This is a genomic window from Luteipulveratus halotolerans (assembly GCF_001247745.1).
Classification (GTDB): Bacteria; Actinomycetota; Actinomycetes; order Actinomycetales; family Dermatophilaceae; genus Luteipulveratus; species Luteipulveratus halotolerans.
In genome coordinates this window covers 2,436,614-2,548,984 of record NZ_LAIR01000002.1, presented here as the reverse complement: position 1 = coordinate 2,548,984, position 112,371 = coordinate 2,436,614, and the positions used below count along the sequence as shown (strand labels likewise).

General features: G+C 70.8%; 112 protein-coding genes (2 of these 112 only partly in view). 63 read left to right on the top strand and 49 right to left on the bottom strand.

Annotated features, from left to right (window positions below; genetic code table 11):
* The 6 genes in view from VV01_RS12800 to deoC are tightly spaced (at most 59 nt apart) and all read right to left on the bottom strand, a layout consistent with a single transcriptional unit that may run on beyond the window.
* A protein-coding gene (locus VV01_RS12800) for a DUF4129 domain-containing protein (protein WP_050670226.1) crosses the window boundary here: on the bottom strand, positions 1 to 251 show its 5' end (the start). 448 nt of this gene lie to the left of the window's left edge; 251 of the gene's 699 nt are visible here — the first part of the coding sequence; its start codon is at positions 249 to 251; its stop codon lies off the left edge, out of view.
* 7 nt (positions 252 to 258) lie between these two features.
* Entirely contained in the window at positions 259 to 1,404 is a 1,146-nt protein-coding gene (locus VV01_RS12795; RefSeq protein ID WP_050670225.1) for a DUF7847 domain-containing protein, read from the bottom strand.
* Between the two features lie 37 nt (positions 1,405 to 1,441).
* A complete protein-coding gene (locus VV01_RS12790; RefSeq protein WP_231635227.1) occupies positions 1,442 to 2,035 on the bottom strand; it encodes a uridine kinase family protein in 594 nt (197 codons plus the stop codon).
* 59 nt (positions 2,036 to 2,094) lie between these two features.
* The gene (locus VV01_RS12785) at positions 2,095 to 3,033 is read right to left on the bottom strand and encodes an aldehyde dehydrogenase family protein (protein WP_050670224.1); all 939 of its coding nucleotides are present in this window, start codon (positions 3,031 to 3,033) and stop codon (positions 2,095 to 2,097) included.
* Positions 3,030 to 4,487: an aldehyde dehydrogenase family protein gene (locus VV01_RS12780; RefSeq protein ID WP_050670223.1), complete on the bottom strand. Its 1,458-nt coding sequence runs from the start codon at positions 4,485 to 4,487 to the stop codon at positions 3,030 to 3,032. The genes VV01_RS12785 and VV01_RS12780 overlap by 4 nt, the downstream gene beginning before the upstream one ends.
* Positions 4,488 to 4,496: 9 nt before the next feature.
* Positions 4,497 to 5,462: a deoxyribose-phosphate aldolase gene (deoC, locus tag VV01_RS12775; protein WP_050670222.1), complete on the bottom strand. Its 966-nt coding sequence runs from the start codon at positions 5,460 to 5,462 to the stop codon at positions 4,497 to 4,499.
* A gap of 17 nt (positions 5,463 to 5,479) precedes the next feature.
* Here deoC and VV01_RS12770 point away from each other — a divergent pair, with 17 nt between their 5' ends.
* Entirely contained in the window at positions 5,480 to 6,133 is a 654-nt protein-coding gene (locus VV01_RS12770; RefSeq protein ID WP_157508828.1) for a PH domain-containing protein, read from the top strand.
* A 116-nt stretch (positions 6,134 to 6,249) separates the two neighbouring features.
* Here VV01_RS12770 and VV01_RS12765 read toward each other — a convergent pair whose 3' ends face one another.
* A complete protein-coding gene (locus tag VV01_RS12765; RefSeq protein WP_157508827.1) occupies positions 6,250 to 7,182 on the bottom strand; it encodes a hypothetical protein in 933 nt (310 codons plus the stop codon).
* 150 nt (positions 7,183 to 7,332) lie between these two features.
* The gene (locus VV01_RS12760; RefSeq protein ID WP_050670219.1) at positions 7,333 to 8,070 is read right to left on the bottom strand and encodes a GntR family transcriptional regulator; all 738 of its coding nucleotides are present in this window, start codon (positions 8,068 to 8,070) and stop codon (positions 7,333 to 7,335) included.
* A 163-nt stretch (positions 8,071 to 8,233) separates the two neighbouring features.
* Here VV01_RS12760 and VV01_RS12755 point away from each other — a divergent pair, with 163 nt between their 5' ends.
* The 9 genes from VV01_RS12755 to VV01_RS12715 all read left to right on the top strand — a co-directional run bounded on the left by VV01_RS12755 (position 8,234) and on the right by VV01_RS12715 (position 17,756).
* Entirely contained in the window at positions 8,234 to 9,238 is a 1,005-nt protein-coding gene (locus VV01_RS12755) for a Gfo/Idh/MocA family protein (RefSeq protein ID WP_050670218.1), read from the top strand.
* A complete protein-coding gene (locus VV01_RS12750; RefSeq protein ID WP_050670217.1) occupies positions 9,235 to 10,110 on the top strand; it encodes a TIM barrel protein in 876 nt (291 codons plus the stop codon). The genes VV01_RS12755 and VV01_RS12750 overlap by 4 nt, the downstream gene beginning before the upstream one ends.
* Before the next feature lie 23 nt (positions 10,111 to 10,133).
* Positions 10,134 to 11,060 (top strand): 5-dehydro-2-deoxygluconokinase, encoded by a 927-nt coding sequence (gene iolC / locus VV01_RS12745; RefSeq protein WP_050671911.1) that lies wholly within the window; start codon positions 10,134 to 10,136, stop codon positions 11,058 to 11,060.
* Positions 11,057 to 11,941, top strand: coding sequence for a Cgl0159 family (beta/alpha)8-fold protein (locus VV01_RS12740; RefSeq protein WP_050671910.1), 885 nt, complete (start codon positions 11,057 to 11,059; stop codon positions 11,939 to 11,941). The genes iolC and VV01_RS12740 overlap by 4 nt, the downstream gene beginning before the upstream one ends.
* Positions 11,938 to 12,849: a 5-deoxy-glucuronate isomerase gene (gene iolB / locus VV01_RS12735; protein WP_050670216.1), complete on the top strand. Its 912-nt coding sequence runs from the start codon at positions 11,938 to 11,940 to the stop codon at positions 12,847 to 12,849. Before VV01_RS12740 ends, iolB begins: the two co-directional genes overlap by 4 nt.
* On the top strand, positions 12,846 to 14,807 hold the full coding sequence (gene iolD, locus VV01_RS12730) for a 3D-(3,5/4)-trihydroxycyclohexane-1,2-dione acylhydrolase (decyclizing) (RefSeq protein ID WP_050670215.1): 1,962 nt from the start codon (positions 12,846 to 12,848) through the stop codon (positions 14,805 to 14,807). Before iolB ends, iolD begins: the two co-directional genes overlap by 4 nt.
* 68 nt (positions 14,808 to 14,875) lie before the next feature.
* A complete protein-coding gene (locus VV01_RS12725) occupies positions 14,876 to 15,874 on the top strand; it encodes a sugar ABC transporter substrate-binding protein (RefSeq protein ID WP_050670214.1) in 999 nt (332 codons plus the stop codon).
* Positions 15,875 to 15,879: 5 nt separating this feature from the next.
* Positions 15,880 to 16,926: an ABC transporter permease gene (locus tag VV01_RS12720; RefSeq protein WP_050670213.1), complete on the top strand. Its 1,047-nt coding sequence runs from the start codon at positions 15,880 to 15,882 to the stop codon at positions 16,924 to 16,926.
* Positions 16,923 to 17,756, top strand: coding sequence for an ATP-binding cassette domain-containing protein (locus tag VV01_RS12715; protein ID WP_050670212.1), 834 nt, complete (start codon positions 16,923 to 16,925; stop codon positions 17,754 to 17,756). The genes VV01_RS12720 and VV01_RS12715 overlap by 4 nt, the downstream gene beginning before the upstream one ends.
* Before the next feature lie 123 nt (positions 17,757 to 17,879).
* On the opposite strand, the gene VV01_RS12710 is transcribed toward VV01_RS12715, so the two are convergent.
* Entirely contained in the window at positions 17,880 to 18,425 is a 546-nt protein-coding gene (locus VV01_RS12710; protein ID WP_050670211.1) for a TetR/AcrR family transcriptional regulator C-terminal domain-containing protein, read from the bottom strand.
* A 109-nt stretch (positions 18,426 to 18,534) separates the two neighbouring features.
* On the opposite strand from VV01_RS12710, the gene VV01_RS12705 reads away from it, so the two are divergent.
* The 4 genes from VV01_RS12705 to VV01_RS12690 all read left to right on the top strand — a co-directional run bounded on the left by VV01_RS12705 (position 18,535) and on the right by VV01_RS12690 (position 21,805).
* Entirely contained in the window at positions 18,535 to 19,131 is a 597-nt protein-coding gene (locus VV01_RS12705; RefSeq protein WP_050670210.1) for a biotin transporter BioY, read from the top strand.
* A complete protein-coding gene (locus VV01_RS12700; protein WP_050670209.1) occupies positions 19,128 to 19,814 on the top strand; it encodes an energy-coupling factor ABC transporter ATP-binding protein in 687 nt (228 codons plus the stop codon). Before VV01_RS12705 ends, VV01_RS12700 begins: the two co-directional genes overlap by 4 nt.
* Positions 19,815 to 19,842: 28 nt before the next feature.
* Positions 19,843 to 20,433, top strand: a complete 591-nt coding sequence (locus VV01_RS12695; RefSeq protein WP_050670208.1) for an energy-coupling factor transporter transmembrane component T family protein — start codon at positions 19,843 to 19,845, stop codon at positions 20,431 to 20,433.
* A 409-nt stretch (positions 20,434 to 20,842) separates the two neighbouring features.
* Positions 20,843 to 21,805, top strand: a complete 963-nt coding sequence (locus VV01_RS12690; protein WP_082220958.1) for a DMT family transporter — start codon at positions 20,843 to 20,845, stop codon at positions 21,803 to 21,805.
* On the opposite strand, the gene VV01_RS12685 is transcribed toward VV01_RS12690, so the two are convergent.
* Genes VV01_RS12685 through VV01_RS12675 form a run of 3 tightly spaced genes read right to left on the bottom strand, consistent with a single transcriptional unit; the run spans position 21,762 to position 24,924 of the window.
* A complete protein-coding gene (locus VV01_RS12685) occupies positions 21,762 to 22,424 on the bottom strand; it encodes a pyrimidine 5'-nucleotidase (protein ID WP_050670207.1) in 663 nt (220 codons plus the stop codon). The genes VV01_RS12690 and VV01_RS12685 overlap by 44 nt on opposite strands.
* Positions 22,421 to 24,079, bottom strand: coding sequence for a phospho-sugar mutase (locus VV01_RS12680; protein WP_050670206.1), 1,659 nt, complete (start codon positions 24,077 to 24,079; stop codon positions 22,421 to 22,423). Before VV01_RS12680 ends, VV01_RS12685 begins: the two co-directional genes overlap by 4 nt.
* Entirely contained in the window at positions 24,076 to 24,924 is an 849-nt protein-coding gene (locus VV01_RS12675; protein ID WP_050671908.1) for a purine-nucleoside phosphorylase, read from the bottom strand. The genes VV01_RS12680 and VV01_RS12675 overlap by 4 nt, the downstream gene beginning before the upstream one ends.
* A gap of 79 nt (positions 24,925 to 25,003) precedes the next feature.
* On the opposite strand from VV01_RS12675, the gene VV01_RS12670 reads away from it, so the two are divergent.
* A complete protein-coding gene (locus VV01_RS12670) occupies positions 25,004 to 26,407 on the top strand; it encodes an NAD(P)H-quinone dehydrogenase (RefSeq protein ID WP_157508826.1) in 1,404 nt (467 codons plus the stop codon).
* A 57-nt stretch (positions 26,408 to 26,464) separates the two neighbouring features.
* Here VV01_RS12670 and VV01_RS12665 read toward each other — a convergent pair whose 3' ends face one another.
* The gene (locus VV01_RS12665; RefSeq protein WP_157508825.1) at positions 26,465 to 26,722 is read right to left on the bottom strand and encodes a hypothetical protein; all 258 of its coding nucleotides are present in this window, start codon (positions 26,720 to 26,722) and stop codon (positions 26,465 to 26,467) included.
* Between the two features lie 80 nt (positions 26,723 to 26,802).
* Between VV01_RS12665 and VV01_RS22365 the strand changes: the two genes are divergently transcribed.
* Together VV01_RS22365 and VV01_RS12655 are read left to right on the top strand one after the other, a co-directional pair.
* Positions 26,803 to 27,117: an antitoxin gene (locus VV01_RS22365; RefSeq protein ID WP_071606373.1), complete on the top strand. Its 315-nt coding sequence runs from the start codon at positions 26,803 to 26,805 to the stop codon at positions 27,115 to 27,117.
* Between the two features lie 137 nt (positions 27,118 to 27,254).
* On the top strand, positions 27,255 to 27,884 hold the full coding sequence (locus tag VV01_RS12655) for a TetR/AcrR family transcriptional regulator (RefSeq protein ID WP_050670204.1): 630 nt from the start codon (positions 27,255 to 27,257) through the stop codon (positions 27,882 to 27,884).
* A gap of 49 nt (positions 27,885 to 27,933) precedes the next feature.
* On the opposite strand, the gene VV01_RS12650 is transcribed toward VV01_RS12655, so the two are convergent.
* Positions 27,934 to 29,709 carry an acetyl/propionyl/methylcrotonyl-CoA carboxylase subunit alpha gene (locus tag VV01_RS12650; RefSeq protein ID WP_050670203.1) on the bottom strand — a complete coding sequence of 592 codons (1,776 nt, stop codon included), beginning with the start codon at positions 29,707 to 29,709 and terminating at the stop codon, positions 27,934 to 27,936.
* 95 nt (positions 29,710 to 29,804) lie between these two features.
* Here VV01_RS12650 and VV01_RS12645 point away from each other — a divergent pair, with 95 nt between their 5' ends.
* From VV01_RS12645 to VV01_RS12635, 3 genes are all read left to right on the top strand, one after another.
* Positions 29,805 to 30,656 (top strand): aldo/keto reductase, encoded by an 852-nt coding sequence (locus VV01_RS12645; RefSeq protein WP_050670202.1) that lies wholly within the window; start codon positions 29,805 to 29,807, stop codon positions 30,654 to 30,656.
* A gap of 91 nt (positions 30,657 to 30,747) precedes the next feature.
* On the top strand, positions 30,748 to 31,218 hold the full coding sequence (locus VV01_RS12640) for a hypothetical protein (protein WP_050670201.1): 471 nt from the start codon (positions 30,748 to 30,750) through the stop codon (positions 31,216 to 31,218).
* The gene (locus VV01_RS12635) at positions 31,211 to 32,623 is read left to right on the top strand and encodes a serine/threonine-protein kinase (RefSeq protein WP_050670200.1); all 1,413 of its coding nucleotides are present in this window, start codon (positions 31,211 to 31,213) and stop codon (positions 32,621 to 32,623) included. Before VV01_RS12640 ends, VV01_RS12635 begins: the two co-directional genes overlap by 8 nt.
* A gap of 15 nt (positions 32,624 to 32,638) precedes the next feature.
* Here the strand turns inward: VV01_RS12635 and VV01_RS12630 are convergent, their stop codons facing one another.
* Genes VV01_RS12630 through VV01_RS12620 form a run of 3 tightly spaced genes read right to left on the bottom strand, consistent with a single transcriptional unit; the run spans position 32,639 to position 36,447 of the window.
* On the bottom strand, positions 32,639 to 34,030 hold the full coding sequence (locus VV01_RS12630) for a hypothetical protein (RefSeq protein ID WP_050670199.1): 1,392 nt from the start codon (positions 34,028 to 34,030) through the stop codon (positions 32,639 to 32,641).
* Between the two features lie 37 nt (positions 34,031 to 34,067).
* Positions 34,068 to 35,510: a VWA domain-containing protein gene (locus tag VV01_RS24625; RefSeq protein ID WP_269431123.1), complete on the bottom strand. Its 1,443-nt coding sequence runs from the start codon at positions 35,508 to 35,510 to the stop codon at positions 34,068 to 34,070.
* Positions 35,511 to 35,559: 49 nt separating this feature from the next.
* The gene (locus tag VV01_RS12620) at positions 35,560 to 36,447 is read right to left on the bottom strand and encodes an AAA family ATPase (protein WP_050670197.1); all 888 of its coding nucleotides are present in this window, start codon (positions 36,445 to 36,447) and stop codon (positions 35,560 to 35,562) included.
* Positions 36,448 to 36,521: 74 nt separating this feature from the next.
* Between VV01_RS12620 and VV01_RS12615 the strand changes: the two genes are divergently transcribed.
* Positions 36,522 to 36,908: a VOC family protein gene (locus tag VV01_RS12615; RefSeq protein ID WP_050670196.1), complete on the top strand. Its 387-nt coding sequence runs from the start codon at positions 36,522 to 36,524 to the stop codon at positions 36,906 to 36,908.
* Between the two features lie 94 nt (positions 36,909 to 37,002).
* Here VV01_RS12615 and VV01_RS12610 read toward each other — a convergent pair whose 3' ends face one another.
* Positions 37,003 to 37,413, bottom strand: coding sequence for a MerR family transcriptional regulator (locus VV01_RS12610; protein ID WP_050670195.1), 411 nt, complete (start codon positions 37,411 to 37,413; stop codon positions 37,003 to 37,005).
* 79 nt (positions 37,414 to 37,492) lie between these two features.
* Between VV01_RS12610 and VV01_RS12605 the strand changes: the two genes are divergently transcribed.
* From VV01_RS12605 to VV01_RS12595, 3 genes are all read left to right on the top strand, one after another.
* On the top strand, positions 37,493 to 38,674 hold the full coding sequence (locus VV01_RS12605; RefSeq protein ID WP_050670194.1) for an acyl-CoA dehydrogenase family protein: 1,182 nt from the start codon (positions 37,493 to 37,495) through the stop codon (positions 38,672 to 38,674).
* A gap of 83 nt (positions 38,675 to 38,757) precedes the next feature.
* The gene (locus VV01_RS12600) at positions 38,758 to 40,314 is read left to right on the top strand and encodes an acyl-CoA carboxylase subunit beta (protein ID WP_050670193.1); all 1,557 of its coding nucleotides are present in this window, start codon (positions 38,758 to 38,760) and stop codon (positions 40,312 to 40,314) included.
* A 199-nt stretch (positions 40,315 to 40,513) separates the two neighbouring features.
* On the top strand, positions 40,514 to 41,929 hold the full coding sequence (locus VV01_RS12595) for an MFS transporter (RefSeq protein ID WP_050670192.1): 1,416 nt from the start codon (positions 40,514 to 40,516) through the stop codon (positions 41,927 to 41,929).
* Positions 41,930 to 41,957: 28 nt separating this feature from the next.
* Here the strand turns inward: VV01_RS12595 and VV01_RS12590 are convergent, their stop codons facing one another.
* From VV01_RS12590 to VV01_RS12580, 4 genes are all read right to left on the bottom strand, one after another.
* Positions 41,958 to 42,599: a Maf family protein gene (locus VV01_RS12590; protein WP_050670191.1), complete on the bottom strand. Its 642-nt coding sequence runs from the start codon at positions 42,597 to 42,599 to the stop codon at positions 41,958 to 41,960.
* A gap of 132 nt (positions 42,600 to 42,731) precedes the next feature.
* The gene (locus VV01_RS24775; protein ID WP_331456445.1) at positions 42,732 to 43,136 is read right to left on the bottom strand and encodes a UBP-type zinc finger domain-containing protein; all 405 of its coding nucleotides are present in this window, start codon (positions 43,134 to 43,136) and stop codon (positions 42,732 to 42,734) included.
* Positions 43,091 to 44,650 (bottom strand): cation:proton antiporter, encoded by a 1,560-nt coding sequence (locus VV01_RS12585; protein ID WP_331456444.1) that lies wholly within the window; start codon positions 44,648 to 44,650, stop codon positions 43,091 to 43,093. The genes VV01_RS24775 and VV01_RS12585 overlap by 46 nt, the downstream gene beginning before the upstream one ends.
* A 35-nt stretch (positions 44,651 to 44,685) precedes the next feature.
* A complete protein-coding gene (locus tag VV01_RS12580) occupies positions 44,686 to 46,371 on the bottom strand; it encodes a DUF885 domain-containing protein (RefSeq protein ID WP_050670190.1) in 1,686 nt (561 codons plus the stop codon).
* Positions 46,372 to 46,469: 98 nt separating this feature from the next.
* Here VV01_RS12580 and VV01_RS12575 point away from each other — a divergent pair, with 98 nt between their 5' ends.
* Both VV01_RS12575 and VV01_RS12570 read left to right on the top strand, forming a co-directional pair.
* Positions 46,470 to 46,685 carry a hypothetical protein gene (locus VV01_RS12575; protein WP_050670189.1) on the top strand — a complete coding sequence of 72 codons (216 nt, stop codon included), beginning with the start codon at positions 46,470 to 46,472 and terminating at the stop codon, positions 46,683 to 46,685.
* A gap of 30 nt (positions 46,686 to 46,715) precedes the next feature.
* The gene (locus VV01_RS12570; protein WP_331456443.1) at positions 46,716 to 47,375 is read left to right on the top strand and encodes an MOSC domain-containing protein; all 660 of its coding nucleotides are present in this window, start codon (positions 46,716 to 46,718) and stop codon (positions 47,373 to 47,375) included.
* Positions 47,376 to 47,634: 259 nt separating this feature from the next.
* On the opposite strand, the gene VV01_RS12565 is transcribed toward VV01_RS12570, so the two are convergent.
* From VV01_RS12565 to VV01_RS12555, 3 genes are all read right to left on the bottom strand, one after another.
* On the bottom strand, positions 47,635 to 48,054 hold the full coding sequence (locus tag VV01_RS12565) for a VOC family protein (protein ID WP_050670188.1): 420 nt from the start codon (positions 48,052 to 48,054) through the stop codon (positions 47,635 to 47,637).
* Positions 48,055 to 48,349: 295 nt separating this feature from the next.
* Positions 48,350 to 49,423 carry an NlpC/P60 family protein gene (locus tag VV01_RS12560; protein WP_071606564.1) on the bottom strand — a complete coding sequence of 358 codons (1,074 nt, stop codon included), beginning with the start codon at positions 49,421 to 49,423 and terminating at the stop codon, positions 48,350 to 48,352.
* A 239-nt stretch (positions 49,424 to 49,662) separates the two neighbouring features.
* Positions 49,663 to 51,069, bottom strand: a complete 1,407-nt coding sequence (locus tag VV01_RS12555) for an MFS transporter (protein WP_050670186.1) — start codon at positions 51,067 to 51,069, stop codon at positions 49,663 to 49,665.
* A 141-nt stretch (positions 51,070 to 51,210) separates the two neighbouring features.
* Here VV01_RS12555 and VV01_RS12550 point away from each other — a divergent pair, with 141 nt between their 5' ends.
* Both VV01_RS12550 and VV01_RS24620 read left to right on the top strand, forming a co-directional pair.
* Positions 51,211 to 51,756, top strand: a complete 546-nt coding sequence (locus VV01_RS12550) for a TetR/AcrR family transcriptional regulator (protein ID WP_050670185.1) — start codon at positions 51,211 to 51,213, stop codon at positions 51,754 to 51,756.
* Positions 51,753 to 52,076 carry a cation transporter dimerization domain-containing protein gene (locus VV01_RS24620; protein WP_157509128.1) on the top strand — a complete coding sequence of 108 codons (324 nt, stop codon included), beginning with the start codon at positions 51,753 to 51,755 and terminating at the stop codon, positions 52,074 to 52,076. The genes VV01_RS12550 and VV01_RS24620 overlap by 4 nt, the downstream gene beginning before the upstream one ends.
* 43 nt (positions 52,077 to 52,119) lie before the next feature.
* On the opposite strand, the gene VV01_RS12540 is transcribed toward VV01_RS24620, so the two are convergent.
* From VV01_RS12540 to VV01_RS12515, 6 genes are read right to left on the bottom strand one after another with little or no spacing between them, the layout of a single operon-like run.
* Entirely contained in the window at positions 52,120 to 53,784 is a 1,665-nt protein-coding gene (locus VV01_RS12540; RefSeq protein ID WP_197275037.1) for a gamma-glutamyltransferase, read from the bottom strand.
* A complete protein-coding gene (locus tag VV01_RS12535; RefSeq protein ID WP_071606370.1) occupies positions 53,781 to 54,959 on the bottom strand; it encodes a DUF418 domain-containing protein in 1,179 nt (392 codons plus the stop codon). Before VV01_RS12535 ends, VV01_RS12540 begins: the two co-directional genes overlap by 4 nt.
* The gene (locus tag VV01_RS12530; protein WP_071606369.1) at positions 54,956 to 55,837 is read right to left on the bottom strand and encodes a F510_1955 family glycosylhydrolase; all 882 of its coding nucleotides are present in this window, start codon (positions 55,835 to 55,837) and stop codon (positions 54,956 to 54,958) included. The genes VV01_RS12535 and VV01_RS12530 overlap by 4 nt, the downstream gene beginning before the upstream one ends.
* Before the next feature lies 1 nt (position 55,838).
* Positions 55,839 to 56,465, bottom strand: a complete 627-nt coding sequence (locus tag VV01_RS12525; protein WP_050670181.1) for a DUF305 domain-containing protein — start codon at positions 56,463 to 56,465, stop codon at positions 55,839 to 55,841.
* Between the two features lie 54 nt (positions 56,466 to 56,519).
* Entirely contained in the window at positions 56,520 to 56,747 is a 228-nt protein-coding gene (locus tag VV01_RS23900; RefSeq protein ID WP_050670180.1) for a sensor histidine kinase, read from the bottom strand.
* Positions 56,748 to 56,769: 22 nt separating this feature from the next.
* The gene (locus tag VV01_RS12515; protein ID WP_050670179.1) at positions 56,770 to 57,480 is read right to left on the bottom strand and encodes a response regulator transcription factor; all 711 of its coding nucleotides are present in this window, start codon (positions 57,478 to 57,480) and stop codon (positions 56,770 to 56,772) included.
* A 175-nt stretch (positions 57,481 to 57,655) separates the two neighbouring features.
* Between VV01_RS12515 and VV01_RS12510 the strand changes: the two genes are divergently transcribed.
* From VV01_RS12510 to VV01_RS12500, 3 genes are all read left to right on the top strand, one after another.
* Positions 57,656 to 59,806: a heavy metal translocating P-type ATPase gene (locus tag VV01_RS12510; RefSeq protein ID WP_050670178.1), complete on the top strand. Its 2,151-nt coding sequence runs from the start codon at positions 57,656 to 57,658 to the stop codon at positions 59,804 to 59,806.
* Positions 59,807 to 59,988: 182 nt separating this feature from the next.
* On the top strand, positions 59,989 to 60,186 hold the full coding sequence (locus tag VV01_RS12505) for a heavy-metal-associated domain-containing protein (RefSeq protein WP_050670177.1): 198 nt from the start codon (positions 59,989 to 59,991) through the stop codon (positions 60,184 to 60,186).
* A gap of 1,500 nt (positions 60,187 to 61,686) precedes the next feature.
* Entirely contained in the window at positions 61,687 to 62,994 is a 1,308-nt protein-coding gene (locus VV01_RS12500; RefSeq protein ID WP_050670176.1) for a phytase, read from the top strand.
* Between the two features lie 103 nt (positions 62,995 to 63,097).
* On the opposite strand, the gene VV01_RS12495 is transcribed toward VV01_RS12500, so the two are convergent.
* From VV01_RS12495 to VV01_RS12485, 3 genes are all read right to left on the bottom strand, one after another.
* Positions 63,098 to 64,027: a sulfite exporter TauE/SafE family protein gene (locus VV01_RS12495; RefSeq protein WP_050670175.1), complete on the bottom strand. Its 930-nt coding sequence runs from the start codon at positions 64,025 to 64,027 to the stop codon at positions 63,098 to 63,100.
* A gap of 119 nt (positions 64,028 to 64,146) precedes the next feature.
* On the bottom strand, positions 64,147 to 64,353 hold the full coding sequence (locus tag VV01_RS12490) for an acyl-CoA carboxylase epsilon subunit (RefSeq protein ID WP_050670174.1): 207 nt from the start codon (positions 64,351 to 64,353) through the stop codon (positions 64,147 to 64,149).
* Positions 64,350 to 65,969 (bottom strand): acyl-CoA carboxylase subunit beta, encoded by a 1,620-nt coding sequence (locus tag VV01_RS12485; RefSeq protein WP_050670173.1) that lies wholly within the window; start codon positions 65,967 to 65,969, stop codon positions 64,350 to 64,352. The genes VV01_RS12490 and VV01_RS12485 overlap by 4 nt, the downstream gene beginning before the upstream one ends.
* Positions 65,970 to 65,993: 24 nt before the next feature.
* On the opposite strand from VV01_RS12485, the gene VV01_RS12480 reads away from it, so the two are divergent.
* Genes VV01_RS12480 through VV01_RS12460 form a run of 5 tightly spaced genes read left to right on the top strand, consistent with a single transcriptional unit; the run spans position 65,994 to position 70,538 of the window.
* Positions 65,994 to 66,848 carry a biotin--[acetyl-CoA-carboxylase] ligase gene (locus VV01_RS12480; RefSeq protein WP_071606368.1) on the top strand — a complete coding sequence of 285 codons (855 nt, stop codon included), beginning with the start codon at positions 65,994 to 65,996 and terminating at the stop codon, positions 66,846 to 66,848.
* A complete protein-coding gene (locus VV01_RS12475) occupies positions 66,845 to 67,939 on the top strand; it encodes an adenylate/guanylate cyclase domain-containing protein (RefSeq protein ID WP_071606367.1) in 1,095 nt (364 codons plus the stop codon). Before VV01_RS12480 ends, VV01_RS12475 begins: the two co-directional genes overlap by 4 nt.
* A gap of 55 nt (positions 67,940 to 67,994) precedes the next feature.
* Positions 67,995 to 68,783 carry an enoyl-CoA hydratase/isomerase family protein gene (locus VV01_RS12470; protein WP_050670171.1) on the top strand — a complete coding sequence of 263 codons (789 nt, stop codon included), beginning with the start codon at positions 67,995 to 67,997 and terminating at the stop codon, positions 68,781 to 68,783.
* Between the two features lie 60 nt (positions 68,784 to 68,843).
* Entirely contained in the window at positions 68,844 to 69,521 is a 678-nt protein-coding gene (locus VV01_RS12465; protein WP_050671904.1) for a response regulator transcription factor, read from the top strand.
* Positions 69,522 to 70,538, top strand: a complete 1,017-nt coding sequence (locus VV01_RS12460; RefSeq protein WP_050670170.1) for a sensor histidine kinase — start codon at positions 69,522 to 69,524, stop codon at positions 70,536 to 70,538.
* A gap of 46 nt (positions 70,539 to 70,584) precedes the next feature.
* Here VV01_RS12460 and VV01_RS12455 read toward each other — a convergent pair whose 3' ends face one another.
* Positions 70,585 to 71,088, bottom strand: a complete 504-nt coding sequence (locus VV01_RS12455; RefSeq protein ID WP_050670169.1) for a GtrA family protein — start codon at positions 71,086 to 71,088, stop codon at positions 70,585 to 70,587.
* 48 nt (positions 71,089 to 71,136) lie between these two features.
* Here VV01_RS12455 and VV01_RS12450 point away from each other — a divergent pair, with 48 nt between their 5' ends.
* Positions 71,137 to 72,321, top strand: coding sequence for a 5-(carboxyamino)imidazole ribonucleotide synthase (locus VV01_RS12450; protein ID WP_050670168.1), 1,185 nt, complete (start codon positions 71,137 to 71,139; stop codon positions 72,319 to 72,321).
* Positions 72,322 to 72,404: 83 nt separating this feature from the next.
* Positions 72,405 to 72,935: a 5-(carboxyamino)imidazole ribonucleotide mutase gene (gene purE / locus VV01_RS12445; protein WP_197275036.1), complete on the top strand. Its 531-nt coding sequence runs from the start codon at positions 72,405 to 72,407 to the stop codon at positions 72,933 to 72,935.
* Between the two features lie 2 nt (positions 72,936 to 72,937).
* Here the strand turns inward: purE and VV01_RS12440 are convergent, their stop codons facing one another.
* Positions 72,938 to 73,777: a LysR family transcriptional regulator gene (locus VV01_RS12440; protein WP_050670167.1), complete on the bottom strand. Its 840-nt coding sequence runs from the start codon at positions 73,775 to 73,777 to the stop codon at positions 72,938 to 72,940.
* Between the two features lie 91 nt (positions 73,778 to 73,868).
* Here VV01_RS12440 and VV01_RS12435 point away from each other — a divergent pair, with 91 nt between their 5' ends.
* The 4 genes from VV01_RS12435 to VV01_RS12420 all read left to right on the top strand — a co-directional run bounded on the left by VV01_RS12435 (position 73,869) and on the right by VV01_RS12420 (position 77,203).
* Positions 73,869 to 74,786: a DMT family transporter gene (locus VV01_RS12435; RefSeq protein WP_050670166.1), complete on the top strand. Its 918-nt coding sequence runs from the start codon at positions 73,869 to 73,871 to the stop codon at positions 74,784 to 74,786.
* Positions 74,787 to 74,795: 9 nt separating this feature from the next.
* Positions 74,796 to 75,335, top strand: a complete 540-nt coding sequence (locus tag VV01_RS12430) for a methylated-DNA--[protein]-cysteine S-methyltransferase (RefSeq protein WP_050670165.1) — start codon at positions 74,796 to 74,798, stop codon at positions 75,333 to 75,335.
* A gap of 136 nt (positions 75,336 to 75,471) precedes the next feature.
* On the top strand, positions 75,472 to 76,026 hold the full coding sequence (locus VV01_RS12425; RefSeq protein WP_050670164.1) for a hypothetical protein: 555 nt from the start codon (positions 75,472 to 75,474) through the stop codon (positions 76,024 to 76,026).
* Positions 76,027 to 76,036: 10 nt separating this feature from the next.
* Complete coding sequence (locus VV01_RS12420; protein WP_050671902.1) at positions 76,037 to 77,203, top strand: acyl-CoA dehydrogenase family protein; 1,167 nt, start codon at positions 76,037 to 76,039, stop codon at positions 77,201 to 77,203.
* 89 nt (positions 77,204 to 77,292) lie between these two features.
* Here VV01_RS12420 and VV01_RS12415 read toward each other — a convergent pair whose 3' ends face one another.
* Positions 77,293 to 78,672, bottom strand: coding sequence for an LCP family protein (locus tag VV01_RS12415; protein ID WP_231635226.1), 1,380 nt, complete (start codon positions 78,670 to 78,672; stop codon positions 77,293 to 77,295).
* A 96-nt stretch (positions 78,673 to 78,768) separates the two neighbouring features.
* Between VV01_RS12415 and VV01_RS12410 the strand changes: the two genes are divergently transcribed.
* The 3 genes from VV01_RS12410 to VV01_RS12400 are packed head-to-tail and all read left to right on the top strand — an operon-like array spanning position 78,769 to position 81,489.
* Positions 78,769 to 79,821, top strand: coding sequence for a glycosyltransferase family 2 protein (locus VV01_RS12410; RefSeq protein WP_050670163.1), 1,053 nt, complete (start codon positions 78,769 to 78,771; stop codon positions 79,819 to 79,821).
* Positions 79,822 to 79,880: 59 nt separating this feature from the next.
* Positions 79,881 to 80,708 carry an ABC transporter permease gene (locus VV01_RS12405; protein ID WP_050670162.1) on the top strand — a complete coding sequence of 276 codons (828 nt, stop codon included), beginning with the start codon at positions 79,881 to 79,883 and terminating at the stop codon, positions 80,706 to 80,708.
* A 1-nt stretch (position 80,709) separates the two neighbouring features.
* The gene (locus tag VV01_RS12400; protein WP_050670161.1) at positions 80,710 to 81,489 is read left to right on the top strand and encodes an ABC transporter ATP-binding protein; all 780 of its coding nucleotides are present in this window, start codon (positions 80,710 to 80,712) and stop codon (positions 81,487 to 81,489) included.
* 86 nt (positions 81,490 to 81,575) lie between these two features.
* On the opposite strand, the gene VV01_RS12395 is transcribed toward VV01_RS12400, so the two are convergent.
* The 3 genes from VV01_RS12395 to VV01_RS12385 are packed head-to-tail and all read right to left on the bottom strand — an operon-like array spanning position 81,576 to position 83,796.
* Complete coding sequence (locus VV01_RS12395) at positions 81,576 to 82,214, bottom strand: CoA transferase subunit B (RefSeq protein ID WP_050670160.1); 639 nt, start codon at positions 82,212 to 82,214, stop codon at positions 81,576 to 81,578.
* An 11-nt stretch (positions 82,215 to 82,225) separates the two neighbouring features.
* Complete coding sequence (locus VV01_RS12390) at positions 82,226 to 83,050, bottom strand: CoA transferase subunit A (RefSeq protein WP_050670159.1); 825 nt, start codon at positions 83,048 to 83,050, stop codon at positions 82,226 to 82,228.
* Positions 83,051 to 83,103: 53 nt separating this feature from the next.
* Positions 83,104 to 83,796: a TIGR03089 family protein gene (locus VV01_RS12385; protein ID WP_050670158.1), complete on the bottom strand. Its 693-nt coding sequence runs from the start codon at positions 83,794 to 83,796 to the stop codon at positions 83,104 to 83,106.
* Between the two features lie 69 nt (positions 83,797 to 83,865).
* On the opposite strand from VV01_RS12385, the gene VV01_RS12380 reads away from it, so the two are divergent.
* Both VV01_RS12380 and VV01_RS12375 read left to right on the top strand, forming a co-directional pair.
* Positions 83,866 to 85,497: an aldo/keto reductase gene (locus VV01_RS12380; protein ID WP_082220955.1), complete on the top strand. Its 1,632-nt coding sequence runs from the start codon at positions 83,866 to 83,868 to the stop codon at positions 85,495 to 85,497.
* Positions 85,494 to 86,273: an SDR family NAD(P)-dependent oxidoreductase gene (locus VV01_RS12375; protein WP_050670156.1), complete on the top strand. Its 780-nt coding sequence runs from the start codon at positions 85,494 to 85,496 to the stop codon at positions 86,271 to 86,273. Before VV01_RS12380 ends, VV01_RS12375 begins: the two co-directional genes overlap by 4 nt.
* Positions 86,274 to 86,275: 2 nt before the next feature.
* Here the strand turns inward: VV01_RS12375 and VV01_RS12370 are convergent, their stop codons facing one another.
* Complete coding sequence (locus VV01_RS12370; protein WP_050670155.1) at positions 86,276 to 87,310, bottom strand: PseG/SpsG family protein; 1,035 nt, start codon at positions 87,308 to 87,310, stop codon at positions 86,276 to 86,278.
* Between the two features lie 98 nt (positions 87,311 to 87,408).
* Here VV01_RS12370 and pseB point away from each other — a divergent pair, with 98 nt between their 5' ends.
* The 4 genes from pseB to VV01_RS12350 all read left to right on the top strand — a co-directional run bounded on the left by pseB (position 87,409) and on the right by VV01_RS12350 (position 91,643).
* The gene (gene pseB / locus VV01_RS12365; RefSeq protein ID WP_050670154.1) at positions 87,409 to 88,398 is read left to right on the top strand and encodes a UDP-N-acetylglucosamine 4,6-dehydratase (inverting); all 990 of its coding nucleotides are present in this window, start codon (positions 87,409 to 87,411) and stop codon (positions 88,396 to 88,398) included.
* 5 nt (positions 88,399 to 88,403) lie between these two features.
* Positions 88,404 to 89,534, top strand: a complete 1,131-nt coding sequence (locus VV01_RS12360) for a DegT/DnrJ/EryC1/StrS family aminotransferase (RefSeq protein WP_197275178.1) — start codon at positions 88,404 to 88,406, stop codon at positions 89,532 to 89,534.
* Between the two features lie 4 nt (positions 89,535 to 89,538).
* Positions 89,539 to 90,363 (top strand): hypothetical protein, encoded by an 825-nt coding sequence (locus VV01_RS12355; protein ID WP_050670153.1) that lies wholly within the window; start codon positions 89,539 to 89,541, stop codon positions 90,361 to 90,363.
* A 98-nt stretch (positions 90,364 to 90,461) separates the two neighbouring features.
* The gene (locus VV01_RS12350; RefSeq protein ID WP_197275035.1) at positions 90,462 to 91,643 is read left to right on the top strand and encodes an acyltransferase family protein; all 1,182 of its coding nucleotides are present in this window, start codon (positions 90,462 to 90,464) and stop codon (positions 91,641 to 91,643) included.
* Between the two features lie 73 nt (positions 91,644 to 91,716).
* Here VV01_RS12350 and VV01_RS12345 read toward each other — a convergent pair whose 3' ends face one another.
* From VV01_RS12345 to VV01_RS12325, 5 genes are read right to left on the bottom strand one after another with little or no spacing between them, the layout of a single operon-like run.
* Complete coding sequence (locus tag VV01_RS12345) at positions 91,717 to 93,522, bottom strand: hypothetical protein (RefSeq protein ID WP_157508824.1); 1,806 nt, start codon at positions 93,520 to 93,522, stop codon at positions 91,717 to 91,719.
* Positions 93,519 to 94,349 carry a hypothetical protein gene (locus VV01_RS12340; RefSeq protein ID WP_050670150.1) on the bottom strand — a complete coding sequence of 277 codons (831 nt, stop codon included), beginning with the start codon at positions 94,347 to 94,349 and terminating at the stop codon, positions 93,519 to 93,521. Before VV01_RS12340 ends, VV01_RS12345 begins: the two co-directional genes overlap by 4 nt.
* Complete coding sequence (locus VV01_RS12335) at positions 94,349 to 96,694, bottom strand: glycosyltransferase family 2 protein (protein ID WP_050670149.1); 2,346 nt, start codon at positions 96,692 to 96,694, stop codon at positions 94,349 to 94,351. Before VV01_RS12335 ends, VV01_RS12340 begins: the two co-directional genes overlap by 1 nt.
* Positions 96,695 to 96,741: 47 nt before the next feature.
* On the bottom strand, positions 96,742 to 97,791 hold the full coding sequence (gene pseI / locus VV01_RS12330) for a pseudaminic acid synthase (RefSeq protein WP_050670148.1): 1,050 nt from the start codon (positions 97,789 to 97,791) through the stop codon (positions 96,742 to 96,744).
* Positions 97,792 to 97,795: 4 nt separating this feature from the next.
* A complete protein-coding gene (locus tag VV01_RS12325; RefSeq protein WP_050670147.1) occupies positions 97,796 to 98,302 on the bottom strand; it encodes a GNAT family N-acetyltransferase in 507 nt (168 codons plus the stop codon).
* A 117-nt stretch (positions 98,303 to 98,419) separates the two neighbouring features.
* On the opposite strand from VV01_RS12325, the gene VV01_RS12320 reads away from it, so the two are divergent.
* The 4 genes from VV01_RS12320 (at position 98,420) to VV01_RS12305 (ending at position 101,180) form a co-directional block, all read left to right on the top strand.
* Positions 98,420 to 98,674 (top strand): acyl carrier protein, encoded by a 255-nt coding sequence (locus VV01_RS12320; RefSeq protein ID WP_157508823.1) that lies wholly within the window; start codon positions 98,420 to 98,422, stop codon positions 98,672 to 98,674.
* Positions 98,671 to 99,885: an AMP-binding protein gene (locus VV01_RS12315; RefSeq protein ID WP_050670146.1), complete on the top strand. Its 1,215-nt coding sequence runs from the start codon at positions 98,671 to 98,673 to the stop codon at positions 99,883 to 99,885. The genes VV01_RS12320 and VV01_RS12315 overlap by 4 nt, the downstream gene beginning before the upstream one ends.
* On the top strand, positions 99,878 to 100,627 hold the full coding sequence (locus VV01_RS12310) for an SDR family NAD(P)-dependent oxidoreductase (RefSeq protein WP_050670145.1): 750 nt from the start codon (positions 99,878 to 99,880) through the stop codon (positions 100,625 to 100,627). Before VV01_RS12315 ends, VV01_RS12310 begins: the two co-directional genes overlap by 8 nt.
* Before the next feature lie 97 nt (positions 100,628 to 100,724).
* Positions 100,725 to 101,180, top strand: coding sequence for a hypothetical protein (locus VV01_RS12305; protein WP_157508822.1), 456 nt, complete (start codon positions 100,725 to 100,727; stop codon positions 101,178 to 101,180).
* A 33-nt stretch (positions 101,181 to 101,213) separates the two neighbouring features.
* On the opposite strand, the gene VV01_RS12300 is transcribed toward VV01_RS12305, so the two are convergent.
* Positions 101,214 to 102,536 (bottom strand): hypothetical protein, encoded by a 1,323-nt coding sequence (locus tag VV01_RS12300; RefSeq protein WP_050670143.1) that lies wholly within the window; start codon positions 102,534 to 102,536, stop codon positions 101,214 to 101,216.
* A gap of 19 nt (positions 102,537 to 102,555) precedes the next feature.
* On the opposite strand from VV01_RS12300, the gene VV01_RS12295 reads away from it, so the two are divergent.
* Genes VV01_RS12295 through VV01_RS12280 form a run of 4 tightly spaced genes read left to right on the top strand, consistent with a single transcriptional unit; the run spans position 102,556 to position 106,219 of the window.
* Positions 102,556 to 103,434, top strand: a complete 879-nt coding sequence (locus VV01_RS12295; RefSeq protein WP_231635225.1) for a glycosyltransferase family 2 protein — start codon at positions 102,556 to 102,558, stop codon at positions 103,432 to 103,434.
* 2 nt (positions 103,435 to 103,436) lie between these two features.
* Positions 103,437 to 104,453, top strand: a complete 1,017-nt coding sequence (locus VV01_RS12290) for a hypothetical protein (protein ID WP_050670142.1) — start codon at positions 103,437 to 103,439, stop codon at positions 104,451 to 104,453.
* A gap of 51 nt (positions 104,454 to 104,504) precedes the next feature.
* Positions 104,505 to 105,296 (top strand): hypothetical protein, encoded by a 792-nt coding sequence (locus VV01_RS12285; RefSeq protein ID WP_050670141.1) that lies wholly within the window; start codon positions 104,505 to 104,507, stop codon positions 105,294 to 105,296.
* Between the two features lie 59 nt (positions 105,297 to 105,355).
* The gene (locus VV01_RS12280; RefSeq protein WP_331456442.1) at positions 105,356 to 106,219 is read left to right on the top strand and encodes a DNA-3-methyladenine glycosylase family protein; all 864 of its coding nucleotides are present in this window, start codon (positions 105,356 to 105,358) and stop codon (positions 106,217 to 106,219) included.
* A gap of 10 nt (positions 106,220 to 106,229) precedes the next feature.
* On the opposite strand, the gene VV01_RS12275 is transcribed toward VV01_RS12280, so the two are convergent.
* The gene (locus tag VV01_RS12275; RefSeq protein ID WP_050670139.1) at positions 106,230 to 107,339 is read right to left on the bottom strand and encodes a LolA family protein; all 1,110 of its coding nucleotides are present in this window, start codon (positions 107,337 to 107,339) and stop codon (positions 106,230 to 106,232) included.
* Between the two features lie 82 nt (positions 107,340 to 107,421).
* On the opposite strand from VV01_RS12275, the gene VV01_RS12270 reads away from it, so the two are divergent.
* The 4 genes from VV01_RS12270 (at position 107,422) to VV01_RS12255 (ending at position 111,661) form a co-directional block, all read left to right on the top strand.
* Positions 107,422 to 108,078: a response regulator transcription factor gene (locus tag VV01_RS12270; protein ID WP_050670138.1), complete on the top strand. Its 657-nt coding sequence runs from the start codon at positions 107,422 to 107,424 to the stop codon at positions 108,076 to 108,078.
* A complete protein-coding gene (locus VV01_RS12265) occupies positions 108,075 to 109,496 on the top strand; it encodes a sensor histidine kinase (RefSeq protein ID WP_197275034.1) in 1,422 nt (473 codons plus the stop codon). The genes VV01_RS12270 and VV01_RS12265 overlap by 4 nt, the downstream gene beginning before the upstream one ends.
* Before the next feature lie 10 nt (positions 109,497 to 109,506).
* Entirely contained in the window at positions 109,507 to 110,535 is a 1,029-nt protein-coding gene (locus tag VV01_RS12260; protein WP_050670136.1) for a hypothetical protein, read from the top strand.
* A 121-nt stretch (positions 110,536 to 110,656) separates the two neighbouring features.
* Positions 110,657 to 111,661, top strand: a complete 1,005-nt coding sequence (locus VV01_RS12255) for an IS481 family transposase (protein ID WP_050670135.1) — start codon at positions 110,657 to 110,659, stop codon at positions 111,659 to 111,661.
* Here VV01_RS12255 and cofE read toward each other — a convergent pair.
* Positions 111,658 to 112,371: the 3' portion of a coenzyme F420-0:L-glutamate ligase gene (gene cofE / locus VV01_RS12250; protein ID WP_071606365.1), read on the bottom strand. 342 nt of this gene lie beyond the right edge of the window; only the last 714 of its 1,056 coding nucleotides appear in the window; its start codon lies off the right edge, out of view; the stop codon is at positions 111,658 to 111,660. The genes VV01_RS12255 and cofE overlap by 4 nt on opposite strands.

Genomic DNA, 112,371 nt, shown 5'->3' with positions numbered 1-112,371 from the left:
GCGATCACCGCCAGGAGCAGGGCTGCGGCGACCAGCAGCACGATCTTGCCGATGGTCGACGCTCCCGAGGCGGCCGCCCGGTCGAGCTGCTCGCCGATCCAGTCCATGATGCGCTCGCGCAGGCTGCGACGGTCGCCGTACGGGAGCTTGCGCAGCTCAGCGCGCAGCAGCTCGCGCCCCTGCTCGCCCGAAGGGTCGAGCGGCGGATCGGCGGGAACCGCCAGGCGGACGCACGCGGCCTGCAGGAGCACGACGGACTCAGCCCGGCTGCTGCGACTGGGAAGCCGCGATCAGCGTGACGTCGAGCGCCTCCTTGCGGATGCGCTGGTCGAGGTAGAGCAGACCGGTCACACTCGCGATGAACGGTGCGGTGATCGTATTGATGACGAGACTGACGCCTTGGAGGCCGAGCAGGAAACCGAGGGGTGGCAGCGCGTCGGGGTCGTCCGGACTCATCGTGATCGCGAGTCCGATCGCGAACGGGATCAGCAGGATGGAGGCGATCACCCCGACGACGACCACGGCCAGCAACGAGATGCCGAACACCCGCCACCACTGACCGCGGGTCAGAGCCCACGACCGCTTGAGCGCCGCGATCGGCCCCTGCCGCTCGAGCACGACGCACGCACTCGCGAACGCCCACTTGACCCAGAGGAAGACCACGGCGAGGAGCGCACCGATCAGCCCGACGAGGAGGACGATCACGCCGGCCACCTCGTTGACGAACACGATCAGCAGGACGCCGATCAGGACGACCGACCCGACGAGCAGCGCCAGCGCGAGATAGATCAGCAGGGTCATGCCGATCAGCGGCAGCAGCCGACCCTTGACCCTGCTCCAGGCGCCGCCGATCGACAGCCGCCGCCCGAGGACCGCGTCCGCGAGCACGACCGTGAGCATGCCGGCGAGCACGACGCCGCCGAGCTGCTGCAGCAACGACGTGCCTTGCTGGCTGAGGTTGTAGACCAGATCGCGCGCGATCTCGTTGTCGCCCGGGTCGAGCTGGTCCAGGCCGAGCAGCAGCCCGACTGCCGGCAGAGCGACGACCAGTGAGATCACGAACGACAGCCCGAGAGTGGCGCCGGGGTTGCCGCGGATCGTGCGCACGGCCCCGTCGAAGATGTCACTGAGGGTGAGGGCTCGCAGCGGGATCACGCCGGGGCGGATCGCTGCGAACGGCGCCCAACCGCCGTACGGCCCGCCGGCGTACGGACCGGCGATCGGAGCCGCCGGAGGGTAGGGCTGACCCGGCTGCCCTGCGTACGGGGGCTGCTGGCCGTACGCCGCTGGGTTCTGCCCGTATCCGGTCTGCTGGCCGTACGCCGGTGGGTTCTGCTCGTACGGCGGCCGCTGCTCGGGCGGTGGCGCCTCGTCGCCCGACGGGCTGGTCCAGCTGTTGCTCAAGGGTCCCCCACGCGATGGTTGCGGTCTGGCCGCAACCCTAGCCCGCGTGCGTGGCGCACCGCTGTGCGTCGGCCTCGGCCTGTGGAGGAGTCATCGGCCGGGCACCGAGGGCGGCCTGCTCGGCGACGATCGAGGGTTCGAGCCGGCACAGCCGCAGCCCACGGCGCAGCAGCACCAGCGGCGGTTTGCGGCGCTCGGCGAGGTCACGCAGGAACCGGCGACCGAACGTCACCCAGCGGTTCTGCCGCACGCAGTACGCCGCGGCGAGCAGCCCGCGGTCGGCCAGAGGGCGGGCGGCGTGTGCGGCGAAGATGCCCTCGGCGACCACGATGCGCGCCTCACCCGCGGTGAGGCGCGTCGTACCCGTGACCCGGGACGTCGAGATGTCGTAGTCGGGCAGGTCGACGACGCCGGTGCGGCACAGCTGCTCCAGGGCGTCGACCGCCCGGTCGAGGTCGTAGGAGCCGAGGTGGTCCCAGTCGGGGATGCCCATCTCGAGCATGGGCAGCGTGGGGTCGTCGCCGTCCTTGTAGAAGTCGTCGAGCCGCACGAACGGCCAGCCGTGCCGCTCGCGCAGTCGGTGGGCCAGGCGGGTCTTGCCCGCACCGCTCGGACCCGACAGCAGGATCACCTGCCGGACGGGACCGTCGCGATGCATGGCGGGAGGTGCCGGGTCGTGGTCGTGCGTGGTCACTTGCCCTTGGGGTGCCAGACCGTCTTGGTCTCGAGGTAGGCGCGGATGCGGGACAGGTCGGGCGCGATGCTCCAGTCGGGCTCGACCGCGTCGCCGCCGGCGCCGGCCGGACGCAGGACGCGCTTGAGGTTGTCGGCTGCCTTGACCTCGAGGTCGGCCCAGTCGACGTCGACCGCGTCGGCCGCGCCGGTGAGGTCGATGGCGTTGACGTCGCGGTGCGAGGCGAGCCACGGCGCCATCTCGGCGGTGCGGCCCGAGATCAGGTTGACGACACCACCGGGCACGTCGGAGGTCGCGAGCACCTCACCGAGCGAGATCGCCGGCAACGGACGGTCCTCGCTGGTGATGACCACGACGGTGTTGCCGGTGACGATCGCAGGAGCGATCACCGAGACCAGGCCGAGCAGCGAGCTGCGTTGCGGCGCAAGGACTCCCACGACTCCGGTCGGCTCGGGCGCCGAGATGTCGAAGTACGGCCCGGCGACCGGGTTGAGGCCACCGAGCACCTGCGCGACCTTGTCGGACCACCCGGCGTACCAGACCCAGCGGTCGATGGCCTGGTCGACGACCGTGCCGGCCTGGGCCCTGGTCAGCCCCTCGCCGGCGCTGACCTCGGCCACGAACTGCTCACGCCGACCCTCGAGGACCTCGCCCACGCGGTAGAGGACCTGGCCGCGGTTGTACGCCGTCGCGCCGGCCCACCCCGCCTGTGCCGCGCGAGCCTTGACGACCGCGTCGCGGATGTCCTTGCGCGAGCCCTGGGCCGCGTTGGCGACGAACTTCCCCTGGGCGTCGGTGATCTCGTACGAGCGACCGGACTCGCTGCGCGGGAAGGCGCCCCCGACGTACAGCTTGTAGGTCTTGCGGACGTCGAGCCGCTTCGGCGCGGGCGGTGCGGTGGCCTTGGCGGCCTTCTTGGTCTTGGCGGGGCTCATGCCTCGTCTCCTGTCTGCAGGTACGCCTCGAGGCCGTGCCGGCCACCCTCACGGCCGTAGCCGCTCTCCTTGTAGCCGCCGAACGGCGAGGTCGGGTCGAACCGGTTGAACGTGTTGGCCCACACCACACCGGCCTTGAGCTGGTCGGCCATCCACAGGATGCGCGAGCCCTTCTCGGTCCAGATGCCGGCCGACAGGCCGTAGGGGGTGTTGTTGGCCTTGGCGACGGCTTCCTGGGGCGTGCGGAACGTCAGCACCGACAGGACCGGGCCGAAGATCTCCTCGGTGGCGATGCGGTGCGTCTGCGACACGTCGGTGAAAACCGTTGGTGCGAACCAGAATCCGCGCTCGGGCAGCTCGCACGGGGCGGACCAGCGGGTGGCGCCCTCGGCCTCGCCGGCGTCAGTGAGCTCGCGGATGCGCTGCAGCTGAGCGCTGGAGTTGATGGCGCCGACGTCGGTGTTCTTGTCGAGCGGGTCGCCCAAGCGCAGGGTCTTCATCCGACGCTCGAGGCGGCGTACGACGTCGTCGGCCACCGACTCCTGCACGAGCAGCCGCGAACCGGCGCAGCACACGTGGCCCTGGTTGAAGAAGATGCCGTTGACGATGCCCTCGACGGCCTGGTCGACCGCCGCGTCCTCGAAGACGATGTTGGCGGCCTTGCCGCCGAGCTCGAGCGTGGCGCGCTTGCGGGTGCCGGCGATCGAGCGCGCGATCGCCTTGCCGACGTCGGTCGAACCCGTGAAGGCGATCTTGTCGACACCCGGGTGCTCGACGAGTGCCTGGCCGGTCTCACCGGCGCCGGTGACGATGTTGACGACGCCCGGCGGCAGGTCGGCCTGCTGGCAGATCTCGGCGAACAGCAGGGCGGTCAGTGGCGTGGTCTCGGCCGGCTTCAGCACGACGGTGTTGCCCGTCGCGAGCGCGGGCGCGATCTTCCAGGCCAGCATCAGCAGCGGGAAGTTCCACGGGACGACCTGACCGACGACACCCAGGGGCTTCGGCGGGGGCGAACCGGCAGGCGAGAGGCCGGCGTACTCGAGCTTGTCGGCCCAGCCCGCGTGGTAGAAGAAGTGCGCCGCAGCGGTCGGCACGTCGACGTCGCGCGACTCCTTGATCGGCTTGCCGTTGTCGAGTGTCTCGAGCACGGCCAGCTCGCGAGCCCGCTCCTGCATGATGCGGGCGATCCGGAACAGGTACTTGCCGCGGTCGGCGCCCGACATGCGGCTCCAGACGCGGGTGTACGCCGTGCGCGCGGCCTTGACGGCACGGTCGACGTCGGCGGCGCTCGCCTCGCAGATGTCGGCCAGGTGCTCCTCGGTCGCCGGGTTGATCGTCTTGAACGACCCACCCGTGCCGTCGACGAACTCACCGTTGATGAACAGTCCGTACGAGGACCGCAGGTCGACGACCGCGCGCGACTCGGGGGCGGGGGCGTACTCGAACTTCGCCATGGTTCTTCCTCAGTCGATCGTCACGTAGTCGGGGCCGGAGTAGGCGCCCGTCGCGAGCTTCTGGCGCTGCAGCTGCAGGTCGGTGAGCAGGCTGGACGCGCCGAACCGGAACCACTGCGGCGTCAGCCAGTCGTCGCCGGCGATCTCGTTGACCGTCACGAGGAACTTGACCGCGTCCTTGGTGGTGCGGATGCCGCCGGCGGGCTTGACCCCGATCATCTCGCCGGTCTGCTCACGCCAGTCGCGGACGGCCTCGAGCATGATCAGGGTGACGGGCAGGGTGGCGGCCGGCTGGATCTTGCCGGTGGAGGTCTTGATGAAGTCGGCGCCCGCGAGCATCGCGAGCCACGACGCGCGGCGCACGTTGTCGTAGGTCACGAGCTCGCCGGTCTCGAGGATGACCTTGAGGTGAGCCTGACCGCAGGCCTCCTTCGTGGCGACGATCTCGTCGAACACCTGGCGGTAGCGGCCCGAGAGGAACGCACCGCGGTCGATGACCATGTCGATCTCATCGGCGCCGGCATCGACGGCGTCCTTGGTGTCGGCGACCTTGACCGGCAGGCTCGCGCGGCCCGAGGGGAACGCGGTGGCGACAGCAGCGACGTTGATGTCGGTACCCTTGAGGGCGTCCTTGGCGACGCCGACCATGTCGTTGTAGACGCAGACCGCGGCGACGTGCGGAGTGGTCGGGTCGAGCGGGTCAGGGGTGATCGCCTTGGCGCACAACGAGCGGACCTTGCCCTCGGTGTCGGCGCCCTCGAGCGTGGTGAGGTCGATCATGCTGATGGCGGTGTCGATCGCCCACGCCTTGCTGGTGGTCTTGATCGAACGCGTACTGAGGGCGGCGGCTCGAGCATCGGCGCCGACGTGGTCGACGCCGGGCAGTCCGTGCAGCCAGGTCGTCAAGGAGGCGTTGGTCAGGGCAGACACCCCGAGCAGGTCCCGAGCCCGCGACGTTGCAGTGCTTGTGCTCACCGGGTAACTCTATCCGCATGTCGAGCACCCCAGAGCCAGCCGCGAAGCCGCCCCGCCACGTCTTCCGGCAGATGACTGCGCAGGTCGCGGGGTGGTTCCTGGTGGTCGTCGCCGCAGGCCTCTCACTGCTGTCGCTGCTCGAGGATGCCAATGGCAAGGTCGAGATCCTGCTGTGGTCCGGAGCCGTCGCGCTCATCGCCTGGGTCGTCCTGCTGCGCCCGTCGGTGCAGCTGCGGCAGGACGGTGTGCACATCCACAACCTCGTGCGCGACGTGCACCTGCCCTGGCCTCAGGTCGACGTGCTCGAGAGCCGTTGGAACCTCAAGGTGTTCACGCCCGACGACGACGGCTACTCCGCGTGGGCGATCTCCGCGCAGCGCCCTCGTGCCAGTGCGCCCGAGGGGAGCAAGGCGTCCTTGCTCGGCCCGATGGCTGGCCTGGGACGGATCGCGGGCGGTGCCAACGCCGACGAGGTCGTCCGTCGCGAGCGGCGCGGCTCAGCCGGAGACCTGGCCCAGCAGATCCGGCTCCAGCGTGAGGAGTACGACAAGGCGGTCGGGGAGGGCCTGCTGGAGCCGCAGACCGGGCCGGTCGTCGTACGCCCCGCGGTGCTCGCGATCGCGGCTCTCGTCGCCGCGGTCGCCATGGCCGCCGTGGCCGTCCTCACCTGACCGACCCCTTCACTCAAACCCGTCTGTCCGGCAGTGCATGGCGTGCCGAACAGACGGGTTTCGTACGAGGGCCCGGCGAAGTCTGTCTGTCCGGCAGTGCATGGAGTGCCGGACAGTCAGTCATTGCCGGGCAGCCCGGGCACGGTGAACCACTGTCGGCGTGGTTCCGGTCGGACACCCTGTGCGCAGAGCCGCTGTGCCATGGGCGCTCCAGCGAGCGCGTGGTCCCACCCCCAGCGGGCCACGTTGCGGGGGAGTGCGCGAACTCGGTCCTCGCGGAGCTTCTCCCGGTAGACGATTGCTCGTGCGTCATCGACGGTCGGTGCGTATCTGGACGAGTACTTCGTGTAGCCGTCGAACTCACCGACGCAGCCGTCCCAGTCGAAGTCGACGACACCGATCAGCCCGTCGGCGTCGCGGTGCTCGACCTGCAGTCGGGGGCGGGGAAAGCGCAAGAGGAACATCTGTGCCCGGCTGAGACTCTCGCCCGGTGACTCCGACGCTGGGTCCGCCAGCTCGGCGGCCAGGCGAGCCTGGCCCGAACCCGGCGTGTGCACAGGGAGGAGTCGTGCCTCGCGCTCAAGGTCCTCGCGGGTGCACAGGCCGATGCGCAGTGCGTGGTCCGCAGCGGCGACCGCATCGAGCAGACCGCTGTCGCGCGCGAGGTCGATGATCGTCCGGGCCGCCGATGTCGCCCGCTGGCCGTCGACCTCCTCGGCGCGGGTGTCCTCGTGCTCGTGCCTGACGATGAGGGCTGTGCTGCGAGCCTTTCGGGGGTCCACGACGACGTGCGCTTTGCGTGGCCACGGCGTCACCACGGGCAGGCCCCACAGGACGGCAGCGGACTCATGAGAGAACACGTGCGGACCCGACCGAGCCATCAACGCCGTGGCGTGGACGAACGCGCGGTAGCGCTCGTCCGCCCCCAGCGAGGCCCAGGTGTCAGCGTCGATGCACACGCCGTGGCGCACGACGTGGAACGACGGCGTCCCGTCGCGCGCGCGGCGGGGCTCCACTCCCGTCTGACGCAGCTGGCTGCAGTCATCCACAGGTTCGGGCTCGCGAGACCGATGGCGTACGAAGGCTGTCTGCTCGGCAGTGCATGGAGTGCCGGGTAGACGGGTTTCGTACGAGGGTGCGGCGAAGTCTGTCTGTCCGGCAGTGCATGGAGCGCCGGACAGACGAGATTCGTACGTGGGTCAGCGCTCGTCGACGGTGACGTCGATGGTGTACGAGTCCGCCCGGTAGATGTGGTCGCCGTACTCCACCGGGTTGCCGGCGGCGTCGAACGCGGCCCGCGTCATGGTCAGCACCGGCTCCGAGGGCCGGAGCCCGAGACGCCGTCGTTCGGCGGCTGTGGGACGGCGGGCCCCGATCGTCTGGTGCGCCACGACCGGTCGGACGCCGCGCTCGCGCAGCAGCGCGTAGAGCCCGTCCCGCTCGAGCTGGTCACGCGTCACCGCACCGAGCGCGGGCGGCAACCAGTTGCGCATCAGCGCGAACGGCTGCTCGCCGACGGTCCGCACCCGCGTGATCCGCGTGAGGTCGACGTCGACAGGGACGCCGAGCGCCAGGGCCGCGGTCTCGTCCGGCACCGACCGCAGGTCGAGCACGGTCGTCGACGGCACCTCGCCGCCGCGCTGCAGGTCGTCGTACAGGCTGGTGAGCTCGGCCCGGCGATGGATCTGCCGGTTGGCGACGGTGGTGCCGAGCCCGCGCCGCCGCAGCAGGAGGCCTTGGGCGACCAGGTCCTGGATCGCGCGACGGACGGTCGGCCTGGACAGACCGAGGCGCTGCGCCATTGCCATCTCGTTCTCGAACGGGTCGCCGGGCTGCAGGCGCCCGGACGTCACGGCGTCACGCAGCTGCTCGGCGAGCTGGTGGTAGAGCGGCACGGGTGACCCACGATCGAGAGTCACGGGCACGGGTTCGACCACGCGTCGCAGCGTAGCGCCGAATGTGCGCTCAAAGGCAGGACAAGAGAATGTCAGGACATTTCTTGACACGGGTCCGCCTGGGGGAGAGCCTGGACAGCGGTACGACGGTCGCGCACCGCCGGCACCAACCTCCAGTCTCCCTGCAGCAGAACGGAACTCGCCGATGCGGATCGGTCTTGTCGGAGTCGGTCGGATCGGTGCGTTCCACGCCCGCACCCTGCTGGGGCTGGACGACGTCGACAGCCTCGTGGTCGCGGATGCCGACGATGCGGCCGCCCAGCGCGTGGCCGCTGAGATCGGTGCCGAGCACGCCGGTGACGTCGACGGTCTGCTCGGCTCGGGCATCGACGGCTTCGTGATCGCGGCGGCGACCCCCGCGCACGCCGAGCTGCTGCGACAGGGGATCGCGGCCGGCGTACCCACGTTCTGCGAGAAACCCGTCGCGCGCACGCTGGACGAGACGCTCGAGCTCGCTCGTCTCGAGGCCGAGAGCAGCACGCCGGTGCACATCGGCTTCCAGCGGCGCTTCGACGCGGGCTACCAGCGGGTGCGTGACGCGATCGCCGCCGACGAGCTCGGGTTCGTGCACACGATCCGCGCCAACACCCACGACCAGACCCCGCCGCACGCGTCGTACATCCCGACGAGCGGCGGCATCTTCCGCGACTGCAACGTGCACGACTTCGACGCGATCCGGTTCGTGACGGGCCAGGAGGTCGAGTCGGCGTACGCCACGGGCGGCAACAAGGGTGAGCAGTTCTTCGTCGACGCGGGCGACGTCGACTCCGGCGCCGCGCTGCTGCGTCTCGTCGACGGCACGACCTGCCTGGTGTCGTCGACGCGCTACAACGGTGCGGGCCACGACGTGCGCCTGGAGGCGATGGGCAGCAAGGGCACACTCACGGCCGGTCTCGACGACTCGCTGGCGATGCGATCGGCCGAGGAGGGCGTGACGTTCCCGCCGGGGCCGGGGCACGCGACGTTCATGGACCGCTTCCAGCCGGCCTACGTCGCCGAGCTCACGGCGTTCGCCGCGGTGGCGCGCGGTGAGACGCCGTCGCCGTGCACGGTGGCCGATGCGCTGCAGGCGTTCCGTACGGCCGAGGCGTGCGACCGGTCGTGGCGTGAGGGCCGGGTCGTGCCGCTCGCGGAGGTCGCGGACCTGTGACCGGGCTCCTCGACCGCGTCGCGGCCGCCCCTATCTCGTGGGGCGTGTCGGAGGTCGAGGGGTGGGGTGTGCAGCTGCCCGTCGACCAGGTGCTCGGCGCCATCCGCGAGGTCGGTCTCACGGCCACCGAGCTGGGCCCGACCGGATTCCTCGACGCCGATCCTCGCGCGCAGCTGGACCGCTTCGGGCTGCGAGCCGTGGCGCAGTTCCTCCCCGTGGTGATCCACGACGAGACGCACGACCCGCGGGCCGAGTTCGACCGCACCGCAACGGCTTTGAGCGTCAGCGGTGGTACGACGGTCGTGCTCGCCGCCTCCACCGGGCAACAGGGGTACGACGACCGGCCGGCCTGGACGGAGCCCGCCTGGGAGCGTGCACTCGGGCTGCTCGACGACCTGGTCGCGCGTGGTCGTGACGCCGGGCTCGACGTCGTGCTCCACCCGCACGTCGGCACGATGATCGAGTCGGACGCCGAGGTGCGGCGGGTCCTCGACGGATCGGCCGCACCGCTGTGCCTGGACACCGGGCATCTGCTCATCGGTGGGAGCGACCCGGTGCGACTGGCCGAGCAGCACGCCGCGCGGATCGCCCACGTCCACCTCAAGGACGTCCGTCAGGACCTGCTAGACCGGGTGGTCGACGGTTCGCTCGCGTACGGCGAGGCGGTCGAGCAGGGCATCTACGTGCCGCTCGGCGAGGGCGCGGTCGACATCGGGCGGATCGTCGAATCCCTTGAGCAGCAGGGGTACTCGGGCTGGTACGCGCTGGAGCAGGACCGAGTCATGGCGGATGACGACGCGGCACCTGCGACCGCCGACGTACGAGCGAGCCGCGGGTGGCTCGCGGCCGGTGAACGTGGAGCCAGGCCGTGACCGGCGCGTACGACCTGATCGCCATGGGGCGGGTCGGTGTCGACATCTATCCGCTCCAGCACCGGGTGCCGTTGGAGGAGGTGCGGACGTTCGAGAAGTTCCTCGGCGGGAGCGCCACCAACGTGACGGTGGCTGCGGCGCGGCACGGCCGGCGTACGGCAGTGATCACGCGCACCGGAGACGACGCGTTCGGTCGCTACGTGCACCGTGAGCTGCGACGGCTGGGTGTCGACGACGTGTTCGTGTCGGCCGTCGACGGACCTCCCACGCCGGTGACGTTCTGCGAGGTGTTCCCTCCGGACGACTTCCCGTTGTGGTTCTACCGCTACCCGACGGCACCTGACCTCATGATCGAGCCGAACACGTTGCCGTTGAACGCGATTCGTGAGGCCACGATCTTCTGGGCCACCGTGACCGGACTCAGCCAGGAGCCGAGCCGCGCCGCCCACCACGCCGCGTGGGACGCGCGCGGGCGGCGGGCGCACACCGTGCTCGACCTCGACTATCGACCGATGTTCTGGGCAGATCCTGCAGCCGCGCGACGCGAGGTCGACGCGGCGCTCGACCACGTCACGGTGGCCGTCGGCAACCGCGAGGAGTGCGAGGTCGCCACGGGTGAGACCGACGCCGACAGAGCCGCCGACGCGCTCCTCGCGCGAGGGCTCGACCTGGCGGTCGTCAAGCGCGGCCCGGCCGGTGTGCTCGCGGCGACCCCTGACGAGCGGGTCGACCTGCCGGCGTTCCCGGTCGAGGTCCTCAACGGCCTCGGTGCGGGCGATGCGTTCGGCGGGGCGCTGTGTCACGGTCTGCTGGCCGAGTGGCCGCTGGCGCGGACGCTGCGGTTCGCCAACGTCGCCGGTGCCATCGTCGCGTCGAGGCTGGAGTGCTCGACGGCGATGCCGACCACGGACGAGGTCGACGCGGCGTCGTCGAGAGGGCGAGTCGCATGACGCTCGATCCGTTGCAAATCAACGAGATCCGGGCCACCGACCCGGGTCGGGTCGCAGATTCCTGGGCCGCCAGGCGACGTCGTCCTCTGCTCGCTGACGACGGTCGCCTGCTGCTGGTCGCTGCCGACCACCCGGCACGCAATGCGCTCGGGGTGCGTGACCAGCCGATGGCGATGGCCAGCCGCACCGACCTCCTGGGACGGCTGCAGGTCGCCCTGGCGGTGCCCGGCGTCGACGGCGTTCTCGGCAGCCCCGACGTGCTCGAGGACCTGCTGCTGCTCGGTGCGCTCGACGGCAAGGTCGCGATCGGGTCGATGAACCGCGGCGGCCTCCAGGGCGCGGTTTTCGAGGCCGACGACCGCTACACGGCGTACGACCCCGAGACCCTCGACCGCCTGGGGCTCGACGGCGGCAAGGCCCTGATGCGCGTGTGCCTGGACGAGCCCGGCACGGCCGCGACGCTCGAGGCGACCGGTCACGCCGTCAGCGCACTCGCCGAGCGGCGCCTGCCGATGATGATCGAACCGTTCCTGTCCCGCTTCGAGGACGACCGGATGGTCAACCAGCTCGACACCGACTCAGTCGTGAGATCGGTGGTCGTCGCGAGCGGTCTCGGTGCGACGAGCGCGTACACCTGGCTCAAGCTGCCCGTCGTCGACAACATGGCGCGCGTCATGGACGCCACCACGCTGCCGACGCTGCTGCTCGGTGGCGACCCGCACGAGGCCCCGGAGCAGACGTACGCCGCGTGGGCCGATGCGCTCACCCTCCCGTCGGTGCGGGGGCTCGTCGTCGGACGCGCCCTGCTGTACCCACTCGACGGAGACGTCGGCGCGGCAGTGCGTACGGCGGTCGAGCTCGTGCACGGAGGTGACAGATGACAGGCCTCGGACGAGACAACGCTCGTTGGGTTCTGCCGCTGGGTTCGACTGCGGCTGAAGGGTTCTCGGTCGTCGTGGACATCAGCCACGACGGCTGGCAGCACACCGGGCTCCACGTGGCCGACCTGGTTCCCGGGCGACCGGTCACGGTCGAGCTGGCAGGGAGGGAGGCGGTCGTCGTACCCCTGGCAGGCGGCGTGCACGTCGCGTGGTCCGGTGGCGCGGCGTACGACCTCGTCGGGCGGCCGTCGGTGTTCGCCGGGCCCACCGATGTCGCGTACCTGCCCGCGGGCGGGAGTCTGACGCTCACGGCGACGGACGCGGCACGTGTGGCGGTGTGCACGGCCAGGGTGCGTACGCCGGGTCGGCGTTCTCCGAGACACATCGCTGCCGCAGCCGTGCCGGTCGAGCTGCGGGGCGCTGGTCAGGCGAGCCGGGAGGTCCGCAACTTCGGCACGCCCGACGTGCTCGACGCCGACCGGATCATCGCGTGCGAGGTGCTGACGCCTGCCGGCAACTGGAGCTCCTACCCGCCGCACAAGCACGACGAGGAGCGTGCCGGTGCTGAGACCGAGCTCGAGGAGATCTACTACTTCGAGGTCGACCACATCGCCGGACCGGAAGGCGCGGATCCCGTTGCTTACCAACGGGTCTACGGCACGGAGGATCGGCCGATCGATGTGCTGGCAGAGGTGCGGACCGGAGACGTCGTGCTCGTACCCCACGGCTGGCACGGGCCGGCGACAGCGCCGCCCGGCTACGACCTGTACTACCTCAATGTGATGGCCGGCCCGGGTGCAGAGCGTGCCTGGCTGATCTGCGACGACCCGGCGCACGGCTGGGTGCGCGACACCTGGGAGGGGCAGACGATGGACCCACGGCTCCCGTTCGGGGATGAGACTCGATGAGGCTCACGGTGGGGCAGGCGGTCGTGCGGTTCCTCGGGCAGCAGCTGACCGAGCGTGACGGCGAGCTGCACCCGGCGTTCGCGGGGTGTCTCGGCATCTTCGGGCACGGCAACGTCGCCGGGCTCGGGCAGGCCCTGCTGCAGGACGAACGCACCGGTGTGCCGGCGCTGCCCTACGTCCTCGCGCGCAACGAGCAGGCGATGGTGCACACCGCCACGGCGTACGCCCGCGCCAGCAACCGGCTGCGCATGTGGGCGTGCACCGCCTCGGTCGGTCCCGGCTCGACCAACATGGTCACGGGCGCTGCGCTCGCCACGGTCAACCGGCTGCCCGTGCTGCTGCTGCCGTCAGGGACCTTTGCGACCCGCGCGACCGGCAGCGTGCTGCAGCAGCTGGAGTTGCCGGTCGCCGGCGACGTCACGGTCAACGACGCGCTGCGTCCGGTGTCGCGCTGGTTCGACCGGGTGAGCCGACCTGAGCAGCTGGCTGACGCGCTGATGCAGGCGATGCGCGTGCTGACCGACCCGGTCGAGACCGGCGCCGTCACGATCGCGCTGCCCCAGGACGTGCAGGCGCAGGCCCACGACTTCCCGGACGACCTGTTCGACGAGCGCGTCTGGCACATCGCCCGCCCGCCGGCCGAGCCGTCGCAGGTCGCGGCGACCGCCGATCTGATCCGCAACGCGCAGCGGCCGCTCGTCGTTGCCGGCGGGGGAGTGCACTACAGCGGTGCCGAGGACGCCCTGGCCGCCTTCTGCGAGGCCACCGGCATCGCGGTCGGCGAGACGCAGGCCGGCAAGGGCTCACTTGTCCACGGCCACCCGCAGCTGCTCGGCGCGATCGGATCGACCGGTACGACGGCCGCCAACGCCTTCGCGCGTGACGCCGACCTGGTCATCGGTGTCGGCACGAGGTGGTCCGACTTCACCACCGCGTCGCGAACGGCCTTCCAGGACAACGGAGTTCGCTTCATCAACATCAACGTCGGCCGCTTCGACGCGGGCAAGCACGCCGGTCTCGCACTCGTCGGCGACGCCCGCGAGGCCCTCACCGCACTCACGGCGCAGCTCGACGGCCACCGCACCGACGCGTCGTACACCGAGCGCATCGGTCGCGAGTGGCAGCAGTGGGACGAGCACGTCGAGGCGATCCATCACCCACCGGCCGAGGTCACCGACCAGCTCGCGGACGGCGTGCTCACCCAGGGCCAGGTGCTCGGCGCGGTCAACGAGCACAGCGACCCGCGGGACGTCGTCGTGTGCGCGGCGGGGTCGATGCCGGGCGACCTGCACCAGCTCTGGCGCGTACGCGACCGCGGCGGCTACCACGTCGAGTACGGCTACTCGTGCATGGGCTACGAGATCCCGGGCGGTATCGGCGTCCGCCTCGCCCAGCCCGACCGCGACGTGTTCGTGCTCGTCGGGGACGGGTCGTACCTCATGATGCCGAGCGAGCTGGTCGTCGCGGTCCAGGAGCGGGTCAAGATCGTCGTCGTGATCGTGCAGAACCACGGGTTCGGCTCGATCGGCGCGCTGTCGGAGTCGCTGGGATCGCAACGTTTCGGGACGCAGTACCGCTACCGCAGCGACGACGGCCGCCTCGACGGCCCGCACCTGCCCGTCGACCTCGCGGCCAACGCGCGCAGCCTCGGAGCCCACGTCGTCGAGGTCGCCTCGGTCGAGGAGCTGCACACCGCGATCCGAGAGGCGAAGGCCGCACCGCGCGACTTCGGCCCGTTCGTCATCCACGTCGAGACCGACCCGAGTGCGCCCGGGCCCGACAACGGCGCGTGGTGGGACGTCCCTGTCGCCGAGGTGAGCGACCTGGACACCACGCGGACGGCGTACGACGACTACGTCGACCACCGCAAGGCGCAACGCCCGCTGCTCGCCCCGACCCGGTCCGGCGTGGATCCTGCGCGCAGCGCCCGGACTCGGCAGACTGGGGCCGACATGTGACTCGCCCCGGCTCGTCGTCGCGCCGACCTTCGGCGTGATGCCCCCGGGGTGGCTGAAAGGACACAGCAATGAGCAGCCGTACCCGAAGGGCCACCGCCGTGGTCGCGACGACCGTGCTGGTGGCCGCGCTCGCGGCGTGCAGCTCGACCGGTGGGCGCAAGGCCGTCGAGGACGCCGAGCGGGCACGCAATGCCGGCAAGGCCACGACCCCGAAGATGACGATCGCGCTGGTCACCCACTCGGGGCCGGGCGACACGTTCTGGGACATCGTCCGCAAGGGCGCCCAGGACGCTGCCGCCAAGGACAACGTCGACCTGCAGTACACCGCCGACCCCGACGGCGCCAAGCAGGCCAACCTGGTGCAGCAGGCCATCGACAAGAAGGTCGACGGCATCGCTCTCACGCTCGCCAAGCCGGACGCCATGCAGGGCGTGGTCAAGAAGGCCGTCGCCGCCAAGATCCCCGTCGTCGCCCTCAACGGCGGCCTCGACCGGTGGAAGGCCATGGGCGTCACGTCGTACTTCGGGCAGGACGAGAAGATCGCGGGCCAGCAGGCGGGCGACCGGATGCTCAAGGAGGGCGCCAAGCACCCGATCTGCGTCATCCACGAGCAGGGCAACGTCGGCCTCGAGGACCGCTGCGCCGGCGTCAAGCAGCGCATCCCGGCCACCCAGCTGCTCTACGTCGACGGCAAGTCGCCGGCGAGCATGCAGACCGCGATCACCTCCAAGCTGCAGCAGGACAAGGCGATCGACTACGTGCTCACCCTGGGCGGCCCGATCGCGACGGTCGCGGTGCAGTCCAAGGCGAGTGCGGCGAGCACGGCCAAGATCGTCACCTTCGACACCAGCCAGGACCTCATCAACGCCATCAAGGCGGGCACCGTGCAGTGGGCGGTCGACCAGCAGCCCTACCTGCAGGGCTACCTCGCGGTCGACCAGCTGTGGCTGCTCAAGACCAACGGCAACATCGTCGGCGGCGGGCAGCCGGTGCTGACCGGTCCGGCGTTCATCGACAAGAGCAACGTCGCCGCGGTCGAGAAGTTCGCGGCCAGCGGGCGTCGGTGAGTCACGTGGGCACCTCTGCCAGTACGCCGGCCGCGGCCGTCGACGACCGCGTCGCCCCCCGGTCGGGCAGCGTCCGGCTGCTCCGGCGGCCCGAGATCGGCGCGCTGCTCGGCGCCGTCGTCGTGTGCGTGTTCTTCCTGATCGTGGCGTCGGCGTTCCGCAACGTCGACAACGTGGGCACGATCCTCTACGGCGCCGCGACCATCGGGATCATGGCGGTGCCGGTGGCGCTGCTGATGGTGGGCGGTGAGTTCGACCTGTCGGCCGGTGTCGCTGTCACGTCAGCGGGGCTGGCCGCATCCCTGCTGGCCTGGTACTTCAACTTCCACGTGTGGTTCGCCGTGCTGCTGGCCCTGCTGATCTCGCTGGCGATCGGCGCCTTCAACGGTACGATGCTCAACCGCACCGGCCTGCCGTCGTTCCTGGTCACGCTCGGCACGTTCTTCATCCTGCAGGGTGTCAACCTCGGCATGACCAAGGTCGTCACCGGCAACGTCGCCTCCAACAACATCAGCGACATGCAGGGCTTCGAGTCGGCCCAGCACGTCTTCGCCTGGGAGGCCTCGATCGGATCGGTCGCCATCAAGGCGCCGGTCGTCTACTGGTTGGTGATCACGGTCGTCGCCGCGGTCGTCCTGCTCAAGACACGGTTCGGCAACTGGATCTTCGCGGTCGGTGGCGACGCCGACGCAGCGCGCGCGGTCGGCGTACCCGTGCACCTCGTACGACTCGTGCTCTACATGTTCGTCGGATTCTGCGCCTGGCTCGCCGGGATGCACCTGCTGTTCGAGTTCAACACGGTGCAGTCCGGTGACGGTGTCGGCAACGAGTTCATCTTCATCATCGCTGCGGTCGTGGGCGGCTGCCTGCTGACCGGCGGCTACGGGTCGGCGGTCGGTGCCTCGATCGGGGCGCTGATCTTCGCGATGACCCAGCTCGGCATCAACTACGCCGGCTGGAACCCCGACTGGTTCAAGACGTTCCTCGGCGTGATGCTCGTGCTCGCGACGCTGGTCAACCTGTGGGTCAAGAAGAAGGCGGACGCCCGATGAGTACTCCCGTCACGGATGACACGCTGCCCACCGACGACAGCGGCCCGACCACCGAGGTCGTCCGGCTGGTCGACATCGGCAAGGCCTACGGCAACGTCGCGGCCCTGCGCGAGATCAACCTGTCGGTGCGCCAGGGCGAGGTCACCTGTGTGCTCGGCGACAACGGCGCCGGCAAGTCCACGCTGATCAAGATCATGTCGGGGCTGCACGACTACGACGCCGGGCAGATGTTCGTCGGCGGTGAGGCCCGGCACTTCGGGTCGCCGCGTGAGGCGCTCGGCTCGGGCATTGCGACGGTCTACCAGGACCTCGCGCTCGCCCCGCTGATGTCCGTGTGGCGCAACTTCTTCCTCGGCAACGAGCTGCGCAAGGGTCCGCTGCGGCTGCTCGACAGCAAGGAGATGGAGCGCGTCACCGGCGAGGAGCTCACCCGGATGGGCATCAGCATCCCCGACCTCGACCGACCGGTCGCGTCGCTGTCGGGTGGTCAGCGCCAGTGCATCGCCATCGCCCGCGCGATCTACTTCGGCGCCAAGGTGATCATCCTCGACGAGCCCACGGCCGCTCTGGGAGTGAAGCAGTCGGGTGTGGTGCTGAAGTACATCGTCAAGGCGCGCGACGCCGGCCTCGGCGTCGTGTTCATCACCCACAACCCGCACCACGCCTACCTCGTCGGCAACCACTTCCTCGTGCTCAAGCTCGGCCGGGTCGCGCTCGACGAGGAGCGCGAGGACCTCACGCTCGACCAGCTGACGGCCGAGATGGCAGGCGGTGACGAGCTGGCCGAGCTCAGCCACGAGATCCGTCAGATGGAGAGCCCGACCGACTGAAGCAGGGAGACACGCACCCCTCGTACGAAAACCGTCTGTCCGGCACCGCATGGAGTGCCGACCAGACCGTTGTCGTACGAACGTGTCCGGGTTCTCGCCCTGCTCGGCCGGCGCTGCGGTGGGTCAGGCGCGGATGCCGGCGATCACGATGTCGAGGGCCGCGGTGTAAGCCGCGTCGGCGTCGCCGAACCGCGCCGGCGCCGCTCCGTGCTCGGCCATGACCGCGTGGGTCTGCTCGTCGAAGGTGTAGCCGATCACGAAGTGCAGCAACGCATCTCGCGACGCCACGGCGTGCGCGTGGGTGTGGCCGCCGGACTCGACGATCTCGACGACCCGCTTGCCGAGGTGACTCGTGTCGAGTGACGACGCACGGCTCGCGGCGACCACCTCGGCGCCGTCGCGCTGGGCGAGCAGTGTCGTACGCAGGTCGGTGCCGAGCTGGTGCAGCTGCCGGTCCCAGCGGCGTCGGGACGACGGCTCGGGCACCCGGGCCAGCAGGTCGTCGGCGACCTCGGCGAGCAGCGCCTGCTTGTGGGGGATGTGCCAGTAGATCGCGCTCGCCTGCACGTCGAGCTCGGCGGCCAGCCGTCGCATCGTCAGGTCGGCGAGCCCGTGGGCGGTCAGGATGCGTTGCGCTGCCGCGAGGATGTCCTGCCGCTGGATCGCCATGGATGTCACCTTACCGACGGGTCATGTCTATCCTGAACGCCGTTCAGTACGGTCCCCGGCACCGCCCCGGCAGCCGCGGCGACCGTCGTACCCGCAGGAGCAGGAGATCATGACCAGGCTCAGTCCGCGCGACCTCGCGCTCGTCGCGATGTTCGCCGCGCTCGTCGCTGTCCTCGGGATGCCGGGTGGCATCTCGTTCTTCGGGTCGGTGCCGATCACGGCCCAGACGCTCGGCTTCATGCTCGCGGGCTGCATCCTCGGTGCGAAGCGCGGTGCGCTCAGCGTGATCGTCTTCGACCTGCTGCTCGCCGCCGGTCTGCCGATCGGTGCGGGCGGCCACGGCGGCATGGCCGTCATCACCGGTCCGTCCGGCGGTTATCTGCTCGGCGCGATCCCGGGTGTGTTCCTCACCGGCCTGCTCGTGCAGCGTTGGGGCCGGCGCAACCTGGTCAGCCCGTTCGTCGCGTCCGTCATCGGCTGCATGGGCGTCGTCTACCTGGTCGGCGTGCCCTACTGCGCCTGGCGCCTCGACTCCGGCCTGGTCGCCGTCGCCCAGAACGCCGTGCAGTTCCTGCCCGGAGACCTCGCCAAGTGCGTGATCGCCGCGCTGGTCACCACGACCGTCGTGCGGGCGTACCCGCCCATCGAGACCATCACCGGTGCGCCGGGCCGGTCCACCGAGCGCGAGCGGGTCGGCGCTGCGTGATCGAGGTCAGCGGCGTACGCCACCGGCTGGGTGAGCGTGAGGTGCTGCGGGGCATCGACCTGACGCTGGCCGAGCATCGCGTCGGTGTCATCGGTGCCAACGGCTCGGGCAAGTCGACGCTGGCGCGCACGTTCAACGGGCTGATCACGCCCGACGCCGGCGACGTCCGGGTCGACGGCCTCTCGGTACGCGACGACGTGCGGTCCGTACGGCGGCGGGTCGGGTTCATGTTCTCCGAGGCCTCCGCGCAGATCCTGATGCCGACCGTCGCCGAGGACATCGCGCTGTCGCTGCGCGACCACGGCCTGACCGCCGACGAGGTGAGCGCGCGCGTCGAGGCGACCCTGTCGGCGTACGGGCTGGAGGGCTACGGCGACCATCCGGCGCAGCTGCTCTCGGGCGGGCAGAAGCAGATGCTGGCGTTCGCCGCGGTGCTGGTGCGTGAGCCGCAGGTGCTGGTGTGCGACGAGCCGTCGACGCTGCTCGACCTGCACAACCAGCTGCGGCTGCGGCGCACCCTCGCCGGGCTCGATCAGCAGGTCGTGCTGCTCACCCATCACCTGGACCTGCTCGACGACTTCGACCGCGTCGTCGTGATCGACGACGGACAGGTCGTGCACGACGGCGTGCCGGGGGAGTCGGTGGCGTTCTACCACGACCTCATGGAAGCGCGCGTCTCGTGAATCACGTTGTGCTGCACAGGGTTTCGCGATGACGGGCTACTACGTCGAGGGTGACTCGTGGCTGCACCGGCTCGCACCGTCGACCAAGCTGGCGGCCACCCTCGTGCTGATCACACTGATGGGCGTGGTGTCGCGCTGGTGGCTGATCGTGCCGATCGCCGTCGTGGTCGTGCCGCTCTACGTCTCGGCCGGGCTCTCGCTGCGGCTGTTGTGGCGCGGCATGCGCACGATCCTGGTGTTCGCGCTGGTGCTGGTGGCGTTCCAGACCTGGCTGCAGGGGCCGGTGCGCGCGCTCGAGGTCGCCGGCCAGCTGGTCGTGGCCGTCGTGATCGCCAACCTGGTGATGATGACGACGAGGGTCACGGCGATGGTGCGGACCATCTCGGCGGTCGCGATCCCGTTGCGGCGATTCGGGATTCAGCGTGATCGGGTCGAGCTGCTCCTCGCGCTGACGATCGGATGCGTCCCGCGCGTGGCCGCGGCGATGTCGGGCGCGCGCGAGGCGGCGGTCGGGCGAGGTGTACGCCCACGGCTGGCGGTCGTCGTACCGGCCGTCGTCGTGACGATGGTGCGCGAGGCCGACGAGGTGGGCGACGCAATGGCCGCGCGCGGCCTCTGAGCGCGGTGGTCTGTCGGCCGGGCTCCGCCGCAAGCCGACCGGCCCCCAGTGCGTCGCACCGGGCCGTGTGGCGCATGCCGCGACCACCTGCGGCGGTCGATCGGGCCGGCATTCCGGAGGGCCCTATCCCGTGAGCGCTGGTTCGGGTGCTCGGGTGCGCGTGCCGTCAGCGGTCATGGTCACGGACCAGCCGGCCTCGTGCCGCAACCCTCCGCGGAGTGGCTCCTGAGTGGCACGAGAACGCCACCTGTCGTCGAGTGCGGACCGTGGGCCGACGAGAGGCCCGACATCCGGCGGGGTTCCCGTCAGGCGACCGGGTCGGGTGGGTCGACGACACGTAAGCAGTGCTGAAGAAGCGATGACGATTTCTCGCTTGTCCTGAACTGTCTGCGACCGTCACGCTGGAGCCATGACGACGCAGCAGGACGCGGCCGTGGGCCGTCGTACGACACCGGCCGAGACACCCTCGGCGCCGAGCCCTTCGTGGGCCGTCCCCGCGGCGGTGGGCGTCGTCCTCCTGCTCTGGGCGTCGTCGTTCATCGCGATCCGCGCAGTGGGCGACACGTTCTCGCCGGGCCCGCTCGCCTTCGGCCGGCTCGTCGTCGGCACCCTCGCGCTCGGCGCGATCGGCCTGTACTACCGGAGCCCGCTGCCTCGCGGCCGGGGCCTGGCGCTCGTCGCGCTCTACGGCGTGCTGTGGTTCGCGCTCTACACCGTCGTCCTCAACGCGGCCGAGCACCACCTCGACGCGGGCACGGCCGCCATGCTCGTCAACGTCGCGCCCATCCTGGTGGCGGTTGCCGCGGGTTTCCTTCTCGGAGAAGGGTTTCCGCGACCGCTCATCATCGGGGTGGGCGTCGCGTTCGCCGGCGTCGCGCTGATCGCGGTCGGTGGGGTCGGCTCGCACAGCGACGGCCTGGGCGTCGCACTCGGTCTGATCACGGCCGTGCTGTACGCCGCCGGTGTGCTCTCCCAGAAGGTCGCCCTGCGCACGGTCGATCCGGTGTCGGCCACCTGGGTCGGGTGCGCGATCGGCATGGCCGTGCTCGTGCCGTTCCTGCCCGCGACGGTCGACGAGGCGCGCGACGCATCCTTCGGCGCGATCGCCGCTGTGGTCTACCTCGGGGTGTTCCCGACAGCCATCGCGTTCACCCTGTGGGCGTACGCGCTCTCACGAGCCAGCGCGGGGCGTACGGCCTCGGCGTCACTCGCCGTGCCCGCCATCGCCGTGGTGATGTCGTGGGTGTTCTTGGGAGAGGTGCCCACGGTGCTCGCGATGGTCGGTGGCGTGCTGTGCATCACCGGCGTGCTGGTCAGCCGCCGCCGCGTCAGGCCGCAGCCAGTCGCTGCAACGTCGCCCCGAGGTCAGTGACACGCAGCGACAGCGGCTCGCGGTCGAGGACCTCGAACGGCGTTGCGGCAGAAGGCTCCTCGGGCATGACCAGACCGGTGTGCATCCCGAGCGCGCGGGGCACGACCAGGTTGCGCTCGAGGTCGTCGAAGAAGATCGAGCGTGACACGTCGATGTCGTACGCGGACAGGAACGCCTCGTAGCACGCGCGGTGCGGCTTGGGCACCAGATCGGCTGCTCGCAGGTCGAAGACCGCGTCGAACGCGTCGTGCAGTTCCAGCCGGTGCAGCACCCGCCGGGCATAGGGCTCGGTGCCGTTGGTGAAGACGATCTTGCGGCCGGGCAGTGCTGCGAGTGCACTGCTCAGGGGCGACACCGACAGCACCGAGTAGTCGAGCCGCTCCTCGAAGGCGAGGTAGTCGTCCGGGTCGATTCCGTGCGTACGCATCAGGCCGAGCAGCGTCGTACCGTGCTCCGTGCGCAGCTCGTGCTGGGCGCGGCGGGCACCGGCCTCGTCGACTCCGAGGAGTGCGCCGACGTACGCGTGGATGTGCGCGTCGATCTGGTCGGCGAGACCCGTGCTGGGCGGGTACAGCGTGTTGTCGAGGTCGAAGACCCACGTTTCGATGGTGGGTGTCACGGCGTGGTGAGCTGCTCCATCTCGGTGCGTACGGCGGCCAGGCGCGTGGTCGCCTCGGTGCGCGCGTCCGCCAGGTCGTCGCCCTCCACGGGCACGACGGCCTCGAAGTAGACCTTGAGCTTGGGCTCGGTACCGCTCGGGCGCACGATGATGCGCGTGCCGTCGGCGAGGTAGTAGCGCAGCCCGTCGGTCGGGGGCAGCTCACCGCCTTCGGCCGAGAGGTCGTCGGCGCGCGAGACCGACTGTCCTGCAACGGAAGTCGGCGGGGTCGTACGCAGCCGGTCCATCACGGTGCCGATGAGGGAGAGGTCGTCGACGCGTACGGAGAAGGAGTCGGTCTGGTGGACGCCGTGCTCGCGCGCGAGGTCGTCGAGGACGTCCTGCAGGGTGCGGCCGTCGGCCTTCAGTGCGGCTGTCATCTCGGCGATCACGAGGGCCGCGGTGATGCCGTCCTTGTCGCGGACCTGCTCGGGCGCGACGCAGTAGCCGAGGGCTTCCTCGTAGCCGTAGGTCAGGCCCGGCACGCGGCTGATCCACTTGAAACCGGTCAGCGTCTCCTCGTGGCGTACGCCGGTCGAGGTCGCCATGGCGCGCAGCAGCTGCGACGAGACGATCGAGCACGCGACGACACCGTCGCGCGGCGCGGAGGCGAGCGCATGGTGACCGAGCAGGGCGCCGACCTCGTCGCCGCGCAGCATCCGCCAGCCGTCCGACGTCGGGACCGCGACCGCACACCGGTCGGCGTCGGGGTCGTTGGCGATGACGATGTCCGGGTCGGTGCGCGAGGCGAGCGCGAGGGCCGCGTCGATGGCGCCCGGCTCCTCAGGGTTGGGGAACGACACCGTCGGGAACTCGGGGTCGGGGTCGCGCTGCTCGTCGACCGTGGTCGGAGCCGCGAATCCGCTTGCGACGAAAGCCTTCTGGAGCAGCTCGTTGCCGACGCCGTGCAGTGAGGTGTGCACGATCGAGACGTCACGCGAGCTGTCGGCAGCGACGACCTGGGAAGCCGCCGCGACGTAGGCGTCGACGATCTCGTCGGACAACGTCTCCCAGCCGTCGGTCGCCACCTGCACCGATGACGCCGTCGGGAACCGGCCGATCGCGTCGCTGATGTCACCGTCGGTCGGCGGCACGATCTGCGAGCCGTCGCCGAGGTAGACCTTGTAGCCGTTGTCCTGAGGCGGGTTGTGCGACGCGGTCACCATGACGCCGGCGTCGCAGCCGAGCTCGCGAATCGCGAACGCCAGCAACGGAGTCGGCAGCGGACGCGGCATCACCATCGCCCGCCCGCCGGCCGCGACGACGACGCCGGCGGTGTCGCGGGCGAACACGTCGGAGTTGTGCCGGGCGTCGTATCCCACGACCACCGTGACGTCGCGCTTGCCGACGGTCTCCTGGAGGTACGCCGTCAGGCCGGCTGCCGCACGCTGGACGACGACGCGGTTCATGCGGTTGGGGCCGGCGCCGAGCGCACCGCGCAGGCCGGCGGTGCCGAACGCCAGCAGTCCGCTGAACCGGTCCTGCAGGTCGGCACGGGCCGCCTCGTCGCCGGACTCGGCTGCGGCGACCACGGACTCGAGCTCGGCTCGGGTCGCGGCGTCGGGGTCGTCGGCGATCCAGGCACGCGCCTCGTCGAGGACGTCGACCGTGCTCACGCCTCGCTCACCGCGATCTTCTGGACGACGGCCGCGAGCAGCCGGCCGCAGCGTTCGGCCGCAGCCTTGCCGGCGTCGAGGACCTCGTCGTGCGACAGCGCCTGGTCGGACGTGCCTGCGGCAGGGTTGGTGACGAGCGAGATGCCGAGCAGCTCCAGGCCGGCCTGGCGGGCGGCGATCGCCTCGAGGGTGGTCGACATGCCGACGAGGTCGGCGCCGATGATCTTGGCCATCTGGACCTCAGCAGGCGTTTCGTACTGCGGCCCACGGAACTGCGCGTAGACGCCCTCGTCGAGATCGGGGTCGACCGTGCGGGCGAGCTCACGCAGTCGCGAGGAGTACAGGTCGGTGAGGTCGACGAAGGTCGCACCCTCGATGGGGGAAGCCGCCGTGAGGTTGAGGTGGTCGCGGATCAGCACCGGCGTACCGGGTGCCCAGGCGGGGTTGATGCTGCCGCAGCCGTTGGTGAGCACGATCGTGCGGCAGCCGGCCGCGGCCGCCGTACGCACGGCGTGGACGACGGCGCGCACCCCGCGGCCCTCGTAGTAGTGGGTGCGGGTGCCGTAGACCAGGGCGCGGCGGTCGGTGTCGCCGATGCGGACCGACCGCATGGTGCCCGAGTGGCCCGCGACGGCCGCCTTGGCGAAGCCGGGGACGTCGGCGTTGTCGATGGTGGTGACGGTCTCGCCGATCAGGTCACCGGTCTGACCCCAGCCGGACCCCAGCACGAGGGCGACGTCGTGGTGATCTGCACCACTGCGCTCGGCGATCACGGCGGCCGCAGCGGCGGCGACGTCGGACGGATCAGTCGCGGGATCGTTGAGATCCAGGGCTTCGTTGCTCACCGGCACAGGCTAACCGCGGGCCAGGGTGTCTCACCCCGCGATACCGGCGAGTTTGACCGCGAATGGTTGGATATAGCCCGTGAGTGCGCGTCAGAAGTCGATGGTGATCATCGGGGGTGGCCCCGGCGGCTACGAGTCGGCTCTGGTGGCCGCCCAGCTCGGTGCCGAGGTGACCGTCATCGACCGTGACGGCGTCGGTGGCGCCGCGGTGCTCACCGACTGCGTGCCCAGCAAGGCGCTGATCGCGACCGCCGACTTCCTGTCGCGGTTCGAGTCCGCCGGCCGCCTCGGTGTCGGCTTCGAGGGCACCGACGATGACCAGCACGCCGAGGCCAACCTCGTGCAGGTCAACAGCCGCATCATGGATCTCGCCGCCGCGCAGAGCCGCGACATCCAGGCCCAGCTGGAGTCCGTCGGCGTCCGTGTCGTGCGCGGCACCGGTCGCATCACCGGCGCCCACGAGGTGACGGCCGACCTGGTCGACGGCGGCACGCGCACGTTCACCGCTGACACGATCCTCGTCTCGACCGGCACCAGCCCGCGCGTCCTCGACACGGCCGTGCCCGACGGCGAGCGCATCCTGACCTGGCAGCAGATCTACGACCTCAAGGCGCTCCCCGAGCACCTGATCGTCGTCGGGTCCGGTGTGACCGGTGCCGAGCTCGCGCACGCCTATCTCGGCCTCGGCTGCGAGGTCACGCTCGTGTCGTCGCGCGACCGGGTGCTGCCCGGTGAGGACGCCGACGCCGCGACCGTGATCGAGAACGTCTTCCGGCGCCGTGGCATGAAGGTCCTCAACCGCTCCCGCGCCCAGGCCGCCCGTCGCGAGGGCGACGGCGTCGTCGTGACCCTCGAGGACGGCCGTGAGGTGCACGGCTCGCACGCGCTGTTCGCGGTCGGCTCCATCCCGCGTACGAAGGACATGGGCCTGGAGGAGGCGGGCGTCGAGCTCACACCGTCGGGCCACATCGTCGTCGACCGCGTCTCGCGCACGTCGGCACAGAGCATCTACGCGGCGGGCGACTGCACCGGTGTCCTGCCGCTGGCGTCGGTCGCGGCCATGCAGGGTCGCATCGCCGTCGCCCACGCCCTGGGTGACGCGGTAGCACCGCTCAACCTGCGGGGCGTCTGCGCCAACATCTTCACCGACCCCGAGATCGCGACCGTCGGCTACTCGCAGACCGACGTCGAGGAGGGTCGGGTCGAGGCGCAGGTCGTCACGCTGCCGCTGTCGACCAACCCGCGCGCCAAGATGCGCAACATCCGCGACGGCTTCGTCAAGCTGTTCGCCCGCCCGGGCAGCAACACCGTGATCGGCGGAGTGGTCGTCGCTCCGCAGGCGTCGGAGCTGATCTACTCGATCGGCCTGGCCGTGCAGAACCAGCTGACGGTCGACCAGCTCGCGAGCACGTTCTCGGTCTACCCGTCGATGACCGGGTCGATCGCCGAGGCGGCTCGCCGCCTGCACCCGCTCGAGGTCTGACCTGCCGCAGCGGCCGCGGCACCCGTCGTACGACGGGGGTCAGTCGTGCGACGGTGGTCAGTCGAGCGGGTCGCGCGTCGAGCCGTCGTCGGACCGTCGCTGTGCGGTGCCCTCGGGCTCGAGCTGCTCGGGCAGGAGACCGGCCTTCTCCCAGGCCTTGTGGCGCTGCTCGCGCAGGCGCGGCCGGGCCCACCAGATGATCATCAGCACCACTGCGGCGAGCACGACCAGGAGTCCGGCGCCGAGGATCTTGCTGCCCGCGTCGGAGGAGGATGCGGCGGCCAGGCTGGTCAGAACGGGTGTGGCAGTGGTCACGGCGTCACTGTACGGGTGCACGGCCGGCCTTCTCGGATAGCGTGGGAGGTCGACACCAACTCGTCACTCAGGAGGCAGGCATGGCGATCTCGGATCTGGTCAACAAGGCCAAGCAGTGGGCTTCGAAGAAACCCGACAAGGCACGTCAGGCGATCGACAAGGTCGAGGACGTCGTCGACAGCAAGACCGGCGGCAAGTACCGCGACAAGGTCGACCAGGCCGGTGACGCGGTGGGTGGCCAGCTCGGCATCCCCAAGGAGGGTGCCCCGCAGGGCCAGGCTCCCCAGCAGGGACAGCAGCCCCAGGGCCAGCAGGCCCCGCAGCAGCCGCAGGGCCAGCAGCCGCAGGGCGGTCAGGCGCCTCAGCAGGGTCAGCAGCCGCCGGCCGCGGGCTGAGCACGACGCACCGACCGCACGGCGCGCGAAACCGCTACGGTTTCGCGCGCCGTGCGGCATGTCCACGGGTCTGCGAGGATGACCCGCCGGCCCGGTGCGGCCGGTGGCAGCTTCGGCGACGAGAGGGATCCATCAGCATGACGGCAGGCGGGACGACCGAGACCACGCAGGTCGAGCCGTTCACGGCGCGGCAGGAGCAGCTGCTCACGGCGGCCGTGCAGGTGGTCGGCGAGTCGGGGCTGCGCGGGCTCACGCACCGCGCCGTCGACCGGCAGGCCGAGGTGCCCGAGGGCACCTGCTCGGTGTCGTTCCGGACCCGCCTTGCGCTGCTCACAGCCCTGAGCCGTTATGTCGCCGGCAACCTGAGTGACCAGATCGAGGCCATGGGTGCGGTGCTGCCCGAGCCCGACGAGGAGGCCGGTGCCGACCCGGCGATCGATGCCGCGGTCGAGCTGCTGAGCGGGTGGCTGCGCTTCCCGGCGGGCCTGATCTGCATGGCCGAGCTCGGCCTGGAGATGATCCGTACGCCGTCGCTGCGGACGGCGTTCCAGCCGTGGCGCGCGCACATGGTCGACGTGGTTCAGGGCATCGTCGAGCGCGGTCACAAGACGCAGCCGCGGATGCGCGCCGAGGCGATCGTGGCCAGCCTCGAAGGTGTGCTGATCAGCGCGCTCGTCCAGGAGCACGCCGTCCGCGACGACTACCTGCGCGAGACGTTGATGCTGGTCGTGCACGGCCTCGCCGACATGGAGCTGCCCGAACACTGACGACGGGCGCCCCGAGCTCTCGCTCGGGACGCCCGCATCGGTGAGCCGCTCAGGCGTCCTTGATGTCGGCGAGGACGCTGCCAGCCGTGACGGTCTGGCCGATCTGTGCGGTGAGCCCGCTGACGACGCCGGCCTTGTGGGCGGTGATGGGCTGCTCCATCTTCATGGCCTCCAGCACCAGGACCGTGTCGCCGACCTCGACGCTCGCGCCGTCCTCGACCGCGATCTTGACGATGGTGCCCTGCATGGGTGCGGTGAGGGAGTCGCCCGAGGCCGCAGCACCGCCGCCGCCCGAACGGCTGCGCTTGGGGGCCTTCTTCTTGGCGGGGCCGCCGCCACCGCCACCGAGCTGGAGGTCACCCGGCAGGGAGACCTCCAGACGCTTGCCGCCGACCTCGACGACCAGGCTCTGCCGAGGAGTGGGCTCCTCGCCGTCGGCGCCCACGGCACCGGCGTACGGGGCGATCTGGTTGTCGAACTCGGTCTCGATCCAGCGCGTGTGGACGGTGAAGGGCGCGTCGCCCTCGGGCGCGAACGCCGGGTCGGACACGACCGCACGGTGGAACGGGGTGACCGTGGGCATGCCGTCGATCTCGAGCTCGGCGAGCGCACGGCGGGATCGCTGCAACGCCTGCTCACGGGTGCGGCCGGTGACGATGAGCTTGGCGATCATCGAGTCGAACGCGCCGGCGACCGTGTCGCCCTCGACCAGACCGGCGTCCCAACGAACACCCGGACCGGACGGCACGACCAGACGCGTGACCGTGCCCGGTGCGGGCAGGAAGCCGCGGCCGGCGTCCTCGCCGTTGATGCGGAACTCGATGGAGTGGGCCTGCGGCTCGGGGTCGTCGTAGCCGAGCTCTTCGCCGGCGGCGATGCGCAGCTGCTCACGGACCAGGTCGATGCCGGTGACCTCTTCGGAGACCGGGTGCTCGACCTGCAGACGGGTGTTGACCTCGAGGAAGGAGATCGTGCCGTCCTGGGCGACGAGGTATTCGCAGGTGCCGGCGCCGACGTAGCCGGCCTCGCGCAGGATCGCCTTGGACGCGCGGACGAGCTCGGCGTGCTGCTCGTCGGTGAGGAACGGCGCGGGGGCCTCCTCGACGAGCTTCTGGTTGCGGCGCTGCAACGAGCAGTCGCGGGTGGAGACGACCACGACGTTGCCGTGGGCGTCGGCCAGGCACTGGGTCTCGACGTGGCGCGGCTTGTCGAGGAACTTCTCGACCAGGCACTCGCCACGACCGAACGCGGTGACGGCCTCACGCACCGCGGACTCGTACAGGTCGGGGATCTCCTCGATGGTGCGGGCGACCTTCAGGCCGCGCCCGCCGCCGCCGTACACCGCCTTGATCGCGATGGGTAGCCCGAACTCCTCGGCGAGCGCGACGACCTCGTCGGCGCCGGAGACCGGGTCCTTGGTGCCCGGCGCGAGCGGGGCGTCGGCCTTGACGGCGATGTGCTTGGCCTTGGCCTTGTCACCGAGGGCGTCGATCGCCTCGGGGGAGGGGCCGATCCACACCAGGCCGGCGTCGATGACCTTCTGCGCGAACTCGGCGTTCTCGGCCAGGAAGCCGTAGCCGGGGTGCACGGAGTCCGCACCGGACTGCTGGGCCACCTCGATCAGCTTGTCCTGCAGCAGGTAGGAGTCCGCCGGCGTCTGGCCGCCCAGGGCGTACGCCTCGTCGGCGACCTTGACGTGCAGCGCGTCACGGTCGGGCTCGGCGTAGACCGCGACCGAGGCGATGCCCGCGTCGGTGCAGGCGCGGGCGATGCGAACAGCGATCTCACCCCGGTTGGCGATGAGGACTTTGTGCAGTGACTCCATGGCCGGACTCTAGCGGCCCGCGCGCGTACTGCTGAGTCGGGCGTCACACCCGACGCCGGGGCATAACTCGCCGCGGTGAGGAGTTTGCCCTTGGTATGACCGATTCAGCCACGACCACTGTCCCCACGGTCTCCCTCCGAGCCGGCGCGGCCTCCGTCGAGATGCCCCAGCTCGGCTTCGGCGTCTGGCAGGTGCCGGACGACGAGGCGACGCCGGCGGTGAGGACCGCACTCGAGACGGGCTACCGCAGCATCGACACGGCGGCGATCTACGGCAACGAGCGCGGTGTCGGCCGCGCGCTGGCCGAGTCCGACGTCGCGCGTGAGGACGTCTTCGTCACGACGAAGGCGTGGAACGCCGACCAGGGGTACGACGCCACGCTCGCGGCGTTCGACGCCTCCGTCGACAAGCTCGGCTCCGCACCCGACCTCTACCTCATCCACTGGCCGCGGCCCGACCTGAACGCCTACGTCGACACCTACCGCGCGCTGCAGCAGCTGCGTGAGGACGGCCGCGTCCGCGCCGTCGGCGTGTGCAACTTCAACGTCGACCACCTGCAGCGGGTGTACGACGAGCTCGGCGAGTTCCCGGCCGTCAACCAGATCGAGCTGCACCCGCTGCTGCAGCAGGCACAGCTGCGCGAGTTCCACGCCGCGAACGGGATCCACACCGAGGCGTGGAGCCCGCTGGCCCAGGGTGGCGAGCTGCTCGCCGACCCCGTGATCGCCGAGATCGCCCAGAAGGCCGGTCGTGCGCCGGCCCAGGTGATCCTGCGCTGGCACCTGCAGATCGGCAACGTCGTCATCCCGAAGTCGGTCACGCCGGAGCGCATCGCCGCGAACTTCGACGTCCTGGGCTTCGAGCTGGACGACGAGGACCTGTCGGCCATCGCCGGTCTGGACGCCGGCACGCGTCTGGGCCCGGACCCGGCGACGTTCGACGCCTGAGCCCCGTCCCAGCGCCTGCCAGCCCGTAGGCTGATCGCCGGTCCCGCCGCCTCGGCGGGGCCGGCGACGCTGTTCATGCCGAAGGAGCCCCGTGGACGACCACGCCGAGATCGCGCGCAACCAGGCGCAGCAGGCTCAGCTCTACGGCGAACCTCTCGGCCCGCTCCTGCGCCGGCTCGTCGCAGGCCTCGGCATCACGCAGGCCCGCATGGCCGAGCTGCTCGGGCTGTCCGCGCCGATGCTGTCCCAGCTGGCGAGCGCCCGGCGGGTCAAGATCGGCAACCCGGCCGTCGTCGTACGCCTGCGGGCCCTCATCGATCTCGTCGACTCCGGCGTCCCGGCAGACCGTGACGTGCTGGAGCAGCGGCTCGCGCAGGTACGGGCGGCCCAGGCACCCCTGTCCGGAGCGTCTACGCTCAGCGACGGCGCGTCACTGCTGGGAGGGCTGCGCGCCGCCGCGTCAGCCGAGCAGCTCGCCGCTGCGGCGCACGCGGTCGAACCCATCTCTGCCGAGCTCGCCCAGATCCTGGCTCGGGCCGCAGGAAGGAGTCGACGTGGGTGAGGTGTTCGCCGGCCGCTACGAGCTGATCGACATGATCGGCGAGGGCGGGATGGGAGCCGTGTGGCGCGTCCGCGACCTCAAGCGCGACCGCATCATCGCCGCCAAGGTCCTGCGCCAGTCCGACGCCGGCTCGTTGCTGCGCTTCATGCGCGAGCAGGGCATGCGCATCCACCACCCGCACGTCGTCACACCGCTGGGCTGGGCCGGTGAGGACGACAAGGTGCTGTTCACGATGCCGATCGTCGAGGGCGGCTCCGTCTCCACACTGGTCGGCGACTTCGGCCCACTGCCCGCGTCGTACGCCGCCGAGCTGATGCGTCAGATGCTGAGCGCGCTGGCGGGCGTCCACGACACCGGCGTCGTGCACCGTGACATCAAGCCCGCCAACCTGCTGCTCGACGCCACCGGCACCGGCCGCCCGCACCTGTGGCTCACCGACTTCGGTGTGGCCGTCGCGGTCGACGCGCCGCGCCTCACCTCACTGTCGGTGGTCATGGGTACGCCGGGCTACCTCGCGCCCGAACAGCTGCGCGGCGCCGACCCCGACCCGCGGTCTGACCTGTACGCCGCGGGCATGGTCGGGTTCCAGATGCTTACGGGGCACCGACCGCGTCCGCAGATGCGTTCGGAGCGCCTCGACCTGCCGCCGCGCCCCGAAGGCACGCCCGCCGTGCTGTGGGACCTTTTGATCCGGCTCGCCGACCCTGACCCGACCGGTCGCCCATCGACCGCGCACGAGGCCCTTCGGGTGCTTGCGGCCCCCGAGCTCGCCTGGCGCGACCAGGACGACGTCGAGGTCTTCCGGCAGATGCCCGAGCTGCGCGGTGTGAGCGAGGGTGAGTTCCTGCGTCCGGGCGAGCAGGCCGACCCGACGGGCGTCGGCACCACCCCGACCGCACGGCCCATGGGCCTGCGCGATGCGACGACCGGGGCGAGCGCGCCTGCAGGCGCCGGTGCGACCGCGCCCCAGTCACCTGCCGACACCCGACGCCAGCCCGTCGACGGCACCCGACCCGCGCCCGCGGCGTACGCAGCCCCGACCGGTGCGGCACCGGCGTACGCCGGACCGGGTGGGCTGCCCTCGTACGCCGCCTCGACCGCGCACACGGTCGGCTCGCGCCCGTACGGGGCACAGCCCGCGGGCGGCCCGAAAGCGGCCGCGTCGAAGGGCCCGCTGGCCGTGCTGATCGCCGCGCCACTGCTCGCCCTGCTGGTGATCGGGCTCCTCGTGTGGGCTCCGTGGGCCGGCAGCGACGGCGGTGAGACCCAGTCACCGGGCAAGGCCGTGCAAGGCGGGTCGTGCGCCTGGCCCGACGTGGGCTCGTTCGAGGGTGACAACAGCGGTCACCGGCTGGAGTGCGTGTTCAAGGACGGCGGCTACCGCTGGGCAGAGCCCGCCGGCTGACCGGCCGACCAGCGGTCAGGCGTTCCGTCGCGCGCGCAGTGCCCAGGCCACGGCGAGCGCGGCGAGCAGTGCCGCCGCGATGCCGCCACCGATGCGTGCCCACGGCAGGGACGAGCCCGAACCGCCGTCCTGTCCGCCGATGCTGAGCTCGCCTGGCTTGGGCGCGGGCATCGCCTGGTTGCTGGCGTCGACGAACGTCGGCCCGGAGCCTGCCGTGCCGGTCACCTGGACGGTCAGCTGGGTGCGGTACGGCGCCACCCCGGTCTTGGTCTCGGCTGAGTCGGACGGGTCGGCGCGGACGACCACGTAGTACCAGCCCGCGGCGGTGGTGGCCTGTGCCGAGTCGGAGGAGATGTCGCCGTAGAGCGTGCTGTCCACGGAGCGGTTGGCCCACCGCACGGGCGCTGTCGAGACCTCGGCGACATCGGGGGTGATGGCGGTGTCGTCGCCCGGTTGCTGAGCGGACTGCGACGACGTGGTCGATCCGACGCCCTGGCGCATCGGGTTGCGCAGGCCGAGGCTGACCTCGGTGTCGACCTGGGGGGCTTTCGGAGCGGCCCGTCCGGGCACGTCGAGCGAGGCACCCAGGCGCTGTCCCCAGCCGACGCGGACCTTGTAGAAGTAGGTCTCGCCGAGCCGCACGTCCAGCCGCGTGGTGCCGTCGGGCTTGAGCTCGGGAGCGTCGCTGTAGCCGCGACCGGGTGCAACGACGACGTCGTCGTCCTTGGGCAGCGTCTGCAGCTTGGCGAGGTCGGCCTTGGTCACGGGCTGGTCCGGCGTCCCGGTGATCTTGGGCTCGCGCGTCACCTGGATCTCGACCGGCATCGCACCGGCCGCGGGCGGCGCCTCGCGGGAGATCTCGATGTAGAGCGTGGTCGCCTGGTAGCACTCGTCGTTGGGGGCGATCGTCCGCGGCGTCTTGGCGCCCTCTGCGGTGTTGGTCGCTGTCAGCACTCCGAACGCGTCGCCGGAGGAGAGGTAGGTGCCGGCCGATGAGGACGAGCGTCCGCAGGTGGTCGGCGTGCCGTACTCGGACGGGATCACGAAGTCGGCGGCGAGCCTGTGATCGGCCGTCGCGAAGTACGGCTTGCCGGGCTCGAGCGCCGCGCCGCTGACCGCGACGTTGAGGGTCTCGCCCGGGCGTCGCTGGATCTTGGCGTAGGTCGTCGACTTCCCGGCCGGCAGCGTCGCGCGGTAGAGGCCGGGCTCCACCTGCGGCGCCGAACCCAACGAGGTCCGCAGGTCGAGCTGCTGGCCGCGCACCGTGAAACCTGCGTCGTCTGCTGAGTCAGCCGGCGCGTCGGCTGTCGGCGAGGCGACGGGCTCAGCCTCGGCCATCGGTGCACCGACGACGACGGCACACCCCAGCAGGCAGGTGGTCAGGACGGCAAGGAGTCGGGCACGCACGGGCGCCAGTATGGCTGACCGCTGGATCGGTCGCGGCTCAGACGGGCAGGGCGCGGCTGACGAAGGCGCGCAGCTGGTCGATGTTGCGGCACTCGTGCATGTCGACGACACGGGCGTACTCCTTGGCCAGTGAGTCGCCCGTGCCCCACGACGAGACGGGCTCAGGATTGAGCCAGGCGACCTGGCGGGCCTGGTCGCGGATCGTCCGCAGCGTCTCGAGGCGGGGGAGGCCGTAGTTGGAGCGGGCGTCGCCGAGGATCAGCACGGTGCTGCGGGGCCCGACGGCGTCGATGAACTTCGCGGCGAAGCTGTCGAGCGACTGGCCGTACGAGCTGCTCGCACCCCAGCCGAGCACCTTGCGGGTGCGCAGTGCGGTGCTGACGACGTCGTCCTCGGGCCCGGCCGCTCGCACGAGGTCGGTGATCTCGTCGGTGGTGCTGACGAATGCGAACACGCGAATCTTGTTGAACTGTGCGGAGATCGCCTGCATCAGCGCCATCGTGAATCCGCTGAACCCGGCCACCGAACCGCTCACGTCGCACAGCAGCACCAGGTCCGGCCGGTGCGGGCGGCGGTGTGCGTACGCGGGGTCGATCGGCACGCCGCCGGTGGTGAGTGAGCGGCGCAGGGTCTTGCGTACGTCGATCGTGCCGCGCGTCTGCTGTCGCCGTCGGGCGGTCAGCCGGGCCGCGAGCTTGCGGGCGAGCGGGTTGATGGCGGCGCGCATCTCGGCGAGCTCGCCCCCGCCCGGCGCGAGGAAGTCACGCTTGTCGAACGCGTCCTGCACGGCGTACTTCGCGATGCGGTCGGTGCCGCGCAGCTCGGAGTTGCGCCGGCGCGCCTCGGTCTCGACCCGACGTCTGAAAGCCGCCACGCGAGAACGCATCTCGTCGCGCTCGATGCGGTCGGTGAGCTGTTCGCGTACGCCGCCCGACCCGGCTCCCGAGCCGCCTCCGCCGCCCGAGCCCTGGGTGCCGCTGCCGCCGCCCTGCTCGCCTTCGTCCTGCGACCCGTCGCCCTCGGCGCCGAGCTGGCGAGCGCGCTGCAGGGCACCGGCGATCGCGGTCTGCGGGGCGAGCCGGTCGAGCGCCTGTGCGGCCGACCAACCAGAACCCTCACGCTCGAGCTCACCGAGCCGGTCCAGGGCGAGCGCCGCGAGACGGTCGAGCTCGGCCCGGTCGTCGCGCGCGAGCGCCTCCATGAGCAGGTCTCGTACGCCGTCCGCGCGCTCGCGAGGTGACGCGGACTCGTCGTCGGCACCGGTCGGCGTACCGGAGCGCGACCCGACACCGGCGGGGAAGTAGATGTCGAAGACCTCGTCGAACACGCTGCGCTGACCGGCTCGGCGCAGGAAGGCGCTGGCCAGGCCCTCGCGCAACGTCTCGCGGTCGTCGAGGCCGAGCGCCCCGATCACCTTGCCCGCATCGGCGACCTCGCTCGTACCGACCTTGACGCCGTGGCTGCGCAGCGACGTCGCCACCTCGACAAGGCGTCGAGACAGCGCGGAAACCGCTGGGGGAGCAGCGGACTCAGCCGGCGAGGGCACGGTCGAGGTCGAGCGTGTTGGCGGCGGTGGTGATGTCGTCCTGGTGCTTGAGGATGACGCCGAGGCTGCTGCGGACCAGCTCGGGCTCGAGCTCGTCGGCGCCGAGCGCGACCAGCGTGCGGGCCCAGTCGACGGTCTCGGCGATCGAAGGCGCCTTGCGCAGGTTGAGGTCGCGCAGCGCTCGGACGACGCGCACGACGGACGTGCTCAGGGCGTCGGACAGCTCGGGCGCCTGCAGCTGGACGATGCGCTCCTCGAGGTCGGCGTCGGGGTAGTCGACGTGCAGGAACAGGCAGCGCCGGCGCAAGGCCTCGGACAGCTCGCGGGTGGCGTTGGAGGTGAGGACGACGAACGGCTGAGTGCGCGCGGTGATGGTGCCGAGCTCGGGGACGGTCACCTGGAAGTCGGACAGGATCTCCAGCAGCAGCCCCTCCATCTCCTCGTCGGCCTTGTCGAGCTCGTCGACCAGGAGCACGACGGGCTTCTCGCTGCGGACAGCCTTGAGCAGCGGTCGGGCGAGCAGGAACTCCTCGGCGAAGATGTCCGAGCGCACCTCGTCCCAGGCGGCGTCGCGCTCGGCGGTGATGCGCAGCAGCTGCTTGGCGTGGTTCCACTCGTAGAGCGCGCGCGCCTCGTCGACGCCCTCGTAGCACTGCAGGCGCACGAGCTCGGCCCCGCTCGCGCGGCTGATGGCCTTGGCGAGCTCGGTCTTGCCGACACCGGCCGGGCCTTCGACGAGCAGCGGCTTGCCCAGCGTGTCGGCGAGGAAGGCGGTCGTCGCGATCGCGGACGAGGCGAGGTAGCCGACCTCGGCCAGCGCCGACTGCGCCTGCTCGACCGAGGTGAACGTGGGCTCGTGCTCGACACTCATGCGCCCATCCTCGCGCAGGTCGGGACCTGCGTACGCCGGTGGTCCGAGGCGCGACACCGTGCCAAGGTCGGGGGATGGCTGGGATCCGTGGGTTGAGCGGGTGGATCGGCACGGTGCTGGGAGCACCGGACGCGCGGACGCTCACGGCGTTCTACCGCGACCTGCTCGGGTGGGAGCTCGTCGGCGACGACCCCGACTTCGTGGCGATGGGTATCCCGGGGTCCCACGCCAACCTGGCGTTCCAGACCGAGGAGCACTACGAGCGGCCGACCTGGCCGGGGCAGCCCGGCACGCAGGGCATGATGCTGCACCTCGACATCGGTGTGCGCGAGCTCGAGCCGGCCGTGGCCGACGCCCTGCGTCTCGGGGCCGAGCTGGCCGACTTCCAGCCGCAGGACGATGTCCGGGTCATGCTCGACCCGGCGGGCCACCCCTTCTGCCTGTACATCGACACCGACTGACCCAGCCGGGCGGATCCACGTCGCTGAACGTGGAGGTCGCAGCGGGAGCCATGTCTCCCGCGGTGACCCCCAGTGCGAGGCGCGCGCCGACGGTCTACGTGTGGGTGAGGTCGCGCAGGTCGGCGCGGCAGCGGCGTTCGAGGGTCGCGAGCTCGCGCAGCGAGTCCTCGATGTCCTGACGGCGGCGCTCGAGGTCCGCCCGTCGGTCGGCGATCTGGGCGAGCAGGTAGGCGAGCTGGCCCGCCTCGCCCGGCTGCTCGTCGTACATGTCGATGATCTTGCGGATCTCGGTCAACGGGAACCCGATGCGCTTGCCCCGCAGGATCAGGGAGAGCCGGATGCGGTCGCGGGCGTGGAAGACGCGGACCGTGCCACGGCGCTCGGGCTCGATCAGGCCGAGCTCTTCGTAGTGGCGGATCGTGCGGTGCGTGACCTCGAACTCGTCCGCCAGCTCGGCGATCGACCAGGTGCGGCTCGTCGCGGGGGCAGGGGTCCGGGTTGTCATGGCCAGTCAGCGTGCTTTACGTTGACGTCAACGTCAAGTGCGTGACCATCGTCACCTGTTGGAGAGGCGCCCGCCACCGATGTTCGAGCTGACCAAGGACCACGAGGACTTCCGCCACGTCGTGCGGGACTTCGCCGAGCGCGAGGTGGCCCCGCACATCGCGCAGTGGGACCGCGACCACCACTTCCCGTCGCACCTCGTGCCGCAGATGGGCGAGCTCGGGTTCTTCGGGCTCGTCGTGCCGCAGGAGTACGGCGGTGCCGGGCTGGACGAGGGCGGTTTCACCTACCTGTGCCTCGCCATCGAGGAGCTCGGCCGGGTCGACCAGTCGGTCGGCATCACGCTGTCGGCCGGTGTCGGGCTCGGCATCAACCCGATCCTGACCTACGGCACCGACGAGCAGAAGCAGCGCTTCCTGCCAGACCTCGTCGCCGGCAAGACGCTCGCCGGCTTCGGCCTGACCGAGCCGGACGCCGGCTCGGACGCCGGCGCCACGCGTACGCGCGCCTCCCTCACCGACGGCAGCTGGACCATCAACGGCGCCAAGGCGTTCATCACCAACTCGGGCACCGACCGTACGTCCGTCGTCACGGTCACGGCCAAGACCGGCGAGCGCGCCGACGGCAAGCCTGAGATCAGCGCGATCATGGTGCCGTCCGGCACGGAGGGCTTCACGGTCGAGCCGGCCTACGACAAGCTCGGCTGGCACGCGTCCGACACCCACGGCCTCACGTTCACCAACTGCGTCGTGCCGGAGGAGAACCTGCTCGGTGAGCGGGGCGCCGGGTTCAAGCAGTTCCTCAAGACGCTCGATGACGGACGTGTTGCGATCTCCGCGCTCGCGGTCGGCCTCGCGCAGGCGTGCCTCGAGCAGGTCACCGCGTACTCCCAGTCGCGCACGGCGTTCGGCAAGCCGATCGCGATCAACCAGGGCGTGTCGTTCCAGGTCTCCGACCTGGCCGTGATGGTCGAGGCGGCGCGGCTGCTGACCTACAAGGCCGCATGGCTCAAGGACGAGCTGGAGGCCGGCCGCCGCAGCGTCGCCGAGGTCAAGCAGGCCGCCGCGATCTGCAAGCTCTACTCCACCGAGGCCGCTGTGACCGCGACGCGGATCGCGACGCAGATCTTCGGCGGCAACGGGTTCATGGAGGAGTACCCCGTGGCCCGGTTCTACCGGGACGCCAAGATCCTGGAGATCGGCGAGGGCACCTCGGAGGTGCAGCGCATGGTGATCGCACGCGGGCTGGGGCTGCCTCAGTGAGCGGCGAGGAGGGTGCAGCGAAGGTTGCGGGCGAGGAACGAGCACGCGGCCGCAGCGGAGCCCGACCGAGCGCGACAGACGAAGTGACGACGCAGGAGGCACACGACGCGCACGTCGTCGACGTCCGGGACAGGCTGCAGGCGGCGTACGACGCCTCGGCCACTCCCACCGAGAAGGCCAAGGCCAAGCTCGACAGCCAGAACAAGCTCTACGTCCGTGACCGCATCGCGCTGCTGTTCGACGAGGGCAGCTTCGTCGAGGACGGCCGCTACGCCAACGCGACCGCCGAGGGCCTGCCGGCCGACGGCGTGGTCACCGGGCGTGGCACCGTCGAGGGTCGGCCCGCGATCGTGGTCGCCAACGACCCGACCGTGAAGGCCGGCTCGTGGGGTGCGCGCACGGTCGAGAAGATCGTCCGCGCCACCGAGGCCGCGCTGCGGGAAGAGCTGCCGGTGTTCTGGTTCGTCGACTCCGCCGGCGCGCGCATCACCGACCAGGTCGAGCTGTTCCCGGGCCGTCGCGGCGCCGGGCGGATCTTCCACAACCAGGTCGCGCTGTCGGGCAAGGTGCCGCAGATCTGCTGCCTGTTCGGGCCCTCGGCCGCGGGCGGTGCGTACATCCCGAGCTTCACCGACGTGATCATCATGGTCGAGGGCAACGCCTCGATGTACCTCGGCAGCCCGCGCATGGCCGAGATGGTCGTCGGCGAGAAGGTGTCGCTGGAGGAGATGGGCGGTGCGCGCATGCACTGCACCGTGAGCGGCGTCGGTGACCTGCTGGCCTCCGACGACACCGAGGCCATCGAGCTCGCCAAGCTGTACTTCTCCTACGTACCTTCGACCTGGCGCGACGAGCCACCGTCGTACGTCGGTGAGGAGCCGAGCGCGCCGCTCACCCGGGCCACCGTGCCCGAGGTCGAGTCGCAGCCGTTCGACGTGCACGACGTCATCGACGGACTGGTCGACGACGACAGCTTCTTCGAGGTCAAGCCGCTGTTCGCCGCCGAGCTGGTCGTCGGCTTCGGCCGCATGGACGGCAGGACCGTCGGCATCGTCGCCAACAACTCCATGGTCAAGGGCGGCGTGCTGTTCACCGACAGCGCCGACAAGGCAGCGCGGTTCATCTGGACCTGCGACGCCTACTCCATCCCGCTGATCTACCTCACCGACGTGCCGGGCTTCATGATCGGCTCGGAGGTCGAGCGCGGCGGCATCATCCGGCACGGCGCCAAGATGGTCTCCGCCGTCTCCGAGGCGACCGTGCCGCAGTTCTGCGTGGTGCTGCGCAAGGCGTACGGCGCCGGCCTGTACGCCATGGCCGGCCCCGGTTTCGGACCGGACGCCACGCTCGCGCTGCCGTCCGCGCGCATTGCGGTGATGGGGGCCGAGGCTGCCACCAACGCGGTCTACGCCAACAAGATCGCCGCCATCGAGGACGAGGCCGAGCGTGAGGCGTTCATCGCCGCCAAGCGCGAGGAGTACCTCCAGGACGTCGACATCGAACGCCTGGCCGCGGACCTGGTGATCGACGGCATCATCGAGGCCGACGAGCTGCGCGGTGAGCTGCTCAAGCGGCTGCAGTACGCCGCCCGTCGCGACCGCGCGTTCAGTACGCGCAGACGGGCGATCCCGCCGGTCTGATCGCGCCGGCCGCGGATCGTCCTGGCCGCGGAACGGCGGGACGATCCGCGGTGAACAACACATGACCAGATTGTCGAACGCTCAAGCACCTCGGCTGACCATGCGGTAGGTACGTTGTTGGACGCGGTCGCCTTTCGGCGGACCGCGGGGTGCGGACTCCCAGGGAGCCTTCACCCGCCGACTGCTGAGAGGACTGCGGGTGGGCGCCGCCACTGTGTCGCCGGGCAAGCAGCTCTGGGCCATCAAGGCCTGGCGCTACGCCTTTCCTGCCGCCGTGGTGTCGCGCCTCGGCGACTTCGTCTTCGACGTCACGGTCATGCTGTGGATCGTCACCGACCTGGCCCGCGGCGAGTCGTGGGCCCCGGGCGCGGCGAGCGGCGTGCTCATCGCCGCCGCGCTGCCGGTACTGCTGGTCGGTCCGATCGCGGGGGTGTACGCCGACCGCGTCGACCGCCAACGGCTCCTGATCCGCAGCAACACCGTGCAAGCAGTCGCCATCGGCAGCCTCCTGCTGATCCCGCTGCTCGGCGACCGCACCAGCCGGGCCGTCGACCTGGCCTGGATCTTCGCGGCGATCGTCGTCACCAACGGCGCGGGTCAGTTCTTCAACCAGGCCCGCAACACGATGATCGCCTCGACGATCCCCGATGAGCTGCGCACCTCGGCGTACTCCCGGCAGGGCTCGGCCAACAGCCTGATCGCCATCGCCGGGCCGCCGCTGGCCGCGCCGCTGTACTTCGCCGTCGGGGCCGAGGCCGCGCTGGCCGTCAACGCACTGTCGTTCCTGGTGTCCTCGTTCCTGCTCAGCAGGTTCGAGTGGGACTCCGCGCCGGCGCGCGCGGCGGCGGAGCAGACCTTCTGGGCCTCGCTGCGCCACGGTGCGCGCGCGGTCGCCGGCAACCGGCTGATGGCGGCGGTCACCTTCGCCTTGACGGTCGTCACCTTCGCCACCGGCATGATCAACGTCCTCGAGGTGTTCTTCGTGACCGACGTGCTGCACCGGCGCGCCGAGCTCGTCGGTGTGCTGCTGATGTTCTTCGCGATCGGCACGCTGTGCGGCACGCTCACCGCACCCCGGCTCGAGCGCCGCCTCGGCGCCCCGGTCATCTTCGCCTCGTCGTTCGTGCTCGTCGGCGTCGGCATCCTCGCGTACTCGCGCACGACGTCGTTCCCGGTGGCGGTGGCGATCTTCTTCCTGCTCGCGATGCCGCTCGGCGCCGCCAACACGGTGTTCATGCCGATGGTGATGCGCAGCGTCCCGTCCGAGCTGCTCGGACGGACGACCGTCGTGCTGACGGTGTTCCCCAAGGTCGCGAGTCTGACCTCGATGGCCGTCACGGGCTGGCTGGTCAGCACGGTCATGAAGGACATCGACATCGACGTGGCGGGCACCCACCTCGGGCCGGTCGACACGGTGTTCGTGGTCTCGGGGCTGCTCATGGTCGCGACGGGCGTGATGGTGTGGCGGCCCCTCAGCGCGTCCAGCCCGGACAGCTCCGACAGCACGCCGGCCCCGCAGACGGAGCCCGATACAGCTGCAGGCCCCGGCGCGACGGCGGCGCTGCAGGCGGCCGAGGAGGTCGTCGCCCGACGACGCACGCGTACGGCGTCCTGAGCTCCTCGCCGCGGTGCGCGGCCGCCGCTCAGTCGCGCAGCTCGTGCCAGGCGACGTCGACCTCGGCCAGCAGCTCGCGCAGCAACGGCAGGCTCAGCCCGACGACGTTGTGGTAATCGCCCTCGATGCCCCGGATGTACGCCCCGGCCAGACCGTCGATCTTGAACGCGCCGGCGACCTCCAGCGGCTCGCCGGTGGCGACGTAGGCCTCGATCTCGTCCTGGCTCAGCCGGGCGAAGTGCACGGTCGTCGAGGCGACCGCCCCGAAGGTCGCGTCGGTGCCCTCGTCGCGGTCGTCGATGAGCCAGTGCCCGGTGTGCAGCACACCGGACCCGCCGCTCATCTGCTGCCAGCGGGCGATCGCGTCGGCGGCGTCGGCCGGCTTGCCGAAGGTCTGACCGCCGAGCTCCAGGACCGAGTCGCAGCCGAGCACCAGCGCATCGGCCGACTCGCCGGCCTCGACCAGCCCGGCGGCGACCGCCTCGCACTTGGCGCGTGCGAGGAGCAGCGCGACGTCCTCGGCCTCCAGCTCGCCGAACTCGGTCTCGGCCCGCTGCACGAGCGCGGGCTCGTCGACCGCGGACGCACGGACGGTCGGCTCGACGCCCGCGCTGCGCAGAGTCGCGAGGCGAGCAGGGGACGCTGAGGCCAGGATCAGAGGGATCGCCATGGCCCGGAGGTTACCGGTCGGGTCGGCGTACCCCGCTGGTCGAGTCGGGCCGGAGCGCTTGCGGAGCCTGTATCGAGACCAGGCGACCGCGCGCACCGGGTGCTGACCTCGGCCTCGGACGTCGGCTGCCGCTCAGCCGAGCAGGTCGTGCTTGAAGCACCAGCGCCAGGCCTCGCCCGGCTCGAACGAGCGCATCACCGGGTGGCCGGTCTCCTCGTAGTGACGGGTGGCGTGCCGGCCGACCGAGGAGTCGCAGCAGCCGACGTTGCCGCAGGCGAGGCACAGCCGCAGGTGCACCCACGTCGTGCCTTCGCGCAAGCACTCGGGGCACTCGGCGTGCGTCTCGGGCTCGACCCGCGTGGAGTCGGCCTCGCGCAGGTCCTCGCACCCGCCCTGCCGGGCCTCGGGGGTCAGCAGCATCCGGTCGTGCAGGTCCTGCTCGCGCTCACCGATGGCGGCGATCATCGACTCCTCGACGTCGAGCGAGGTCATCACGGTGCGCAGGACGTCGTGCTCGATGAAGCCGGCGTCGCGCATCTTGAGCACCTTGTGCGCTCGGCCTGCAGCATCGCCGTACGCAGTCGGCGGTAGACCGCGGTCGGTGCCTCCGCGTCGTCCCGTCCGCCGCCGAGCCGCTCCCAGGCCAGGTTGGCACGCCGCTCGGACTGGCTGCGCAGCGCCTGCTCGACGTCGTCGGGCACGTCGGGGGAGTCGGGGTCCTCGATGACCCGGTTGAGCTCGGCGCTGCCGGCCCGTACGGCGGCCTGGGTGACCTGGGCGGCCTGCAGGGCGTCCTCGCGCGGGTCAGGCCCGTGCAGGTCGAGCCGGCGGGCGAGCCAGCCGAGCGAGAACCCGTGCACCACCAGGGTGCCGACCGTGACGACGAGCGCGATGAGCACGAGCGACTCGCGCTGCGGGAAGCCGGTGGGCAGCACGAACGCCGCGGCGAGTGTGACCACACCGCGCATCCCGGCCCAGGAGATGATCGCGGCCTCGCGCAGGGACACGGCCTGGTCGGGACTCTGCCAGCGCTTCCACAGCCACGTCAGCGGCATGACGAACAGCGGTCGCACCACCATGACCGTGAGCAGGATGCCCAGCCCGACGAGAAGGGTGCGGCCGAGGCCGATGTGCGGGTCGCGTACGACGGCGTCGACGATCGTGCGCGTCTGCAGACCGATCAGCAGGAAGACGAGGTTCTCGAGCAGGAACTGGATGGTCGACCAGTTCATCCGCTCGGACACCCGCGACTGGGCGGTCTGGATGATCGGTGCCTTGTGCGCGAGCAGCACGCCGCAGACGACGACGGCGATCACCCCCGACGCGTGACCGCCGTCGTAGTGGATCTGCTCAGCGGGCAGGTACGCCAGCCACGGCGTGAGGAAGGAGATCGCGACGTCGGTGACGGGCTCGGTGACGTGCGTGCGGATGTAGGCGAGCACCTTGAAGGCGACGAGCCCGACGACCGCACCGCCGACGGCGGCGATCAGGAAGTCGCGGCCGGTCGTCAGCAGGCTCGCGCCTCCGGCGGTCAGAGCGATGGCCGTCCGCAGCGTGACGAGCGCAGTGGCGTCGTTGAACAACGACTCGCCCTCGAGGATGGTGACGACGCGCCGGGGGAGCCCGATCTTGCGGGCGATCGCCGTGGCGGCCACGGCGTCCGGAGGCGCGACCACGGCGCCCAGCGCGAACGCTGCCGCGAACGGCAGGTCGAGGCCGACCCAGCCGTGCAGCAGCAGCCAGGCGACCAGCCCGACCCCGAACGCCGTGGCGAGCACCAGGAACACCGACAGCGCGGCGATCTGCTGCCGGTTGCGACCCAGGTCGATCAGCGACGTCTGGGACGCGGCGGCGAACAGCAGCGGTGGCAGGAACCCGAGCAGGATGACCTCGGGCTCGACCTCGAACGGCGTCGGCATCCACGGCAGGTACGACGCGACCGCACCGAGAGCGGTGAGCACCAGCGGCGCGGAGAGGCCGACGCGTCGCGACAGCGTCGCCACGACGACCACGGTCGAGACGAGCAGCAGGATGGGGAGCGCGACGTGCACCCGAGCATCCTTCCACTACGCCGGGGTCGGCGACCTCAGCGCAGCAGCGCCTCACGCAACGTGTCGAGACCGACGCCACCGATGTCGAGCGCGCGGCGGTGGAACGCCTTGAGGTCGAACGCCTCACCCTCGCGAGCGCTGACCTCCTCGCGCAGCTGCAGCCACAGCCGTTCACCGATCTTGTACGCCGGTGCCTGGCCGGGCCAGCCGAGGTAGCGGTCCAGCTCGAACCGCAGGAAGCCCTCGGCCATGTCGGCGTGGGCGTTCAAGAACTGCCAGGCCTTGTCGTACGTCCAGGAGCCGCCGCCGACCTCCTCGGGCGCGTCGAACCCGCAGTGCACGCCGATGTCGAGGACGACGCGAGCCGCGCGCAGCGACTGACCGTCGAGCATGCCGAGCTGGGTGCCGGGGTCGTCGAGGTAGCCGAGCTCGTCCATGAGGCGCTCGGCGTACAGCGCCCAGCCCTCGCCGTGGCCCGACGTCCAGGCGTCCATGCGCCGCCAGGAGTTGAGCAGCTGCGAGCGGTACATCGTCTGCCCGATCTGCAGGTGATGACCGGGCACACCCTCGTGGTAGACCGTCGTGAGCTCGCGCCAGGTGCCGAACTGCTCGACGCCTTTCGGCACCGACCACCACATGCGACCGGGCCGGGAGAAGTCCTCGCTCGGGCCGGTGTAGTAGATGCCGCCGGACTGGGTCGGCGCGATCATGCACTCGATCGTGCGCACGGGTGTCGGGATGTCGAAGTGCGTGCCACCGAGGGCGGCGACCGCCTCGTCGGCCCGCTCCTGCATCCACGCCTTGAGCGCGTCGGTGCCGTGCAGCTGGTACGCGGGGTCGGCGTCCAGCGCCTGCATCGCCTCCTTGACCGATGCGCCCGGCCTGACCTGGTCGGCGACGCGGGTCATCTCGTCGGTGATTCGAGCGAGCTCCTCCTGCCCCCAGGCGTAGGTCTCGGCGAGGTCGATCTCGGCGCCGAGGAACTGGCGGGAGTACAACGGGTAGGCCTCACGCCCGACCCCGTCGGCCTCGGGCGCCTGCGGCAGGATCTCCTCGCGCAGTCGCTCGCCGGCCCGCTGGTACGCCGACGCCGCGGCCTGGGCGGCGTCCTCGAGGTCGGTGCGGATCGCCTCGGACAGGTCGTCACCGTTGGTGTGCGCGCTGCGGACGAGAGTGGCGAAGTAGCCGTCGTCGGCGGTGTGGTCGACCGTCTGGGCGATGCACGCCTCGACCTGGCGGCGCGCCGAGACCAGCCCCCGCTCTGCGCCGACCTGCAGCGACTCGAACCACTGGTCGAGCGCCTGCGGCATCGCGCGCAGTCGGCCCGCGATGTGCGTCCAGTGCTCGTCGCTGTCGGTCGGCATCAGGTCGAGGACGTCGCGGATCTCCTGCAGCGGCGAGGCGATGACGTTGAGGTCGCTGTGGTCGAGGCCGGCGTCGTACATCTCCTGGGCGACGCCCAGGCGGTCACGCATCGCCGAGACCGTCACGCGGTCGACGTCGTCGACGGGCTCCTCGGCGTCCAGCTCGCGCAGCACGTCGGCCCGCAGCGCGGCGTGCGCCTCGCGGCCCGCGGGCGAGAAGTCGTCGAGCTCGGAGTCGTGGCCCCCGATGCCGAGGTAGGTCTGGGCGATGGGGCTCAGGGCCAGCGCTGCTTCGTGGTAGCGCTCGGCGATCGCGTCGATGCGGGTGGGCGTACGCGTGGAGGTGGTCTCGGTCACCGGTCGAGCCTAGGCACGGTGAGCGGCCCGCGGCCACACGATTGGCGGGTTTGTGCACCAGCCGTCCTGGCGCCCGCTGCAGGCGTAGGTTGCGATCCATGGCATTCACCTGCGATCAGTACGGCCGGAGCCGCTCGGGCACGGCGATCAAGACGGTCACCGGCCGCACGGTGTGCCGCTCGTGCGACGACCGGACGACGGGGATGGCGGCCGGCATCATCGCCGCCGGAGGGTCCCAGACGAGTCCGGTCGCGAGCGGCATCGCGACCGCCGGGTTCTTCGAGCGGCTGAGGAAGCGACGCCGCCGCGACTGACCGTCGCAGCGCGGTCGTACGGTGAAACGCGTGGCAACCGTGCTCTCCGTCAACGTCGGTGCACCCGAGCCGATCGCGCGCGGCAAGGGACTGCCGACCGGCATCGGCAAGCGGCCTGTCGATCATGTCGACGTGCGAGATCCCGGCCCCAAGCACGGCGGTGACGGCAGTGGCGTCGTGGGTGACTTCATCGGTGACCGCCAGCACCACGGCGGCTCCACCCAGGCGCTGTACGCCGTCGCCCGCGAGGAGCTCGACGGCTGGGAGCAGCGCCTCGGGCGCTCGCTGCCGGACGGCATGTTCGGTGAGAACCTCACCACGCAGGGCTACGAGGTCGATGCCGCTCTCATCGGCGAGCGTTGGCGGATCGGCCCGGACGTGGTGGTTGTCGTGGCCGGTCCGCGGATCCCGTGCTTGACGTTCGCGGCGCGGATGGGCGAGCCGGGGTGGCTGAAAACCTTTGCGGCGCATGGGCGTTCGGGCGGGTACCTCTCGATCGAGGTGCCCGGTCGCATCACCCGCGGCGACGAGCTCGAGGTGCTCTCACGCCCGGACCATGACATCACGGTGCCCGTGACGTTCGCGGCATTCATGGGTGATCTGGGCGCGGGACGTGAAGTCCTCGCGGCCGGCGTACTCGACCCGGCGGAGCACGCCGACCTGGAGCGGGCGGTCGACCGGAGGGCCTGAGAAGTTCGGCTGCTCGCGACCGTGCGTCGGTGGCAAGCGTCCTGGCCGGCCCGTGGTCGGCCGTGGGATCGAGCGACCAGATTGTGGCTGACTCAGTGACGATCGTCTGCGGGTCGGGACACGCCAGCCGAAGGTGACGGCTCAGTGACCCGCGCGAAACCTGGCGGCTCGCCGGTCCAGTGAGGGTGGGGTCGTCATTCCGAACTCGAGCTGAAGGCGCATCGAAGTTTCGACCGGTTGCTCGAATGTGACGTCAGGGCTACACCTCGCCAGTCGAGGGAGCACGGTCGGCCGGCCCGAGAAGGTCCCACTGGTTGCCCCAGGGGTCCCGGAAGACGCAGACGCGCCCGTACGGCTCGTGTCTGGTCGGGCGGACGATGTCGCATCCTGAGGTGGTCAGCCGATGCAGTGTGGCGTCGAAGTCCGGTACACGAAGAAAGACCCCGACGCGGCTGGCGAACTGATGGCCGATGGCTGCCTCCTGCTCGGCTCCGTCCGCCCGTGCGAGCACGATGCCGGTGCCGCCGTCGGCGGGGCGGACCACGACCCACCGCTTCGCTCGCCCGTCTGTGGTGGTGGCGGGGGAGTCCTCACTCAGAACGAAGTTGAGCGTCGAGACGAAGAAATCGATGGCTCGGTCGTAGTCGTCCACGATGAGAGTGACGAGATCCAGTGGCATGGCCGGACAGTACTGGCTGGCTTTAGCGCTCCCAGTTGTCGCGGTCGATCCATAACGTCGTGTTTCCACGTGACAGCGGCCGAATCAGCGCCGGCTCGGTGTCGATCGTTTTCGGGTCGGGACGCGCCGCGCGAAGGTGACGGCTCAGTGACCGATTCGAAAGTCGAACTGGTCGCGGCTCGCTGACGTTGCGGCGATCGTTTTGAGTCGAACCTCAAGGGTCGCTGAGGGCCAGGCCCAGGCCTCCCTTCGGCTGCGCACGCACGAGTCGGCTCGAGAGTGGCGATGCGCGATGTCAGATTCGGCGTGCTGTGCGGAAGCCGCGGGTGAAGGGCCCCGGGCCGTCGAGAGTGGAGTGGCGTCCGATGTCTCCCATGTTGGGTCCGTCCGGTTCGCCGCGGCTGGAGATGAACCGGTGCTGTCGGCTGCTGTCCAGGCCCATGTAGATGCCGGAGTGGTCGATGCCGATCTCGGTGTCGGTCTCGAAGAACACCATGTCGCCGGGTTGCAGCTTAGCCAGTTCAGCCGCGGGCGGTTGGGCGTTGCGGTTGGGGATCACGGAGATTCCAGGTGCGTAGGCGGCCATGGCGTACGCACGACGTGGCAGTGCGGGTCCGGGCTTGGGCTCGCTCTTGCTCATCAGTGGGAAGCCAAGGCGGTAGCCGAAGACCATGCGCAGATAGCCCGAGCAGTCCATCGCGCCGATACGGGCCGGCTCCGGCGTCTTGACCCGGCCGTCGGGGAACGTCCAGGGCACGCCGAGGTAGTCGTAGAAGTCGGACGCCTCCAGTCGCGGCTGCCCGGGGCCCCCAGGCGGTCCGAAGGAGGCGTTGCCGGCGTACCGGCGACCGTGGGTGTCCTGGAGATCTCTGGAGCCTTGGATGTACTGCATGGCGACGGCTAGGACGTCGGGCTTCTTGTCCTGGAGCGCTGCTATCAGCCAGGGCTTGCCCCAGCTCTTCTCGGAGCCGGGTGTCCATGCCTGGGGAGCGATCCGGACCCACGAGCTGTGGCGGACGGTTTCCCCGGTGCCCTGCGGTTCGGCGAAGGTGCGTGTCGGTCCGGTCACTGCCACCAGTCGGCACTGGTCGGTGAACGTCGCGACGAGTCGTCCGTGCTCGTCCTGGACGATCGTGCGGGCTGGGCCGGACTGGCGCAGGTACCTGAACTTGTCCGCGTTCAACGAGACAGCGGGCTGAGTCTCGGCGGTAGGGGCAGGCGCAGCCTGAGCCTGGGCGGGCGGTATGGCCTCCAGTACTCGCAGTGCCTGCCACGACGCCCCGGCCACGGCCGTGCCTGCGACGAGGCCGAGCACGTCTCTTCTGCTCGCCCGCTTGAGCGGTTTGTGGTGGTCCCGGTGCTCGCCCATGTCGCCTCCGTCTCGATGCGTTGTCGTCAGCAGGTACGGGTGGGTCTCGGTCGCGAACTCCACCCCTCGCCATCAACGTGGCGAGGACCCAGCATCGAGGTCGGTAGCGCTCAGGGCACGGCTTCCACGTCGATCTCCACGGAACCTCCACGGAATCTCCATGAGCCCAGAGGTGGACCGTTGGCCGGAGGCTGGCGACCCGGTCCGGTCGCCGGCCTCCGGCTGCGGTGGTCACTTCCTCAGGTGGTCGCTTGAGGCTTCGGGGTGAGCACGAAGGCGACGACGGCGGTCACCAATGCTGTGATCGCGCCGGCGGTGAAGCCGTGCTCGAACCCAGCCGTTCCGCGGCCGGCGATGCTGCTGGCGGCGACGCTGGAGACCACGGCAGCGCCGAGGGAGGCGCCGAACTCGTGGAAAGTGCTGACGATGCCCGAGGCGATGCCGGCCTCGTGCGGTGCGACCTGTCCTAGTGCAGTCGCTGAGGCGACGACGAACATCACGCCTGTCCCCGACGCGGCGATGGCAACACCGATGATCAGCATCGTCGTACCGGAGGCGAGGGCGGGGATGGCCATCCCCGCAGCGGCCACGAGCAGGCCGAGGACGCCGAGCGTGCGAGCGCCGAGCGAGCCGATGCTGCGGCCTGCGAGGTTGGCGCCGGCCATCGTGGCCAGAGCTACCGGCAGGAACAGCAGGCCGGTCTTCAGCGCGCTGTACTCCTGGTAGTGCTGCAGGTAGAACGTGCCGAGGAAGAACACTGCGATCATCAGCGCGGTGGCGACCATGATGAGCAGGGTGCCGACCGCGACCGGGCGTCGCGCGAGCAGGCCCAGGTCCATCAGGGGCTGAGCTGACGTCCGCTGGCGGACGACGAACGCGACGTACAGCACGACAGATCCCGCGATCAGGCCGAATGTGGTGGTGGTCGCCCAGCCGTGCTCGCCGGCGCGGATGACGGCGTAGATCAGGGTTGCTGTCCCGGCAGTCGCCAGGGCGGCGCCGAGCAGGTCGAGGCGACCGCGTGGGGCGCCGGAGCGGTTCACCGGCAGGCCCGGTGCTGGCAGCTGGGTGGCGAGGGTTGCGAGCAGGATCACGGCGACCGGGACATTGACGAAGAACACCCAGGACCACCCGGGGCCAGCGGTGAGCAAGCCTCCGAGGAGCACACCGAGCGCCGCGCCGCTGCCGCCGAGCGCGGACCAGATGCCGAGGGCCTTGTTGCGCTCTTCGCCTTCGAAGATCGTCACGACCAGGGACAGGGCGGCCGGGGAGAGCATCGCGGCGGCGACGCCCTGGGCGATTCGTCCGCTCAGCAGGACTGCGCCGCTGTCGGCAAGACCGGCGGCGAGAGAGCCGGCGGCGAACACGGCGAGTCCGGCGAGAACGAGTCGTCTTGGGCCGAAGAGGTCCGCGGCGCGTCCGCCGAGCAGCAGCAGACCGCCGAAGGTGAGTGTGTACCCGCTGACGACCCAGGTGAGGGTCTCGCGCGAGAGCCCGAGGTCGGCGCCCATGTGCGGCAGAGCGATCGCCACGACTGTGACGTCCAGGATGAGCATGAGCTGGGCGATGCCCACCATCCCGAGGATGCGCCAACGACGTGGGTCGGGCGCCTCCTGGGCCGTAGGCGCTGGGGCTGGCTGGGTCATGACGGGGTCTCCTTCGCTTAATCCGAACAGTTGTGTTCGCTTTACAAGCGATAGGGTAACCCGAACATTCCCGTTCGGCTTAGGAGTCTTGTGGTGGTGCGATCAACGACGCCGGCCAAGCGTGCGGATGCGCAGGCAAGCATGCGCAAGATCGTGCACGCTGCGATCGAGTGCCTTGGCCGGGACGCGTCCGCGAGCACCAGTGAGATCGCCAAGGTGGCTGGTGTGGGCCGGGTGACGCTGTACAGCCACTTCGCGACCAGGGAGGAGCTCGTCGAGGCGGCCCTGGTCGAGGTGCTGGCAGAGGGTGATGCCGTGCTGGATGGTCTGGACCTCGAGGGTGACCCTGTCGAGGTGCTCACCGCGCTCATCGACTCTGGTTGGCAGCTCATCGCCAAGTCCAGCGCGCTGCTGCAAGCGGCGCAGAAGGTGTTACCGCCGGGCCGGATCCAGGATCTTCACGCACGGCCCGCAGAGCGTGTCGAGCAGCTGATCCGGCGAGGCCAGCGCGATGGGGCGTTCAGGTCGGATCTGCCGAGTCGGTGGATGGCCGCAGCGGTGCACCACCTGATCCACGGCGCCGCCACGGATGTCGCCGATGGGCGGCTCGCCGCCGACGAAGCGCCCGATCTGGTGCTGCGCACCGTGTTCTCCGGTGTCCTTGCTCCAGGACGCGTCGACGCCTGACAGCGCGGCCCGCCGTTCGACTCGCAGGGAGAGTCGCATGCGGGGACCGTGTCAGTGCGCCTCGGGGTGACTGCTCAGCTGCTCTGGTCGACCAGGCCACGGCGGCGGTGCTCTCGGTAACTGGAGTGCAAGCCGTGCGCGAGCTGCGTCTTCGATGGATCGGTCACACCTTGCGCGCAGAGGTCGACGTCACTGTGTCGTCCGACCTGAGCCAGGCCGAGGCCCACGACATCGCCCATGACGTCCAGGCTCGTCTGCTGGATCGGGTGCGCCGTCTCACAGCAGCGACCGTCCACCCCAGCCCGGCGGGTTCGCGTTGAGGGCGGGACAGCCTCTGAGCTTGCAGCGTCCGCAGCGCGCGAGTCACGGTGGTGGTGGGGTGCCGGTGGCAACGGCGTACCCGGCCGAGCGGCGGGGGTCGGCGTAGCTGCGGACTGCCTGATCGCCCCAGGACACGTCGAGGGCTTGGACGGATCCGTAGTTCGCGCGGGTCGATGGTGCCGTCACGCGGGCGCGGTACCCCAGCCTGGTGAGAGCGTTGCGGTGGGTCGCGGCTTCGAGTCGCAGGTCGCCCTCGTCGAGGATGAATCGTGGTGCCCGCACCGCGTCTGGCAAGGACTGGTGATGCAGCGCCCAGCGCAGGACCACGCTGGCTGTGGTGTTGGGGATCTGCCGGCCTCCAGGGGCTCCGATCACCAGAGCGGGCCGGCTCTGGTCATCGAGCAGCATGGAGGGTGAGCTCCAGGTCACCGACCGTCGCCCGGGGGATGGTGTGTTCGCCCTCGTGGTGCCGATGTCGCCGAAGCGTCCGATCTGGTCGTTGAGGAAGAAGCCGCCGACGTACTGCCCAGATCCCCAGTAGTTGGTGATCGTGTTGGTCATCGAGACGGCTGTGCCGTGGGCATCGACGACAGAGATGTGAGTGGTGTTGGGTGCGCCGGTGTACTTCGGGCCGATCCTCGCGGTGGGCCGGCGCTTCATTGACCGGGCCAGGTCAGCGTTGGCCGCCGGGTCGGTCAGCCGGGCCACCGGCACGGTGACGAAGGCGGGATCGCCGAACAGGGTCTGAACTGACTGGTCGGCGATCTGCCACGCCTGGGACTGCACGTCGATGAACGCGGCGGAGTCGGGGTCGAGGTCGCCGATTCCGGCGGCCTGTGCGACCTGCACCATTTGGATGATCGCCGCACCGGGGAGGGCCGGTGCCCCCGAGAGCATCGTGTACGAGCCGACGGGCCCGCTCGCCGGCTGGGAGACCTGGAGCCGGTAGGCATTCAACGACGATGCGTCCAGGCCCTCGACCTGGGTGAGCGCTCGGGTGAACGCGCCGCGGTAGAAGTAGTCCTCCCCGTCGCGTGCGAGCTGCTGCATGGTGCGAGCCAGCTCGGCCTGGATGAGTCGCTGACCCGCGGTGAGGGGCTTGCCGGTGCTGGCGTGGAAGTGGGGGAGGGCTTTGGTCACACGTCGGCCAAGAGGGGCGTTGATGGTGTCGGCGAGATACCGGGACACCGGGGCACCGTCGGAGGCCAGCGCAATGGCTGGTTGCAGGAGGGTGCTCCAGGGCAGCCGCCCATGGTCGCGGTGCAGGGCGGCCATCCCGGCGACGAACCCGGGGATCCCGGTGCCGCTGCGGGGGATTCGACCGGCCCGGTTGACGACCTCGCGGTAGTCGTAGTTCTGGGCACGCCCATCGCGGACGACGATGCTGACTCCGCCTCCGCCAATTCCTGAGGACGCGGGTTGCAGTACCGCATCGGCGAAGGCAGCAGCGATCGCCGCGTCCACTGCGGTGCCGCCGGCGGACAGGGTCTTCAGCCCGGCCTGCGAGGCGAGGGGGTGGCCGGAGCTGACGCCGTAGGCATTCAGTCGGCCAGTGGTGCTGCTCGGTGGCGCGCTGGGCGGCAGCAGGGTGGGTGGGCTCGCTGTTGGCTGGGGTGGGCTCGGTGGTGTGGAGCATCCGGCGAGGCCTAGCGCGGCGATCCCCGCCAGAGCTTGGCGGCGGCTCGGCGCGGGCAAGTTGTCGGTCATGCGCGAGCCCGCCGCGGTGGACCGCTGACGCGGCGGAGCCATGCTGCGCGGATCACTCGCTCGAGAGGGCCGATGTCGCTCAGGCGGAGCCAGACGTGGGCGAACGCCAGCAGTGCGGTGATGAGCGCTGTGCTCATCACGACCCCGATGGCACGGGTGTCGGCGCGCGTGGTCACGGCAATGATGAGGAAGTGGACGACGTACAGGCTGAGCGCCATCTGCCCGGCCGTGACCAGGAGGCCGCAGTAACGGCCGATGACGTGCCAGGAGCGCAAGAAGACGGCCACCGCGCACACCGCGCCACTGATGCTGCTGACCAGCCACAGCGGCATCTGACCGTGAGCGGCGCCGGTGAGCAGCTTGGCGTAACCGTCCGTGCGGCCGGTCAGAGCAGGCCCGACGACGGCCCCGGCCAGGCCCGTCGTGGTCAGGAGCGCGCCCCAGGCGATCATCGCGTTGAGCGTGACCCGGCTGGACAGGTCAAGGCCGGCGACCCACATCCCGATGAGGAACGGCACGACCCATGCGAGCACCGGGTAGGGGCCGGACAGCAGCACGCTGTGGGCGATGCCCCGAATCGGGGCTGCGATCGTCGGCGCTGTCGTGAAGTGCTGCCCGTGACCATCCAGTGTCTCGTGCGTGACGATCACCGCTGGGCCCAGCGCAGCCATGGCTACCGCAAGACCGAGAAGGGCCTGCCGCGGGAGGCGCTGCACGGCCAGGGCGAGCACGAACAGCACTCCGTACATCGGCAGGATGACGCTCACCTCCGGGGTGAGTGACTGCATCAGCAGACCGCCGAAGAGGAACAGCACGGAGCGCCACACCAGGGTGGGCCAGCGCCGCGCATCGCGTCGGCGTGAGCGGAGGAAGAAGGTCATGCTGATGCCGGCGACCAGGACGAAGAGGATCGACGCCCTGCCGTACGGAGCCAGGTAGAGGCGATCCAGTAGACCGTTCACCTTCACCGGCCCGACATTGATGATCACCATGCCTGCCAGAGCAACGCCTCGTGCGGCATCCAGGGCCAGCAGCCTGCCGGCGTCCGACTTCGCGGCATGACGCGGTGATCGAGCTCCCTCCTCGCGGCGTCGGCGCCGGGACACGGACGGCTGCTCGAGGGTGAGCGCTCGGCCCGGCCGGCGTGGGGAGATGGGCTGGTCCGCTGGCGTCATCCCGCAAACACCTCGGACGTACCTCTCCCGAGGTCGGTGGTACGCCGCACGGCAGTGCCGACGACGTAGTCGACGGTGACCGATCTACCGGTTCGGCGGGCGCAGATCGCATCGACGGCGCCGACCTGCGCCCCTGTCTGCCAGCTGCGTCCGGCATCACCGCTGATGACCAGCCGGCCGTCGACGTCGGCGCCAACGATCGTTGATGAGCCCACCCATGTTGCGACCACCAGGAGGCGCGGCGTGCGGACCGGAGACCAGCGCTGGCCGTCGTTGTAGGTAAGGAACAGGCCCCTCTCGGTCGTCGCCAGCACGGTTCCCGCCGCAGACGCGGCCAGGGCTCGAGGCGGGGCCGGCATGGTCGCGGTGAACCAGGTGCGTCCGTCCTTGGTCACGCGCAGGGCGTTGTCGTACGCGAGGGTCGCCGAGGTCGTCGAGGCCAAGGCGTGGAAGTCGGAGACTCCGCTTCGCGACTGGGCTTTCCAGGTTCGCCCTCGGTCGGTCGATGCGATCAGTCCCACCGGGTCGGGCAGTGGGCTCCCGGGCCCTGGGTGACCCGAGGCGAGGTAGGTCCCGCTCGGCGCGATGGTGAATCCCATCAGGTCAATCACCGGCCCGATGCGCCGAGGACGGCGGCCCACCACCTCGAAGAGTCCTTCGTGGGTGGCCAGCAGCACGCCACGCTCCTGCGGCGTCGGGGCGATCGCGTGAATGTGGGTGATGACGACGTCGGCGAGTCCGCTCGGTGAGGACGCTGCCCCAGGGCGCGCGTCGGAGGAGCTCTTCGGGCCGCAGGCTGTCGCGACGAGGCCGACGGTGCCGGCGAGGCCGGCGATGGCGGCGCGTCGGGACACGGGCTTGGTGACCGGGGTGAGCAAGTCAGGAGCTCGACGGCTTCAGCAGGCCCTGCATGGTGCGGATCTCCGCGTTCTGCCCCTTGATGATCGCGTTAGCGAGGCTGGTGACCTGAGGGTTGCTGGTCGTCTTCTTCACGTCGGTGGCCATCGTGACTGCGCCCTGGTGGTGCTTGATCATCATCGTCAGCCACATCCGGTCGAATGTCGAACCGCTTGCCTTCTCGAGCCCGCTCATGTCCTGCTCGGACATCATTCCGGGCATTCCGCTCATGTCGTGGCCGGCGTGGGAACCGGCGCTCGGTACCGCGGCACCCCACGACCGGAGCCACCCGCTCATCTTGGTGATCTCGGGGTCCTGCGCCTTCTTGATGTCGGTCGCGAGACGGGTGACATCGGCGGAGACGCCCTGCTTGCCCAACGCCATGTCGGCCATCTGCACGGCCTGACGGTGGTGCGGGATCATCTGCTGGGCGAAGGAGATGTCCCCCTGGCGACCCGCTGCCGTGGACGGCGTCGCCGAGGAGCTCATTCCGTCCATGCCCGGGCTGTGGCCCGAGCCGTGACCGTTGTCGTCGTCTCCGCAGGCGCTGAGCGTGAGCGCCACGACAACGGCGCCGGTGACAAGGGCTGAGGGCGAGGTCCACTTCATACGCTCCAGCCTTGCGCGCGGTTGCTGCGCGGAGGCCGAGGTTCTATGGAGATTTCATGAAGTCGGCAGGGTGATCCGGAACGTTGCGCCCGTGCCGAGTCCGCCGCTACGGGCGATGATCGACCCTCCGTGAGCGCGTACCACCGAGCGGCAGATCGCAAGTCCGATGCCGGCGCCGCCGTGGTCCCGGTCGCGGGCGCTGTCCGTCCGGTAGAAGCGTTCGAACACGTGCGACAGGTGCTCCTCAGCGATGCCGTCTCCGTCGTCGGCGACATCGATCACCGGGACTCCTGGTCCTTGACGGTCATGACCCGCTACCCGCTCGGTAGCCGATGCCACGGACCGTCTCGATGAACCGAGGGCGCGCAGGATCGTCGTCGAGCTTGCGCCGCACGTGCGCGACATGTGTGTCGACGAGGTGCTCATCGCCCACCCAGTCCGGACCCCAGATCTCATCGATCAACGCTCGTCGACCAAACGCGCGTCGCGGCTGCGCGAGCAGCGTCGCCAGCAGCTCGAACTCGGTACGAGTCAGATGGACCGGCGAGCCGTCGAGCAGCACCTCCCGGGCCTGGGGGTCCACGTGCAGGCCGCCCAGCCGCAGACCGGCCGCAGGCACGGACGCCGAGGCGCGCGGCCGTCGAAGCAGGACACCTACGCGTGCGACGAGCTCCCGCACGCTGAACGGCTTACTCATGTAGTCGTCTGCCCCGACTGAAAGGCCGATCAACGTGTCGGTCTCGCCGTCCCTGGCGGTGACCATCAGCACCAGGCAGTCGGAGAACGTACGGATCTGACGGCAGACCTCGACACCGTCCACGCCGGGAAGCCCAAGGTCGAGGACGACAACATCCGGGGCCCATTCGCGGGCGGCCGGAACCGCCTCGGTGCCGGTGTGGACGACTCGCACGTGATGGCCCGCACGATCGAGGTAGTTCGCGATCATCCCTGCCAAGGCTCGTTCGTCATCGACCACCATCACACGGGACCGGCGGTCGTTCTGCTGCACCGTCATCCGGTCAGTCTCACCGTCGTGAACCTCGCGGTGCAGCCAACGGCTGGTGAAGCGGCCAAGTCACCAGACGATCTTCGTCAAAACTCCATGGTTCGTGGGAATCGTGGCAGCAGCTGCATGGTTGGCTAGACCGACAGTGCATATACTCCCCAGGGGTATTTACGAAGGAGTCGTCGTGAGTACGCACCAGCCTCAACCGCATCCGGGCGAGAACGATCAGCACGTTGCAGAGGCGCATGGTCACCACAGCCCCGGCCACGACAATGAGCACGCCGGCCATGACGGCGCCGGCCACGGGCACCATGGGCACGGAGATCACGTGGCCATGTTTCGGAGGCTCTTCTGGGGATCGCTCCTGGTCGCGGTGCCTACCGTGCTGCTGTCGCGGATGTTCGCCGAGCTGGTTGGTTACGAGCTGCCGCACAGCTTCGTCGTGGATGCCGTCGCGCCGGTTCTCGGCACCGTCCTCTACGGGTGGTTCGGTCGTCCCTTCCTCTCGGGTGCCGTGAGCGAGATCCGGTCTCGTCAGCCCGGGATGATGCTGCTCGTCGCGCTGGCGCTGACGGTCGCGTTCGTCGCCTCGTGGGGATCCACGCTCGGAGTGCTCGCTCACCACCTCGACTTCTGGTGGGAGCTCGCTCTGCTGGTCGTGATCATGCTGCTCGGCCACTGGATCGAGATGCGCTCTCTTGCGCGTACGACCTCGGCCCTGGACTCCCTCGCGGCGCTGCTGCCCGATGAGGCAGAGCGCGTCGAGGGGGACGACGTCGTGACTGTCTCTCCGGGCGACTTGCGCGTCGGTGACATTGTCGTGGTGCGTCCCGGAGGCAGTGTCCCGGCTGACGGGCGGGTCGTCCAAGGCTCGGCCTCGATGGACGAGGCGATGATCACAGGTGAGTCCCGCACTGTTCGGCGCGGGCCCGGTGATCCGGTGATCGCAGGCACGATCGCGACTGACTCAGGTCTCCGCGTCGAGGTTGCGGCCACGGGAGAGAAGACGACGCTCGCCGGCATCCAGAAGCTCGTCGCCGACGCGCAGGCGTCCGGTTCCCGGGCGCAGCGGCTGGCCGACACCGCAGCCGGTTGGCTGTTCTGGTTCGCCCTCGGGTCGGCCGTGATCACGTTCGTCGTCTGGGCCGTGGTGGGCCTGCCCGATGACGGGGTCATCCGAACGATCACGGTCTTGGTCATCGCCTGCCCCCACGCGCTCGGTCTGGCGATCCCGCTGGTGATCTCGATCGCGACTGAGCGCGCCGCTCGTGGCGGAGTGCTGGTCAAGGATCGCCTTGCGATGGAGACGATGCGCTCGGTCGACACGGTCCTGTTCGACAAGACCGGGACGTTGACCAAGGGTCAGCCCACGGTCACCGCTGTGCAGCCGGCAGGCGGCAGCCCGCTGTCATCCGAGGATGTCCTGTCCTTGGCTGCCGCTGCCGAGGCCGACTCCGAGCACCCGTTGGCACGCGCCATCGTGCGGGCCGCTGAGCGCCGCGCCCTGGAAGTGCCGAAGGCCCACGACTTCGTCTCGCATCCCGCAGTCGGTGTCTCTGCGGTCGTCGACGGCCGCACCGTGCAGGTCGGCGGTCCCGCGCTGCTCTCACAGGTCGAAGGTGACGAGCTCGAGATCGCCGACTCCTGGCGCGATGAAGGGGCGATCATCCTCCACGTCGTCGTCGACGGCGACGTGGAGGGTGCCCTGCGGCTGGCCGATGAGATCCGTGAGGAGTCCCGTGCCGCTGTACAGGCCCTGCACGACCGCGGCGTCCAGGTGGTCATGATCACCGGCGACGCCGAAGCCGTGGCCCGCTCGGTGGGCGATGAGCTCGGGATCGACCGCGTGTACGCCGGGGTCCGCCCCGAGGACAAGTCGTCCAAGGTTGCTGAGCTTCAGGGAGAAGAGCGCACGGTGGCGATGGTCGGGGACGGGGTCAACGACGCTCCCGCGCTGGCCAAGGCTGACGTGGGGATCGCGATCGGCGCCGGCACCGACGTCGCTATCGGCTCGGCGGGGATCATCCTCGCCTCGGACGACCCCCGCTCGGTGCTGTCGGTGATCGAGCTGTCGCGCGCCACGTACCGCAAGAGCATGCAGAACCTGGCGTGGGGTGCCGGCTACAACCTGGCGGCGGTACCACTCGCAGCGGGCGTGCTCGCGCCCGTCGGGTTCGTGCTGCCGATGTCTGTCGGAGCGGTGCTGATGTCGGTCTCCACTGTGGTGGTCGCACTCAACGCCCAGCTCCTGCGGCGGCTCGACCTTCGCCCCGAGGCTGCCGCTCCGCTCGGGGAGCGACAGCCGGAACCGAACTCGGTCCACGAGCCGGCATGAGACCGCTGATGGCGCCTGGAGGCTGTCTCGGGAGCCCGTGCAGGCCGATCGCGCGGTGCTTGTCGTAGACGGACCTATGCCACTGCCCCGCACTCTCAACCCACTGCTGATCACTCCGACCCAGCACCCACAACGGCGACAGGACATCCCTGTCGCCTTCGAAGAGAGAAGAGGAACCAACGATGACCAGCACGACCTACACCGTCCAGGGCATGACCTGCTCGAGCTGCGCACGCAAGGTCACCAACGCTGTCTCCCCGATCATGGGCGTTGACGGCACCGAGGTCGACATCGCAGCTGGAACCCTCACCGTGACCGGAACCGCCGACCCCGGCGCCGTCCGCGCGGCCATCGGCGAAGCGGGGTACAAGACCACCTGACAACCGAAGTCACCGCCGTCACAGCTCGTGTGGCGGCGGTGACCCGTAAAGAAGAGCCGTCGGAATGAGCCCGGCGCAGCTCGGGGACGCCACTGAGCGTTCGGGGACTCGAGACGCCTGGCGCGGCGAAGGGCGCTGCGCGATCGGCAGGCACATCGACCAGAGCAACGACAGCTGCTCTCGGGCACAACGGCGAGCAGGCCCCGACGCGCTCACGGCTGGTCGATGGCTGCGGCAGGCCACCAGCATCACGATCGGCTCCACCCCGCGCGAAGTGATGCCGCCGATCGACCCGGCTCACTGACGATCGTCTGCGGGTCGGGACACGCCGCGCCAAGGTGACGGCTCAATGACGCGCTCGAAAGACGGCTGCTTCGCCGGTGCAGTGAGGTACCGCCCGTCATTTCGAGCCGGAGCTGAAGCTCCCTCGAAGGACCCCGAGGTCCCCGCGCCTACCCGGTGACTCCACGCTCCGACAACGAAAGGGGCGGTGGCACCGTGATGGTGCCACCGCCCCTTTCGACAGTGTGAGGATCGAAGTTCGATCCGAACGGCCTGCGCGTCAGGGCGGCCCGCTAGAGGCTGCAACACCGACTAGCAAGCCCATGTCGGACTGGGGAGGGTCCGAACTGGTCCGGTTACGGATGAGGTGGGGCAGTGGGTGTTGGCTTCCTCAGCGCCCAGGTTGCGAGGATCACCGAGAGAACCGTACCGGCGAAGATCTCGCGGCCCGAGATTCCTCCTTGGGTGACGGTTCCCACGACAAGGAGGATCACCTGAGGGATCAGGAAGGCGATGACTGCTCTGAGGGCGTGTGATCTGTTCGCTGGTACCTCCAGCCGCTCCCGAAGTTGTAGTACTGGTAAGTGTAGATCCCCTTGTTGGGCCAGTAGAAGATCTTCTGCTGTGGGTAGTGGTTCCCGAAGCACACAGACCAGATGCAGTTCTTGATCTGTCATCCGAGCCAAGCGCCCGCGCTCCCCCCGGGGCCAGGGGAGATCCCCTGTCAGCGCGGCTCAGTAACCTTGGCCCAATAGGTCGGACGGTTGAGGCGACCCACTATCCGTCATTTCGAGCCGGCTCGGCCGTGTCGCAGCCGTTGGCTCTGGGCGGGGAGCGCGTGCCCGAGGCGATCGCCGAGGCCGTGCAGGCACGGCGCCGCTGCTCGCTCTTCCCGATGTGATCGCCTGGTGCTATGCGAAGGGCGGGGCGTGGCGGCAGCTGATATCGCCGATCGTCGACATACGACGAGTGGCGCCCTAGGCAGCGCAGAACCCGAGCGCCACAACCGTCCGGATGGGTCTCGGGTCCACTTTGCGAGGCTCAACGCCCCGCGCTCCACGAGTCTACGCGTGCTGAATGTCCCAGACAACGCCGTGGTGAGTGCTCCGACGGCCCGGCAGGGCGTACGGAGCGGTCGACCGGAGGGCCTGAGAAGTTCGGCTGCTGTGCACGTGGCCGTCGGCCGGGCGACCGGCGGCGCCGCCACCATGAGCAGCCATGAAGACGAGTCTGCTGACGGCCTCGGTCGCCGTCGCGCTGCTGGCCGCCACCGCCACCGCGCCTGCCCACGCCCGCCCGACGCCCGACGGCCCGGTGGCCGTCACGACGGACAACGAGACGCCCGCGCTGTACGACGACGAGCAGGGCGGCAACGCCAGTGGCGACGACCCGGCGATCTGGGTGCACCCGCACGACTCACGCCGCTCGGTCGTGCTCGCCACCGCCAAGGAGGGCGGCCTACGCGTCTACGACCTGCGCTCGCGCGAGCTGCAGTCGCTTCCGGCCACCGCCGCGCCGCGCGCCGACGGCGTCGCCGGTCGCTACAACAACGTCGACATCGCCTATGGCATGAACGTCCGCGGTCGCACCGTCGACCTCGCCGTCGTGTCGGATCGTTACAACGACCAGCTGCGGTTCTTCACGATCGACCCGGCCGGATCTGCGACCCGGCAGCCGCTCACCGAGGTCACGGCGCCCGAGCTCGGGTTCCTGTTCAACCCCGACCGTGACGCGGTGGGAGACGAGCACACGGCGTACGGCGTGTCGGTGTGGCAGCCGCGGCCGGGCGAGGCGTACGCCGTCATTACCCAGGAGGGCACCACCCGCATCGCGACCGCCCGAATCACCAGCAGTACCAACGGTGTCGGATACTCCGACGTGCAGCACCTGAGCATGCCGGGCTCGTTCGCGCTGCCCGACGGCACCACCTGGACGCCGTGCGAGGAGCCCGGTACCGGCCCGCAGCTCGAGGGCCTGGGCGTCGATCAGGACACCTCCACGCTGTACGCGGCGCAGGAGGACGTCGGGCTCTGGCGGGTGCCGCTGCCGCTGGGCACCGGGCAGCCGCGCCTCGTCGACAAGGTCACGGACTTCGGCATCCAGGACCGGTGGAATCCCGAGACCGAGGAGTGCGACCCGGTCGGCCCGGACCGCGGCCTCGGCGGCCACCTGCTGACCGCAGACGCCGAGGGCGTCGACGTGTACGACGGCCCCGGCCGCACGGGGTACGTCGTCGTGTCGAGCCAGGGCGACGACACCTTCGCGGTCTACGGCCTGACCGGACGCAACCGGGCCGTCGGCAGCTTCCGCATCCGTGGGGTCGACGGTGCCGACGACGTCAACGGCAGCGACGGCCTGGCGATCGCGAGCCGGCCGGTCGGGCCGTACACGCGCGGGCTGCTGGTCTCGCACGACGAGCCCGAGACCGGCGCGGACGTCGACCCCGAGCGCGACGCGACGAACTTCTCCTACGTCGGCTGGGGCTCGGTCGCCGACGCGCTCGGCCTGACCGCCGTACCCCGCTGACACACCGGCCGAGAGTGCACGCCGCGTCGTTCTGGCGCGGCCCAGGGCGACACGGCGTGCACTCTCGGCGCCGCGCCGGTGACGTGAACGGGAGAGGCGAGGCTCAGGCGTGGGCGGGCTCGGACGCGCGCTCGGACGACTCCTCGACCGTGGTCGCAGCGGCCGACGCCTCCTCGCGCCGCCAGGCACGGAAGGAGTGGGCGATCGCGGCCGCCCAGACGGCGTACAGCACGGCGTAGACGGCGTAGCGCGTGCCGTCCGAGGCGTCGATCCAGTCGCTCTTGAGCAGGGTGCGTGAGTTGGTGACGATGATGACGCCGCCGACCATCGAGCCCAGGATGCGCGGCGGGATGTGCCGCACCAGCCAGGCCGCGATCGGGGCTGCGATGGCGCCGCCGATGAGCAGCGCGGCGACCCAGCCGAAGTCGATGCCCTGCGATCCGAGCGCGGTCAGGAAGCCCAGGCTCGCGGCGATCGCCACCAGGAACTCGGAGGTGTCGATCGAGCCGATCACCTTGCGCGGCTCCAGGCGGCCCGAGCTGAGGATCGCCGGGGTGCCGACCGGCCCCCAGCCGCCGCCACCGGTGGCGTCGACGAAGCCCGCGACCAGGCCGAGCGGACCGAGGAAGCGCTTGCGCAACGGCTTGCCGAGCTCGCTCTTCTTCAGGCCCCACAGGGTGAAGCGGGTGAGGACGTATAGGCCCAGGGTCAGCAGCACCAGCGCCATCACGGGCTCAGCCGTCTCGGTCGACAGGTTGGACAGGAACGTCGCGCCGGCGAACGCGCCGACCGCACCCGGGAGGCCGATCTTGAGTACGACCGGCCAGTCGACGTTGCCGAACTTCCAGTGCGAGGTGCCCGAGATGAGCGTCGTCCCGATCTCGGCGAGGTGCACGGTGGCCGAGGCCGCGGCCGGGTTGGTGCCGATCGCGAGCAGCAGCGTCGTGGAGGTGACGCCGTACGCCATCCCGAGACTGCCGTCGACGAGCTGGGCGCCCAGGCCGACGAGAGCCAGCAGGACGAGTCTGCGCATGGTGGTGCTCCTGAACGATCCGGGAGAGGCGGGTGCCTCGCCCAGCGGACGATAACAGGATGCGCTAGATGGAATAACCGACCATTACTCAATGTGAGACGGTCGGGGCGGGTCGTCGCTCAGCCGGGTCGGCCCGAGCGCACCCACCCGTCCGGTGAGGCCCCGGCGCTGCCGCGCGGACGCGGACGACCCCAGCGCGAGCGCGGCTCGGGAGTCTCGGGCCGGTCGCCGCCACCGGCTGCCGAGAGCACGGCCAGCACGGCGGCGACCTCCTCGGCCGAGGCGTCGCCGCTGATGACGCGCAGCGGGGACTGCTCGCCGGTCACAGCGGGATGTTGCCGTGCTTGCGCGGCGGCAGGGTCTCGCGCTTGGTGCGCAGGGCACGCAGCGCCTTGATGACGTAGGTGCGGGTGTACGACGGCGGGATCACCGAGTCGACGTAGCCCCGCTCGGCCGCGATGTAGGGGTTGGCCAGGGCGTCCTCGTACTGCTGGATGAGCTCTTGGCGCTTGGCCTCGACGGCGTCGGTGTCGCCGCCGGTCTCCTCGGAGACGGCGGCGATCTGCTTGCGGTAGAGGATGTTGGCCGCACCCTGCGCGCCCATGACCGCGATCTGCGCGGTGGGCCAGGCGAGGTTGATGTCGGCACCGAGGTGCTTGGAACCCATCACGTCGTACGCGCCGCCGTAGGCCTTGCGGGTGATGATCGTCACCAGCGGCACGGTCGCCTCGGCGTAGGCGTACAGCAGCTTGGCGCCGCGGCGGATGATGCCGCCCCACTCCTGGTCGGTGCCCGGCAGGAAGCCGGGCACGTCAACGAACGTGAGCACCGGGATGTTGAACGCGTCGCAGGTGCGCACGAACCGCGCGGCCTTCTCGGAGGCGTTGATGTCCAGGGTGCCGGCCAGCTGCATCGGCTGGTTGGCCACGACCCCGACGGGGCGGCCCTCGACCCGACCGAAGCCGGTGACGATGTTCGGCGCGAACAGCTCCTGGGTCTCGAGGAACTCACCGTCGTCGAGCACGTGGTCGATGGCCGTCTTGATGTCGTACGGCATGTTGGGTGAGTCGGGGACGAGCGTGTCGAGCTCGCGGTCGACGTCGGTGACCTCCAGGTCGACCTCGGTGTCGTGGACGACGGGCTCGTCCATGTTGTTGGAGGGCAGGTAGGCCAGCAGCTCCTTGACGTAGTCGATCGCGTCGGTCTCGTCGGAGGCCATGTAGTGAGCGACACCGGACTTGGTGTTGTGGGCGCGGGCGCCGCCGAGGTCCTCGAACGCGACGTCCTCACCGGTCACGGTCTTGATGACGTCGGGGCCGGTGATGAACATGTGCGAGGTCTGGTCGACCATCACGGTGAAGTCGGTGATCGCGGGGGAGTAGACGGCACCGCCGGCGCACGGGCCCATCACCAGCGAGATCTGGGGGACGACGCCGGAGGCGTGCACGTTGCGGCGGAAGATCTCGGCGTACAGACCCAGAGCGACGACGCCTTCCTGGATGCGCGCGCCGCCGGAGTCGTTGATCCCGACCACGGGGCAGCCGATCTTCGCGGCGAGGTCCATGACCTTGACGATCTTCTCGCCGAACACCTCACCCAGGGACCCGCCGAAGACGGTGAAGTCCTGGGAGAACACGCAGACCGTACGACCGTCGACCGTGCCATAGCCGGTGACGACCCCGTCGCCGTAGGGGCGGTGGGCGTCCTGCCCGAAGTTCGTCGACCGGTGGCGGGCCAGCTCGTCCATCTCGATGAACGAGCCCTCGTCCAGCAGCATCTCGATGCGCTCGCGAGCGGTCTGCTTGCCCTTGGCGTGCTGCTTCTCGACCGCGCGGGCGGATCCGGCGTGAACGGCCTCGTCGTTGCGCAGATGCAGGTCAGCCAGGCGGCCCGCGGTCGTCCTCAGGTCGGGCTCGTCGGAGGGCTGTGCGGCGTTGCTCATGCGCGAGACAATAGCCTTGGCGATGTGAGCCACATCGCGGACGTCGAGCTACCGGAGCGTAGGGCCTTGCAGCGTGACGTGCTCGTCGCTGCCCTGGCCGGTCAGCCGTGGTCCGACGTGGTCGTCCACGACTCGATCGGCTCGACCAACGCCGAGCTGCTCGCCGACCCTGCACCGTGGCGGGTGGTCACCACCGACCACCAGGCCGCCGGCCGCGGGCGCCTGACCCGCACCTGGCAGGCACCGCCGCGGTCCTCGATCGCGGTGTCGGCGAGCCTTCCCCTTCCGCGCGACCACGCCGACTGGGGCTGGGTCCCGCTCCTGGTCGGTACGACGGTGCGCGCGGCAGTCGGTGATCTCGCCCCGGTCGACGTCGGGCTGAAGTGGCCCAACGACGTGCTCGCGCGCCCGTCCGGCTCAGGGGAGCAGCCGTGGCGCAAGCTCGCCGGCATCCTGTGCCAGACCGCGACACCCGCCGGCGGCGCGCCTGTCGTGGTTGTCGGCGTCGGGCTCAACGTCGACCAGAAGGCCGACGAGCTCCCTGTCGAGACGGCCACGTCGCTGCGGCTGTGCGGAGCAGGGGCCGTCGACCGCACGGCCCTCGTCGCCCGACTGCTGAGCGGTCTCGTCGACCTCCAGCGCGCCTGGGCGGCGGGTGACCTGCAGACCCTGCGGTCGGCGTACCGCGACGCCTGCGTCACGCTCGGCCGGCAGGTCGACGTCCACCTGCCCGACGGGACCGTACGCCGCGGCGAGGCCACCGCGACCGACACCGACGGACGACTCGTCGTCCGCGCAGCAGACGGTGAGGTGGCGCACGCGGTCGGCGACATCGTCCACGCCCGACCGGTGGCCGATGACCAGGGCGAGGTCCGATGACCGACCGGCCGCCCGAGCCCGACGCGACCGAGGGTGAGGTCGCGCAGACCAGCGCGAGCGCGTCGTCCACGTCGGCCGAGGAGCGCGAGAGCGCCCGCTACGTCGACGAGATCGAGGCGCGCCTGCTGGGTGCGGGTCGCACCCTGCGCCGTGCGGACGTCGCAGAGCGCGCCGGTGCCTCCAGCGAGGACGCGCGTCTGCTGTGGCGCGCGCTCGGGTTCGCCAGTCCTCGCGACGAGGACGTCATGTTCAACGAGACCGACGTCGCCGCGCTGCGTGCCTCGGCCGACCTGGTCCAGGAGCTGCAGATCGACGAGGCGACCGCGTTGTCGATGGCTCGGGCGTTCGGTCGCACCACCGACCGGCTCGCGATGTGGCAGACGCAGCTGGTCGCCGACTTCGTGAGCGGCGACAACGGCATCGGCCTCGACCGCCACACCGCGCTGCGCACCGCCGAGCTGATCGGCGAGATGGCCGACCAGGTCGAGCCGATGCTGGTCTACGCGTGGCGACGCAACCTCGCGGTCGCGATCTCGCGGATGGTCGCCGACTCCGAGCCCGAGAGCCACATCGGCGTCATGCGCACCGTCGGGTTCGCCGACCTGGTGAGCTTCACCCAGCTCGTGCGTCAGCTGAGCGAACGCGAGCTGGCTCAGCTGGTGCTGCGGTTCGAGGCGCTCGCCTCCGACATCGTCTCCTCGCACGGCGGTGCGCTGGTCAAGACCGTCGGTGACGAGGTCCTGTTCACCCACCAGGAGATCGGTGGCGCGGTCGACATCGCGTTCGACCTGGTCGAGTCGGCCGCTGCTGACGACCTGGTGCCTCGTATGCGCGTCGGGATGGCCACCGGCCGTGTCCTGGCCCGCCTCGGTGACATCTACGGCACGACGGTCAACCGAGCGGCGCGCCTCACTGCCCAGGCACGCCCGGGCACGGTGCTCGCCGACGCTGCTGTCGCCGAGGTGGTGCGCGACCGGACCGGGGTCCGCACCGCCGCGATCGACCCGATCGACCTCCCGGGCATCGGCGAGATCGTGCCCTGGGCCCTACGGCGCGAGCGCCCGACCGGCGCCGACGAAGGAGAACGATGAGAGCACCCCACGAAGGCGTCCGCTCGTACCTCGCTGCGATCCGCGGTGACCTCGCATGAGCACCGACACCCTGGTGCAGGTCCGTCGCCACGGTGAGCACGTGGCCGAGCTCGTGCTCGACCGACCTGATGCACTCAACGCCATCTCCACCGAGGTGGCGCGGCAGCTGGGCCGCGCCACCGCCGACCTCGCCGCCGATGACACGGTCCGGTGCGTCGTCGTGAGCAGCTCCAGCCCCAAGGCGTTCTGCGTCGGGGCTGACCTCAAGGAGCGCAACGGCTTCACCGATGCCGACCTGGTCGCCCAGCGGCCGGTCACTCGGGCCGCCTACACCGGCGTCCTCGACCTCCCCATGCCGGTCGTGGCCGCGGTCGAGGGCTTCGCGCTCGGCGGCGGACTCGAGATCGCGCTGTCCTGCGACCTGATCGTGTGCGGCGAGAAGGCTGTCGTCGGCCTGCCCGAGGTCTCGGTCGGCGTCATCCCTGGCGGCGGCGGCACTCAGCTGCTGACGCGTCGGGTCGGCTGGTCCAGGGCCGCACGGATGATCTTCTCCGCAGCCCGGCTGCACGCCGGCGACGCCCACAGCGTGGGCGTGGTCGACGAGGTCGTTGCGGCCGGCGAGGCACGCTCGTACGCACTGGAGTGGGCCGCCGCCGTGGCAGCGAACTCGCCCGTGGGGCTACGCAATGCCAAACGAGCGATGCGGCTGGGGCACGATGTGAGTCTTGATGCGGGACTGGAGATCGAGGACGCCTGCTGGCGGGCGACCGCGTTCTCCGGTGACCGTGCAGAAGGTGTGCGGGCGTTCGCCGAGAAGCGAGCGCCCCAGTGGCCAGGTCGATGACAGTGTTGGCAACGAGGAAGCGGTGACCCCCAGATGAGTGACGCCCCCACGATCCTGCCGATGGCACGGGTTCTGCTCGCGGAGGACGACCCCACCATCTCCGAGCCCCTGGCGCGTGCGCTGCGCCGCGAGGGCTACGAGGTCGACGTCCGGGACAACGGCGAGGCCGCTCTTGCCGGCGCCAAGGAGAACCCCGACGTCGTCGTGCTCGACCTCGGACTCCCCAAGATCGACGGCCTCGAGGTGTGCCGGCGGCTGCGGGCGTCCGGTCGTACGGTCCCGGTCCTGATCCTGACCGCCCGGGCCGACGAGGTCGACACGGTGGTCGGCCTCGACGCCGGCGCCGACGACTACGTCACCAAGCCGTTCCGGCTCGCCGAGCTGCTCGCGCGCGTCCGGGCGCTGCTGCGCCGCAGCCCCACCGACGCCGCGAGTGTCACCCCGCTCGTCCGCATCGACGCCGACGCCCGTCGGGCGTTCTTCGGCGACGACGAGCTCCAGCTCACGGCCAAGGAGTTCGACCTGCTGCGGGTGCTCGTGCGTGAGCAGGGCAAGGTCGTCTCGCGCGAGCAGCTCATGCGTGAGATCTGGGAGACCGCGTGGTTCGGGTCGACCAAGACCCTCGACATGCACGTGTCGGTGCTGCGCCGCAAGCTCGGCGACGACGCGTCGTCGCCGAAGTTCATCACGACCGTGCGTGGGGTGGGCTTCCGGTTCGAGCCGGGTGCGGGTGACTGAGTGAACCTGCGGGACCGTCTCGTCCGGGCCAACGTCGCCACGGTCGTCGTCGCGGTCCTGATCGTCGGTGCGCCCATGCTGGTGGCCGTCGTCACCACGTTCGTCCTGCGCGCCACGGGCCACGGCTCGGCGCTGATCATGGTCGCGGTGCACGTCGTGCTCGTCGTCGTGCTGAGCCTGCTCGCGATCGGCGTCGCGGCGCGCCTGGCCCGCCGCAACGCCGACGAGATCGCGGTGCCGATGACCCAGCTCGCCGACCGCGCCGAGGACCTCGGGGCACGACGGCCGAAGTTCCAGGCGCTCACCACCGACATCGCCGAGATCGACAAGGTGTCGCGGGTGCTCCAGCGGCGCGCCTCCGACCTGGCGCGCCAGCTCGCCAACGAGCGCGACTTCGCCTCGGACGCCAGCCATCAGCTGCGCACGCCGCTCACGGCGCTGCTGATCCGGCTCGAGGAGATCTCGCTGTCGGACGACCCCGTGCTGATGCGCGAGGAGGCGCACATCTGCATCGACCAGGTCGAGCGCCTCACCCGGGTCGTCGACGACCTCCTGCGCCGCTCGCGCGCGACACCGGACGACCAGGTCCCGGCGGTCTCGCTCGACGCGGTGCTCGCGAGCCTGCAGCTGGAGTGGCTGCCGGCTTTCCAGCAGGCGCGGCGCAGCGTCAAGGTCTCGGGTCAGCGTGATCTGCAGGTGCTGGCCTCACCCGATCACCTCGCCCAGATCATCTCCACTCTGCTCGAGAACTCCCTCAAGCACGGCGACGGGCGGGTCGAGGTCAACGCGCGTCGCAGCGGGCCGTCCGTGGTCGTCGAGGTCACCGACGAGGGGCCAGGCATCGACCCCGCGATCGCGGCGCACATCTTCGAGCGGCAGGTCACCACCGGCGGCACCGGGCTCGGCCTGGCCCTCGCGCGCGACCTGGCCCAGTCCAACGGTGGCCGTCTCGAGCTGCTCGGCATCCACCCGCCGCAGTTCGCGCTGTTCCTGTCGGAGGCGCCCGGCGCGCAGTGAGCGGCCACCGGCGTACGACGGGGTCGACAGGCCGTACGCCGGTGCGTCAGCGTGTGGTGAGAGCGTCCTGCTGCTCGTCCTCACCGATCGGCTCGTTGGCGAACACGAACTGCCGGTACGTCCAGAACCGGAAGAGCGTGCCGAGCCCGATGCCGATGAAGGCGTTGACGTTGTTGGCGAGACGGCCGTCCATGTCGAGCGTGTAGTGCGCGAACGCCAACCAGGCGGCGGCGATGCCGAGCGCGATGCCGTTGACGACGAAGAACAGGATGACCTCGTGGGCGACCGGTCGGTTGCGCCGGTGCCGGAAGGTCCAGTAGCGGTTGCCGACCCAGGCCACCAGCGTCGCGAACGCACCGCTCACGATCTTGGCGGTCGTGATCTTGTCCTCGAGGGCGCCGTTGGCGAGCAGGTTGAACCCGCCCATGTCGATGACGAAGCAGACGGCGCCGACGATCCCGAACTTGGCCATCTCGCGCCACAGGACGTCGACGGCACCCCGCACCCGGTCGAGGAGGTGAGGGGTCTCGGTGGTAGCGCTGGACGGCACCCCCTGACTGTAGACGTGGCCGCTGCGCCTCCGCGTAGGGTGTGCGCCGTGAACGATGCGCAGGAGACCCCGAGCCCACCTCGAGCGCCCGGAGGTTTTCCCGTCGTCGGGGTGATCGGCGGTGGTCAGCTGGCCCGGATGATGCAGCCGCCCGCGGTCAACCTCGCGATCACCTTGTCGGTGCTCGCCGAGAGCGAGGACGCCTCGGCCGCACTGGTCGTGCCGCACGCGCCGGTCGGTGAGCACACCGACCTGGAGGCCGTACGAGCCTTCGCGCGTGAGTGCGACGTCGTCACCTTCGACCACGAGCACGTCCCCGCCGAGGTCCTGTCAGCCCTCGAGGCGGACGGCGTGACGCTGCACCCGTCGCCGGCGGCACTGGTGTACGCCCAGGACAAGCTCGCCATGCGCCGGCGGCTCACCGAGCTCGGCGTCCCCTGCCCCGCGTGGGCCCAGGTCACCGACACGGCAGGCCTGCAGGCGTTCGGGGACGAGCACGGCTGGCCGGTCGTCGTGAAGACACCCCGCGGCGGGTACGACGGCAAGGGGGTGCGCGTCGTACGGTCCGCCGACGAGGCGTCGGACTGGCTGGAGCGTGCGGCCGACAGCGGCGGCCTGCTCGCCGAGGAGGCCGTGCCGTTCACGCGCGAGCTCGCCGTGCTCGTCGCGCGTAGCCCGTCCGGCCAGGCCGCGGTGTGGCCGGTGGTCGAGACCGTGCAGACGGACGGCATCTGCACCGAGGTACTCGCGCCGGCGCCCGACCTGCCCGAAGAGCTCGCGGCCGGCGCCACCGAGGCCGCGCTGCGCATCGTGGGCGAGCTCGACGTCACGGGCGTCATGGCGGTCGAGCTGTTCGAGGTGGACGGCGGCTTCGTCGTCAACGAGCTCGCGATGCGACCGCACAACAGCGGCCACTGGACCATCGACGGCTCGGTCACGAGCCAGTTCGAGCAGCACCTTCGGGCCGTGCTCGACCTGCCGCTGGGCGCCGTCGCCGCGCGGGCGCCGTGGACGGTGATGGGCAACGTGCTCGGGGGCGACTACCCCGAGCTCTACCCGGCGTACCGGCACATCCTCGCCCGCGATCCCGGGCTGAAGGTCCATCTCTACGGCAAGGGCGTGCGCCCGGGTCGCAAGATCGGGCACGTCAACGTCAGCGGTGACGACCTGGCCGACCTGCGATCGCGGGCACAGCACGCAGCCGACTACCTGCAGGGAGTGATCACCGAATGAGCAGCGACGAGCATGTAGCGCAGGTCGAGGGCGAGGAACGAGCACGCGGCCGAAGCGGAGTGCGACAGAGCGCGACCGAGGGAATGATGTTGGACACCAAGGCTGTTGGCCCCGTGGGCATCGTCATGGGCAGCGACAGCGACTGGCCCGTGATGCAGCTCGCGGCCGACGCGCTGCGCGAGCTCGGTGTCGCGTTCGAGGCCGATGTCGTCTCGGCGCACCGCATGCCGCACGAGATGATCGACTACGGCGCACGCGCGGCCGAGCGCGGTCTGCGCGTGATCATCGCCGGTGCCGGGGGAGCGGCCCACCTGCCGGGCATGCTCGCCTCGGTCACGCCGCTGCCGGTCATCGGCGTCCCCGTGCCGCTGAAGTACCTCGACGGCATGGACTCGCTGATGTCGATCGTGCAGATGCCGGCCGGCGTACCCGTCGCGACCGTGTCGATCGGCGGAGCGCGCAACGCCGGGCTGCTCGCGGCACGCATCCTCGCCAGCGGCACTGACGACGAGGCGGCAGCCCTGCGCGAGCGGATGGTGCAGTTCCAGCAGGAGCTGAAGGACCAGGCGTACGCCAAGGGCGAGGCGCTGCGTGATCAGGTCGCCCAGGGCTGACCTCAGCCCTGCATCGCCCGCCGGACCGCCCGGCGTACGGTCTCGCCGACGACCTTGGGCGTGCGCTCGCTGGTGTGCACGCCCATGTGCACCGGCGGTGGCTCGGGCAGGTCTGTGACGGGTTGCAAACCCTCGGGCGAGCGACCGAGCGTCGGCAGCAGGACCACGCCGAGGCCGGCGCGCGCTGCTGACTGCGCGCCGGAGAGGTCACCGACCTCGACCACGATCTGCCAGCGCAGGCCGCTGTCGGAGAGCGTGTCGAACGCCGGCTGCCGCAGAGAGCAGGGCGCGTCGAAGACGACGAGCGGGACGGGTGCGTCGACCGGGGGCTCCCAGCCCGGCGTGGCGTACCACTGCAGGTGCAGCCGGCTGCGCTGCTGCGGCGGCGCTGCGCCGAGCTCGGTGAACACTGCGACGTCGATCGCACCGGACTCGACCATGTCCTGGACGGCGTACGAACGATCGAGGCGCAGGCGAATCTCCTTGTCCGGCAAGCGATCTCGCACCGCCGGCATCATCTCGGGCAGCAGGATCTCGGCGGCGTGCTGGGCGGCCGCGATCGTGAGCAGGTCGGCGCGTGAGCGCTCGAACAGGCCGAGCGCCGCGTCGTGGGCGGCGAGGATGCGCCGGGCCTCGACGAGCAGCCTCTCGCCGTCGGGCGTGAACCGGGTGCGGCGGCCGACGCGCTCGACGAGGGGTACGCCGGTCGCCTGCTCCAGCCGACGGACGTGCTGGCTGACGGCCGACTGCGTGAGGTGCAGCGTGGCGGCGGCGCGGTGGAAGCCACCGGCTGCGGCGACGGCCACGAGCGACCGCAGCGGCGCGATGTCGAGGGTGCTCACCTGCTGACAATAAATGATCGCGAATCATGATTGATAGTGATTCACGATCATTGTTGGACGCGGGTTCGGTTGTGGGCGGACGCTGTTCGACATGAGGTTGCAACCACGTCTGGCCGTGACGGTCGCGTTCCTGTACGCCCTCGGCTACCCGGTCGGCGCCCTCGGCGTCGAGGCGATGGCGCCCGGACCGTTGCTGACCGCGCGCTTCGTGCTGTCGGCGATCGCGCTCGCCGTGATCGCCCGGGTGAGTGGCGCTTGGTGGCCGCGGGGCACCCAGCTGCGGGATGCGGTCGTCGTCGGCCTGCTCACCGAGGCGGTGCAGTTCATCAGCTGTTACGAGGCCATGCGGCTCGGTGTCTCGCCCGTGCTGGTGGCGCTCGTCGTCGCGATGAACCCGCTGGCGACGACGCTGCTCGCCGCTGTCCTGCTCGGCGAGCGGGTGTCAGCACGACGCGTGGTCGCGCTCGTGCTGGCCCTCGTGGCGGTGGTGGTGGCGTTCGCCGGGCGCGTGGCCGACGTGGGCGGTCTCGACAGCGCGTCGCTCGCGCCGCTGGTCGCGCTGCTCGGGCTCTCGCTCGGCGGGGTGCTGCAGCAGCGGCGGCTCGTCGGTGTCGACGCCGTCCCGGTGAGCGCCATCGGGGTCACGGCGTCCATCCCGTTCGCGGTCGCGTTCTCGCTCACCGCTCCCGTCGAGGTGTACGACGCGCGTCAAGCCCTGCTGTCGGTGCTCGCGATGGTGGTGCTCAGCTCGGTGCTCGGGATGACGCTGTACCTCCACGCGGTCAAGCAGGCCGGGGCCGCGCAGGTGGCGATGCTCTTCGCCGTCATCCCGTCCGGGGCGGCGTTGCTGACCTGGCTGCTGATCGGCACCCGACCCGACCTCGGCGTCCTGGTCGGGCTGGTCATCGGTGCCCTCGCCTGTGTTGTGGGCCGGGAGTCGCGACGTCGGCGGCCGACGGGCGACGTCGGCGTACCCGCTCCGGCTGCGTCTGTCGGTGCGCACACCTAGCCTGAGCAGGTGACTCGACCCGTGCGTCTGGAGTGGACCGTGCTCGACACGGTCATCGGCCCGCTGCTGCTGGCGGCCACGGCCCAGGGGCTGGTGTCGGTCGTCTTCCACGCCGATCCGCAGGTGCGCGAGCGCACGCTCGAGCGCATCGGCGCCCGCCTCGATGCCGAGCCGGTCGAGTGCCGCACCGCGTTGCTGGTGGAGCCGGTGCGTCAGGTCGAGGACTACCTCGCCGGACGCCGCACCGACTTCGACCTCGCGCTCGACTGGTCGCTGTCGTCCGGGTTCAACCAGCAGGTGCTGCGCGAGCTCGCGTCAGGGGTGGCCTACGGCACGGTCGTCGCCTACGGCGACCTCGCAGCCCGGGTCGGCCAGCCGCAGGCCGCGCAGGCCGTCGGCATCGCCATGGGGTCCAACCCGCTGCCGGTCGTCGTGCCCTGCCATCGCGTGGTCGGGGCCGACGGCTCGATGGTCGGGTTCGGCGGCGGGGTCGAGACCAAGCGACGGCTGCTCGAGCTCGAGGGTGTGCTCCCGCAGCCGCTGTTCTGAGCGCCCCGACGTCACCTGCTGTCCACACGTTCGTCGTACGCGCATCGCCGTCCACAGGCGCGCGGTCGGGCATAGTGCGAGCCGGGTGCTCCAGCCCAGGATCGGATCAGTCACCGATCCTCGAAGGAGCCCCACCATGATCCGTCCCGTCCTCGTCGCGGTGTGCGCCGCGCTGGCAGCCGTCGGCACCGCCGCACCGTCCTGGAGTCAAGGAGCAGACACCACCATGACGTCCCACCCCGGTCCCGCCCAGCCCAGTGCAGCTCCCGCCGAGGTCGGGGGAGTGACGCTGCCCCAGCTGCCCGCCGGCCTCGGCGAGCACAGCGCGTTCGGCTCCGAGGACGACGGCGTGCAGATCACCACCGGCGTCTGGGAGTCCACCAACGCCGAGGGCGCTGTCGTCGACCTGTCGGTCACCGTCGTACGGTCCGACCGGTTCAGCTCGCCGGCGGCGTTCCACGACTGGGTCGTCCCGTGGCAGGAGCGCCCGAGCGAGGAAGCGGCGTACACACCGACGAAGGTCCACGGCACCGATGCCTGGCTCGCAGGAGACCAGATCCTGTGGCTGCTGCGCCCTGGTGTCGGAGTCTCGGTCACGCTCGACAAGTCCCGCTTCGACGCCGCGGCGCTGCCGAGCATCGCCGCCGCCGCTCACGAGACGGCGTCGGAGGGCACGCCCGCCCCGAAGTAGAGTGCCCCCCGTGACTGGGAACCCTGACTTCGACCTGTACAAGATCTCGGAGGACCACGAGGCCCTCCGCGAGGCCGTCCGCGCCGTCGCCGATGACAAGATCGCGCCGCACGCCGCTGAGGTCGACGAGAAGAGCGAGTTCCCGCAGGCGGCACTCGAAGCTCTCGTCGCGGCCGACTTCCACGCTCCGCACGTCGCGGAGGAGTACGACGGTGTCGGCGCCGACGCGCTCGCGACGTGCATCGTCATCGAGGAGGTCGCGCGTGCGTGCGCGTCGTCCTCGCTGATCCCCGCGGTCAACAAGCTCGGCTCGATGCCGGTCATCCTCGGGGCGTCCGAGGAGGTCAAGGCCAAGTACCTCCCGCCGCTGGCCAAGGGCGAGGCGATGTTCTCCTACGGCCTGTCCGAGCGTGAGGCCGGCTCCGACACCGCCTCGATGAAGTGCCGCGCCAAGAAGGACGGCGACGACTACGTCCTCAACGGGCAGAAGTCGTGGATCACCAACGCCGGTGTCTCGCAGTTCTACACCGTCCTCGCCGTCACCGACCCCGACGGTGAGCGTGGCCGCAACATCTCGGCGTTCGTCGTCGAGAAGTCCGACGAGGGCTTCGGCTTCGGTGAGCCCGAGCGCAAGCTCGGCATCAAGGGCAGCCCCACCCGCGAGCTGCACTTCGACCAGTGCCGCATCCCGGGCGATCGTCTCGTCGGCGCCGAGGGCGAGGGCCTGAAGATCGCGCTGCGTACGCTCGACCACACGCGCGTCACGATCGGCGCCCAGGCCGTCGGCATCGCCCAGGGTGCGCTCGACTACGCCCTCGGCTACGTCAAGGAGCGCAAGCAGTTCGGCAAGGCCATCGCCGAGTTCCAGGGTCTGCAGTTCATGCTCGGCGACATGGCCATGAAGCTCGAGGCGGCGCGTCAGATGGTCTACGTCGCCGCGGCCAAGTCCGAGCGGCACGACGACGACCTCCCGTTCTTCGGTGCGGCCGCCAAGTGCTTCGCCTCGGACGTCGCCATGGAGGTCACGACCGACGCCGTGCAGCTGCTCGGTGGTGCCGGCTACGTCAAGGACCACCCGGTCGAGCGCATGATGCGCGACGCCAAGATCACCCAGATCTACGAAGGCACCAACCAGATCCAGCGCATGGTGATGGCCCGCCAGCTCCTCAAGGGCTGAGCGAGGCCCCACCCGCCACCCACAGCAGAAGGTTCGAGCGTCATGACGCTCGAACCTTCTGCTGTGTAGGGGAGGAGACGCAGGACGCGCTACGGCTTCACCGTCGGGGTCTGGTCGTTGTTGAGGGCCTCGAACAGCGCCTTGGCCTGGTCGCTGTCCCACTTCACGGCTGAGCCGGCGGGCGTGGAGAGGTTGTTGTCCGAGACCGGCACCTGGATCGACTGACCCTTGCCGCTCGACAAGCCCTTGAGCGCCCACATGATCTTCAGCGCCTGGATGGGGCCCATGTCGTGGTCGACCGCGACGCCCTGGGCGCCGGAGGTGCCCATCTTCTTGAGCTTGAAGGGGTTGATGATGTTGCTCGGCGTCGCCATCTTCTTCATCAGCGCACCGAGGAACTCGCGCTGACGCTTGGCGCGACCGAGGTCGCCGAGCGGGTCGGAGTAGCGCGCCCGGACGTAGCCGAGGGCGTTCTTGCCGTCGAGGTTCTGGCACCCGGCGGGCAGGTCGATGTGCGCCTTCTCGTCCTTCATCGGCTTGGGCAGGCACATCTTCACGCCGCCGACGGAGTCGACCACCGAGGCGAACCCGCCGAACCCGATCTCCATGTAGCCGTCGATACGCAGGTCCGTCGCGTCCTCGACGGTCTGGATGAGCAGCTTGGGCCCGCCCTCGGAGAACGAGGCGTTGATCTTGTTGCGGCGGTGGCCGGGGATCTTGACGTAGCTGTCGCGGGGGATGCTGACCAACGTCGGGTCACCGCTGTCCGGCATGTGCAGCACCATGATCGAGTCGGTGCGCTTGCCGGCGGACGAGCCGGTGCCGAGCGTCTTCTTCTGCTCGTTGGTGAGTCCTTCGCGGCTGTCGGAGCCGACCAGCACGAAGTTCTTGCCCTTGCCGTCGGCGGGCCGCTCGTCGGTCGGGAGCGCGTCGACCTTCTCGACCTTGCCCCACACCGCGTTGCCCGCCCAGGCGATGGCGGCCACCCACAGCAGCAGGATCACGACGAACGCCGCGACCCACCTGGGCCAACGACGCCGGCGACGGGGAGCGCCGACAGGCCGGTCACCGGCGGGCGGCCGAGGCCCGCGGGGGCCACGAGGACCGCCAGGCCCACCGGGCGGCGGCACCTCGCCGTGGCCGCCGTCGTCCACCGGGCGGCGCGGACCGGCCGGGAGCCGCTGCGTGTCGTCGTACGCCGGTGCGCCGCCCGGGCGCGGACGGTTCGGCATCGCCTGGGTGGCGCCGCCGTCGTCGTACTGCGGGCGCTGGTCGTTGCTGCGCACCGGGATCGGGCGGGCTCCACCGCCTGGTGGTCTCCCACCACCGGCGCCCGGCCGAGGGCCGCGGGGTCGCGCAGGGCGCGTCCCGCCGCCGCGGCGGGTGTCCACCGTGAAAGCGTCGTCGGGGCTGGGTCGCCCGCCCGGTCGTCCTGCGCGGCGTCCTTGCTGCTCGTCGTCCTGAGGCACCGCGACAGGGTAGCGGCCGCAGGTGCATGCTGCCGGGACGTCGACGTGCCGGACACCCCGCACACGCCCGCGGCCGGCCTGTAGCCTCGTGCCGCCATGACACAGGACACAGGTGACCGCGCGCCCGCAGCCACAGCCACCGGTATCTCGGTGGTGATGCCCATCCTCAACGAGGAGCGTCACCTCGCCCACGCCGTCGAGGCGGTCCTGAGCCAGCCGGCCCCGGGCCCGGTCGAGGTCATCCTCGCGGTCGGGCCGAGCAGCGACCGCACCCACGAGGTCGCCGAGCAGCTCGCGGCTGACGACGCGCGCGTACGCCTCGTCGACAACCCGAGCGGACGCACGCCCGACGCCCTCAACGCAGCGCTCGCCGCGGCGGCGTACGACGTCGTGGTCCGGGTCGACGGGCACGGGATCCTCTCGGCCGACTACCTCGCCACGGCCGTCCGCGTGCTCGACGAGACCGGCGCCGCCAATGTCGGCGGCATCATGGACGCCGTCGGCACCACGTCGTTCGAGCGCGCCGTGGCGACCGCGATGAAGTCGCGGCTCGGAGTCGGTGGCGCCCGGTTCAAGCTCGGCGGTGAGGCGGGCGAGGCCGAGACCGTCTACCTCGGGGTGTTCCGTCGCGAGTGGCTGCGGCGTGTCGGCGGCTACGACAGCCGGTTCAGCCGCGCTCAGGACTGGGAGATGAACTACCGGATCCGGCAGGCCGGCGGGCTGGTGTGGTTCACGCCCGAGCTGCGGGTCGAGTACCGCCCGCGCGGGTCGTTCCGGGCGCTGGCTCGTCAGTACCGCGACTACGGCCGCTGGCGCCGTGTGGTCGCCCGCCAGCACCCCGGCTCGATCAACCTGCGCTACCTCGCACCGCCGGCGGCCCTGGCAGGCGTGGCGCTCGGCGCGGTCGGCGGCGTGCTGTGGAGCCCGTTGTGGCTGCTGCCGGCCGGCTACGTGGCGGCCGTGACGGTCGGCGGCGTGGCGGTGGCCCGTGCGGACGGCCTCGCGGTGATGGCGCGGATGCCCGCCGTCCTGGCCACCATGCACATGACCTGGGGGTGGGGCTTCCTCACCAGCACGATCCGGCTGCAGGACGAGCCGACCGGTCTGGGCGAGGCACAGACGACTCCCAGCAACGGGGCGGTAGCCTGACTCGGCGCGCTCACCGGAGCGCGTTTTCGACGGCATCACCCCACCCAGGCAAGGACGGCATGGACACCACGCGGCTGGCGAGAATCTGGTCTCACCGCAAGGTGCTCGACACCCTCGTCCGGCGCGACCTGCGTGTGCGCTACGCCCGCAGCTGGCTCGGCTACCTGTGGACCCTGATCGACCCGCTCGCGATGGGCCTGGTCTTCTTCTTCGTCTTCGGTGTGCTGCTCGCACGCCACACCGGCGCCAACGACCTGGTCTTCATCGTCTACCTGCTCGCGGGCATGCTCCCGTGGAACTGGTTCAACAACTCGATCAACGAGACCGCCCGTGCCCTGTACGCCGAACGGCTGCTCGTGCGGTCGACCAACATCCCGCGTGAGATGTGGGTGATCCGGGTCGTGATCGCCAAGGGCATCGAGTTCCTGCTGTCGTTGCCCGTGCTCGTGCTGTTCGTCGTGCTGGTGATGGCCGGAGTCCACCTCGGCGACGGCGACGTCAGCCTCAACTGGCGGCTCGTCGCGATCATCCCGGCGCTGGTCCTGCAGTTCATCCTGTGCATCGGGATGGGGCTGGTGATGGCGCCCGTGACCGCACTCGTCGACGACTTCGTCCGCATCGTGCGCATCGTGCTGCGGATGCTCTTCTACTTCACGCCGATCGTCTACGCCATGGACCTCGTCGACGACAAGCTCCCGTGGGCGCGTGACCTGATGATGTTCAACCCGCTCGTCGGGATCATGGACATGTGGCGAGTGGGCCTCTCGACCACGGTCGAGGTCGACCTGGCCGCCTGGGGCACGGCTGCGGCCATCTCGGTCGCCTGGCTGGTGTTCGGCCTCTGGGTCTTCCGCAAGCTCGAGTCGGCCGTCCTGAAGGAGATCTGACGTGACCGACACCGTTCAGTGGCGTACGGCGCCCGGCGAGCCCGTGATCACCGTCGAGGACCTCGGCATCGAGTTCCTGCGCGGACGCAAGCGCAAGCTCTCGCTGCGCGAGATCGTGTTCCAGCGCACGACGAGCCACGACAAGGAGACGTTCTGGCCACTGCGCAACATCTCCTTCGAGGTCGGGCGCGGCGAGGCCGTCGGCCTGGTCGGCGGCAACGGTGAGGGCAAGTCGACGCTGCTCAAGCTGATCGCCGGCACGCTCGTCCCCGACGAGGGCAAGGCGACCGTGCGCGAGGGCGTCGCCCCGCTCATCGAGCTGACCGGTGGCTTCATCGGCGAGCTCAGCGCCCGCGAGAACATCTACCTCGCCGCGGGCCTGCACGGCATGTCCGAGGCGGAGATCGACGAGCGCTTCGACGACATCGTGGAGTTCGCCGGCCCCCAGGTCCGCGACGGCATCGACAAGCCGTTCCGGCACTTCTCCTCGGGTATGCAGATCCGCCTCGGCTTCTCGGTCATCACCTGTCTGGACGAGCCGATCATCCTGGTCGACGAGGTGCTCGCGGTCGGTGACAAGGGCTTCCGTGAGAAGTGCTACGACCGGATGGAGGCCCTGCTCGGCCAGGGTCGCACCCTGTTCCTGGTGTCGCACTCCGAGGGCGACCTCAAACGCTTCTGCACCCGAGGCCTCTACCTGCGCGGCGGCGAGCTCGTCGCCGACGGTGAGATCGACGAGGTGGTCGAGCGCTACAACACCGACATCATGAGTCAGGGCTGACGGTCGCCTCCTGACGGATCAGACAACCCGCCGTACGCGCTCGAGGCGTACGGCGGGTTGTCTCGTCCTGGGAGGTCGGCGGGCCCTCAGGCCAGGGCGACCGTCAGCGCAGGCCCGGTCTTGTCGCGGACCTCGTCCTCGGTCACGTCGGGTGCGAGCTCGCGCAGGACGAGACCCGTGTCGGTGACGTCGATGACGGCCAGGTCGGTGATGATGCGCTGCACGACGTCCAGACCGGTGTAGGGCAGCGTGCACTCGTCGACGATCTTGTGCGAGCCGTCCTTGGCGACGTGCTCCATCAGCACGATGACCTTCTTGGCGCCGTGGACGAGGTCCATGGCGCCGCCCATGCCCTTGACCATCTTGCCGGGGATCATCCAGTTGGCGATGTCGCCGCGGGCCGAGACCTGCATGGCGCCGAGGATCGCGGCATCGACCTTGCCGCCGCGGATCATCCCGAACGAGGTCGCCGAGTCGAAGATCGAGGCGCCACGACGCAGCGTGACGGTCTCCTTGCCGGCGTTGATGAGGTCCGGGTCCTCTTGTCCCGCAACGGGATACGCGCCGACACCGAGGATGCCGTTCTCGGACTGCAGCACCAGCTCGACGTCGTCGGCGACGTAGTTGGGCACGAGCGTGGGCAGACCGATACCGAGGTTGACGTAGTCGCCGTCGTGCAGCTCCTGCGCCGCGCGGGCCGCCATCTGGTCGCGGTTCAAAGGCATGTCGTCGCTCCTCAGCGGGCGGTGGGGGTGGACAGGGCGACGTCGGGGTCACTCGACACCGCGTCCGGTGCCGGACGGGTGGTGACGCGCTCGATGCGCTTGTCGGCCGCCTGCTCGGGCGTGAGGGCCAGCACCCGCTGCACGTAGATGCCCGGCAGGTGGATCTCGTCGGGGTCGAGCTCGCCGGGCTCGACGAGCTCCTCGACCTCGGCGATGCTGACGCGCCCGGACATCGCGCACAGCGGGTTGAAGTTGCGGGCCGTCGTACGGAACACCAGGTTGCCGTGCCGGTCGCCCTTCCACGCTCGTACGAGTCCGAAGTCGGCGGCGATCGCGTGCTCCAGCACGTAGGTGCCGGTCCGGTCACCCAGGGTCAGCTCGCGCGTCTCCTTGGGCTCGGACTCCTTGACCACTGACCCGTCCGAGCCGTACCGCAACGGCATACCGCCGTCGGCGATCTGGGTGCCGACGCCGGTGGCGGTGTAGAAGGCCGGGATGCCCGCACCTCCTGCGCGCAGCTTCTCGGCGAGCGTGCCCTGCGGGGTGAGGTGGACCTCCAGCTCGCCCTCGAGGTACTGGCGCGCGAACTCCTTGTTCTCACCGACGTAGGACGCGGTGATGCGCGCGATGCGCTTGTCCTTGAGCAGGATCCCCAGACCCCAGTCGTCCACACCGCAGTTGTTCGAGGTGATGTCGAGGTCGGTGACTCCGGAGTCGTGGAGCGCACGAATCAGCACCGAGGGGATACCGCACAGACCGAAACCACCGACCGCGAGCGATGCGCCCGACTCGATGCCTTCGATCGCGGCGGCCGCAGGCGACACGACTTTGTCCATGCCGGCGACTGTAGCCAGCGGCCCGGCCGCTGGTGTCTCGGGTCACACCGTGGTCAGGGGCGGACCGTGACGCCCTCGGCGGTGAGGCGGTCCTCCAGCCGGGTGGGGTCGGCCTCGCGCACGAGCACGACCGATCCGTCGTCGACCCACGCGGCGAGCGCCGCCTGCGCGACGTGCGCGACGTCGCCGGTGACCAGCTCGCGCCGGCCCGCCTCACCGGTGCCGCTCACGACCAGGTCGTCGTACGACACCTCACCGCTCGGCGTCCGCAGGGCGACGTCGGAGCCGGCGGGCTCGGCGTACGGCGTCAGCTGGTCGGCGTACGTCGCGAGCTCTCGGGCCTCGTCGATCGCACCGGCGGGCACCTCGACGGTGGCGGCCCGCGCCAGTGCGGCGAGCGTGGCGAGCACCTGGGTGCCGTCGGTGTCGACCGGCTCAGCGGTCACCACGACGTCGGCATCGTCGTCCGTCGTGACGACGGTGGCCCCGACCGACCAGGCAGCGAGCGCCCAGTACAGCGTGCGCCAGTGCTCGCCGGGCAGCCGCAGCGCGACGGTGCTGCCGGGCTCGACGTCGAGCTCGTCCTGCAGCAGGTTGCCCGCCTTGGCGACCCAGTTGGCGAGGACCTTGGCGGACAGCTCGATGCGCTCGCCCTGGGTCGGCCCGGGGGCGTCGTCGTAGAAGGTGACCCGCGGCCTCGTCGGGTCGGTGCGCAGGAGGCGAAGCAACACGGCATCCGGGGTCATGGGCGCTCATCCTGCCAGCCGGCCGCCACCGCGCGGTGGGCGGCGGGGGACTGGGTAGGGTCGCGTCCCATGAGTGTCCGGGTGATCCTGCAGTCCCGCATGTCCTCCTCGCGGCTCCCGGGCAAGGCGATGCTCAACCTCGCCGGTCGGCCCGTCGTCGTGCTCGCCGCGCAGCGCGCGGCCAGCACCGGCCTGGACGTCATGGTCGCCACCAGCGACCAGCCCGAGGACGACCCGATCGCCGACGCCGTCGACGCGGCCGGCGTACGCCTGTTCCGTGGCTCGCTCGACGACCCGCTGCGTCGGTTCGCCGGGGCCACCGAGGACCTCGGCGACGACGACCTCGTGGTGCGCCTGACCGCCGACAACATCGTCCCGGACGGCCTGTTCGTCGAGGACCTCGTGCGCACGATGCGCGCCTCGGGCGAGGCCTACATCCGGGTCGCCGTCGAGACGATCTACGGCGTGGGCGCCGAGGTCTTCACCGTCGGGCTGCTGCGCGCGGCCGACGCCGAGGCCACCGAGGACTACGACCGCGAGCACGTCACGCCGTGGATCCGCCGGCGTACCAACGACATGACGCACCCGCTCACCTCCGAGCGGCGCATCCGCTGCACGATCGACACGCTCACCGACTACACGGTGGCGTGCACCGTCGTGCGCGACCTCGAGGACCCCACCACGGTGCCGTGGGACCAGATGCTCGCCGCGTTCGGCGACGCAGGGGGAGCGCTGCCCGACCGCGTGCGGGTGACCGCCGAGAACGCCATCGGCCAGGGGCCGTGGCTGCTCGGCGCGGTCCAGCTGGGCGTGAGCTACGGCGCCGCCAACACGACCGGACGACCGGTCGGAAGCCAGGCGTCCCGGATGCTGCAGCTCGCGGCCGCCGGTGGTGTCACCCACGTCGACACGGCTCGCGCGTACGGCGACAGCGAGGCCCGCATCGGGCAGAGCCTCGCGCACGGTCTGAGTGAGCGCATCGGCGTCGTCACGAAGATCCGGCCCCTGGACGACGTGCCCGACGACGCACCCGCAGCCTGGGCTTCGGCCGCGGTCGAGAGCTCGGTCGCCGAGTCGTTGCGTCAGCTGCGCAGCAGCCGGGTCAGCGCGCTGCTCCTGCACCGCTGGGCCGACTGGAAGCGCGGCGGGGGCGCCGTTGCCGACCGGCTCGCCCGACTGCGCGACGAACGGATCACGACCGCGATCGGCGCGTCGCTGTCGACTCCTGACGAGCTGCTCGAGGCACTCGCCGACGACCGCGTGGGCTACGTCCAGCTGCCGTTCAACGCGCTCGACCGGCGCTGGCTCGCGCCGCAGGTGCAGGACGCCCTCGCTGCTCGACCCGACGTGATCGTGACCGTGCGCAGCGTGTTCCTGCAGGGTCTGCTCGTCGGTGGAGACTCCGTGCCGTGGCCTGCCAACGCGGGTCTCGACGCCTCCGAGGTGCGCGCGGGCATCGCCCGGCTCGTCGACGAGCTCGGCCGGCAGGGCCCCGTCGACCTGTGCGTCGCCTACGCCCGCGGGCACGCCTTCGTCACCTCGGTGGTCCTCGGCGCCGAGACCGTCGAGCAGGTCCGCGGTCAGGCCGAGCTGATGTCGCGCCCGCCCCTCACCGCCGACGAGATCGCGCGCGTGCACGAGGTCCTTCCGGCAGGCCCGGAGACGCTGGTCGACCCGAGCCGTTGGACGATGGCGTCATGACCACCGACCTCCTCGGACTGCGCGGCACCGTCGCCGTCGTGACCGGCGCCTCCGGATGGCTGGGTGCTGCCATGGCCACGGCGCTGCTCGATGCGGGTGCGCACCTGCACGCTGTCGGCCGCGACACCGGTCGCCTGCGCTCGGCGCTGGGCGACCGCGCTGACGACCCCCAGCTGACCCTGCACGCGTGTGACGTCACCTCGGACGCCTGGCCCCAGCTGCTCGCCGGCCTCGGTCGCATCGACGTCCTCGTCAACAACGCCCACGTCGGCCGGGGCGGGTCGATGCGCACCGCGACCGCCGACCAGTTCGACGAGGCCTTCGAGCTCGGCGTCAAGGCGGCCTGGCGCGGCATCGAGGCAGCGCGCGACGGCATGCTCGAGGCCGTTCGGGCGGGTTCCTCGCCGGGCGTCGTCAACGTCGCCTCGATGTACGGCGTCGTGGCCCCTGACATGTCGATGTACGCCACCGAGGAGGGGCGCAACCCGCCGTTCTACGGCGCGGCGAAGGCGGCCCTGCTGCAGCTCACGCGCTATGCCGCGTCCGAGCTCGGCCGCGACGGCATCCGCGTCAACGCGCTCACCCCCGGCCCCTTCCCGGCGCAGGCGGCGCAGGCCGACCCGGCGTTCGTCGAGCAGCTCACCAGCCGCACCCTCACCGGCACGATCGGCGCGCCGGAGGACATCCAGACGGCGCTGCTCTACCTCGCCTCGCCGCGCTCACGGTTCGTGACCGGCAGCAACGTCGTGGTCGACGGCGGCTGGACCGCACGCTGAGGTCAGCGGCTGCCCACGCGAGCCAGCAGCGCATCGGCCACCCGCTCCCGACCGCGGCCGTCGACGAGTGACTGACCACGCTCGGCCAGGTCGGCACGCACGTCGGCATCGGTGATCAGGGGCAGCAGGCCAGGAGCGGGTACGCCGGCGCGCAGCTCGTCGAGCAGCCCCACCGGGGCGACGACGTGCTCCGCCAGCGTCATCTCGTAGCCCAGGCGCTGGTTGTCGACGACGCACACCACGGCGGTCGGGACGCCGAGGCACAGCAGCTCCCAGACCGACGACCCGGACGCGCTGACCGCCGCGTCGCAGGTGACGGCCAGAGCCCCGAGGTCCGCCACGGGATCGACGACCTCGACCTGCTGGCGCGGGCCGACGGCCAGGCCGGCGAGCGTCGTACGGACCTCGTCGCGTGCCGCCACCACGGTGACGTGCACGGGGGCGCCCGTCTCGAGCAGCAGAGGTACGACGGTCACCGCGGCGTCGTACGGGTCGGTGCCGCCGAACACCGCGAGTACACGGGGCGGGTCGTGCGGCTGCGGGACGCTGCTGCGGCGACGCTCGAGCACGCTGTCACGGAACAGCGCATGCTCGATGCCGGCGAGTGCCACGGACCCGTTCGGACCGCCGGTGTGGGGTGTGGCGCGCAGGTTCTGGTCGACGTAGACGTCGGCCTCCTGAGCCGACCCGAACGAGCCGTCGACCATCGCGAGGACGACCACGCCACGCTCGCGCAGCCGGGCGCCGAGGTCGGGGGCCAGGTGGTAGCCGTCGATCACGACGGCGTCGGCCCCGAGGTCGACGGCCTGCTCGACGACGGCGGTGAGGTCGTCGCCGGGGCGGACGAGGGCGACGCCGGTCTCGTCGACCAGCCGCTCCAACCAGGCGATCTCGCCGAGCCCGCCGAGCAGCGTCACCCGGTGCCCGCGAGCGATGAGCTCCTGGGCGAGGGCCAGGCAGCGCACCACGTGACCGACCCCGAACGACGGGTGGGCGTCACAGCGCAGGACGACATGTGCGGCAGCGGCCTCGGTCATGCCCGAATCGTAGGAGGACGGCTGATAACCTCGGCGATGGCCTGCAGCCGACCGCGCTGCCAGGCCACATCAGTCAGACCATCTGTGGGAGAAGTTGCGTGAGCATCCTCAAGGGAGCATCCATCCTCGTCACCGGAGGCACCGGGTCGTTCGGCAAGGCGTTCATCACTCGCCTCCTGGACGAGCTGGACCCGGCACGTGTGGTCATCTACTCGCGTGACGAGCTCAAGCAGTGGGAGGTCCGCCAGAAGTTCGGCGACGACCCCCGCCTGCGCTGGTTCATCGGCGACGTCCGCGACCTCCCGCGCCTGCAGCGTGCGATGCACGGCATCGACTACGTCGTCCACGCGGCCGCTCTGAAGCAGGTCGACACCGGCGAGTACAACCCGTACGAGTTCGTCAAGACCAACGTCATGGGCTCCCAGAACGTCGTCGAGGCCGCCATCGACGCGGGCGTCAAGAAGGTCGTCGCCCTGTCGACCGACAAGGCCTCCAGCCCGATCAACCTGTACGGCGCCACCAAGCTGACCGCCGACAAGCTGTTCATCCTCGGCAACCACTACGCCGCGGCGTACCCCACGCGCTTCGCCGTCGTCCGCTACGGCAACGTCACGGGCTCACGCGGCTCGATCGTCCCGAAGTTCAAGGCGCTGCACGAGGCCGGCGAGTCGCTGCCGATCACCGACCTGCGCTGCACCCGCTTCCTGATCACCCTCCCGGACGCCGTCCAGATGGTGCTCGACACCTTCGAGATGATGCAGGGCGGCGAGCTGGTCGTGCCGCACATCCCCTCGCACAAGGTCACCGACCTCGCCCAGGCCATCGCGCCCGGCGCCAAGATGCACGACATCGGCCTGCGCCCCGGCGAGAAGCTCCACGAGGAGATGATCTCCCCGGAGGAGGGCCGGCGCGCGGTCATCGTCATGGACGGCAAGTACTACGTGCTCGAGCCCGAGCTGGCCTCGTGGGGCTACACGCCGATCAAGGACGCCGAGCCGGTGCCCGAGGGCTTCCACTGCGCCTCCGACAAGAACGACCTGTGGATGTCCGCCGACGACATCCGCAAGGTGCTCGAGTCCGGGGTCTGACCTTGGTGCTGCCCTACGGCCGTCAGTCGGTCGACGAGTCCGACATCGAGGCGGTCGCCGCGGTCCTGCGCGGCGACTGGCTGACCACCGGCCCGGCGCTCGCGCAGTTCGAGAAGGACATCGCCGGCGTCGCCGGCACACCCGGGGCCGTCGCGGTCACCTCGGGCACCGCGGCGCTGCACACGGCGTACGCCGCGGCCGGGGTGCGCGAGGGTGACCAGGTCATCACGACGCCGCTGACGTTCTTCGCGACGGCGACCTGTGCGATCTGGCAGGGCGCCGAGATCGTCTTCGCCGACGTCAGCGAGGACACCGGCAACCTCGACCCGCAGGCCGTGGCCGCTGCCGTCACCGACCGCACCAAGGTCGTCGCCGGCACCGACTACGCCGGGCACCCGATCGACGCCCCCGCGCTGGCGAAGGTCGCCCACGGCGCGGGCGCCCTGCTGCTCGAGGACGCCGCCCACTCGGTGGGTGGTGCGCTCGACGGCACCCCGGTGGGTTCGCTCGCCGACGTGACGACGTTCTCGTTCTTCCCGACCAAGAACCTCACCACGGCCGAGGGCGGCGCGGTCGTCTCGCACGACACCGACCTGCTGGCTCGCGCCGGTGAGTTCAAGGCCATCGGCTACACCCGCGACGCGTCCAAGTGGCGCGCCGAGGGTGAGCAGGGCGGCTGGTACTACGAGATGCAGGACCTCGGCCTGAACTACCGGCTGCCCGACGTGCTCGCGGCGCTCGGCTCCAGCCAGCTCACGCGCCTCGAGACGTTCAAGAAGCGCCGTCAGGCCATCACCGACCGCTACAACGAGGGTCTGGCCGGCATCGACGCACTGCGCACCCCGGCGCACCGCGAGGGCGCCGACCCGATGTGGCATCTCTACCCGTTGCGCATCCTCGACGGCCGCCGCCGCGAGCTGTTCGACCACATGCGTGCGGGCGGCATCGGCGTCCAGGTCAACTACATCCCGGTGCACTGGCAGCCCTACTTCGCCGACCGCGGCTACCGCAAGGGCATGTGCCCGGTCGCCGAGGCGTACTCCGATCAGGAGCTCAGCCTGCCGATGTTCCCCGACCTCACCGACGCCGACGTCGACCGGGTCATCGAGCTGGTACGCGAGTTCGTCGGCGCCTGAGCCGGTGCACCACGCCAACCACTTCTACGGCCACGCCGAGATCCTGGCTCGCTACTGCGGGCTCGACTCGGCGCCGACGATCTGGGGCTACCTCCAGCACGGCTGGAACACCCACGACGGGTTCGCCGTCGGCCACGACTTCGTGCCCGGCTACCCCAAGCTGGTGTGGTCCGAGGCGGTCGCGCGGCGGGGCTGGGCGTTGGGCCTGCGCGACTACGTCGTGGTCGGCTCACCGTGGGCCTACCTCCTGCGACTACGGCCAGACGAGGACGGTCCGCGTGAGGGCACGATCGTCTACCCGTTCCACGGCTGGGAGGGGCAGCAGATCGTCGGCGACCACGCGTCGTACGCCGACGAGGTCCGTGATCGTGAGGGCGACGTACCCCTCACGATGTGCCTCTACTGGAACGACTACGACAAGCCCGAGGTCCGAAACACCTACGAACGCAAGGGTTTTCGGGTCATCACGCACGGGCGCCGCGGCCACATGTACGTCGGTGGCGACACCGACTTCCTCGACCGGCAGCTGACCGAGCTGCGTCGCCACCGTCGCGTGGTCAGCAACCGGATGGGCAGCGCGCTGCTCTACGGCGCGAGCGTGGGTGCCGAGATCGGGGTGTACGGCGACCCGATGGTGCTCGACAACGATCACGCCGTCCTCGGCGGGATGGAGCGACAGCTGCGGCTGCTGCCCGAGATGCACCAGCCGTCCGTCCCGCGTGAGGTCGCCGGTGCAGTGGCGGCGCGCGAGCTCGGCGTAGGCGATCTGCTCACCCCCGCCGAGCTGCGCCATCGCCTCGGCTGGGAGACGCGCACCAGCCCGAATTAGCGGGACGGTGGATCGAGGCCGTACCTTAGGCCCTTGTGACTAGGGGATCGGCCGCGGGGCCTCACATCAAGAAGAGTGAGCTTCGTGCTCTGACCGGTTTGCGCGCTGTGGCGGCGCTGGCGGTCGTCGTCTCTCACACCGGAATCCCCAAGAGTGCGCCCGAGCCGTTGGTCAAGCTTGCAGCTTGGGGGCACATCGGTGTGCCGCTGTTCTTCATGCTGTCGGGCTTCGTGCTGGCGTACAACTACGCCGACCTCACCGCGGGTGACCGTCGCCGCACAGTCCTGTTCTACGTCGCGCGCGTGGCCCGGGTGATGCCGCTGTACTGGGTGATGGTCGCCTACTGCGTGGCCTTCTACTTCGCGATCGGGCACGTGCAGTATCCGGGCGTCCTGGTACAGAACATCTTCGCCGTGCAGACGTGGGGCTCGGATGTGCTCGCGGCACAGTCTCGCTACAACGGGCCGGGCTGGTCGATCGGTGTCGAGCTGTTCTTCTACGCCCTGTTCCCGTTCGTCGCGCCCCTCGTGGCGCGCTTCGCCAACCGTTTCCGTCTGCGTGGCATCGCCCTGCTCGTCGCGGCGGGCGCGGCGATCTCGCTCAGCCTGTGGGCGTGGTTCGTCGTGACCGGCCGCGCCGATCTGCCTGCGGCCGACGGGCAGTCGGCGCACCGGTGGCTCTACCGCAACCCGTTGCCACACCTGGTCGAGTTCGTGGTCGGCCTCGCGCTCGCGCACGCTCTGCCGTACGCCCGTCGCTGGTCGGCGCGGACCCATCACCTCGTGCAGGGTGGGGTCGTCGCGTACGTCCTCGGTCTGGGGATGTTCCACGTCGTCGGGTCGGGGCCGTGGTCGGCAGGGTCGTTCGGACCGTTCTTCGTGCTGCCGTTCGCGGTCGGCATGCTCTCGTTGGCAGCTGACCGTGGCTGGCTCGCGCGGGCGTTGAGCGTGCGGGTGATGGTGTCGCTCGGGACGGCGAGCTATGCGCTGTACCTCACGCATCGTTGGTTCGTGTGGCAGCTGTCGACCGGTGATCAGATCCGTACGGGCGAGGGGCTCCGGCCGTACGTCGCACTGGTGCTCACGATCGCGGTCCTGCTGGTGGTGGCCGAAGGTGCGCACCGTTACGTCGAGACGCCAGCCCGCACCATGCTCCTGCGGCTGTCACGCTCCGTCGTTGCCTGGAGGGACGAGCGGGCCGGCCTGAAGCGATCCGGCGGCGGTGGGGTGGGGCGACCCGAGCCCACTGATGACCCCGAGGTCCTCGCGCCCACACGCTGAGTCCACGCCCGTACGACGAAGGGCGGCGGCACCGTGCTGGTGCCACCGCCCTTCGGCGTACGCGGGTCGCGGCCTACTTGCCGCGGGCGCGCTTGGCGCGGGTACGGACCCGCTTGATGCCGGCGGTGAGCTCGTCGACGCTGCGCACCTGGGCCGTGCGTCGGGCGATCCGGCCGATGCTGCCGACACCCACAGCGGCACCCGCCGCGGTGCCGCCGCCACCCGAGCGCAGCTTGCGGATGACCTGCTCGCGCGTGAGCAGCTGCTTGTCACGGAAGCCGATGGTGCGCTCCAGACCGAAGATGTGGCCCTTGAGCTCCTCGACCTCGCGGCGTGCGGCGTCGGCGTCGGCGAGTGCTGTGCGGACGTCGGGCAGCGGCGCAGGAGTCGATGCGGCGATGGCGTCGGCCAGCGCGCGCCCGCGCTCGAGGTCACCCTCGGCGAGCGTGATGCCGGACATCTCGAGCCAGGTCTGCACGAGGTCGTCTCCGACCATGTAGTGCGGCCAGGGGTGACGGTGGTGGCCCTCGACGAGCGCGTCCTGGAAGCGATACCACGCTGTGGCAGCGGCGACTCCCGTGCTGGCGGTCTCGCTCCACTCACGACCGCTCAGCCCCGGCACCAGGTCGATGCCGTCGACGAACGTGTCGTCGAGGGTGAGCACCCGCCGGTCGGCGACCGGGGTGGTCTCGACGTAGCGGCCGATGCGGGCAGCCAGGTCGCGGAACGCGGGGATGTCGCGCTGCTCGGCCAGTCGCAGCAGCTCGGTCTGCACCGACGCCGACGCCGACACTCCGGCGGGTACGAGGGCGGTGCTGGTGCGTACGACCGGTGACGGCGCCTGCGGCTCGGTGAGCGGCTCGACGTAGCGCATCGTCTCGGAGCCCTGCGCCGTGTCGCGGTCACCCGCGGCGACGACCTGCTGGTCACCCCACTCGGTGGCGGAGACGTCGTCGCTGCTGCGGACCGTCCAGCGGTCGGCGGCGCGGTCGGCGGCGACCAGCGCGCCGCCGCTGACGACGGCGTAGAGGTCGCGGGTGGGGCTGCCCTGGCCGAGCGTGACGACGGAGCCGTCAGCGGCATCAGGGAGTCGGCCGGCCCGGGCGTGCGCGCGCACGAGCTCGGCGGGGGAGGCGAGCAGCGGGCGGCGGGTGGCCAGGGCGCCGGCGACCGCCTGGTCGATGAGCAGGTCGCCGGCCGGGTCCGCCGCGGTGGCGGCGACGACCGTGCGAGCAGCGGAGGTCGGGCCGAACGTGAGCCACGCGAGCGGTTCGCCGCGCCCCTGGTCGGCGAGGGTCGCGACGAGCGCGTCGTGCGAGACGGGACGGGAGGTGTCGCTGTGCAGCGGCCGCCACTCCTCGTCGGCGTAGCGGTCGGCGCTCGGACGGGCGTCCAGGACGTTGACCGGTGCGAGCTCGTGGGCGCCGGCGACGATCGTCCAGGCGTCATCGGCCCCGAGCGACAGCAGAGCACGCAGCCGCTCGACCCAGCTCAGCCCGGCGGAGTCGAACGACAGCACGCGGTCCAGGCCGTCGAGCGCGACGAGGGCGTCGTACGAGCCGGGTCGGTCGGCGCTGAAGGAGTCCAGCCCGCCGGCGACGACCGTGACGTTGTCGGGCAGCTCGGTCGCGAGGCGCTGGGCGTCGCTCATCGACCGGACCAGCAGGGTCACCTTGTCGGCGGTGCCGGCGAGGATCGAGATGAGGGCGGCGGAGTGCGGTCCGACGGCGAGCGCCGAGCCCACGCGTGACGGCAGCGCGTCCCTGAGCAGACGCTCCAGGACGGGCCCACCGGCGGCGTAGGACGCGCCGGAGTAGTCGGTCCACTCCTGCATCTCGCCCTGCACGACCTCCACACGGGCCGAGGACGACTCAGTCATTTCTTGCTCCCATCGAACAGCATCCGTCGTAGTTCCTTCGGCGGCAGGACGTGGTCCTGCCCGAGCTCCTGCCCGACGATCTGGCGCGCGGTGCTCTGGTCGACGTCCTTGCCGACCAGCTCGGGCCACAGGCGTCGTACGCGTGCATCGCCGCCGAACCGCGGGTCCTCGCCGTCCATCAGCATCGGGTCGCCGTAGACCGCGATGTCGCAGCCGACCGAGGCGCCGTAGAGCATCGCGGAGGCCAGGCGGTTGCCGGCCACGCGCTTGTGCCGGCGCATGGCCTTGAGCTGCTTGTAGAGGAACTGGTCGTCGGTGCCGAGGTAGGAGAACCCGCGGCGGCCGAAGCAGATCACGTCGAAGCCGGCGTCCAGGTAGGCGCCCCGGACCTCGGGGCGGTCGTACTCGGTGTAGTAGAGGCTGAACGTCACCGGACCGGGCTCGGTCTCGCGGATCTCGTCGATGAGGCGCTGGTGGTCGCCCTGGATCTTGCCGCCCTCCCAGCCGTGGAAGAGGAAGAACAGGGTGCCCTCGCGCTTGTCCTCAGGAACGGCACCGAGCTTGGGCTCCTGCTGCAGCAGGTAGAGCCAGGGAGCACCGACCGGGGTGTAGTTGCGTCGCCCGAGCGCGTAGCCGCGGCGGGCCGGCGCCTCGCTCCAGACGAACCGCCAGGCCCCGTCGAAGAACTCGTGGGTCGGGTTGTAGCCGTCTCCGACGTTCCAGCCGTGCTGGAGGTAACCACGGATCCGCGGCGGCGCGACCGGGCTGAGCCCGCAGTACCGCGCCAAGATGTGCGCGTGTCCGTAGTAGTGGTTGTGGTGGTGCACTAGACCTCGCTTCGGCGGTCGTGACGAACGTCGAGATGTAACGTATCGGCGCGCGGACGCAGCCGGCCTCGCAGCCCGTCCAGGCACACGTCGAGGGGCAGCGTCGCGTTGAGGAACGGCTCGGTGATGACCGCCGTCTCCAAGGACCCGTCGCCGCTGGTGACGAACAACGTCCAGTCGGCCAGGCTGGCCAACGAGTCGGTGGGGCTGCGGTCGCCGACGTCACCGAGCAGGTCTGCGGCGCGTACGGTCGCCGACCAGCTCGAGCCGACGTCCTGCTCGCAGGCGACGCGGACGGCGTCGTCGGAGCCCGGGATGAAGCGTCGCCAGTCGAGCGTCCAGTCGCTGCTGTCGCTCCAGTTGCGACCGCGGACGACGAGCCGCTGGTCGGCGCCCTCGCCGATCAGGTCGACGCTGTCGGCCGTCATGCGCACGGCGGTCTCACGCAGGTTGAGCAGCCCGGCCGGCGAGCGGGTGAGCCGGAACTGGTGCTCGCCGACGGCCGCGCCGACCGAACGGGTCGGGCCGGTCCAGAGCAGCATCTCGCGCTTGCCCGCCGCGCGCAGCCGGACCGCGCGGGTGGTCGTGGCCAGGTAGGGGTCGTCGCTCTCGGTGTTGTCGAGAACCTCGTCGAGCGGGATGAGCGCCTCGACCCGGGTACGACCGTCCGCGATCGTGCACGTCGTGGGGTAGTGCAGCTCGGGGGAGTAGGCGTTGCCGTCGATGACCAGCTGGGCGATCTGCAGCGGGCGCGGGATGTCGCACACGAGCCGCATCTGCGTGCCTTCGACCGAGGCGTCGACGATCTGCCACGGCTCGCGCACCCAGCGCAGCTTGAGCTCGCCACCGCGGCTGGGGCCGGGCTGCAACCAGACCTGGTCCTCGACCCAGCCGCCCTGGGGCCAGGTGGCGCTACCCGGCCGCATCCCGCGCAGCAGCCCACGACGGTTCTTCTTGTGGTTGCCGAGCTGGACGTCCAAGGAGACCGTCTGGTCGTCGGCCGCGAGCTTGGCGAGCAGGTCGGCGTCGAGGCGGACCTCGAACCCGACAGGGCGCAGGTCGCCGTGGGAGTCGACGTCGTCGAACCGGCGGGTGCTGAGCAGGTGCCTGCGGGTCTTGGTCACGGCCCAGACCTTGAGCGTCGACTGCTCGGTGGTCGGGATGTGACGGATCTCGGCGACGCCGCGCACGAGCAGGTCATCGTGGTCCCAGCGGACGTCCGACACCGCGGTGCGCAGCGACATCTCCTTGGCCGGCGCGAGGAACAGGTCGCGCGGCAGATAGCTGCGTCCGTGGCCCGGGTAGCGGTACTCGTAGCGTCCGAGCGTGCGCGGAGTCGGCACCGCCCGCGCGCCACCGCGCAGACCGCCGTCGCGACGGAACACCGCGAGCTCACGCAGCAGCTCGACGTCGCGCGCCATGAGCGCGTGGTACTGCAGCTGGTCGTAGCGCGTGCGCTTGTTGATGGCCTCGACGCCCATCCGGCCGACGAGGTTGTGGCCGAGCTCGAGGATCTGGTCGACCTGGTCGTCGGGGACCTCGGCGAAGGCCTGCACGATGGCGATGTAGTCGCTCTCGGCCAGCATGATGTGGGTGCGCTGGCGGACCGCTGCGGGCGCGTCGGCCACGAGGTCGATGACCATGCTGGCCGACGTGACGCGGTCGAGCAGGTTGTCGTAGCGGTAGACCTGCTGGGTGATGGAGTCGCCGGACTCGCGCTCACGCCAGTAGTAGACCGGGTCGGAGATGATGTCGACCGTCACGGCCTCCATGTGGGCCTTGAGCGTGACCGGGTAGTCCTCGTAACGGATCGGCGGGAACTCGTAGCCGAACTCGTCCCAGAAGGACCGGCGGTAGACCTTGTTCCAGACCATCCGGTCACGGGCGAGCACCGGGTTCTCGAACACGTGCGTGGCGCGCATCGACCGCGCGAACGCGTGCAGGTGGGCCCAGGACGGCTTGACGCCGGAGCTGTTGTTGAACCGGCGCGCGTTGCCGCCCACGAACGAGGAGCCGGACTCCTCGAGACTGTTGACCATGCGCCGGAACCCGTGACGGGTGACGAGGTCGTCGCTGTCGATGAAGGTGATGTAGTCACCGGTCGAGTGCGCGGTGCCGGTGTTGCGCGCGGGGCCGAGGCCGGCGTTCTCCTGGGTGACGATCCGGAAGCGGGGGTCGGCGTCGACGAAGGTCTGGGCGACCGCGCGGCTGCCGTCGGGCGAGCCGTCGTCGACCATGACGACCTCGATGTCCTCCAGCTCTTGGACCTGGATCGACTCCAGGCAGTCGCCGATGTAGTGCTCGACGCCATAGAACGGGACGACGACGCTGAGCCGAGGCGACATGGAGTTCCTTCTACTGGGTGGTCGTCGTCGGTCGGTCACTGTACAAGTCAGACGAGGTCCCAGGACAACGCCGTGCCCTTGGGAGTGTCCTGCGTGAAGGTGCGTCCCTCGACGATGCTGAACGTGTCGGGTGCGAGGCCGCCCGCGGGTCGGATGGAGCGTACGTTGTCCGCGCTGACCCGGTCACCGGCCTTCACATCGGTCACGACGTACAACGACCGACGGAACCGCAGCCCTTCCTTCTCCTGCTGACGCGCACCGATCCGCGCCTGCCCCAGACACTGCCACCCCGTACGCGTCTCACGCACCAACGCCGCCAGCTCCTCCGGCTCGGAGGAGAACGCCGCGTCCACCCCACCACCCTCACGCTGCAACGTCACATGCTTCTCCACCACACACGCACCCAACGCGACCGCCGTGATCGCCGCACCGATCCCGATCGTGTGATCCGAGTACCCGATCAACGTCCCGAACGCATCCGCCATCACCGGGATCCCCCGCAGATTCGACTCCGACGGGTCAGCCGGGTAGTTCGCCGTGCACGCCAGCACCACGATCTGCTCATTACCCGTCGAGCGGGCCGCCTCGACCGCCGCGTTGATCTCACCCAACGACGCCATCCCCGTGGAGATGATCACCGGCTTCCCCTTCGAAGCCGCGGCCCGGATCAACGGCAGGTCCACGATCTCCGAAGAGGCGATCTTGTACGCCGGCGCCCCCAGCCCCTCCAGCAGGTCGATCGCCGTCGGATCGAACGGGGAGGAGAACACCGTGATCCCGGCCTTCTTCGCCTCAGCGAAGATCGGCTCGTGCCACTCCCACGGCGTGTGCGCCTCGGTGTACAGGTCCCACAACGTGCGACCACCCCACAGCTCATGACCATCCGAGAGCCGGAAGTCCGGCGCATCCGACTCGATCGTGATCGTCTCCGGCTTGTACGTCTGCAGCTTCACCGCATGCGCACCCTGCCGCGCGGCCATCCGCACGATCTCCAGAGCCTTGTCCAACGACCCGTCATGATTACCCGACATCTCCGCGATGACGTACGGCTCGTGCTCGGGGCCGATGGAGTGCGGGCCGATCTTGATGTCAGTCATGGGGTCACGCCTTCTGCTGGTCGCGGGTACGACGGATCTTGTGGACGAGGGTCGGCTCGCCGCCGACCTCCCGCTCGTAGGAGTCGATCTCGACGAAACCGTTGCGCTTGTTCATGCTGCGCACGGCCTCGTTGTGGTCGAGCACCTCGCCCTCGAGGACGTCGAGGCCGAGCTCATCGAACGCGTAGCGGACGCCCTCGCGCTGGATCTGCATCCACGCAGGCAGGAGAGCCGAGCCGAGGCCCTCGTTGTCGAGGTAGTAGCCCCACATCGAGCTGCGCGGCGAGCTGCCCTCGGGCGTGAGGTCGAAGAAGGTGACGACGCCCGCAGGCTCGCCGCGGCGCTCGTACATCAGCACGAGGCGGGTCGGGTCCTGCTGGACGGCCGACCACCACTTCTCGTGCATCTCGGGGGTGATCTCGTCCTGCTGGAGGGACACCGCCTGGACCTCGAGGTGGTTGCGCCAGACGCGGACGAGCTCCTTGTCGGCGTCCGTGGCGGGGCGAAGCATGACGAAGCCTCCGACGAGTTGTGGGGGAGAGGGCGAGAGCGGCATTTACACTACATCGCAGCCCGTCCGCGGGCGTCTTGGACAGTCCCCCGATGACGATGATGACAGCGAGGATCAATGAGCAACGCGCTGAGCCGTGACCAGGTGCGCACGATGATGGCCGAGGTGCTGTCCGCCCAGGGCAAGGAGCTCCCCGCCGACGACAGCGCGAGCCTGGAGACGATCGGCTTCCGCTCGCTCGACTTCTCCGAGCTGGCCCTGCGGGTCGAGGACGAGATCGACGAGGAGCTCAACTTCGACGCTCCGGGTCTGCGCTCCATCGAGACCGTGGGCGACGTGCTCGACTTCCTCGAGCAGCTGCAGTCGGCGTGACGCTCCCGGTAGGTGCGGGCAACCGCATCATCACGGCCGGGTACGACGGCACCTGGGCCGGGCTGGCCGACACGCCGGCCCTGCCGCCGGCTGCTGCCGTCCTGGTCCGTGACAACACCGAGGCCGTACGCGCGGTCTGGCAGGCCGCGACGACCGACCGCGAGACGTTGATCGCCGCCGCGACACGCGTCGGGGACGAGCAGGCGCAGGAGTTCCGCGAGAGCGGGCTGACCGTCGTACGCGGTGACGAGGTGCAGCCCCCGCTGGCCGAGCGCGATGCCGAGGCCGGGCGGGTCTGGCTGCTGACGTCGGGGTCCACCGGCCGGCCCAAGCAGGTGGCCCACACCCTCGAGTCGTTGACGACTGTCGCCGGTGACCAGCCGCGGCGTACGTGGCTGTGCCCCTACGCCACCGGTGCCTACGCGTGGTGGCAGGTCGTCACGCTGTCGCTGTCGCTGCCGGGGCAGGACGTGCTGTTCGTCGAGCCCGGCGAGCTCGACCGCTGGCCGCAGATGGCGGTCGACGCCGGGGTCACTGCTGCGTCGGGTACGCCGACGTTCTGGCGGCAGGCGCTGTTCCGCTCGGGCGAGACGCTGGCCCAGCTGCAGCTGGAGCAGATCACCCTGGGCGGCGAGCCGGTCGACCAGGCCGTGCTCGACACGCTGCGTGAGGTGTTCCCGCAGGCTCGTATCTCGTGGATCTACGCCTCGTCCGAGGCAGGTGCCGCGATCGCCGTCCACGACGGCAAGGCGGGCTTCCCGGCCGCCTGGCTGGACCGCGAGACGCCAGGGCGCCCGCGGCTGACCGTCGAGGACGGTGAGCTGGTCATCGCCTCCTCGAAGGCCGCCGAGGGCATGGACGCCGCGATCCGCACGGGCGACCGTGCCGAGGTGGTCGGCGACCGCGTCATGATCACCGGCCGCATCGCCTCCGACGAGATCAACGTCGGCGGCTCCAAGGCCTCGGCGTCCAAGGTCCGTGGTGTGCTGCTCGACCACCCCGACGTGCAGTGGGCGGCGGTGCGCGGTCGCAAGGCTCCGCTCGTCGGCCAGGTCGTGATGGCCGAGGTCGTACTGGCCGACGGGTCTCAGACCACTGACGCCGACCTCACCGCGTGGTGCGCCGAGCGCCTGCCCGACTACTCCGTGCCGCGCCGGCTGCGCGTGCTGCCCGAGATCCCGATCAAGGAGACCCTGAAGAGCGATGTCTGACCCCACCGGCCCCATTCCCGCAGCACAGACCGTGCTCATCACCGGCGGCACCAAGGGCCTGGGCCTCGAGCTCGTCCGCGACGCGCTGGCCCAGGGCGCCAAGGTCGCGACGTTCTCGCGCACGCTCACCCCCGAGATCGAGGCGCTGCGCGACGAGCACCCCGACCGGCTGTTCATCGCCTCGCTCGACATCAACGACGAGGCAGGCGTCAAGACGTTCCTCAAGGACGCCTCCGCCGCGCTCGGCCCGATCGACTCGCTGGTCAACAACGCCGCGATCGGTCAGGACTCGATGCACCTGCACACCTCGCCCGAGCGCATCGCGCAGATCATCCAGACCAACCTGACGGCCCCGCTCGTGCTGACCCGCGCGTTCATCCGGCACGCGATGGCCAAGGTCGGCCGCGGCCGCATCGTGATGGTCACCTCGATCTGCGCCCAGCGCGGCTACTCCGGCCTGGTCGCCTACTCCGCCACCAAGGGTGGCCTCGACTCCGCCATGCGCACGCTCGCCCGCGAGATGCACGGCCGGTTCATGGTCAACTCCGTCGCACCGGGCTTCTTCGACTCCGAGATGTCGTCCGTGCTCGGCACCGAGCAGCTCTCGACGATCGCGCGCCGCACCCCGTCGGGTCGCATGGTCACGCCGGCCAACATCGCGCCCGTCGTGCGCTCGATGCTGTTCGACGACACCAACATGAACGGCCAGGTCGTCGTTGTCGACGGTGGCGGCTCGATTTGATCCTGGGCTGGTCTCCTCCTCCGAGCGACGTCGCAGGCTCCGTCGCGTCGGCATCGTCGACCAGCCGTCGTAGGACTCACCGGAGTCCTCGTTTCCGGTGACGACATTGATCGAGGAGTCCTCCTGGGGTGACGCCCCGGGGGGACTTCTCGCGTCCTGGGCCACCGACGACGTGACGCACGTCGGCCCCGAGGTCGACCGGTCGTCGTACCCCGATGCCGCTCGCTGCTACCTCGCCGACGGTCGAGGTGTGGCGTGGAACCCTAGTGGCACCAACGGTTTTCGGCTGGCGGTCGACGCCGAGCTGATCGATCAGCGCATCCCGGCCAGCGTCGTACGCCGGGCTCGCCTGGTCGAACCTGTCGAGCCGCTGGACTTCTGGCGGCGGTGGACCCAGGCCGAGGTGCTCGCCAAGCTGCTCGACGTGCCGATCCTGATGTGGGTGCGCGAGCACGGGCTCGACGTGCCCGACCTGGCGGGTGAGTCGATCGCCCTGCGCACGGTCGCGCACGACGACCTGGTGCTGACCTACGGCCTGCGCGCCGGCGCCTGATCTCGTACGAGCACCGCGCGCGACCGGGCCTCGTCAGCCGCGGCGGGCTCGCGAGCGGGCGGCCTCGACGATGCGGCGGGTCGGCGCGGTCATCACCAGCAGCGTGCGCCGGGGCCACGGGCTGTCCGAGGTCGCGACCGCGTGCTCGAGCGCGCGGATACGACGTTCCTGCTGCGACGCCTTGTGGTGCAAAGAGGCCACCTGTGCGCTGCGGTCACGGAGAGCCGACTCGAGCTCACGCTCACGGCTCGTCCCGGCCTCGGCGACGGGTGCGGGTCGGCGTACGCGCGCGACGGGCAGCGACCCACCCCCGAGCAGCCGCAGCTCCGCCACGACCTGCTCGGCGTCGAGCTCGGGGCCGAACGGGTGCGCGCCCGCGCGGTGGGCGACCTGCTCGGCGAGGTCGTCGAGCGCGGCCTCGTACGCCGTGTCGTCGGCGCCGGCACTGCGCAGGTCGGCGAGCAGTCCGCGGAGCCGGTGCAGGTCGCCGTCGCGCAGCGCGCGCAGCAGGGGCAGCCGCCGAGACGCCAGCGCGCCGGACTCGGCCGCTGCGAACAGCGTGGGGAGCGTGATCTCGCCCGGAGTACGCCCGCACACCAGCAGCCAGGCGCCCGCGAGGTCACGGGTGGCACCGGCCTCGACGGCGTCGACGGCACGATCAGCGCCGGGCACCACGTGCACGGACGCCGCGAGCGCCTCGACCGTCGCGGTCACGTCGTCCTCGGAGCGGCTGTCGACCACGACCACCGGATCGGCCGCACCCGGGAGCACCGAGCGGCCGGCTCGCAACGACAGCCCGGCGTCCGAGAGCAGCCCGCGCAGCTCGCGGTGGAAGGGCCGCCGTACGTCGTAGCCGCCGGTACCGACCCACCAGGCGGAGTCGTCGTCGAGACGGTGCGGCCGGCGTTCGGTGGCGAGCACGTCGACGCCGATCTCGTTGGGGACCAGGGCGATCAGCGTGCCCGCGTCGTCCAGCGCATCGGCTGCGGTGCCGAGCGTGTCGCCGTGCGAGAGGCCGGGGGAGTCGGGCGAGAGCACCGTCTCGGGCGGGTCGAGCAGCACGACGACGTCGTACGCCGACCCTGCCGGCACCCGGTCGAGTGCACCGCACAGCACCGCGCACCCGGCCTCGGCCAGCGCCTCGGCGTCAGGGACTCCGCGCACCAGCACGTCGACGGCCCGACCGGGAAAAGCGTTGTGCAGCAACGATGCTCGCGGTCCGGCGAGGAGGATCCGTGCGGCCGATGGGGGCACTGCAGCGAGCGCGGCGGCTTCGAGAGCGCCGAGCGGTGCGGTGTCGGGCAGATCGGCCCACGACGCCATCTCGCCGCCGATGAGGTGGGGGTCGCTGTGCACGGTCGTCTAGCCTAGCCCGGTGCCTGCCACGTCCATGCTGCCCACGGTCGGAGTCGTCCTGCTGCACATGGGCGACCGACCCGTCGAGCTCGCCGAGGCGCTGCGCACACTGCGTGCCCAGCAGGGCGTCGAGCTCGACGTCGTCCTCGTCGGCAACGGCTGGGAGCCGACCGGCCTGCCCGAGTGGGTCCGCACCGTGCACCTGCCTGACAACGTCGGCATCCCCGAGGGCCGCAACGTCGGCGCCGCTGAGGCCCAGGGCGAGCTGCTCTACTTCTACGACGACGACGCCTCGCTCCCGACGCCGGACGTCCTGGCGCGTCTGGCCCGCGTGATCCTGGGTGACCCGAGCGTGGCGGTCGCACAGCCGCGCGGCCTGGACCCCACGGGCAAGCCGGCGCCGCGGCGCTGGGTGCCCCGGTTCGACGTCGAGGGCGGTGGCAAGGCGGGGCCGGCCACGTGGTTCTGGGAAGCCGTGTTCATGGTCCGACGTGAGGCGTTCGAGCAGGTCGGCGGCTGGCCGGGGCACTTCTTCTACGGGCACGAGGGCATCGACCTGGCCTGGAGGCTGGTCGACGCCGGCTGGACGATCCAGTACGTCCCGGCTGTGATCGTCCACCACCCGGCGACCAGCCCGGCGCGCCACCAGGTGTTCTACCGGATGAACGCGCGCAACCGGGTGTGGGTCGCCCGCCGCAACCTGCCTACTCCGCTCGTGCCGGTCTACCTCGCGTCGTGGACGGCCGTGACCCTCGTGCGCGTGCACGACAAGGACGCGCTCGCCACCTGGTTCAAGGGTTTCGGCGAGGGCGTCACGGGCGACGCCGGTCCTCGCAGGCCGATGTCCTGGCGCACGGTGGGCCGCCTGGCCCGCGCCGGTCGCCCGCCGGTGATCTGACCGTGGCCGCCTCCGCGCGCCGTGGGCCGCTGCACGCCGTCGTCACCGGCGTACGCAGTCTCACCCACCTCGTCCACGTCGCCTCCTACCTGCGCCACGAGCTCGCCCAGCGGACCGGTGAGGTGACGGTCGCCCACGTCGGCGGGGGCACGTTCCTCGGCCGGGCCTCGGTCACCGAGGACGACGTACGCCGGCTGCTCCCGCAGGACGACCGGCTGCACCTGAGCTTTCCCGAGGGTCCTGACCGCTGGCAGCTGCCCGAGGGCCAGGACGCGGTCTACGTCGCGGTCGGCGCACCGGGTCTGAAGCCGTGGGCCCAGCTGCGCCGAGCGCACCCACGTCGTCGCGTCCCGGTCGTCGTCACCGACGAGGGCCTCGGCACCTACGGCGACTGGCGTACGCGACGCGACGCCTGGGCGCGCCAGGGCGTGCCCGAGCCGTGGCGTTCAGTACGCACGGCGGCCGTGACGGCCGGCACCCGCACGCTCACCTCGCGCCGGTGGCCGCTCTACGTCGCGCAGCAGGGGCGCTGGGCCGTGGTCGACGACGTCGCTGCGGAGTTCCGCAGGCACACCGCTCAGGTGACGCCGACGAGCGACCGGCGTCGGGTCGTGCTCGCCACCCAGCCCTGGGTCGACCTCGGCCTGCTCGACGAGGCTTCCTACCTCGCGCACATCGACCAGGTGCTGACGGGGGTCGACCGGGCGGGTGGCCGCCTCGTCGTACGCCCTCATCCGGCCGAGCCGCCCGAGCGTTACGCAGGCCTCAACGTCCTTCCCGGTCACGGGCCCGCCGAGCTGGACCCCGACGTGGTCCGGGCGGCCGCGGTCGTCGGTGGCAGCAGCACGGCCGTGCTCAACCTGGCAGCGGTGCACGGGCTGCAGGCGGTGCGGCTGACGCCGCCGAGGCTGGAGCACCTGGACCGTGAGCTCGGTGAGCAGCAGCGCACGTTGCTCGAGGCGTTGGCGGGCCCGGTCGTGGCGGCTGAGCACCTGCACCAGCACCTGCGACTCGCCTGAGGTCTCACGCCGACCGGCGCGCCGTCGTACCCGCGGGCTAGTCTCGAACAGGTGAAGGGTGACTCGCGAGGATCCGGCCGCGGTGCTGCGGCGTCCCGGGCCGCGAGCGCTGAGGTACGACGGCTGGCCGGCTCTCCCGCCGTCCAGCGCATCGCCGGCCGCATGCGTGACGCCGCCCACCAGACCGCCACCAGGCTGCCCCACGCCGACACGGCTCTGCTGCTGCGGGCCGCCGACCTGCGCGGTGTGCGCACGACCGATGTGCTCGTCGACGGTGTCGAGGCACGCGCCGCGCGGCGTACGGCCCGGTCGCTCGGGCTGCCCCGCACGCTCGACGACACCTCGGCGTGGGCAGCCCTCGGGGCGTTGGCGGCGCTCCTGCGCGTGGTCGACGACGGGCGACGGCACGCGGTGGTGGTCGATGTCAGCGGGCCGCGCTCGCTGTTCTCGCGGTGGGCGACCCGAGCCGGCTTCGCTCCGGTGCACCTCGACGTGACCCGGCCCGACGTCGTGGGCGTCGCCATCGACGCCGGCTCCGTCGACCTCGTCACCCACATCCATCCGACGTCCGTCGCTGCCGACGACGTCGACGTGCACCTCGTCCGCGGCACGTCCGCACTGCGCAGGGGCGGCCTCATGGCGATGACGCTGCGGCTGGGGCCGGCCGCCGAGGGCGGGTTCGGTGTGCCCGAGCTGCGCTCGTTGATCGCCCGGGCCGACGAGCAGGGTCTGAGCCTGGTGGGCGACCTCGACGTCGCCGACGGGCTGCGGCTGCGCGCGGCCCAGGACGCCTTCGGCGACAGCACGGTCGGCCTGGCTCTGCTGACGTTCCGGCGACGGTGACGTCCGACGGCGCTGCTCGAGTGTGGTCGCCCGGGCGGCCCGTTCCGCTCGGCGCGATCGTGGCGACGCTGCGCCACGGGCCGGGCGACCCCAGCTGGCAGCGCGACCCGAGTGGGCTGTGGTGGGCGAGCCGCACGCCCGAGGGCCCGGTCACCACGCGGCTGACGGTCGCGGGTGGCGACGGCGCCGACACGGTCACGGCGCGGGCATGGGGGCCGGGCTCGGGCTGGGTGCTCGGCCGGCTGCCCGAGCTGCTCGGTGACCACGACGACCCGAGCACGTTCGACCCCACGCACCCGGTGCTGCGCGACGCCCATCGCCGCGCGCGCCACTACCGCGTGCCGCGCAGCGGGCTGGTCATCGAGACGCTCGTGCCCGTCGTGATCGAGCAGCGGGTCACCGGCAGGCAGGCATTCGCGGCCTACCGGACGCTCGTACGCCGCCATGGCCAGCCGGCACCCGGCCCGGGCGCTGCGCGCGGCCTGATCGTGCCGCCCGACGCCCGCACCTGGCGGGCGGTGCCGTCGTGGGAGTGGTTGCGCGCGGGTGTCGACGCCTCGCGCTCGGACACCCTGATGCGGGCGCTGACCGTCGCGCGGCGCCTCGAGGAGTGCGTCGACCTGCCGGCCGAGCAGGCTCGTGCTCGACTGCGTGCCGTGCCCGGCATCGGCGTGTGGACCGCCGCCGAGGTCGCCCAACGCGCGCTCGGTGACGCCGATGCCGTCAGCGTCGCCGACTACCACGTGGCCAAGAACATCACCTACGCGCTCGAGGGCCGGGTCGGCGACGACGAGCGCATGCTCCAGCTGCTCGCGCCCTACGCCGGGCACCGGTTCAGGGTGCAGCGGCTGCTCGAGCTGGCCGGTGTCGCCCGCCCGCGGCGCGGCCCGCGTCTGTCGGTGCCGACCCACCTGCCGCGCTGAGCGCGGACGGTCAGCGCGCGGCGGCGGCGTACAACGTCTGAGGCGGCACCGCACCGGCGAGCAGCCGGCCGTCGTCGGTCACGAGGACCGTGAACAACGTGCCGGTCAGCTGGTGGCCCGAGCCCCACGAGCCCTGCACGCGCGGCAGCATCGTGGCCAGCTGTGCGACGTCCGGGCTGTCGTTGCCGGACCCGGACGCCTTCGGCAGCGTGGCGGTGAGCACCGACGACCAGCCCGTGCCGACCACGTTGGGCTGGGTGGCCTTGAGCAGGTCGTTCAGCCTGCCGGGCACAGGAGCCTTGTCGGCGTCGGTCGCCGAACGATCATGGGGCGCAACGGTTTTCGTCCTGACGTCCGTGCCGGGCGGTGGGTTGAACGCGAACCGGCTCGCGTCCGGCTTGCCGAAGTCCACAGCCGTGAACCCGATCTCGACAGCCGGGTCGGCGATCTTCGTGGAGTGCACCTGCAGCCGCAGCGGCACCTTCGTCTTGCCGTCGATCGCGACGCGCACGTCCTTGACGAGCGTGCCGGACTGCTTGGGCCTCAGGACCAGCTCGTACGCCGACCGGCCGGCGACCGTGGTCGTCGGACCGACCGAGACGTCGGTGCTCGGTCGCAGGCCGGTGAGCAGCGCGTTGGTGGCCTCCTGCGGCGTCGCGGGCACCGGCGACTGGGCCCGGGCGCGCTTCTGGTCGCCGAGGGTGAGGTGAGTGGCCTTCTTGGCCTGGCTCGACCAGACCCACACGTCCTTGCCGTTGCGGATGACGTCGGACTCGCCGTCCGAGCCCAGCAGCGCGACGCGCGCCTTGTCCTCGCCGGAGGCCCACACCCGCAGCGTGTGGCTGCCCGACACCAGGGAGGACAGCTCGCTGCTGCTGTGGCCGGCGATGCTCGGCAGTGCCGGCAGCCCGAGGTCCACGGAGGTGGTGACCGTGCCCGAGAGGCCGTCGACACGGGCGTTCTGCACGTCGGTCATCAGCTGGGCGGCGGTGCGCGAGGGCAGCTCGGTGTCGGCGGAAGCGGCCATGCGCCCGGCCACCGCGCTGCCGCCGATGAGGCACGCGGCGACGGTGACGGGTGCGGTCCAGCGCAGGGACGGGTGGTCGGCGAGGAGGCTCATGCCCCCATGCTGCGCCGCCCGCGCTGTGAACGCGCTGAGAACCTGGGCGCCGCACTCAGGTCGGTCGTGCGAGTCTGGCCGCGTGCGCCTGCTGGTGGTCGAGGACGAGGAGCGGCTCGCGCTGGCCCTGCAACGCGGGCTGGTCGCCGAGGGCTTCGTCGTCGACGTCCGCTCCGACGGACCGACCGGCCTCGACGCCGCACGCCACGGCGACTACGACGCGGTCGTGCTGGACATCATGCTGCCGCGGATGTCCGGCTACGACGTCGTCCGCACGCTGCGTACCGAGAAGAACTGGATCCCGGTCCTGATGCTGTCGGCCAAGGACGGTGAGTACGACGAGGCCGACGGTCTCGACTACGGCGCCGACGACTACCTGACCAAACCGTTCTCGTTCGTCGTCCTGCTCGCACGGCTGCGAGCCCTGCTGCGGCGGGGCGGTGCTGAGCGCGCCCCGGTGCTGGTGTCCGGCGAGATCGAGCTCGACCCGGCCTTGCGCGAGGTACGTCGTGACGGCGAGGTCGTCGCGCTCAGCCCGCGTGAGCTGACGCTGCTGGAGTACTTCCTGCACAACCCCGACCGGGTGATCGGCAAGCTCGAGCTGCTCGACCACGTGTGGGAGTCCGCGCAGGACATCGACCCCAACGTCGTCGAGGTCTACGTCGGCTACCTGCGGCGCAAGCTCGGTCGCGAGATCATCCGCACCGTGCGCGGCGCCGGCTACACCCTGCGCCGATGAGCTCGCCGACGAGCCGGCTGACGCTGCGCTGGAGACTGATGCTGATCGGCCTGGCCGGTTCGGGTGTGGCCCTGCTCGTCGGCAGCCTGGTGCTCGCGACGGTACTCGGCGTCGCCGGTCGTCGTTCGCTCGACGAGGCCGCGACCAACACCGCACGAGACATCTCCTTGGTGGTCGCCCGCGACGACATCCCCGACCCGCTCCCGGCCTCGGGCGCCCAGTCGGTGCAGGTGCTCGACGCCTCGGGCAAGGTGGTCGCCGCATCGGCCAACGCCGACCGGCTGACGGCCCTGCTGCGACCCGACGAGGTGCGGCGCGCGCGTACGGGCGAGACGGTCGGCGTCCCCGGCGCGCGGGCAGGCGAGAGCGGGCGGCTGCGGGTGGTCGCGCTGCCCGTGACGCGTGCCGGCGAGCGGCGCGACAGCTCCACCGTCGTCGTCGCCGTGCAGAGCGACGACGTCGAGCACGCCCAGCACATCCTGCGGACCACGCTCCTGGTCGTGGCGCCGCTGCTGCTGCTCGTCATGGGCCTGGTCGCCTGGTGGGTGATCGGTCGTGCGCTCCGGCCGGTCGAGCGACTGCGCGCGGGTGCCGCGTCGATCAGCGGCCAGGGCCGGTCCGAACGCCTGCCGGTGCCCGCTCAGTCCGATGAGATCCAGGCGCTCGCCGTCACGCTCAACGACATGCTCGACCGCCTGACGCACGCCCGCGAACGCCAGCGCGACCTGGTCGCCGACGCCGCACACGAGCTGCGCAGCCCGCTGGCGAGCATGCGGACCCAGCTCGAGGTCGAACAGCGTGTCGGCGGGCGGACCGAGCTCACCGACGGCGTCCTCGCGGACGTCGGCCGGCTCCACGACCTGGTCGAGGACCTCCTCCTGCTCGCGCGCGTCGACAGCGACAAGGTCGACCCGTCGAAGGCCGAGGTCATAGACGTACCAACGCTTCTCGCCGACGTCTCACGCTCGTACGCCGGTGGCCGGGTGGCCGTGCGCGTCGTACCGTCGACGGCTGCTGCGGTCGCGGTCGCACCACCGATCGAGCTGCGTCGTGTCGTGACCAACCTCGTCGACAACGCAGTGCGGCACGCCTCCCAGGAGGTGGTCCTGAGCTGCGCGGCCGAGGATGAGGACGTCCTGCTCGTCGTCGGCGACGACGGTCCTGGCATCGCGGCGCCGGACCGCGAGCGGGTCTTCGAGCGGTTCACCCGGCTCGACACCGCGCGCGACCGCGACGCGGGTGGCACCGGACTCGGGCTGGCCATCGTGCGCGAGCTCACGGACCGGTTCGGGGGCGCGGCCCGGCTCACCGAGCACCCGACGGTCCAGGGGCGTACGCCGCCGGGGCTGCGGGTGGAGGTACGGGTGCCTCGCGAGGGTTCGCCGCGCGTTCACCACCACGTGGCCGACGACATCTAGCGTCGCGACCATGACGCTGAGCCGTCGCCGCTTCCTGGCCCTCTCCGGAGGCGTCGCGCTCGCCGCGACGCTGGCCACACCACCCGCCGATGCCGCCCGACCGCTGCGGGTGCTGGTGGCGACCAACGAGCCCTGGGGCACCTACCACCTCAAGCCGCTCCTGGACGAGGCCGCCCGGGCGCGCAGGTGGCAGATCGCGCTCGTCGCACCCGATCTGTCGCGGGTCGCACCCGGCGACCCGGTGCCGGTCGTGCCGCTCGCTGATGCGGCCCGCTGGGGCGCCGACCTGCTCGTGGTCAACGGCGCGACCGCCTGGCCGACACAGGTGGTCGGCGCGCTGTCCGGGCTGCCCGTGGTCGCGAGCTCTCTGGCCTACCTCCAGGCGGTCGAGCAGCCGGGCGCCGCGTCGATCCGTCCCCGACTCGTCGGCCTCACGGCCGGCTCGTCCGCGGAGGCGACGGTCTTTGCCGCCCACTTCGGCGTGTCGCCGAGAAGCGTTGCGGTCGTGGGCAATCCGGCGCTCGACGACCTGCCGTCGTACGCGCCGGTCGACCGCACAGCGCTGGTCGTCACGTCCGTCACGAAGTCGTCCGAGACGGGTGGCTCAGCGCCCGGCGCACAGCTGCTGCTCGACTCCGCAGCGGCGCTCGCGGCCCGCGGCTGGCACGTGCGGGTCGGCCTGCATCCTCGGGAGGACCGCACCCTGTGGGAGGCGTACGAGATCGCGCCCGAGGGGACGCTGCTCGCGTCGGCCACCGCGCAGGTCGCCGTCGGCATCCCCGGTTCGGTGTTCCCTCAGATCGCGGCGGTGGGGGCTCCGCTGGTCGGTGTCCTCGCGCCCGGTCTGACGGTGCCGGACTACATCCTGGCGCTGTGCGCACACGCGCGGACGGTCGCCGAGGTCGAGACAGCGGTCAGAGAGCGCGAGCGACCGGACGCCGACGTGCTGGAGGCCGCGATCGGACCTGTCGGCGGCTCGGGCGAGCGCCTCTGGAAGGCCTGGCGCAAGGCCGCGCTGCGTCCTGGCAAGGCGGCCTAGCTGTTGCGGCGCATGAGGTTGGTGACACGGCCGGGTAGCTAAGGGCGGGCAGGTCCCTGCGGCGACAGGATGAAGGTGTCAAGCCGTTCATCACGTCGAGTCAGCCGAAGGAACCTGCCCTATGCCCCACAGTAAAGCCGCCCTGTCGTTCGAAGGACGTCGTCGCCTGGTGCGCCGGTGCCAGCACCGCCCGATCGCGCACGTCGCAGCGGAGGCCGCGGTCTCGCGGCAGTGCTTGTCGAAGTGGTACGCCCGGTGGCGTGAGCACGGCGACGAAGGGTTGCACGACCGGACCAGCCGGCCCCGCCGTTCCCCGACCGCCACACCGCCGCAGGTGGTGGAACAGGTCATCGCGTTGCGCAAACGCAAGTGGTCCGCGCGGCGGATCCATCTGGAGCTGAGCGCCCAGGGCGTCAGGATCGCGGTGTGCACGATCAGCCGGATCCTGGTCCGGCACGGACTGAACCGGCTGCGGCACCTGGACGTTGACGGGGAACCGTTGCGGGCGCCGGGAAAGATCACTGCCCGGTACCCCGGGCACATGACCCACCTGGACGTGAAGAAGGTCGGGCGCATCCCCGACGGCGGCGGGTGGCGGGTGCACGGTCGCGGGTCGGCCCAGGCCAAGGCCGCCGACCGGGCCAAGACCCGTGGCGCCCGCACCGGGTACACCTACCTGCACTCCGCCCTCGACGGGTTCTCCCGGCTGGCCTACACCGAAGCCCACGACGACGAGAAGGCCGTCACCGCGATCGGGTTCTTGTTCCGTGCCCGGGTGTTCTTCGCCGCGCACGGCATCACCCGCTTCACCCGGATCGTGACTGACAACGGGTCCTGCTACCGCGCCAGTGCGTTCACCCGGGCCGTGCACTCCTTCGCGGCCAAGCATCAGCGGATCAAGGCGTTCACGCCCAAGCACAACGGCAAGGTCGAGCGCTACCAGCAGACCTACACCCACGAGGTCCTCTACGCCGCCGCGTACGAGTCCGAGCAGCAGCGTCGCGACCAGCTCCAGGTGTGGCAGGTCCACTACAACTACCATCGCCCCCACACCGCCGCGGGCGATCAGCCGCCGGCCTCACGACTGCCAGCCGGCGTCACCAACCTCATGCTCAGTTACACCTAGCCCTCGCTGATGTGCACCACCACGGTGCCGTCCTCGTGCGAGGAGGCCGACTGCAGCCGCTCGCCGGCGAGGGCGACCTCGAAGCGCGCCCACGCACGACCCAGCTGGAGCTCCGAACGAGCGCGCAGGCGTACGACGGTGGCGTCGCCGGCGAGGTGAGCGGCCTCGACGGCATCGCCGCCGGTGAGGGCGACCTGGAGGGCGCGGTCGACGCGGCGGGAGAGCGGCTCGGGGCGTACGGACTCGATGCCGATGTTGTCCGAGAGAGCTGAGCCCGGCGAGACGCCGAGAGCGTCGCGGACCGCCTCGGCACGACCGAGCGCGAACCAGTCCTCGACACCGGCGCGCACGAGGGAGCGGGCGGTCGAGCCGTCCGCGACGACGACCTGGCCGAGGCCTCGTACGACCGCGACCGGGACGCGGTCGACCTTGCCCTTGACGAGGTCGGCGGCTGCGGCGATCTCGTCGGCGAGGCACCGCACGGTGACGGCCAGGTCGCGTCCTTCGGTGTCGCTGCGCCCGCGCAGGTCGTCCAGCGCCTGGATGCCGGACAGTCCCAGGGCCAGATCGACCAGGCCGGTGCGCCACGGCCGGCCGGCGGTGTCGCTCAGCACCACGCCGATGCGCACGGGACGAGCGACCGCGGCGAGGATCTTGTCGTGGACCCAGCGTGCGCTCGCGTCGGGGTCGTGGGGGAGCAGCAGCAGCTC

What these genes read in the sequence shown, in the direction of transcription:
- VV01_RS12785 (WP_050670224.1), bottom strand. Translation starts at nt 3,033, where the DNA reads ATGAGCCCCGCCAAGACCAAGAAGGCCGCCAAGGCCACCGCACCGCCC.
- VV01_RS12780 (WP_050670223.1), bottom strand. Translation starts at nt 4,487, where the DNA reads ATGGCGAAGTTCGAGTACGCCCCCGCCCCCGAGTCGCGCGCGGTCGTC.
- VV01_RS12770 (WP_157508828.1), top strand. Translation starts at nt 5,480, where the DNA reads ATGTCGAGCACCCCAGAGCCAGCCGCGAAGCCGCCCCGCCACGTCTTC.
- VV01_RS12755 (WP_050670218.1), top strand. Translation starts at nt 8,234, where the DNA reads ATGCGGATCGGTCTTGTCGGAGTCGGTCGGATCGGTGCGTTCCACGCC.
- iolC (WP_050671911.1), top strand. Translation starts at nt 10,134, where the DNA reads ATGGGGCGGGTCGGTGTCGACATCTATCCGCTCCAGCACCGGGTGCCG.
- VV01_RS12740 (WP_050671910.1), top strand. Translation starts at nt 11,057, where the DNA reads ATGACGCTCGATCCGTTGCAAATCAACGAGATCCGGGCCACCGACCCG.
- iolB (WP_050670216.1), top strand. Translation starts at nt 11,938, where the DNA reads ATGACAGGCCTCGGACGAGACAACGCTCGTTGGGTTCTGCCGCTGGGT.
- iolD (WP_050670215.1), top strand. Translation starts at nt 12,846, where the DNA reads ATGAGGCTCACGGTGGGGCAGGCGGTCGTGCGGTTCCTCGGGCAGCAG.
- VV01_RS12725 (WP_050670214.1), top strand. Translation starts at nt 14,876, where the DNA reads ATGAGCAGCCGTACCCGAAGGGCCACCGCCGTGGTCGCGACGACCGTG.
- VV01_RS12715 (WP_050670212.1), top strand. Translation starts at nt 16,923, where the DNA reads ATGAGTACTCCCGTCACGGATGACACGCTGCCCACCGACGACAGCGGC.
- VV01_RS12710 (WP_050670211.1), bottom strand. Translation starts at nt 18,425, where the DNA reads ATGGCGATCCAGCGGCAGGACATCCTCGCGGCAGCGCAACGCATCCTG.
- VV01_RS12705 (WP_050670210.1), top strand. Translation starts at nt 18,535, where the DNA reads ATGACCAGGCTCAGTCCGCGCGACCTCGCGCTCGTCGCGATGTTCGCC.
- VV01_RS12695 (WP_050670208.1), top strand. Translation starts at nt 19,843, where the DNA reads ATGACGGGCTACTACGTCGAGGGTGACTCGTGGCTGCACCGGCTCGCA.
- VV01_RS12690 (WP_082220958.1), top strand. Translation starts at nt 20,843, where the DNA reads ATGACGACGCAGCAGGACGCGGCCGTGGGCCGTCGTACGACACCGGCC.
- VV01_RS22365 (WP_071606373.1), top strand. Translation starts at nt 26,803, where the DNA reads ATGGCGATCTCGGATCTGGTCAACAAGGCCAAGCAGTGGGCTTCGAAG.
- VV01_RS12655 (WP_050670204.1), top strand. Translation starts at nt 27,255, where the DNA reads ATGACGGCAGGCGGGACGACCGAGACCACGCAGGTCGAGCCGTTCACG.
- VV01_RS12650 (WP_050670203.1), bottom strand. Translation starts at nt 29,709, where the DNA reads ATGGAGTCACTGCACAAAGTCCTCATCGCCAACCGGGGTGAGATCGCT.
- VV01_RS12645 (WP_050670202.1), top strand. Translation starts at nt 29,805, where the DNA reads ATGACCGATTCAGCCACGACCACTGTCCCCACGGTCTCCCTCCGAGCC.
- VV01_RS12620 (WP_050670197.1), bottom strand. Translation starts at nt 36,447, where the DNA reads ATGAGTGTCGAGCACGAGCCCACGTTCACCTCGGTCGAGCAGGCGCAG.
- VV01_RS12615 (WP_050670196.1), top strand. Translation starts at nt 36,522, where the DNA reads ATGGCTGGGATCCGTGGGTTGAGCGGGTGGATCGGCACGGTGCTGGGA.
- VV01_RS12610 (WP_050670195.1), bottom strand. Translation starts at nt 37,413, where the DNA reads ATGACAACCCGGACCCCTGCCCCCGCGACGAGCCGCACCTGGTCGATC.
- VV01_RS12605 (WP_050670194.1), top strand. Translation starts at nt 37,493, where the DNA reads ATGTTCGAGCTGACCAAGGACCACGAGGACTTCCGCCACGTCGTGCGG.
- VV01_RS12590 (WP_050670191.1), bottom strand. Translation starts at nt 42,599, where the DNA reads ATGGCGATCCCTCTGATCCTGGCCTCAGCGTCCCCTGCTCGCCTCGCG.
- VV01_RS24775 (WP_331456445.1), bottom strand. Translation starts at nt 43,136, where the DNA reads ATGCGCGACGCCGGCTTCATCGAGCACGACGTCCTGCGCACCGTGATG.
- VV01_RS12575 (WP_050670189.1), top strand. Translation starts at nt 46,470, where the DNA reads ATGGCATTCACCTGCGATCAGTACGGCCGGAGCCGCTCGGGCACGGCG.
- VV01_RS12565 (WP_050670188.1), bottom strand. Translation starts at nt 48,054, where the DNA reads ATGCCACTGGATCTCGTCACTCTCATCGTGGACGACTACGACCGAGCC.
- VV01_RS12560 (WP_071606564.1), bottom strand. Translation starts at nt 49,423, where the DNA reads ATGGGCGAGCACCGGGACCACCACAAACCGCTCAAGCGGGCGAGCAGA.
- VV01_RS12555 (WP_050670186.1), bottom strand. Translation starts at nt 51,069, where the DNA reads ATGACCCAGCCAGCCCCAGCGCCTACGGCCCAGGAGGCGCCCGACCCA.
- VV01_RS12550 (WP_050670185.1), top strand. Translation starts at nt 51,211, where the DNA reads ATGCGCAAGATCGTGCACGCTGCGATCGAGTGCCTTGGCCGGGACGCG.
- VV01_RS12540 (WP_197275037.1), bottom strand. Translation starts at nt 53,784, where the DNA reads ATGACCGACAACTTGCCCGCGCCGAGCCGCCGCCAAGCTCTGGCGGGG.
- VV01_RS12535 (WP_071606370.1), bottom strand. Translation starts at nt 54,959, where the DNA reads ATGACGCCAGCGGACCAGCCCATCTCCCCACGCCGGCCGGGCCGAGCG.
- VV01_RS12525 (WP_050670181.1), bottom strand. Translation starts at nt 56,465, where the DNA reads ATGAAGTGGACCTCGCCCTCAGCCCTTGTCACCGGCGCCGTTGTCGTG.
- VV01_RS12515 (WP_050670179.1), bottom strand. Translation starts at nt 57,480, where the DNA reads ATGACGGTGCAGCAGAACGACCGCCGGTCCCGTGTGATGGTGGTCGAT.
- VV01_RS12505 (WP_050670177.1), top strand. Translation starts at nt 59,989, where the DNA reads ATGACCAGCACGACCTACACCGTCCAGGGCATGACCTGCTCGAGCTGC.
- VV01_RS12500 (WP_050670176.1), top strand. Translation starts at nt 61,687, where the DNA reads ATGAAGACGAGTCTGCTGACGGCCTCGGTCGCCGTCGCGCTGCTGGCC.
- VV01_RS12495 (WP_050670175.1), bottom strand. Translation starts at nt 64,027, where the DNA reads ATGCGCAGACTCGTCCTGCTGGCTCTCGTCGGCCTGGGCGCCCAGCTC.
- VV01_RS12485 (WP_050670173.1), bottom strand. Translation starts at nt 65,969, where the DNA reads ATGAGCAACGCCGCACAGCCCTCCGACGAGCCCGACCTGAGGACGACC.
- VV01_RS12475 (WP_071606367.1), top strand. Translation starts at nt 66,845, where the DNA reads ATGACCGACCGGCCGCCCGAGCCCGACGCGACCGAGGGTGAGGTCGCG.
- VV01_RS12470 (WP_050670171.1), top strand. Translation starts at nt 67,995, where the DNA reads ATGAGCACCGACACCCTGGTGCAGGTCCGTCGCCACGGTGAGCACGTG.
- VV01_RS12465 (WP_050671904.1), top strand. Translation starts at nt 68,844, where the DNA reads ATGGCACGGGTTCTGCTCGCGGAGGACGACCCCACCATCTCCGAGCCC.
- purE (WP_197275036.1), top strand. Translation starts at nt 72,405, where the DNA reads ATGATGTTGGACACCAAGGCTGTTGGCCCCGTGGGCATCGTCATGGGC.
- VV01_RS12435 (WP_050670166.1), top strand. Translation starts at nt 73,869, where the DNA reads ATGAGGTTGCAACCACGTCTGGCCGTGACGGTCGCGTTCCTGTACGCC.
- VV01_RS12425 (WP_050670164.1), top strand. Translation starts at nt 75,472, where the DNA reads ATGATCCGTCCCGTCCTCGTCGCGGTGTGCGCCGCGCTGGCAGCCGTC.
- VV01_RS12410 (WP_050670163.1), top strand. Translation starts at nt 78,769, where the DNA reads ATGACACAGGACACAGGTGACCGCGCGCCCGCAGCCACAGCCACCGGT.
- VV01_RS12405 (WP_050670162.1), top strand. Translation starts at nt 79,881, where the DNA reads ATGGACACCACGCGGCTGGCGAGAATCTGGTCTCACCGCAAGGTGCTC.
- VV01_RS12395 (WP_050670160.1), bottom strand. Translation starts at nt 82,214, where the DNA reads ATGCCTTTGAACCGCGACCAGATGGCGGCCCGCGCGGCGCAGGAGCTG.
- VV01_RS12390 (WP_050670159.1), bottom strand. Translation starts at nt 83,050, where the DNA reads ATGGACAAAGTCGTGTCGCCTGCGGCCGCCGCGATCGAAGGCATCGAG.
- VV01_RS12385 (WP_050670158.1), bottom strand. Translation starts at nt 83,796, where the DNA reads ATGACCCCGGATGCCGTGTTGCTTCGCCTCCTGCGCACCGACCCGACG.
- VV01_RS12380 (WP_082220955.1), top strand. Translation starts at nt 83,866, where the DNA reads ATGAGTGTCCGGGTGATCCTGCAGTCCCGCATGTCCTCCTCGCGGCTC.
- VV01_RS12375 (WP_050670156.1), top strand. Translation starts at nt 85,494, where the DNA reads ATGACCACCGACCTCCTCGGACTGCGCGGCACCGTCGCCGTCGTGACC.
- VV01_RS12370 (WP_050670155.1), bottom strand. Translation starts at nt 87,310, where the DNA reads ATGACCGAGGCCGCTGCCGCACATGTCGTCCTGCGCTGTGACGCCCAC.
- VV01_RS12345 (WP_157508824.1), bottom strand. Translation starts at nt 93,522, where the DNA reads ATGACTGAGTCGTCCTCGGCCCGTGTGGAGGTCGTGCAGGGCGAGATG.
- VV01_RS12335 (WP_050670149.1), bottom strand. Translation starts at nt 96,694, where the DNA reads ATGTCGCCTCGGCTCAGCGTCGTCGTCCCGTTCTATGGCGTCGAGCAC.
- pseI (WP_050670148.1), bottom strand. Translation starts at nt 97,791, where the DNA reads ATGACTGACATCAAGATCGGCCCGCACTCCATCGGCCCCGAGCACGAG.
- VV01_RS12325 (WP_050670147.1), bottom strand. Translation starts at nt 98,302, where the DNA reads ATGCTTCGCCCCGCCACGGACGCCGACAAGGAGCTCGTCCGCGTCTGG.
- VV01_RS12320 (WP_157508823.1), top strand. Translation starts at nt 98,420, where the DNA reads ATGAGCAACGCGCTGAGCCGTGACCAGGTGCGCACGATGATGGCCGAG.
- VV01_RS12310 (WP_050670145.1), top strand. Translation starts at nt 99,878, where the DNA reads ATGTCTGACCCCACCGGCCCCATTCCCGCAGCACAGACCGTGCTCATC.
- VV01_RS12275 (WP_050670139.1), bottom strand. Translation starts at nt 107,339, where the DNA reads ATGAGCCTCCTCGCCGACCACCCGTCCCTGCGCTGGACCGCACCCGTC.
- VV01_RS12265 (WP_197275034.1), top strand. Translation starts at nt 108,075, where the DNA reads ATGAGCTCGCCGACGAGCCGGCTGACGCTGCGCTGGAGACTGATGCTG.
- VV01_RS12260 (WP_050670136.1), top strand. Translation starts at nt 109,507, where the DNA reads ATGACGCTGAGCCGTCGCCGCTTCCTGGCCCTCTCCGGAGGCGTCGCG.
- VV01_RS12255 (WP_050670135.1), top strand. Translation starts at nt 110,657, where the DNA reads ATGCCCCACAGTAAAGCCGCCCTGTCGTTCGAAGGACGTCGTCGCCTG.